Below are 95,595 nucleotides of genomic sequence, written 5' to 3'. Positions count from 1 at the left end.
ATGTCCAAGGAAAAATTTGCACGTACGAAGCCGCACGTTAACGTGGGGACGATTGGTCACGTGGACCATGGCAAGACGACGACGACGGCGGCGCTGACGAAGGTATCGTCGGACAAGTTTGGCGGTCTGTACGTTCCGTACGACCAGGTTGCGAAGGCATCGGAATCGCAGGGACGTCGTGACTCGACGAAGATTCTGACGATTGCGACCTCGCACGTGGAGTACGAGACGGAGAACCGTCACTACGCGCACGTTGACTGCCCGGGACACGCGGACTTCGTGAAGAACATGATCACGGGTGCGGCGCAGATGGATGGCGCGATTCTGGTGGTGTCGGCGGTTGACGGCCCGATGCCGCAGACGCGCGAGCACGTTCTGCTGGCGAAGCAGGTGAACGTACCGAAGATCGTCGTGTGGCTGAACAAGTGCGACATGGTCGAAGACGAAGAGCTGCTTGAGCTGGTCGAGATGGAAGTTCGCGATCTGCTGAGCAAGTACGGCTACGACGGCGACAACACGCCTGTGGTCCGTGGTTCGGCGACCAAGGCGATTGCTGGCGAGCCGGAGTGGGTTGCGAAGCTGGAAGAGCTGTACAACGCGATCGATACCTGGATTCCGGAGCCGGAGCGCGAAACCGACAAGCCGTTCCTGCTGCCGATCGAAGACGTGTTCTCGATCTCGGGCCGCGGCACGGTGGTGACGGGGCGTATTGAGCGCGGCGTGGTCAAGGTTGGCGAGGAAGTCGAGATTGTCGGCATCCGTCCGACCGTGAAGACGACGGTGACCGGCGTTGAAATGTTCCGCAAGCTGCTGGACCAGGGCCAGGCGGGCGACAACGTGGGCGTCCTGCTGCGCGGCACGAAGAAAGAAGACGTGGAGCGCGGCCAGGTGCTGTGCAAGCCCGGCTCGATCAACCCGCACTCGAAGTTTGAGGGTGAGGTGTACGTGCTGACGAAGGAAGAGGGCGGTCGTCACACGCCGTTCTTCAAGGGCTATCGTCCGCAGTTCTACTTCCGCACGACGGACGTGACCGGCTCGATCGAATTTGAGCAGGAAATGGTCATGCCGGGCGACAACGTGCAGATGAAGGTTGAGCTGATCAACCCGATCGCGATGGAAGAAGGCGTGCGTTTCGCCATCCGTGAGGGCGGTCGTACCGTCGGCGCCGGCGTCGTTACCAAGATCGTCGAATAAGCCACTCTTTGACTTGTGGGCGCGGATTCCATAAAATCCGCGCCCCTTTTTGGCTTCCTGTAGTACCTCGCGCTAGGGCGGTAGCTCAACTGGTAGAGCGGCGGTCTCCAAAACCGCAGGTTGGGGGTTCGAAACCCTCCCGCCCTGCCACTCTAGATCAGCGTTGGACTGCAGGGCCGGACCAATGGTTGATGGACGTCCATACCTCTGAACAAAAAGCCGTTTCTGCGCACAAAGACACGGCATTGCTGGGTCTTTCCGCAGCTGCCCTGGTGGGCGGCATGTTCGCGTTCTATTACTTTGATCCGCAGTTCAATGCGCTGATCCGAACGCTGATCCTGCTCGCATCGCTGGGCCTTTCGCTGACGCTGGCCTATCAGGCCGAGCTGGGCAAGTCGCTGTGGGGCTATGTCGTTGGTTCGCGCATCGAGCTGCGCAAGATCGTCTGGCCCAGCCGCCAGGAGAGTGTTCAGGCCACCCTGATGATTGCGGTCGTCGTGCTGGTGATGGCGCTGCTGCTGTGGGGGCTTGACTCGCTGTTGCTGTGGGGCGTCGAAGCGCTGACTGGAAGGGGAGCGTGACGATGACGATGCGCTGGTATGTGGTGCACGCGTACTCACAGTACGAAAACAGTGTCATGAAGGCGCTCAAGGAGCGCATCACGCGCGCCGGCCTGCAGGAGCAGTTCGGTGACATCTTGGTCCCGACTGAAGAAGTCGTCGAGATCAAGGACGGCGTCAAGCGGACGACCGAGCGCAAATTCTTTCCGGGATACGTTCTGGTCCAGATGGACATGAACGAAGACACTTGGCATCTGGTCAAGTCGACGCCGAAGGTCATGGGTTTCATCGGCGGGACGCCGGACAAGCCGGCGCCGATTTCCGACAAGGAAGCCGAGAAGATTCTCAACCGTGTGACCGAGTCGGTCGAAAAGCCGCGTCCAAAGACGCTGTTCGAGCCCGGCGAATCGGTGCGCGTCAAGGAAGGTCCGTTTGCGGACTTCAATGGCGTGGTCGAAGAGGTCAACTACGAAAAGAACCGCCTGCGCGTGGCGGTGCTGATTTTCGGGCGTGCAACGCCCGTTGAGCTGGAATTCTCGCAAGTCGAGAAAGGGTGAGCGACGTGCGGCGGGGTCGGCGGATCATCCGCGGCCGCGCTGCAAAGTTGCTCATGACATGTTGATCGGGGAGCCTTCACCGGCGTTCGTACCCACTTAGGAGCTGTCATGGCAAAGAAAGTCACGGCCTACATCAAGCTGCAGATCCCTGCAGGCAAGGCCAACCCGGCGCCGCCGGTCGGACCCGCCTTGGGTCAGAACGGCGTCAACATCATGGAATTCTGCAAGGCCTTCAATGCGGCCACGCAGAAGATGGAGCCGGGCATTCCGACTCCGGTCGTGATCACGGTCTATTCGGACCGTTCGTTCACCTTCATCACCAAGACGCCGCCGGCGTCGGTGCTGATCAAGAAGGCCATCGGACTGACGTCCGGTTCGCCGACGCCGAACACCAAGAAGGTCGGCAAGATCACCCGCGCCCAGGTCGAAGAGATCGCCAAGCTGAAGATGGAAGATCTCAACGCCGGCAGTCTCGACGCCGCCTGTCTGATGGTGGCCGGTTCCGCCCGTTCGATGGGCGTTGACGTGGTGGAGAAGTAAGCCATGGCAAAGATCACGAAGCGTCAGAAGGCCGCTGCGGCCAAGCTCGAAGCCGCCAAGGTCTATGACCTGGACCAGGCGATCAAGCTCATCAAGGAATGCGCGACCGCCAAGTTCAAGGAATCGGTCGACATGTCGGTGAATCTCGGCATTGATGCCAAGAAGTCCGACCAGAACGTTCGCGGCTCGACCGTGCTGCCGCATGGCAGCGGCAAGTCGGTCCGCGTCGCGGTGTTTGCGCAGGGCGCCAAGGCTGAGGAAGCCAAGGCCGCGGGCGCTGATGCCGTCGGTATGGATGACCTCGCTGCGGCAATGAAGGGCGGTGATCTGAGCTATCAGGTTGTGATTGCCGAGCCGTCCGCGATGCGCGTCGTCGGTGCGCTGGGTCAGGTGCTGGGTCCGCGCGGCTTGATGCCGAACCCGAAGACCGGCACGGTGACGCCGGACGTCGCTACTGCGGTCAAGAACGCGAAGGCCGGTATGGCCAAGTTCCGCACGGACAAGGCGGGCATCATTCATTGCTCGGTTGGCGCAGTCGATTTTGACGACGACAAGTTGAAGGACAACCTGATTGCAGTCGTGCGCGATCTGCGCAAGGCGAAGCCGGCGACGTCGAAGGGTGTTTACATCAAGAAGATGACGCTCTCGACGACGATGGGCCCGGGCCTGCGCGTCGACGTCAACTCGCTGCCGGAATAAGCAGGATTCGGGCGCCGGCGCAGCTTGCAGCGCCGGCGCCCACGATGACTTTGAAGTGTGGCGAAAGCCATACGTCGGAGACCGTATGTACGAAGGAAGCCCCGGCTTCTGGAGGTTAAAGGCTGAAAGGCCGCATACGCAGACGGTGTCTTGAGCACCAAACCGCGGGTTGAAGCCTGCAGCGGAAGCTGCACGGCGACAGCCCTTTGATGGAAAGCAACTAGGAGTTCTGATGGCTCTCAGGCTGGATGACAAAAAAGCCCTGGTTGCGGAAGTGAACGAAGTCGCCAAGCGCGCGTTCTCGGCTGTTGCAACCGAGTATCGCGGCCTGTCGGCCGGCAAGTTCGATCAGCTGCGCGCAAAGGCCCGTGAAAGCGGCGTCTACCTGCACGTGGTGAAGAACTCGCTGGCCAGGCGGGCGGTGGAAGGTACTGAATTCGAGTGCCTGACGCCGGCGTTGGTTGGTCCGCTGGTCCTGGGGTTCTCTCTTGAGGATCCGGGTTCGGTCGGCCGCCTGATCAAGGACTTCGCCAAGGACAACGATGTGATGGTCGTCAAGGCTGTCGCTGTCGGAGGCAAGCTGTACGGTGCCGCCGATCTCGACCGTCTGGCCTCACTGCCGACGAAGGAGCAGGCCATCGGCATGCTCATGGGCACGCTGCAGGCGCCTATCGGCAAGTTCGTTCGGACTCTGGCCGAGCCCACTGTGAAATTCGTCCGTACGGTCAAGGCCGTCGCGGATCAGAAGGGCGCAGCGTAAGCGATCCGGTTCACGTTCCAAAATCTGGCTTTTCCACACTTTATTGGAGTTTTTGAAACATGGCAACGAAAGAAGAAATTCTGGACGCGATCGCCAGCATGTCCGTGATGGACGTGGTCGATCTGGTCAAGATGATGGAAGACAAGTTCGGCGTCACCGCCGCCGCTCCGGTTGCGGTCGCCGCCGGTCCGGCTGCTGCCGCCGCCCCGGTTGAAGAGCAGACCGAGTTCACGGTCATCCTCTCCGGCATCGACGCAGCCAAGAAGGTTGGCGTCATCAAGGTCGTGCGCGAGCTGACCGGCCTGGGTCTGAAGGAAGCCAAGGACCTGGTCGAAGGCGCTCCGCAGACCGTGAAGGAAGGCGCGTCGAAGGAAGAAGCCGAAACGATGAAGAAGAAGATCGAAGAGGCCGGCGGCAAGGCCGACCTGAAGTAAGACTCAGGTCCGATCTTGTATTTGTTGCAAGCGGTACGCGGCAAAGGCTGGGAGCGAATGCTCCCGGCCTTTCGCCGTCGCTGAAGCGGTACAGATTTGCAGTGGCGAATCCAAACCACTGAGCACGTGCCTTAGCGGCGCAGCGCACAGCGGTTTGGATTTGTAGACGCGCATTACGCGCAACCGACGATAGAGGTATCCGATGGCCTACTCGTTTACCGAGAAAAAGCGCATCCGCAAGGACTTCAGCAAGCTTACCGAGACGCTGGAGATTCCTTACCTGCTGGGGACTCAGATCGATTCCTACCGGCACTTCCTTCAGGCAGAGGCTCAGCCTGCCAAGCGCCGCGACGTCGGCTTGCAAGCGTCGTTCAAGTCGGTGTTTCCGATGGCGTCATACAACGGCGCCGCAGCGTTGGAGTTCGTCAAGTATCGCTTTGACGAGCCGGCGTTCGACGAGAAGGAGTGCCGTGTCCGCGGCATGACTTACGCTGCGCCGCTGAAAGTCACAGTGCGTCTGGTGATTTTCGACCGCGAGTCGAAGGAAAAGCGCGTCAAGGATGTGCGTGAACAGGAAGTCTATCTCGGCGAAGTGCCGCTGATGACCGATCACGGCACCTTCATCATCAACGGCACCGAGCGCGTCGTGGTGTCGCAGCTGCATCGCTCGCCGGGCGTGTTCTTCGATCACGACAAGGGCAAGACCCATAGCTCGGGCAAGCTGCTGTACTCCGCGCGCATCATTCCGTACCGCGGCTCGTGGCTGGATTTCGAGTTCGACCCGAAGGACAACCTGTTTGCGCGAATCGATCGCCGCCGCAAGCTGCCGGTGACGGTGGTGTTGCGCGCGCTGGGGTACAGCAACGAGCAGATGCTGGGCCTGTTCCACGAGCAGAACGTGTTCCGTCTCGATGATGAAGGCGCCAGTCTCGAATTGGTGCCGGAACGTCTCAAGGGTGAGAAGGCGCAGTTCGATATCACCGACGGCAGCAAGGTGCTGGTTGAGCAGGGCAAGCTGATCACCGCGCGCCACATCAAGCTGATCGCCGAGGCAGGGCTGAAGCGCCTGCACGTGCCGGACTCGTATCTCGAAGGCAAGATCATCGCGCGCGATCTGGTCGTCAAGGACACCGGCGAAGTCATCGCAGCTGCCAACACTGAGATGACCGCCAACCTGCTGGCGAAGATCCGCGAGTGCGGCATCGCCGAGGTGCCGACCCTGTACGTCAACGACGTCGACAAGGGGCCGTATATTTCGACGACGCTGAACATTGATTCGACCAAGACCAAGCTCGAAGCGCTGGTCGAGATCTACCGCATGATGCGCCCCGGCGAACCGCCGACCAAGGACGCTGCGGAAACGCTGTTCCACGGCATGTTCTTCTCTCCCGAGAAGTACGACCTGTCCGCGGTCGGCCGCATGAAGTTCAACCGCCGCCTGCGCCGTGACGACGTCGAAGGTCCCGGCGTGGTGTACGACGGCCAGCTGCTGTCGACCTTCACCGACGACTTTTCCAAGGGCTTGGTTGCCAAGTACGGCAAGGATCACTCGGACATCATCGAGGTGATCCGCGAGATCATCGCGATTCGCAACGGTGAGCAGCAGACCGATGACATCGATCACCTCGGCAACCGCCGCATCCGTGCGGTTGGTGAAATGGCCGAGAATGTGTTCCGCACCGGTCTGGTCCGCGTCGAGCGCGCCGTGCGCGAGCGTCTGGCGCTGGCCGAGGCCGAGAACCTGACGCCGCAGGATCTGATCAATGCCAAGCCGGTTTCGGCGGCGATCAAGGAGTTCTTCGGCTCGTCGCAGCTGTCGCAGTTCATGGACCAGAACAACCCGCTGTCGGAAGTCACGCACAAGCGTCGCGTGTCTGCCCTCGGACCGGGCGGTCTGACCCGCGAGCGCGCAGGCTTCGAAGTCCGCGACGTGCATCCGACCCACTACGGCCGCGTCTGCCCGATTGAGACTCCGGAAGGTCCGAACATCGGTCTGATCAACTCGCTGGCGTGCTATGCGCGTACCAACGAGTACGGCTTCCTCGAGACCGCCTACCGCCGCGTTGACGACGGCAAGGTGACCAACGAGGTCGAATATCTGTCGGCGATCGAGGAAGGGCGCTACGTCATTGCGCAGGCGAACTCGGATCTCGACGCCAACGGTTCATTCAAGTCCGATCTGGTGTCGGTGCGCTTCCAGAACGAATTCACGATGATGACGCCTGACAAGGTCCAGTACATGGACGTGTCGCCGCGCCAGATCGTCTCGGTGGCTGCTGCGCTGATTCCGTTCCTCGAACACGATGACGCCAACCGCGCGTTGATGGGTTCGAACATGCAACGCCAGGCAGTCCCGACGCTGCGTGCCGAAAAGCCGCTGGTCGGCACCGGCGTCGAGCGCCGCGTTGCGGTCGACTCGGGCAATGCGATCCAGGCCCGCCGCGGTGGTGTTGTCGAAAAGGTCGACGCCGCGCGTATCGTCGTGCGAGTCAACGATGACGAGACCACGCCGGGTGAAGCGGGTGTCGACATCTACAACCTGGTCAAGTACGTCCGCTCGAACCAGAACACCTGCATCAACCAGAAGCCGATCGTGAAGCCGGGCGACAAGGTTGCCCGCGGTGACGTTGTCGCTGACGGTCCGTCGACCGATCTGGGTGAGCTGGCCCTTGGCCAGAACATGCTGATCGCGTTCATGCCGTGGAACGGCTACAACTTCGAAGACTCGATCCTGATTTCGGAGCGCGTGGTCGAGGAAGATCGCTTCACCACGATCCACATCGAAGAGATGACCTGCGTCGCGCGTGAGACCAAGCTCGGCCCCGAGGAAATCTCCGCGGACATTCCGAACGTCAACGAAGCGGCACTGCGCAAGCTCGACGAGTCGGGCATCGTTTACATCGGTGCCGAGGTCAAGGCGGGCGATCTGCTGTGCGGCAAGGTGACGCCGAAGGGCGAAACCCAGCTGACGCCGGAAGAGAAGCTGCTGCGTGCGATCTTCGGTGAGAAGGCGTCCGACGTGAAGGACACCTCGCTGCGCGTTCCGGCCGGCATGGACGGCACCGTCATCGACGTCCGCGTGTTCACCCGCGAAGGCGTCAAGAAGGACAAGCGTGCGCTCGCGATCGAGGAAAGCGAACTGGCCCAGGTGCGCAAGGATCTTGCGGACCAGCAGCGCATCTTCGAGGACGACATCTATGATCGTCTGCGCAAAATCCTGATCGGTAAGCTGGCTGATGGCGGTCCGAACAAGCTGAAGAAGGGCGCCAAGATCGATGCCGAATATCTGGATTCGATCGAGCGCGACAAGTGGTTCGAGATCCGTCTGGCGGACAACGATGCGCAAAACCAGCTGGAAGCTGCCAACAAGCAGTTGAAGGACATGCGCTCGGAGTTCGACAAGCGCTTCGAGGACAAGAAGCGCAAGATTCAGTCCGGCGACGAGCTGTCTCCTGGCGTGCTGAAGATGGTCAAGGTCTACCTGGCCGTGAAGCGTCGTATCCAGCCGGGCGACAAGATGGCCGGTCGTCACGGCAACAAGGGCGTCATCTCGATGATCGTCCCTGTCGAAGACATGCCGCACATGGAAGACGGTACGCCGGTCGACGTCGTGCTCAACCCGCTGGGCGTGCCCTCGCGTATGAACATCGGCCAGCTGCTTGAGGTTCACCTCGGCTGGGCGGCCAAGGGCATCGGCCGCAAGATCGATGAAATGCTGCAACAGCAGAATGCGGTCGCGTCACTGCGCAAGTTCCTGGATCAGGTCTACAACAAGGCCGGCAAGGGCGTGGCGAGCGTCGCCATCGATGAGTTCAGCGACGAAGAAGTCCTGAGCCTGGCACGCAATCTGGTTGGCGGCCTGCCCGTGGCGTCACCGGTGTTCGACGGTGCTGCGGAAAGCGAAATCAAGCAGCTGCTTGAAATCGCAGGCCTGCCTGTCACCGGCCAGGCACAGCTGACCGATGGCCGCACCGGCGAGGAGTTCTCGCGCAAGATCACCGTCGGCTACATGTACATGCTGAAGCTGAACCACTTGGTCGACGACAAGATGCATGCTCGTTCGACCGGTCCGTACTCGCTGGTCACTCAGCAGCCGCTGGGTGGTAAGGCGCAGTTCGGCGGTCAGCGCTTCGGTGAGATGGAAGTCTGGGCGCTCGAAGCGTATGGCGCGGCCTACACGCTGCAGGAAATGCTGACCGTGAAGTCGGACGACACCAATGGGCGCACGCGCATGTACAAGTCGATCGTCGATGGAGATCACCGCATGGTTGCGGGGATGCCGGAATCGTTCAACGTGCTGGTCAAGGAAATCCGCTCAATCGGTTTGAATATCGAACTGGAGCAGAACCAATAGGTGCAAACGCTGGGTGGGTAGGCCGCACACCGGCCTGCCCACTGGTTTCAACAAACCCTTCGCAAGCACCTAGGCAGTTTCAGGAGTCACCATGAAAGATTTGTTCAACCTGATTCGCAGTCCCGACGAAACCGAAGATTTCGATGCCATCCGCATCGGTCTTTCCTCGCCGGAAACGATTCGTTCCTGGTCGTACGGCGAGGTCAAAAAGCCGGAAACGATCAACTACCGCACGTTCAAGCCTGAACGCGACGGTCTGTTCTGCGCCAAGATTTTCGGGCCGATCAAGGACTACGAGTGCCTGTGCGGCAAGTACAAGCGCCTGAAGCACCGTGGCGTCGTCTGCGAGAAGTGCGGCGTTGAAGTCACCGTGGCCAAGGTGCGCCGCGAGCGCATGGGTCATATCGATCTGGCCTCGCCGGTCGCCCATATCTGGTTCCTGAAGTCGCTGCCGAGCCGTATTGGTCTGCTGCTGGACATGCCGCTGCGCGCGATCGAACGCGTGTTGTACTTTGAAGCACACATCGTGGTCGAGCCGGGCATGACCCCGCTGGAACGCGGTCAGCTGCTGACTGAGGAGGATTACCTCAATTCAGTCGAGCAGTACGGTGACGATTTCGATGCGCGTATGGGCGCCGAGGCGGTGCACGATCTTCTGAAGAATATCGACCTGCCGACGGAGGCCGTGCGCCTGCGTGAAGAGCTCAACGGCACCACGTCCGAAACCAAGATCAAGAAACTCGCCAAGCGCCTCAAGCTGATCGAGTACTTCATCAATTCCAACAACCGTCCGGAATGGATGATCCTGACGGTGCTGCCGGTGCTGCCTCCGGATCTGCGCCCGCTGGTGCCGCTGGATGGTGGCCGCTTCGCGACTTCCGATCTGAATGATCTGTACCGTCGCGTGATCAACCGCAACAACCGCCTGAAGCGGCTGCTGGAGCTGACTGCGCCGGACATCATCGTGCGCAACGAAAAGCGCATGCTGCAGGAATCGGTGGATGCGCTGATCGATAACGGCCGCCGAGGCCGCGCGATCACCGGCACCAACAAGCGCCCGCTGAAGTCGCTCGCCGACATGATCAAGGGCAAGCAGGGCCGCTTCCGTCAGAACCTGCTCGGCAAGCGCGTCGACTACTCCGGCCGTTCGGTCATCGTGGTCGGCCCGACCCTGAAGCTGCACCAGTGCGGCCTGCCGAAGAAGATGGCGCTGGAGCTGTTCAAGCCTTTCGTGTTCTCGCGTCTGCAGCGTCTGGGCATCGCCACCACGATCAAGGCGGCCAAGAAGATGGTCGAGCGCGAAGAGGCCCAGGTCTGGGATTCGCTCGAAGAGTGCATCAAGGAACATCCGGTGCTGCTGAACCGCGCACCGACCCTGCATCGTCTCGGCATTCAGGCATTCGAGCCGCTGCTGATCGAAGGCAAGGCCATCCAGCTGCATCCGCTGGTCTGCACCGCGTTCAACGCCGACTTCGACGGCGACCAGATGGCCGTTCACGTGCCGCTGTCGCTGGAAGCACAGCTCGAAGCGCGTGTGCTGATGATGTCGACCAACAACATCCTGTCGCCGGCATCGGGTGATCCGATCATCGTGCCGTCGCAGGACGTCGTGCTCGGTCTGTACTGGATGTCGCGTGAGCGTGTCGCCGCCAAGGGCGAGGGCATGGTGTTCTCCGACGTCGCCGAAGTGCATCGCGCCTATGAGAACCGCGAGGTCGATCTGCAGGCCAAGATCAAGGTGCGTCTGACTGACTACGATGAAGACACCTCCGAGCCGCATTACGGCCTGGTCGAGACCACTGTGGGTCGTGCGCTACTGTCGGAAGTGCTGCCGAAGGGCGTGCCGTTCAAGGTCATCAACAAGACGCTGACCAAGAAGGAAGTATCGCGCGTCATCAACTACGTGTACCGCCGCTGCGGCACCAAGGACACGGTGATCTTCGCCGACCAGATGATGTACACGGGCTTCCGCATGTCGACCAAGGCGGGCATCTCGTTCTGTCTCGACGACATCATGGTGCCGGATGAAAAGGTCAAGATCCTTGAAGTCGCCGAGAGCAAAGTCAAGGACATCGAGACCGAGTACAACCAGGGTCTGACCACCGGCGGCGAGCGCTACAATCGCGTCGTCGACATCTGGTCACGCGCCAACGACGACATCGCCAAGGCGATGATGGCCCGTATCGGCAAGGAGCACGTGGTCACCGCCGACGGCAAGGATGCCGAACAGCCGTCGTTCAACTCGGTGTTCATGATGGCCGACTCTGGCGCCCGTGGTTCGGCGGCGCAGATTCGTCAGCTCGCCGGTATGCGCGGCCTGATGGCCAAGCCGGACGGTTCGATCATCGAGACGCCGATCACCGCGAACTTCCGCGAAGGCCTGAACGTTCTGCAGTACTTCATTTCGACCCACGGTGCCCGTAAGGGTCTGGCCGATACCGCACTGAAGACTGCGAACTCGGGTTACCTGACCCGGCGTCTGGTTGACGTTGCGCAGGACATGGTCGTCACGGGTGAGGACTGCGGAACCGAGCAGGGCCTGCTGATGATGCCGATCGTCGAAGGCGGCGACGTGCTCGAGGCACTGCGTGATCGCGTGCTGGGCCGTGTGACGCAGCGTGATGTGCACAAGCCGGGTACCGATGAAGTGGTGATCCCGCAGGGCACCATCATCGACGAGAAATGGGCAGATATCCTGGAGAAGAACTCGATCGACGAGATCTGGGTGCGTTCTCCGATCACCTGCGAGCTGCCGTTCGGCGTCTGCGCCAACTGCTACGGCCGTGATCTCGCGCGGGGTCATCGCGTCAACATCGGTGAAGCTGTCGGTGTTATCGCGGCACAGTCGATCGGCGAGCCGGGCACGCAGCTGACGATGCGTACCTTCCACGTCGGTGGTGCGGCGTCACGCGCCGCGTCGGCTGACGGGGTGGATTCACGTGCGGCCGGTACGGTGCGCGTGCACAACATCAAGATGGTGACCAACAGCGAAGGCAACCTGGTCGCAGTCAGTCGCTCCGGCGAAATCGGCATCATTGACGCCAACGGTCGTGAGCGTGAGCGCTACAAGATCCCCTACGGCGCCACGATTCTGGTCCGCGAAGGCCAGGAGATTGCGGCGGGCCAGCGTCTGGCCAAGTGGGATCCGCATACTCATCCGATCGTGTCCGAGCTCAGCGGTTTCGTGAAGCTGCAGGACTTCGTCGAAGGTTCGACGGTGAACCGTGAAACCGATCCGCTGACCGGCGTGTCGACCATGGTCATCACCGATCCCAAGTCGCGCGGTTCGGCGGCGAAGGACCTGAAGCCGACGATCATGCTGGTCGACGCCAAGGGCAAGCAGCTGACCTTCTCGGGCACCGACATTCCGGCGGCCTACACGCTGCCGCCCAAGGCGATTGTCACGGTCGAGGACGGCGACGAAGTCAGCGTCGGTGGATTCGTTGCTCGTATTCCGCAGGAAGCGTCGAAGTCTCGCGACATCACCGGTGGTCTGCCGCGCGTCGCCGACCTGTTCGAAGCGCGCAAGCCGAAGGAACCGGCGGTGTTGGCCGAGACCAGCGGTACGATCAAGTTCGGTCCGGGTACCAAGGGCAAGCAGCGCATCAAGATCGTCGAGCCGGATGGCGGCGAGGCCGAGATCCTGGTGCCGAAGTGGATCGAGATTCGCGTGTTCGAGGGTGAAACCGTCGAAAAGGGCGAAATCATCTCGGACGGCGAGCCAAGTCCGCATGACATCCTGCGACTGCAGGGCGTCGTTGCGCTGGCGAACTACCTGGTCAAGGAAATTCAGGACGTTTATCGCCTGCAGGGCGTGAAGATCAACGACAAGCACATCGAGACCATCGTGCGGCAGATGCTGCGCAAGGTCGAGATCACCGAGTCGGGCGATACGCGCTTCCTGCAGGGCGAGCAGGTGGAAATCTTCCAGGTGCTGGCCGAGAACAAGAAGCACGAAGCCAAGGGCGAGCGCGGTGCGCGGTTTGACCGCCTGCTGCTGGGCATTACCAAGGCTTCGCTGTCGACCGAATCGTTCTTCTCGGCGGCCTCGTTCCAGGAAACGACTCGCGTTCTGACCGAGGCGTCCGTCCGTGGATCGCGCGACGAGCTGCGCGGCCTGAAGGAAAACGTCATCGTCGGCCGCTTGATCCCGGCCGGTACCGGCTTGGCGTACCACGAGCTGCGGCGCAAGTCGCGGGGCGGTAGCCTGCTGGCCGAGCTGCAGGCGTCAGCGCTGACCAGCACCGGCAGCTTCGAGGCCAATGCTGGAGAGCGTTTGGCTGCGCGAGCTGCCGGTCTGACCGAAACCGCTGTCGAGGACGATGGTGGGTCGGATGCAGGTGAAGAGTCCGCAGCCGAGGGCAGTGAAGACTAGCTTCGCCGTTCCGCCGCGCGGTGGCCGCGCATCCGGTTTCAATCCGGTTCTCGGCCTCGCGCGGTGACTGCGGCGGTAGCGCCGCGCCGAAGGTGCGCAAAAGCGCGCCAAGCCCCGTTGACGGAGCTTGCAGCGCCCTTTATGATGCGCGCCCTTTCCTGACGGCCCTTCAATGGGGGGTGCGTCTTTTCTTTGTCATCCCGGGAAGTTCAAACGTGCCAACAGTCAATCAGTTAGTGCGCAAAGGTCGCAGCACTCTTGTTACCAAGAGCAAGGTGCCTGCGCTCACCGGATCGCCGCAGAAGCGCGGCGTCTGCACGCGCGTCTACACCACCACGCCGAAGAAGCCGAACTCGGCACTTCGCAAGGTCTGCAAGGTACGTCTGACCAACGGGTTCGAAGTGATTTCCTACATTGGCGGCGAAGGCCACAATCTGCAGGAACACTCCGTCGTCATCATTCGTGGCGGCCGTGTCAAGGATCTTCCCGGTGTTCGCTACCACACTGTTCGTGGTGCGCTGGACTGCGCGGGTATCGACAAGCGTCGTCAGGGTCGTTCCAAGTACGGCGCCAAGCGTCCGAAGCCCGGTGCCGCGGGTGCGGCTGCCCCCAAGAAGAAGTAAGACGGGCTTCTGCCCGAGTAAGGCGCAACGACCGTTGCGCCTGAAGACCACCTGAGGAATCAACATGTCGCGTCGTCGTAAGCCGGAAGCCCGCAAGGTACTCCCTGATCCGAAGTTCAAGAGCGAGCTGGTGTCGAAGTTCGTCAATATGGTCATGGAGGACGGCAAGAAGTCCGTCGCCGAAACGATCGTCTACGGTGCTCTGGATCAGGTCACCGAGAAGAAGAGGATCGAGGCGCCGGCTGAGTATCTTCAGAGCGCATTCGACAACGTCGCGCCGACTGTCGAGGTCAAGTCGCGTCGTGTCGGTGGTGCGACCTATCAGGTGCCCGTGGAAGTGCGCGCATCGCGCCGTACCACGCTGGCCATGCGCTGGATCATCGACGCTGCCTCCAAGCGCGGCGAGCAGGGCATGCAGAACCGCCTCGCCGGCGAGCTGATGGATGCCGCCGAGAACCGCGGTGCCGCAGTGAAGAAGCGCGAAGACACGCACAAGATGGCGGAAGCCAACAAGGCGTTCTCGCACTTCCGCTGGTAAGCACGTCGCAGTTTTTCAATCATTCGCGGCTGCCCCCTCCGGGGGTGGCTGCAGCCAACCGAGTTAGACCATGCCACGCACGACGCCTATCGAGCGCTACCGCAATATCGGTATTTCCGCGCACATCGACGCCGGCAAGACCACCACGACCGAACGCGTTCTGTTCTACACCGGTGTCAACCACAAGATCGGCGAAGTCCATGACGGCGCCGCGACGATGGACTGGATGGAGCAGGAGCAGGAGCGTGGCATCACCATTACGTCGGCGGCAACGACGACGTTCTGGACCGGTATGGCCAAGCAGTTTGAGCAGCACCGCATCAACATCATTGACACCCCGGGACACGTCGACTTCACGATCGAAGTCGAGCGCTCGATGCGTGTGCTGGATGGCGCCTGCATGATCTATTGCGCGGTCGGCGGTGTGCAGCCGCAGTCCGAGACGGTCTGGCGCCAGGCGACCAAGTACAGCGTTCCGCGGTTGGCCTTCGTCAACAAGATGGACCGTACCGGCGCTGACTTCTTCAAGGTTTACAAGCAGATGCGCGAGAAGCTTCGCGCGAATCCGATTCCCATCGTGATTCCGATCGGCGCCGAGGACAAGTTCCAGGGTGTGGTTGATCTGGTCAAGATGAAAGCGATCATCTGGGACGAAGAGAGTCAGGGCATCAAGTTCGAGTACGGCGATATTCCGGCTGAGCTGCAGGAGCAGGCCGCGAAGTGGCGTGAGCAGATGGTTGAGGCTGCCGCCGAATCGTCAGAAGAACTGATGAACAAGTACCTCGAAGGGGGCGATCTCTCCGAGGAAGAAATCAAGGCGGGTCTGCGTCAGCGCACGATTGCACTGGAAATCGTGCCAATGCTGTGCGGCTCGGCGTTCAAGAACAAGGGCGTGCAGGCCATGCTCGACGCCGTGATTGAGTATCTGCCGTCGCCGACCGAAGTGCCGGCGATCAAGGGCGTCGATGCGGGTGATGAGAGCATCTCGATCGAGCGTCATGCTGACGACAACGAGCCGTTTGCGGCACTTGGCTTCAAGATCATGACCGACCCGTTCGTCGGGCAGCTGACCTTCATCCGCGTCTACTCGGGCGTGCTGAAGAAGGGCGACAGCGTCTACAACTCGCGCAGCGGCAAGACGGAGCGTATCGGCCGTCTGGTGCAGATGCACGCCAATGAGCGTCAGGAAATCGACGAAGTTCGCGCCGGCGACATCGCGGCCTGTGTCGGCCTCAAGGAGGTCTACACCGGAACCACTTTGGCTGCGCAGGACAAGCCGGTCATCCTGGAGCGCATGGAGTTCCCGGAGCCGGTCATCAGCCAGGCGGTGGAGCCGAAGACCAAGTCCGATCAGGAAAAGATGGGTATCGCGCTGAGCAAGCTCGCGCAGGAAGATCCGTCGTTCCGCGTGCGTACGGACGAGGAAACCGGCCAGACCATCATCGCCGGCATGGGCGAGTTGCACCTGGAAATTCTGGTCGACCGCATGAAGCGCGAATTCAAGGTCGAGGCCAATATCGGTGCGCCGCAGGTGGCCTACCGCGAGACGCTGCGCAAGCAGGTCGAGGCGGAAGGCAAGTTCGTGCGTCAGTCCGGCGGTCGTGGTCAGTACGGCCATTGCTGGCTGCGCATCGAGCCGCAGGAGCCGGGCAAGGGTTACGAGTTCGTCAATGGCATCGTGGGTGGCGTGATTCCGCGCGAATACGTGCCGGCGGTCGACAAGGGAATTCAGGAAGCCATGAAGAATGGTGTCGTCGCCGGTTATCCGGTGGTCGACGTCAAGGTCACGGTGTTCGACGGTTCGTACCATGACGTTGACTCGAACGAAATGGCGTTCAAGGTCGCCGGCAGCATGGGCTTCAAGGAAGGCGCAGCCAAGGCCAATCCGGTCGTGCTGGAGCCGATCATGGGCGTGGAAGTCGAAACGCCGGAAGACTACATGGGCGATGTCATGGGCGACCTTAACCGTCGTCGTGGCGTGATCCTGGGCATGGAAGACAACTACGGCGCCAAGCTGGTCAAGGCCGAGGTTCCGCTGTCCGAGATGTTCGGCTACTCGACCACACTGCGCTCGATGTCGCAGGGCCGTGCAACCTATTCGATGGAATTCAAGAAGTACCAGGAAGCGCCGGCGAATGTCATTGCCGCGCTGTCCAAGAAGTCTTAATCCAACCGCTGACGATCCAGCAGACTCCAGAATTTTGTAGAGGAATCGACGATGTCCAAGGAAAAATTTGCACGTACGAAGCCGCACGTTAACGTGGGGACGATTGGTCACGTGGACCATGGCAAGACGACGACGACGGCGGCGCTGACGAAGGTATCGTCGGACAAGTTTGGCGGTCTGTACGTTCCGTACGACCAGGTTGCGAAGGCATCGGAATCGCAGGGACGTCGTGACTCGACGAAGATTCTGACGATTGCGACCTCGCACGTGGAGTACGAGACGGAGAACCGTCACTACGCGCACGTTGACTGCCCGGGACACGCGGACTTCGTGAAGAACATGATCACGGGTGCGGCGCAGATGGATGGCGCGATTCTGGTGGTGTCGGCGGTTGACGGCCCGATGCCGCAGACGCGCGAGCACGTTCTGCTGGCGAAGCAGGTGAACGTACCGAAGATCGTCGTGTGGCTGAACAAGTGCGACATGGTCGAAGACGAAGAGCTGCTTGAGCTGGTCGAGATGGAAGTTCGCGATCTGCTGAGCAAGTACGGCTACGACGGCGACAACACGCCTGTGGTCCGTGGTTCGGCGACCAAGGCGATTGCTGGCGAGCCGGAGTGGGTTGCGAAGCTGGAAGAGCTGTACAACGCGATCGATACCTGGATTCCGGAGCCGGAGCGCGAAACCGACAAGCCGTTCCTGCTGCCGATCGAAGACGTGTTCTCGATCTCGGGCCGCGGCACGGTGGTGACGGGGCGTATTGAGCGCGGCGTGGTCAAGGTTGGCGAGGAAGTCGAGATTGTCGGCATCCGTCCGACCGTGAAGACGACGGTGACCGGCGTTGAAATGTTCCGCAAGCTGCTGGACCAGGGCCAGGCGGGCGACAACGTGGGCGTCCTGCTGCGCGGCACGAAGAAAGAAGACGTGGAGCGCGGCCAGGTGCTGTGCAAGCCCGGCTCGATCAACCCGCACTCGAAGTTTGAGGGTGAGGTGTACGTGCTGACGAAGGAAGAGGGCGGTCGTCACACGCCGTTCTTCAAGGGCTATCGTCCGCAGTTCTACTTCCGCACGACGGACGTGACCGGCTCGATCGAATTTGAGCAGGAAATGGTCATGCCGGGCGACAACGTGCAGATGAAGGTCGAGCTGATCAACCCGATCGCGATGGAAGAAGGCGTGCGTTTCGCCATCCGTGAGGGTGGTCGTACCGTCGGCGCCGGCGTCGTGACGAAGATCGTCGAGTAATCCAAACAAATCCCTTTACATTTTGTGGGGGCGCGAATAAAATTCGCGCCCCTTTTGTTCCACGCTCTTTAAACCGGAAGACACGCATGGCCGCGACAAGCCAATCAATTCGCATCCGGCTCAAGGCTTTCGATCACCGACTGATTGACAAGTCGGCTCGTGAGATCGTTGAGACCGCGAAGCGCACCGGTGCCGTCGTGCGCGGGCCCATCCCGCTGCCGACTCGCAAAGAACGCTACACCATTCTGGTGTCGCCGCACGTCGACAAGGACGCGCGAGATCAATACGAAATCCGCACGCACAAGCGGCTCATGCAGATCGTCGATCCCACGGAGAAGACCGTGGACGCGCTGTCGAAGCTCGACCTGCCTGCGGGCGTCGAAGTTCAGATTTCTCTGAACTAACGGAGACCGCACGATGACGATCGCAATCATTGGCCGCAAGGCCGGCATGACCCGCATCTTTACCGATGCCGGTGCTGCCATTCCGGTGACCGTAATCGAGTGCACGCCTAACCGCGTGACTCAGGTCAAGACCGTGGAAACCGATGGCTACCGTGCTGTGCAGGTGGCCGTGGGTGAGAAGAAGACCAGCCGCGTGAACAAGGCGGCGGCGGGTCACTACAAGAAGGCCGGCGTTGCTCCCGGTCGCGGGCTCTGGGAAATCCGCCTCGACGGTGACGAGGGTGCGGACCTGGAAGCCGGCGCTGAGATCAAGGTGGAACGCTTCGACGGCATCAAGGCCGTTGACGTCACCGGCGTCTCGAAGGGCAAGGGCTTTGCGGGCACGATCAAGCGTTGGAACTTCGGTGGTGGTCGTGCTTCGCACGGTAACTCGCTGTCGCACCGCGCTCCGGGCTCGATCGGTCAGAACCAGAGTCCTGGCCGCGTGTTCAAGGGTAAAAAAATGGCCGGTCAGATGGGGAACAAGCAGATCACTGCTTTGAACCTTGATCTTGTCCGGATTGATACGGACCGCAACCTTCTGCTGGTGAAGGGCGCGGTGCCGGGCGCAACGAATGGCGATGTCATCGTGCGCCCCACGGTGAAGGCATAAGGCTCACTGGGGAAAAACGGCAATGGATATTCAACTGCACAACACTAACCAAACACTCAACGTGTCTGACGCCGTCTTCGGTGTCGACTACAACGAACCGCTGATTCATCAGGTCGTCACGGCGTACCTGTCGGGCGGTCGTGCGGGCACGAAGGCTCAGAAGAGCAAGGCCATGGTCTCCGGCGGCGGCAAGAAGCCGTGGCGCCAGAAGGGCACCGGCCGTGCGCGCGCCGGTTCGATCCGCTCGCCGCTGTGGCGTGGGGGTGGCAAGACCTTCGCTGCGGTTCCGCGTGATTTTTCGCAGAAGGTCAACCGCAAGATGTACCGCGGTGCGATCCGCTCGATCATCGCCGAGCTGAACCGTCAGGGTCATCTGATCATCGCTGAATCGTTCACGGTTGAAGCCCCGAAGACCCAGAGTCTGGTGGCCCAGCTGCAGGCTATGTCGACCAACGACATCCTGATCGTGACCGGCGAAATGGATCAGAACCTTTTCCTGTCGTCGCGCAATATTCCTCATGTCGAAGTCTGCGACGTCGAGGCGATCAATCCGGTCACGCTGCTCAGCCACAAGAAAGTGCTGATGACGGCTGACGCGGTCAAGAAGCTGGAGGCCTGGCTGCAATGAACGTCGATCGTCTGCATCAGATCATTCTCGCGCCGGTGATCTCGGAGAAGAGCTCCCGCGTCGCCGAGAAGCGTAACCAGGCGGTGTTCAAGGTTGCGCGCAACGCCGAGAAGCCCGAGATCAAGGAAGCCGTGGAGCAGCTCTTCAACGTCAAAGTTGAAGACGTGCGCACGCTCAACGTCAAGGGCAAGACCAAGCGTTTCGGCCGTAGTGAAGGCCGCCGCTCGGATTGGAAGAAGGCTTACGTCACGCTCGCCCAGGGTCAGGAAATTGACTTCCTGGTCGGCGGCGCCAGTTAAGGGGACGCGGTCATGCCATTGGTAACCATGAAACCGACCTCAGCAGGTCGTCGCCACCAGGTCAAGGTGGTCACGCCGGGCTTGTGGAAGGGTGAGCCGCACGCGCCGCTGCTCGAGAAGAAGAAGAGCTCGGGTGGTCGCAACAACAACGGTCACATCACCACGCGCCATAAAGGCGGTGGACATAAGCAGCACTATCGCATCATCGATTTCAAGCGCAACAAGGATGGCGTGATCGCCACGGTTGAGCGGATCGAGTACGACCCGAATCGTTCGGCGCATATTGCGCTGCTGTGCTACCGCGACGGCGAGCGTCGTTACATCATTGCGCCCAAGGGCGTGAATGCTGGTGACGAGCTGATGTCGGGCGAGAGCGCCGCAATCAAGCCGGGCAACACGTTGCCGCTGCGCAACATTCCGCTGGGTTCGACGATCCATTGCATCGAAATGCGTCCGGGTAAGGGTGCGCAGATCGCGCGTTCGGCCGGTGCTGCGGTGCAGCTGGTGGCCCGCGAGGGGAGCTACGCAACGCTGCGTCTTCGGTCCGGTGAGATGCGCAAGGTGCACGTTGAGTGCCGCGCCACAATCGGCGAAGCTGGCAACAGCGAGTTCAACCTGCGCAAATTCGGCAAAGCCGGCGCCAAGCGCTGGCTGGGTATCCGCCCGACGGTGCGTGGTGTGGTCATGAACCCGGTCGATCACCCGCATGGTGGTGGTGAAGGCCGCTCGGGACAGGGTAACCCGCATCCTGTCACGCCGTGGGGTCAGCAGACCAAGGGCAAGAAGACTCGCTCCAACAAGCGCACGCAGCAGTTCATCCTGCGCAGCCGCAAGTCCAAGAAGTAATCAGGTGATCTCATGCCGCGTTCAGTAAAGAAAGGCCCGTTCGTTGACCACCACCTGATGAAGAAGGTGGACGACATGCAGTCCCAGCGCGTCAAGAAGCCGATCAAGACTTGGTCGCGCCGATCGATGGTGACGCCGGAGTTTGTGGGACTGACCCTTCAGGTCCACAACGGCAAGCAGCACATGCCGGTGTTCATCACCGACAACATGGTCGGCCACAAGCTGGGTGAATTCGCTCCGACGCGGACCTTCAAGGGTCACGCGGACAAGAGCACGAAGAAGTGAGGCTGTGATGCAAACGCAAGCCGTTCTTAAATTTGTTCGTATGTCGCCCAAGAAGGCGCGCGCCGTGGCTGATCTGGTGCGTGGCAAGAAGGTCGACGAAGCGATGAATATCCTGAAGTTCTCGACCCGCAAACCTGCCCGCATCATCGGCAAGGTTCTGGAGTCGGCGATCGCCAATGCCGAGAACAATCACGGCGCTGACATCGACGAGCTGAAGGTGAAGGAGATCTTCATCGACCAGGGTCCGGTGCTCAAGCGCATCATGCCGCGGGCCAAGGGCCGCGCTGATCGCATCTTGAAGCCGACCAGCCATGTCACGATCAGGGTGTCGGACGGCAACTAGCCGTCAGCGCGTCGGACCAGAAGAGAGTAGCTATGGGTCATAAAGTCAATCCGAACGGTTTCCGCCTTGGCATCAGCACGCACTGGGTGTCGAACTGGTATGCCGAGCGTTCCGCTTACGGCGAAACCTTGCTGAAGGACATGGCGGTTCGCACGTTCCTGCGCAAGAAGCTGGCACAGGCGTCGGTTTCGCGCATCCAGATCGACCGCCCGGCAAAGTCGGCGCGGGTCACGATTCATACGGCGCGTCCGGGTATCGTGATCGGCAAGAAGGGCGAGGATATCGAGAAGCTGAAGCAGGAAGTTTCGAAGATCATCGGCCTGAAGGCAGATTCAGTCCATCTTTCGGTCGAGGAAATCCGCAAGCCGGAACTCGATGCGAAGTTGATCGCGGACAGCGTCGCTCAGCAGCTGGAGCGCCGCATCATGTTCCGCCGCGCGATGAAGCGTGCGGTGCAGAACGCGATGCGTCTGGGCGCGGGCGGCATCAAGATTCAGGTCAGCGGCCGCTTGAACGGCGCTGAAATTGCCCGCACCGAGTGGTATCGCGAAGGTCGCGTGCCGTTGCACACGCTGCGTGCCCATGTCGACTACTCGACCGGCGAAGCGCATACCACCTATGGCGTCATTGGCGTGAAGGTGTGGGTGTTTACGGGTGAAGTGTTCGATACCGGTCGTCATGACGGCAAGCACGACGCCGACGCTCACGCTGCGGCCTAATCATCGGAGAAGACTGCAATGCTGCAGCCCAAGCGCACAAAGTTTCGCAAACAGCGTAAAGGTAGCAATACCGGCCTCGCGCTGACCGGCAACAAGGTCAGTTTCGGTGAGTGGGGTCTGAAGACCTCCGAGCCGGGTCGTATTACCGCGCGCCAGATTGAAGCAGCGCGCCGAGTCATCACGCGCTACATCAAGCGTGGCGGCAAGGTGTGGATTCGTATCTTCCCGGACGTTCCGGTGACCAAGAAGCCTTTGGAAGTCCGCATGGGCTCCGGTAAGGGCAACGTTGAGTACTGGGTCGCCAAGGTTCAGCCGGGCAAGGTGTTGTATGAAATGGAAGGCGTGGACGAGACCACCGCGCGTGAAGCCTTCCGCCTGGCCGCTGCGAAGCTGCCGGTGAAGACGGTGTTCGTCAACCGGACGATCATGTGATGAAAGCCCAAGAATACGTAAAGGCCCTTCGCGAGAAGGATGCGAAGGCTCTTAAAGAAGAACTGACGGCGCTGCGCAGGGAGCAGTTCAATCTGCGCATGCAGCAGGCGACGGGACAGGGCGGTAAGCCCAACCTGATCCGCGATGCACGCAAGAAGATTGCGCGCGTCAAAACCGTCATGGCACAGCAGGTGAAGGCGTCATGAGCGAGCAGCAAGTAACCAAGACCGAGCGTCGCGTCGTCGGACGCGTCATCAGCAGCAAGCCGAACAAGACCATTACGGTCCTGGTCGAGCGTCGCGAAAGGCATCCGCTTTACGGCAAGATGCTGCGTCGCTCCACGAAGCTGCATGCGCATGACGAGAACAACGAATGCCATGAAGGCGATCGCGTTGCCATCGTTGAGACGCGTCCGCTGTCAGCGACCAAGCGATTCCGCCTGGTTGAAATCCTGGAGCGCGCCAGCGCGCTGCAGCAGGCAGAGTCGGGAGCCTAAGCCATGATTCAGCAAGAATCTTTTTTGCAGGCCGCTGACAACAGTGGTGCGCGTCTGGTGCAGGTGATTCAGGTCAAGGGTTCGACCCATCGCCGCTATGCCGGTGTCGGCGACCTGATCAAGGTCACGGTCAAGGATGCGATCCCGCGTGGCAAGGTCAAGAAGGGCGAAGTGCATGACGCCGTTGTTGTGCGTACGCGCTTCCCGATCAAACGCGCCGATGGTTCGGTCATCCGTTTCGACAGCAATGCCGCCGTGCTGCTGTCGAGCAAGATGGAACCGCTGGGCACACGTATCTTCGGACCCGTGACGCGCGAACTGCGCGATCGGTTCATGAAGATCGTGTCGCTGGCGCCGGAAGTTCTGTAAGGGGCTCGCAGCAATGAACAAGATCCGCAAAGGCGACGAAATCGTTGTCATCACCGGCAAAGACCGTGGTCGTCGCGGCACCGTGACTCAGGTGCTCGCCAACGGCAAGGCTTTGGTCGAAGGCATCAATCTGGTCAAGAAGCATCAGCGTCCGAACCCGAACGCCGGCATCGCCGGGGGCATCGTGGAAAAGGAAATGCCGATCGAATTGTCCAACGTGATGCTGTGGAACTCCAAGACGGGTAAGGGAGACCGTGTCGGCTTCCGCGTCGAGGGTGATGGCGAGCAGCAGCGCAAGGTCCGTTTCTTCAAGTCCAACCAGGAACTGGTGGACGGCTAAGGTATCGATGATGGCACCGAATCTGCAAAACCTGTATCGCGACAAGCTCGCCCCTGAGCTCCAGAAGAAACTGGAGGTCGGCGCGATGGATGTGCCGCGCATTTCCAAGATCACGCTCAACATGGGTGTCGGTGAAGCGACCGCTGACCGCAAGGTCATGGAGCATGCCGTTGCCGATATGACCGCGATTGCCGGCCAGAAGCCGATCGTGACCAAGTCGCGAATCGCTGTGGCGGGCTTCAAGATCCGCGAGAACTATCCGGTGGGTGTCAAGGTGACGCTGCGCCGCGAGCACATGTACGAATTTCTCGAGCGTCTGATTGCCGTCGCGCTGCCGCGTATCCGCGACTTCCGCGGCATCTCGGCGAAGGGCTTCGACGGCCGCGGGAACTTCAATTTCGGAATCACCGAGCAGATCATCTTTCCTGAGATCGACTATGACAAGGTCGATGCGCTGCGCGGCATGAACATCACGATCACCACGACGGCGAAGAACGATGAGCAGGGCCGCGCCTTGCTCGACGCGTTCAACTTCCCGTTCCGCAAGTGAGGCTGTAGGCATGGCCAAGACCAGTATGATCGAGCGCGAAACCAAGCGCGCCGCCCTCGTCGCCAAGTACGCTGCGAAGCGCAGCAAGCTGAAGGCGCTCATCTCGAGCGAAACAGCCTCGAACGAGGAAAAGGACGCCGCTGTGATCGCGCTGCAGAAGCTGCCGCGTGACTCCAGCAAGACGCGCCAGCGCACGCGCTGCCAACTGAGCGGACGTCCGCGCGGTGTCTATCGCAAATTCAAGCTCGGCCGCAACAAGCTGCGTGAGGCAGCGATGCGTGGTGAGATTCCAGGCCTCAAGAAGGCGAGCTGGTAAGGGGATTGCAGAAATGAGCATGACTGATCCGATTGCCGACTTCCTGACGCGCATCCGTAACGGCCAACAGGCCCGCAAGAAGCAGGTCGTTTCGCCGTCTTCCAAGGTGAAGGAAGCGATTGCTGCGGTGCTGAAGGACGAAGGCTACATTGCCGACTTCTCGGTGACCGCCGAAGGCGCCAAGAAAACCATTACCGTGACCTTGAAGTATTTCGAGGGCAAGCCGGTGATCGACCGAATTGAGCGTATCTCGCGTCCGGCGCTGCGTGTCTACAAGGGCAAGGACGAACTGCCACGCATTCTGGGCGGGCTCGGTATTGCCATCGTGTCGACGCCCAGCGGCGTGGTCAGCGACAGCAAGGCGCGCGCGGCCGGTCAAGGCGGCGAGATCCTGTGCGTCGTCGCTTAAGGAGAATTTGAAATGTCTCGCGTAGGAAAAATGCCGGTAACAATTCCGGCAGGTGTCCAGATCGAAGCTGGCGACGGCACGCTCACGGTTAAGAGCGCTAAAACCAGTCTGACGGTCGTCATTCCGCGTGCGGTCAAGATCGACGTGAACGGAAACGAGGCGGTGATCAATGCCGACTCGATCAAGGCCAATGGTATGGCTGCCGGAACCGCCCGTGCGATCCTGTACAACGCCGTTATCGGTGTGTCGCAGGGATACGAGCGCAAGCTGAATCTGGTGGGCGTCGGTTATCGCGCCGCCGCTCAGGGCCGCAAGGTGAATCTGAGCCTGGGCTTCTCGCATCCGGTTGAGTACCCGATTCCGGAAGGTGTGACGGTGGAAACGCCGACGCAGACCGAAATTCTCGTCAAGGGTGCGGACAAGAAGATGGTTGGCCAGGTGGCCGCCGACATTCGCGCCTACCGTCCGCCTGAGCCTTATAAGGGTAAGGGTGTTCGGTACTCGACCGAGAAGGTCGTGCTGAAGGAAGCGAAGAAGAAGTAACGGTTCGATGCGCGTGAAGCGCGCCTCGAGTCGGCCGAAGCCAACACTGATTGATGTGACCAACTGAGAGTTGGACGAATGAAAGACAAGAATCAAGCCCGTCTGCGCCGCGCCCGCCGTACGCGCGCCCATATCCGCGAATTGGGCGGCCATCGTCTGGCCGTGCATCGGACTCCGCGACATATCTATGCGCAGATCATCGGTCCCGGTGCCGATGAGACGCTCGCCAGCGCATCGACGCTGGAAAAGGATCTCGCTGCCAGCCTCGAAGGCACGGGCAATGTCGAAGCCGCGAAGAAGGTGGGTGCAGCGATCGCTGAACGCGCGAAGGCTGCTGGGATCACCAAGGTCGCGTTTGACCGTTCCGGCTTTAAGTTTCACGGCCGTATCAAGGCGCTGGCCGACGCTGCACGCGAAGCCGGCCTGGAGTTTTAAGCGATGGCACAGCACATGAATTACGACGACTCGCAGTCCGGCAACGAGCTGAAAGAAAAGCTCATTACCGTCAACCGCGTATCCAAGACGGTCAAGGGCGGTAAGCAGTTCGCGTTCACGGCGCTGACCGTGGTCGGTGACGGCTCTGGCCGCGTCGGCTTTGGGTACGGAAAGGCGCGCGAAGTGCCGGCTGCCATTGCGAAGGCGATGGAACAGGCGCGCAAGAACATGGTCTCGGTGTCCCTGAAGGGCCTGACCGTTCAGCACGAGATTTGGGGCCGTCACGGCGCCTCGAAGGTTTTCCTTCGTCCGGCATCCGACGGTACCGGCGTGATTGCGGGTGGCGCGATGCGTGCGGTGTTTGAAGTGGCCGGTGTGCAGAACGTGCTCGCAAAGTCGTTTGGCTCACGCAATCCGATCAACCTGGTTCGCGCAACGATGGACGCGCTGGCCAACATGAACGTGCCGTCTGAGATCGCTGCAAAGCGTGGCAAGACGCTCGAAGAACTCCTGGGATAAGTCATGGCAGACACCAAGCAGATCAAAGTGACCCTGGTGCGCAGCCTCGCCAAGCGACTGCCGAACCATAAGGCCTGCGCCAATGGCCTCGGCCTGCGCAAGATGCATCAGAGTGTCGTGATCGCTGCGACCCCTGAGAACATGGGCATGGTCAACAAGGTTTCCTACCTGCTGAAGGTTGAGGAAGTCTGAGTCGTCATCGACTGCAACGCAGATATCGGAAATCAATACGATGAAACTGAACACGATCAAGCCTGCCAAGGGCGCCAAGACCGCAAGAACGCGCGTCGGGCGTGGTATTGGCTCGGGGCTGGGCAAGACCGCCGGCCGCGGCCACAAGGGTCAGCATGCCCGCAAGGGCGGTTACAACAAGTTGGGCTTTGAAGGCGGCCAGATGCCGATTCAGCGCCGCCTGCCGAAGCGCGGCTTCAAGTCGCCGCTGAAGGGGTTGACCGCGGAAGTTCGTCTGTCGGAGCTCGACAAGATGAAGGCCGAAGAAATCGATCTGGCGACCTTGAAGGCTGAAGGTGTGATCTCCGCGAATGCGCTGACTGCCAAGGTCATCAAGTCCGGAACGCTGTCGCGCAAGGTTGTGCTGAAGGGCGTGCTTCTGACCAAGGGCGCACTAGAGGCTGTGACCGCGGCTGGCGGCAGCGTCTCCGAATAAGTCGACGGATCAGGGCGGAGCTAAAGCGCGATGGCGAAGACACCGGGCATGCCGGCGGGATCGATGATGCCGGATCTCAGCAAGATGGGTGAGGTCAAGGACCGCATCTTCTTCCTGCTGGGCGCCATCATTGTGTATCGCATCGGCAGCTTCATTCCGGTGCCGGGTATCGACCCGAATCAGCTGGCGGCGCTGTTCAATCAGAGTCGCGGCACGATTCTGGACATGTTCAACATGTTCTCAGGCGGCGCTCTGGAGCGTCTGTCGATCCTTGCCTTGGGCGTGATGCCGTACATCTCGGCGAGCATCATCGTGCAGCTGATGACGGCGGTGGTTCCGCAGCTCAAGGAGCTGAAGAAGGAAGGCGAATCGGGTCGTCGCATCATCACGAAGTACACCCGGTACGGCACGCTGGCACTGGCCATCTTCCAGTCTGCGGGCGCGGCGCTCGCATTGCAGAAGTCAGGCGTAGCGATCAATCCGGGATTTGCGTTCGTGTTCACCGCGACCGTAAGTCTGGTCACCGGCACGATGTTCCTGATGTGGCTGGGCGAACAGATCACCGAACGCGGTATTGGCAACGGTATCTCGATGATCATCTTCGCCGGCATCGTTGCGGGCTTCCCGCGCGCGTTGGCTTCGACTGCGCAGCTGGTTAGCGAAGGGTCGATCAGCGGTTTTTCGGTGTTAGTTGTGCTGCTGCTGGTAGTTGTCGTGACTTGGGGCGTCGTGTTCATGGAGCGTGCACAGCGCCGGATTCCGGTGCATCATGCGCGCCGCCAGCAGGGCCGCAAGGTTTTTGCCGCTCAGACTCAGCATCTGCCGTTGAAGATCAACATGTCGGGTGTGATTCCGCCGATCTTCGCGTCGTCGATCATTCTGTTCCCGGCATCAATGGTGCAGTTTTTTGGTGATGCGGCAAATGGTGGCGTGGTTCAGCGCATTGCCAACGCCCTGTCTCCGGGGCAGCCGCTGTATACGTTGCTGTACGGGGTGCTGATTGTATTTTTCTGCTTTTTCTACACCGCGCTGGTCTTCGATTCGCGTGAAACCGCGGACAATCTGAAGAAGTCCGGAGCGTTTGTTCCGGGCGTGCGTCCGGGCATGATGACTGCGCGGTACATCGATCAGGTGCTGACGCGTCTGACCGTTATCGGATCAATCTACATCCTGGCCGTATGCCTGGTGCCAGAAGTGTTGCGGTCGTTTGTGACCAGCATCCCGTTCTATTTCGGTGGGACATCGTTGCTGATCACCGTCGTGGTGGTGATGGATTTCATGGCGCAGTTGCAAGCGCACTTGATGTCCCATCAGTACGAAGGCCTGCTGAAAAAGGCCAATTTGAAAACGCTGGGCGGTACGTCCGGACGCTGAGTCCGGCGCCGTTTCGATAACCTCGAGAGGTTTTAAGTCATGAAAGTCCGTGCTTCCGTGAAGAAGATGTGCCGGAACTGCAAGGTGATCCGTCGCGCTGGTGTGGTGCGAATCATTTGCTCGGATCCGCGTCACAAGCAGCGCCAGGGCTAATTGCGGTCGCCTGGCAAAGGCGTTCCGTTTAGTCGGGATTGAAGGATTCAAGTATTTCCCATACAATGCGCGGCTTTTCTGCGCGGATTTAAGTCGAGGTTGTTCCTATGGCACGTATCGCGGGCGTCAACATCCCGGATCGCAAGCACGCTGTAATCGCTCTTCGCGCGATTTACGGCATCGGCGCCACGCGCGCCAAGAAAATCTGCGCCGGTGCAGGCATTGATCCGACCGCGCAGATTCGCAATCTGACCGAAGGCGAGCTGGAATTGCTTCGCACCGAGGTCGGCAAGTACATCGTCGAAGGCGATCTTCGCCGCGAAGTGTCGATGAGCATCAAGCGTCTGATCGATTTGGGTTGCTACCGCGGTCAGCGTCATCGTCGCGGTCTGCCGGTGCGGGGTCAGCGTACGCGGACCAACGCCCGCACCCGCAAGGGCCCGCGTCGCGCGACGATCGCTGGCAAAAAGAAAGCGTAATCAGCACTCTCGGAACTTAAGATATGGCAACCGCTTCCCAGGCCTCTACGGCCAAGCGCAAAAAGGTCAAGAAGAACGTCACCGATGCGGTGGCGCATATTCATGCCTCTTTCAACAACACGATCATTCTGATCACCGACCGTCAGGGCAACGCTCTGTCGTGGAGCACCGCCGGCGCCGCCGGATTCAAGGGCTCACGCAAGTCGACGCCGTTCGCCGCGCAGGTCGCTGCGGACAAGGCGGGCCAGGCGGCTGCTGAGCACGGGGTCAAGAATATCGAAGTGCGGGTCAAGGGTCCGGGGCCAGGTCGCGAGTCCGCTGTGCGCGCGCTCAATGCGGTCGGCTTCAAGATCACCAACATCACCGACGTGACGCCGATTCCGCACAACGGCTGCCGCGCGCCCAAGCGCCGCCGCGTGTAAGGATCAGGAGTAAGACATGGCTCGTTATATCGGTCCGAAGTGCAAGCTGTCCCGTCGCGCAGGCACTGACCTGTTGCTGAAGTCGCGTGCGCGTCCGCTGGACGGCAAGTGCAACATGGAGACCCGCCCGGGTCAGCATGGTGCTGCCAAAACCCGTCTGTCGGATTACGCACTGCAGCTGCGTGAAAAGCAGAAGCTCAAGCAGATGTATGGTGTGCTGGAGCGGCAGTTCCTCAACTATTACAAGAAGGCGGCGCAGAAGAAGGGCTCAACGGGTGTGATCCTGTTGCAGCTGCTGGAAATGCGTCTGGACAATACGGTTTATCGCATGGGTTTTTCGCGCACCCGCGCTGAAGCCCGTCAGCTGGTGTCGCACAAGGCGATTCTGGTCAACGGCAAGCCGGTGAATATTCCGTCCTACCAGGTTCGCGTCGGTGACGTTGTCGAAGTGCGCGAGGCTTCGCGTGCCCAGACGCGCATCGCGGAATCACTGTCGATCGCCAGCCAGGTTGGTCTGCCGGAATGGGTTGAAGTCGACGAGAAGGGCCTGAAGGGCACTTTCAAGGCCGTTCCGACCCGTGATCAGATCGTGCCGGATATCAACGAGCAGCTCGTCGTCGAGTTGTACTCGAAGTAAAGAAGTTTGTTCGGGGCGTTGCCTTGGGGCTAATCCCGGGGCGCGGCCCTGATTCAATACGAGGTAGTCATACATGCAGAACGTTGTCGTCGACCTGCTGAAGCCGCGCCAGATTGATGTCGAAGCGCTGTCGCCGAACCGCGCTCGCGTCACGCTGGAACCCATGGAACGCGGGTTCGGGCACACGCTGGGTAATGCGCTGCGTCGCATCCTGCTCGCGTCGATCCCCGGGGCAGCGGTCACCGAGGTTCAGATCGAAGGTGTCGTTCACGAGTACAGCGCGGTTGAAGGCGTGCAGGAAGACGTCCTCGACATCCTGCTGAACATCAAGAACATCGCAGTGCGGATGCATGCGCGTGATGAAGCGACCCTGCGCCTGGAGAAGTCCGGCAATGGCGTCGTCACCGCCGGCGATATCAAGCTGGATCACGACGTTGAGATCGTCAACCCGGATCTGGTGCTTGCGCATCTGACCGGCGGCAAGCTCAACATGACCCTCAAGGTCACGCGTGGCCGTGGGTACGTGCCGGCGGTCAGCGCCGTGCGGGAAGAGGATGGTCGTGGCATTGGCGTGCTGCGCCTCGATGCCTCGTACAGCCCGGTTCGTCGTGTGAGTTACAGTGTTGAGCGCGCTCGCGTTGCCCAGCGCACGGACCTCGACAAGCTGATCCTTGACGTGGACACCAACGGCAGCGTCGACGCCGCGGAAGCGGTGCGGCTGTCGGCTCGCATCCTGCGCGACCAGCTCAGCGTGTTTGTTGACCTCGAAGCTGAGGCCCAGCAGGCTACTGCAGTGCCGGGCAAGAAAGAACTGTCGCCGATCCTGTTCCGTCCGATCGACGATTTGGAACTGACGGTCCGTTCGGCCAACTGTCTCAAGGCCGAGAACATTTATTACATCGGCGATCTCGTGCAGCGCACCGAGATGGAGCTGATGAAGACGCCGAATCTGGGCAAGAAGTCGCTCAACGAGATCAAGGAATCGTTGAAGTCGCACGAGCTGGAACTCGGCATGAAGCTCGACAACTGGTCGTCGCCGAAGGTTTCGGCCTGACGCTCTTGCTGCTTTAAGGAAATATAGCCATGCGTCACAAGATGTCAGGCCGCACGTTCGGCCGTACCAGCTCCCACCGGAAGGCCACGATGCAGGCCATCACTGTGGCCCTGCTCAAGCACGAGCTGATCAAGACCACGCTGCCCAAGGCCAAGGAATTGCGCCGGGTTGCGGAGCCGCTGATCACCCGCGCCAAGGATGACTCGGTGCATAACCGCCGCATCGCGTTTTCGCGTCTGCGCGATCGCGACGCCGTGCAGAAGCTGTTCAATGAATTGGGGCCTCGCTACAAGGCGCGTCCGGGCGGCTACCTGCGCATCCTGCGCTGCGGTTTCCGAGCGGGTGACGATGCGCCGATGGCCTACGTTGAGTTGGTGGATCGCGCGCCGGCAGCTGCGGCGGTGGAAGCCGAGTAGGCTTTCGCACATTGCGGTTGAAAACGGGCGCCTTTGGCGCCCGTTTTCGTTGGGCCATACAGTCTTACGCAGCGCTTCAGTACCCTATCGAGGCGATTTTCGGGCGTCTTATCAAGCCGCGCCACTGGTGATCAACGCGCGAGCATCAGTCCGATGCCGATCCGTGTCACGCTCTGGTTGTAGTCAGCCAGGCTTTCACCGTAGCCGTTCCAGATATAAAGATTCAGGAAGGCGTAGTCCGAGAATGGCGCGCTGTAGTCGAACTGAATCGCCCCTCGGCCCGTTGTGGGGTTGCCGCGCAGCATCAGCGAAGCCATATGCTTGGCTTCTCCGAACAATTTGCGTTGCAGGCGCAATTCGCCGTAGCCCATGTAGTGCAGAATGTCCGGATTGTCGTCGCGCTTGGGGTCGTCAGCGGCGCGGCCTTCGTCCTCCGGCAGCCGGTACCAGGCCCGCAAGTGAATCAGCTCGCGATCGGTTTCGTAAAACACCGCGCCGATAACGCGGTTCCAGCTGCGCGATTCCGGTAGATCCTTGCCGTTGGATTCATGGTCGATGCCGAGGTCGAAGCCCAGGCCTGGCGCATCATTCCATTCCGGCTTCCAGCGATAGAACAATTCGGGGTTGTAGTTGGTTTCTCGAAAAGGTCGAGAGTTGGCCCCGTCGTAGAGTTGCCAGAACGAGCGCTGTGAATAGGCGAAAAACAGATTGCGATTGAACAGACGCTGTTTGAGGCTGATCGAGAACAGTACCTCGGTATTGCTAGAGCGGTATTGCGGGCTCCAGGTTGCCGGAATCAGGTACATTGGTTTGTGCAGCGAGAGACCGTGCTTTTCATTGACGAGCGTGAAAGCGTCGCTGTCGCGACGCAGATTGCCAAAGACGTCGCGTCCTTCAGCCTCCTGTGTGCGCGATTCTTGCGGTTCTGCGCTGGCAGACTCGTTGAGTGCGGAAGCAGTGGCTTTGGGCAGTTCGGGGCCACTGATTTCGATTGCGGGCTCGGCCGCTGCAGCCGTAATCCCCAGAAATGCTCCGCTGAATGCACCGATGTACCGACGACAAACAAGTCTGGACACGTCCTCGTCCTCTCTCCCTGAGTGCGGCAGTGCCTAAGAGGGCAGCAGCGCGTCGACGTACGGCTTCATCACACGCTCAACCCGACACAGGCGAGCGTAGTGCCACAGCTTGCGCATGTTGACGTTGCGCTCCGCCAATGCCGTACGCAGAGCGTCGACTGCGACATGCGGGCCGATCTTGTTACGAAACTTGAACAGGTCCGTCAGTGTTTTTTCAAGGCTGTAGATACGCACTTTGACGTTTTCGATCTGGTGTGTCTCAACGCCTTCGACGAACGCAGGTCCGCCGAGCCGCGCAACGCGAATGTGGGGGAATTCGACCCTCGGTTTGGCCGCGCGTCGCTCAATAGCAACGCTGATTTCATTGGGGTTGTCGTCGCCGATCTCGTGAAAAGCGAGCGCCGACTGCAGGCAAATCACGCCGTTGGGAATTGCACGAGCAACGATTGCCAGTGCCAGTCCGGAAGACTGTCGTGCGTCTGCGGGAACGTAGCTGCCGCGACCGAGTTTTTTCAACAGGCCACGATCGCACAAACGACGCAGGTACTCGGCCTGAATGCCATAAGGAACGAGGTCCTTCGGCCGCAGTACGCCGAGCTTATGCGCCATCTGTAAGATGCGTTCGGACTTGCTGTGCTCGTCCATCTGTGCATAACGCCCGCAAGATTAAATAAGTGTGTATGTTTTGAAACGCCGTCATTATCCGAGCTCGAGAAACGGTCTTCAATCCTTGCATGAATTATTTAACGTAACATAATGTAATAATTAGACATTTATAGGAAAAATGTAGCCAATAATTTAAGCCATGTTGCTCGATATCGCCCTATTTTTGGCCGTTGCGGTCCTATTTGTGCCGCTGTTCAGGCGTCTCGGCTTGGGGGCGGTGCTGGGTTACCTTGCCGCGGGGGCAGTGATTGGTCCGTCCGGCCTGGGCCTAGTCGGGCAGGTTGAGGAAGTCCTGCATTTCTCCGAGTTCGGCGTCGTCCTGCTGATGTTCCTGATCGGACTGGAGTTGCAGCCGAGCCGACTGTGGACGTTGCGACGCATGGTCTTTGGCCTGGGCGGCGCACAGGTATTGCTGAGCGGAATGCTGCTTGCGGTGGCGGCGCTCTGGATCGGTGCGCCGTCGCTGCAGGTTGCGGTGGCCATCGGCTTCGGACTGGCGATGTCGTCGACGGCGCTGGTACTGCAGCTACTGGCGGAGCGCAAGGAACTTTCGACGCGGCACGGACGTGCCGCGTTTTCGATCCTGCTGTTCCAGGACATTGCGGTGATCCCAATGCTTGCGGTGATTCCGCTGCTCGCGCCTGAGGCCGACGATGGCAGTCATGGGCAAGGTTGGATGGAGACGCTGAAGACCTTGGGGGTGTTCGCCATCGTCATCTGGGGCGGACGTTATGCGGTACGGCCGGCGTTGCGGATGGTCGCTGCGGCCGAGACGCCGGAGTTGCTGACCGCGGCGGCACTGCTGATCGTTATCGCAACGGCGTTGGCGATGGACGCCGTAGGCCTGTCAATGTCGCTCGGCGCGTTTCTCGCGGGAGTTCTGTTGTCGGAATCGGAGTATCGACATCAGTTGCAGGCCGATATCGAGCCGTTCAAAGGCATGCTGCTGGGGCTGTTCTTCATTGCGGTCGGAATGTCCGCCGATGTCGGTCAGCTAGCGTCACAGCCGCTGAACGTGCTCGGTCTGGTCGTGCTGCTGTTGGCGATCAAGGCGATCGTGTTGTTCGGCCTCGGGCGCTATATAGGGTTGCCGGCATCATCGGCGCGTGCCCTGGCTAGCGCGCTGCCGCAGGGCGGCGAATTCGCCTTCGTTCTGTTCAGTGCCGCCACAGTGGCCGGTCTGATTGACAGCCAGCTGACTGCGCAGCTTGTGCTCGTTGTGACCTTGTCGATGATTGCCACGCCAGCGCTTTATGCGCTGCAGACGCGATGGCGTGACAGGCCGGATCCATCGCGGCCCTATGACCAGATCGACGCAGCGGATAACAGCGTGATCATTGCCGGCTTCGGCCCGTTCGGACAGATCGTCGCTCGCATCCTGGGAATTAAACAGGTGCCGTTCACCGTGCTCGACAAGGATTCCGAGCAGGTGGATTTCGTACGGCGTTTCGGGAACAAAATCTTCTACGGGGATGCCGGTCGTCTGGAGCTGCTGCGTGCCGCACATGCGGACCAGGCGCGTCTCTTCGTATTGACGATTCCGGATATTGAAGCCTCGCTGCGTGTTGCTTCAGTGGTTCGCGAGCACTTTCCAAAATTGCCGATTTATGCCGTGGCACTGAACCGGCAGCATGCGATGCTGCTGATGGACATGGGTGCCAAGTTGATCATTCGCCGCAGTTTTTATTCGTCGCTGGAGATGAGCCGCGAAATTCTGACGACCTTGGGAGAGACCGCAGATGAGGCCGCCAGAGTGGTCGAGATGTTCAGCAAGCACGATGAAGCGACCTTGCGGCGCCAGCATGCGGTGAAGCACGACGAGCAATTGGTGATTCAGACCGCGCAAGAGGCAGCGCGCGAACTTGAACAATTGTTCGAGCAGGATCGGCCGCGATGATCGGATCGATGGCACATGTCATCGTCGCTGTGGTTGCGCTTGGACTTGGCATTGCGTTCGTTTCAGCAGATCGTCATTCACGGACGTCGCAGGCGCTGGCGACGGCCTTTGTCGCGATCGGACTGTCGGTTTATCTGAACGTCGTGGTGCTGCAGCGTATGGGCACGGTTCCGGCGTGGGTTGGCTGGTTTGCCTTGCCAGAGAGTGTGGCAATGATCAGCGTGCTGGAGTGGGTGCTGCGCGTCCGGCGGACGCTGCCGGTCGCGATTGATGTCGATACGCGTGCAGGGGACTATGCGCTGCGGGCGGGACAGGTGGCGGGTGTGGTGTACGGGGTGTTGTCGATTGCGCTGCCGGCGCAACGCATTGAAGCTTTTGGTCGCGGTGCCGACGGATTTGCCCCTGTGACGAGTCCGGTGTTCTGGATCTTCATGTCGCCCATCCTGCTGTCGATGCTGACCGGACTCTTCGGCATTCTGCTGCTGCTGAACCGGAAGCCTGACCGTGCCGAAGCGGTTCGAGTGCTGGCGATGGCGCTGGCGACCCCGTTTTTCGTCAGCGGTTTTGTGCTGCCGCTGGATTGGTCAGCGCTGACGTCTGCTGTGGGCGAGATGATCTTTTTCATCGGTGCGGTGCATTACCACGAGCTACAGGGTCAGCGCGGACAGTTCATGTCTCGATTCCTGTCGCCGCAGGTGGCGCGCCTGGTCGCTGAACGCGGACTCGAACAGGCCATGCGTGAGTCGCAGCGTGAGATCACGGTGGTCGCTTGCGATCTGCGCGGATTCACCGCTTATGCCGCTGCCCAATCGACCACGCAGGTGCTGGCAGTCCTTCGCGAGTACTACGACGCAGTCGGAGAGATCGTGTCCGAGTACAACGGCACGATCAAGGATTTCGCCGGTGACGGCATTCTGATTCTGGTCGGTGCGCCGCTGCCGGTGGCATATCACGCGCGTCGCGGCGTACAGCTCGCGCGACGCATCCGCGAGCGGGGCGGTGCATTGACCCGGCGTTGGAGCCGGCCGGGCCAGCCCCTCGGGATAGGTGTCGGCGTCGCGACCGGGGTGGTTACGGTGGGGGTGATCGGTTCTTCGTCGCGTCTGGAATACACCGCGGTCGGATCGACTGTGAATCTGGCTTCGCGATTGTGCGAACAGGCTGCAGATGGTGAGATTCTGATCGATGCGCGCACCGCGGAACTGGGGGGTAGCGCAGGGCTGGCATCACGTGCGCCGATTCTGCTGAAAGGCTACGCGCTTCCGGTTGTGCACTACGCCGCCGATCCCTCCGCTGAAGCTGATTCCGCAGCTGTTGCTTCGGTGGCTTGAAAGCACTCAGTCGACATCATTCTCGCCAACGGCCACCCGCACGATGCCGTCGGCGGCAACCCAGGCGCGAAACATGGCGGCCGAGTTGAACGAAAGATCAAGATAGCCTTCATGATCGATCGCTATGCTGCCGCCGCGGCCGCCAAGACGGCGAACCTCCTCCAATCCTTCGCAACAGGCCCGTTCGAGTGTCCATCCACAGTAGCTCATGCGGGCGTGGATCTCGAAGCCGAAGCCACTGCGGATGAAACTCTCTCCGGTCCCGGTGCATGACACTGCGGCGCTGCGATCATCGGCGAAGGTGCCGGCGCCGATGATCGGGGTATCCCCGATTCTTCCTGGATGCTTGTTGGTCAGGCCGCCCGTGCTGGTGGCAGCGGCCAGGTGGCCATGGGCATCGCGAGCAACCGCGCCGACGGTGCCGAATGCAGCACTGTCGGTCTCCGCTCCGGACTTCAGGGCATCATCGTGGTCCAGGCCGATCAGACCCAGTTCATGGGCGCGCTTGAGTTGATGAAAGCGCGCTTCGGTGACGAAGTAATCCGGGGTGACTTCTTCCAGCCCCAGTTCGCGGTTCAGCGCCTCGGCACCCGTTCCCATGAACATCACGTGTGGCGAGCGTTCCATTACCGCTCGCGCCAGACGCACCGGGCTTTTCGCTCGCATGATGCCGGTGACGGCGCCGCAGGCGCGATCCATCCCGGACATGATGGCAGCATCCAGCTCGGGCTGACCGTCGCGATTGAGTACCGCGCCGACTCCGGCATTGAAAAGAGGGCATTCTTCCAGCAACGCCACCACCTGCTCGACGGCATCGACTGCACTGGCGCCAGCTTGCAGCATGGCGCGTCCGGCTTCGGCAATGCGCCGCAGCGCAGCACGCTGTTCAGTGGTATCGGTCTGGTCGACGGCGAGATCGCCGGCGCCACCATGCAGGGCCAATCGGATCATAGAGGTAGTGCGAGTCAGGGTTAGCGATGGGTTGTCGTTGACGGTTGTTCAGCCGCGGTTCGGGATTTCGCGTTAACTTAAACGATCCTCGATCGTTCCGGAGAATCCGATGCTGCGCGTGATGCTAATGCTGGCGGTGGTATTTGTGGGCGCGTGTGCAGGTTCGTCGGCCACGGTGGTATCAAGTGCCGGACCTGGTATCCGTCAGGCCCAGGCTGAGCCTGCGCAGGGCCCGAAATTGCGGATTGCGGTCAGCGACTTCGATTTTCGAGGCAAGCCCGGAATCGGCAGTGGCCTGGCGGACATGCTCAATGCCGCCTTGTTCAATTCGAATCGCTTCATCGTGCTGGAGCGCGCGCGCCTTGACGACGTTACCGCTGAACAGGATCTGGCCGCGACCGGACGTTTCGATACCTCGACGGTGGCACCGGTCGGTCAGCTGGAGGGTGCGGAGCTGATCGTGCGCGGTTCGGTGACGGAGTTCGAGCCGGATTGCAGTGGCGGTTCGGTGCTGCTGGCTTCTACGCGCAAGGCATGCATGGCGATCAACCTGCGCATCGTTGACGTCAGGACCGGACGCATCGTCAACGCGACCACGGTCGAGGGTACCTCGCGCAACGCCGGTGTCGGCTTCACGTACGCCCTGAGCGATCTGCCGATCGGCCTGGGTGCGTACAGCAAGACGCCGATGGAGCAGGCGATCCGCAATTGCATCGACACCGCAGTTCAGTACATCGCCGATACCAAGCTCTGACTCCGCACGCCTGCAGATCCTGGTCATGCGTGCAACGCTCGCGCTGGCGCTTTGCCTGCTGACGGGAGCCTGCGCGCCGACGGCGGAAATCTCCCGCGGCGGCGGCGCGCGCGTAGACACGCTCAGGGCGCTGGATGCCGATGCACGACCGCGCATCGCAATTGCTGCCGTGCTGGACCATACCGGCAGCGACGATTCGCTCGGCTCGGCGGTTGCGGCGACCAATCGACGCCTGCCTGACGATGCCCGCACCACGTCGGCGCAGCTGCTCGAAGTGATCCGGCAGATGATCACGACCGATCTGTTCGCATCGGACCGCTTCATCGTGCTCGAACGCGACGGCCTGGATGACGTGCTGTCGGAGCAGGTGTTTGCACTGGCGCCGGACGATGGAACGGCGACGGTCAAGCCGCCTGCAAGTCTCGAAGGTGCCGATCTGCTGGTGGTGGGGGCCGTGACCGCGATTGATCCGGGGCTGGGCGGAGGTGCCCTGCCAATTCCGATTCCGATCGGCAAGGACGACGGTTTCGGCATCCTGCAGCTGCGCGCAGCGCGCGGCTATATCGCGATGGATCTGCGCGTGGTCGACGTGCGCACCGGGCGTGTGCTCAATGCCACCTCGGTTGAAGGCCGCCATTGGCGCTTGGGTCTGGATTTCACCGGCTACTTCGACGTCGGGCATGACGTGCTGAAACTGCCCGGCCTCGTGCGTCTGTTCCGCAATACGCCGCTGGAGCAGGCGCTGCAGCAGATGTCCACTGCGGCGGTCGACAAGATCGCCGCCGCAGCGAACTGAGGGTTCATTCGAGCGCCTTGGCGACGATCTCCGGCGTCAGCAGCTGCGGCAGCATCTTGGGTTCGCCCCCGCGCACATAGACCAGATACAGGGGCACGCCGTTACGGCCGAAGCGTGCCAGCTCTGCGGTGATCGCCGGGTCTGAGCGCGTCCAGTCGCCGACCAGCACCGCGACGTCGCGATCGGTGAACAGCTGCTCAACCCGACTGGACTTCAGCGCGACACGTTCGTTGACCTTGCAGGTCAGGCACCAATCCGCCGTGAAGTCGACGAAGATCGTGCGGCCGTCGGCGCGCAGCTCGGCAACCCGCTGCGGTGACCAGGCCTCGGCGGTGTCGCCATGATTCGGTCCGCCGATCGAGGCCACCGGTGCAACAAATAGCAGGCCGATTGCTGCGGCCAGTGCGCCCAGCTTCAGTGAGGCCGACAACGGCCCGCTGCGGTTCCACAGCCACATGGCGAACGCGATCAGCACCAGTCCCATCATCACACGCGCCATCATCTGCGCGTCGGTCTGGCGCACCAGCACCCACAGCAGCCAGACCACGGTCAGGTACAGCGGGAAGGCCATGAACTGTTTGAACAGCTCCATCCAGGCGCCGGGTTTCGGCAGCAGTGCGGCCAACTGCGGAAACCAGCCGATCAGCAGGAACGGCAGCGCCAGTCCGAGGCCCAGCGTTGCAAACACCGTCAGCGCGACGTAGGTCGGCTGGGTCATCGCGTAGCCCATTGCCGTGCCCATGAATGGCGCCGTACAGGGGCTGGCGACGACGACGGCGAGCACGCCGGTGAAGAAAGAGCCGGACAGGCCGGGCCGCGCGGCAAGGCCGCTGCCCAACCCCATCAGTCCCATGCCGAACTGCGCGGCCCCGGACAGGGACAAGCCGAGCGCGAACATCACATAGGCGAGGATGCCGATGAACACCGGCGACTGCAGCTGGAAGCCCCAGCCGACGGCTTCGCCGGCACTACGCAAGCCGATCATCGCGGCTGCAACCAACACACATGAAGCGACCACGCCGACGGTATAGGCATAGACCTGACGCCGACGTTCAGATGCATCGTGATTGCCGCCCTTCACCAGGGACAATGCCTTCAGTGACAGCACCGGGAACACGCAGGGCATCAGGTTGAGCACCAGACCGCCGAGCAGCGCGAACAGCAACACCAGCAGGAAACCCGGAGCAACGGCAGGGGTTGCGGTGCTGGCCGAGATCCCGGCCGCCGGCGGTGCGCGCAGCTCGGGTTCACTGACCATCGCCACCGTGCCGGGCCGGGCCTGTATCTCCCAGGCGCGGGACTGGCCATCGCGTTCAACCACCAGGACGCCGTCGACGGTCTCTGGCGGGTCGACGAAGTATTCGCTGAGGGACTGGCTCAGACGTACCGCGGTATCGCTGTCGTGTGCGATGCGTGCTGGCGCCGCATGGTTGACCAGATCATTGGCATACGGGAAGAACGCCAGATGTTCGGCGCCGAGCAGCTGGTCCGCTTCGATGCGCAGCGAAACACTGCCGCCGTCGACAGAAAACGCCGCCGGCCAGTCGTGCGCGGGCTGTGGCAACTGCGCGCGCGCAGCGGCGAAGTTCGGCGTCCAGTCCGGGTTTGCGTGGGTCTGGGCGGCGAAGGGCAGGCTCAGACTCAGGTCGACCTTGCCCGGTACGCAGACGTCGCGGCAGGCCAGCCAGCTGGCAGTTGCCTTGAGGGTGAGTGTTTTCGCACTCAAATCCGGGGACACGGTCAGCGGAACAAGGTGCAGGGTTTCCGTGCTGTAACCGTAGTTGGTCAGATCGCCCAGAGATTCCGCATGCGGATACGGCCACTGAATCTCGCCGGCCGTCACGCCGTCGGGCAGGGTCCATTGCAGTTTGGTGGGGATGCCGGAGTCACCGGGATTGCGCCAGTACACATGCCATTCCGGGGTCGGACGCAGCCGCAGTGCCACCCAGTTTTCGCCTGGAACCAGCGCGGTGTTCTCGGCGATCAGTTCGGCTTCGACTTCCGGGGTGCTGACGGGCGCGGCGTGCAGAGGCGATGTGGCCAGCGATCCCAGCAACAGTGCCGACAGCCACGGCAACAGCAAGCGTTTCATTTTCATTTTCAAGTTGTTGTCACGAATGGGATAGACCGCGTGCAAGCGCTGCGGTTCAGCGTGGTGTTCACCACCAGACGGCTGCGTCGGCGAGTTGTTCGCGCAGAAAAGATTCGGCGTTGGCACCGTGCAGCAGTGCCAGAGTCGATAGCACCCCGGCTTCTGTGCAGCTCGCCGCGCGGACAGTCACAGTCCGCGGACCGCCCACAACCGCCCAGCCGCTGCGGGGGTCGAGTACGTGTGGATAGCGTATCCCGCCTTTGAGCAGGAATCGATGGGCGTCGCCGCTGGAGGCGATGGCCCCGGAGGACAGGCCGACTGTCGGTGCAGGACTGCCGGGCTGCTGCAGGTCGATGCCGACCTGCCACTGGCTGCCGTCGCTGCGCGGTCCGCTGACCGCCAGATCGCCGCCGCAGTTGACCAGCACCGGTTTCGATGTCTGCTCGCGCAGGCATTTCAACGCGCGATCCACTGCGTATTCCTTGCCGATCCCGCCAAAATCGATTTCCATCCCCGGTGGCATCTGCAGTTCCGGCGAACGCCAGCGGACGCGGTGCCAGCCAACCAAGGGCAAGACGGCATCGATGGCCGCCTGCGTCGGCACCCGATCCGAGCCGTCGAAGGGCCAGACTCGACGTAGCACGCCGCTGGTGACGTCGAACAGGCCGTCACTGAACTGGTACAGGTGCTGCGCATAGTCGAGAAAGCGTGCCGTTTCCTCATCGACTTGGACCGCCGCGCCGCCCGCGGTGTTGATCCGATACACCACGTTGTCATTGCGGTAGCGGCTCCAGTGCTGCTCGATGCGCAGCACCTCCGTGGCTGCGACTCGTGTCAGCGCCTCGGTTTCTTCGGCGCCAGCGTCGCAGCACAGCACTTCGCACGGTGACGCCATCGCCAGAAAGCGACCGACGTAGCCACCGCCGCAGGCGGTGGCTACGTGAACGTTTGCGGCGTCTAGCATGGGAGCAAGACGCCGCGCGTCGCTACCACTTGAAGTGATAGCCCAGCGTCAGCATCACCGCGGACAGGTTCGGTTGCAGGTCGAATTTCGACAGGCCTTGCGCTGCCTGATCGGGGACGCCGCTGACCGTTGGGGTCTGTTGATACCATTCCAGTCGTGCGCTCCAGTCGCCGCCGCGGCGGTTGGCACTGCCGACTTTGAAGCCCGCCGTATACGCATCGAACTGGGCGAGGCGGGTGTCGGCGCTGGCATAGTCGACTGTGTTCTCCTCGCCATCGTACAGCGCGACGCGATAGAAATCCGCCGCGGTCTGGCTGTACCAGCGCAGGTGCGGTTCGACGTAGTGGTGCTCACTGAAGCCCCAGCGATAGGCCAGGTCGACCGTATGCGAATCGATGCCCCAGTCGTCGGTCATGTAGCGATAGGAGACATCGACGATGTCGCGATCGAACAGCAGACGCTTGTAGCGTGCATACACCGCGTTCTTGGTGCGGCTGTCCGGACGCGACTCGTAGACGTAGCGCAGCGGTTCGCCATTGCTGCCGACCACCGACAGGACCTTGTACGGATCGTTCTGATAGCCGCTGGAACTGCTCAGCGAGAAATTCAGCTGAAACAGGCTGTACGGATCCAGCACCTGGGTCCAGCCGAGCATCAGATCGGTGACAGTCTTGGTATCGCTGGCGCCATCGTCACGGCCGTCGTGATCGTCGTCGTCCTCGTTCTCATTGTCACCGCCACCGCCACCGCCGCCGCTGTTACTGGCTGCCATCTCGGCCAGCGGGAACGGCACCCCGCCCACCGGATCGATCGTATCGGACTCGAAACTCAGGCCCGTACTCAAGGTGGTGTTGTGCTGAAAGAAGTCATGCGCATAGCGCACATTGGCGCCGAGCGACAGGAAGTCGTATTCGCTGGAGCCGTTGACACCGACGCCGAGTGTGCCGTTGTCCGACACCGGGAAGCTGTAGTCGAGCACCGCGGCAACGCGCGTGTCCTTGAAACGGTCGTCAAGCGGTGTGGCGTAGGCTGGGGTGGTGTAGCCGCCAGTGGTGCCGGATGCGCCTGAGAATGTCTGCGGTGTCGATGCCGGCGTCGCGCCATTGGGTGACGAGCCGGTCAAGGTGTCGAGTACCAGCTTGCCGGTGAAATAGCGTCGGCCGCCCAAGCTGTAGGTGCCCTTGACGACCGGTTCGACGGCCTGCACGCGGCTGTCGCTTTCGCTGTACACCAGCACCGCGGTGTCGATGTCCCAGGTCCCAGCCGGATCTTCGGCATGTGCGGTGGTTGCCGCACCGCCGCCAAGCAGCGTCAGCGTTGCTGCGGTCAGTGCGCGGCGTTTGTCCTGCGCGTTGTTCAGTTGCATCCGCAGCCTCCGCCACCGAAGCCACGTCCACCACTGGAGGCTTCCTTGCTGAAGTAGATATGGTCGTCCAGGCCGGCTTGCACGGCATCGGCGTCGACCTGCATGTCCGGACGCGACAGTGCAGCGCGTTGCCACGGTTTGGCACCCATGCTGCTGCAGCCGGACAGGGCGCACAGCCCCAGTCCCAGCAGCGGCGCCAGAATCAATACGGAACTGCGCTTCACTTCGAGTCTCCTTGATGATTCAGCGCCGCGCGGATTGCGGCTTCGTATTCGTTGATGCGTTCCGGCAGGAAGCCGGAGTGCACGTGCAGCACGCGGCCTTGCTCGTCGAGAATCAGCGAAGTCGGCATGCCGGGAATGTTGTAGTGCTCGGCGATCTTGCCCTGGGCATCACGGATCACGTCGAAACCTGCCGGATGGTGTTTCAGAAAGCGGGCCGAGGCGGTATCGCTTTCGTCGACATTGACGCCGACCACAACCAGCTTGGGGCCGAACTTGGTCTGCAGCGTGTTGAGCCAGGGGAAGGATTCGGCGCAGGGGGTGCACCACGACGCCCAGAAGTCGACGTAGACGATTTTGCCGGCATAAGGCTTCAAGGCTTCGTCAACAGGGACCGGCTTTGGCGTTGCGGCAGCCGCCAGCGCGGGAACTATCAGGACGCCGAGCAGCAGCGCAGTGAGACGTTTGAGCATGAGAACTCCGGAAGACTGGCGGCGAAGGTGCCAAGGGCCGTGTAAACATCCGGTCAACAGCAGGTGCATGGCCCGCACTGCATGGTATCGGCAATGCCCAGTTGCGCAGATTGCCGCAGGGTGCCGCGGCACGGTCTAATGCGGGAATGAAAGCCCGGTTGGACACTCCATGCTGATCCGCAGCCTCGCAGGACTGGTCCTGGTTCTGCTGCTTGCGCCGTTGGAGACGCAAGCAGCAGGATCGATGCGTTGCGGTTCGCGGTTGGTCAGCGAAGGCATGCTGGCTGCCGAAGTGATTGCGGCCTGCGGTGAGCCGGATCTGCGCGATGTCTGGTCGCCGCCCGGCACGTACAGCCCCGGTTATCTGCCTCCGCAGGAGCAATGGACCTACAACTTCGGATCCAGCAAATTGCTGCGGCTGCTGCGCTTCAGCAACGGTCGTCTGGACCGCATCGACTCCGAGGGTTACGGCTTCGCCAAGCCGGGCGGCAGTGGTTCCTGTGCTTACAGTGACATTCGACCGGGCATGAGCAAGTATCGCTTGCTGTCGCGCTGCGGCGAGCCATTGACCAAGTCTGCGGATACGCTGTGGCAGCCCTTGTCGGCACATGGTGCGCATCATCCGGATCTGCGCGCTCTCCACAATTCGGTCGTACGCGTTTATCGGGAAGAGTGGATCTTCAACTTTGGTGCCAGCCAGTTGCTGCGCATCGTCACCTTGGAAAACGGGAGTGTCGTCGATGTCCAGACCGGTCGCCGCGGTTTTGACCCTTAAGCTTGCATCGATCTCGCTTGCGGCACTGACGCTGAGCGCCTGTGGCATGGGCAGCGCCAGTCTGCGCGGTGCCGACGGTCAGCTGCAGCCGTGCGGGGCGCGGCATTGCGTCTCTTCGCTGTCCGATGATCCGACATACGCGATCGAGCCTCTGCGCTATGCGGGTGACCGCGGGGTTGCGCATGCCACCCTGATCGGTGCGCTGAAGGGCATGCCGGGCGTGGCAGTGGCAACGGATACGCCGGACTACGTTCATGCCACCGCGACTACGGCGCTGATGCGCTATGTCGACGACATGGAATTCGTTTTTCCGGCCGACGCGTCGGTGATCCAGTTGCGCTCGTCGAGCCGTCTGGGCTACTCGGATCTCGGCGCCAATCGCAAGCGCATCGAAACCCTTCGCGAGCGCTTCATGGCCGCGCAGCCGCGGTAGACGAGGCTTCGCCCCGGAGGAAGTTCAGCTCCGGTGAAACACGATCGGTGCGCCGCCATAGGCGCGCTTGGCCATCCACTGCGCCAGTGCGGAGTCCAGATACGCAGCGTGGCCGGGAAACCATTTGAGCAATTCCATGGCCAGTGAGCGCGCCGTGTCGATGGCGCCGTTTTCACCGCTGGCGAGTTGCTGCTGAACCTCGTAAACAGACTTCAGCACCGCTTCGTGTTCGTCGAGATGGCACTGCGACGGCGGAAACGCCGTGCTGGTCATCCACTCGGCTTCCTGATCGAAATGTGCCTGCGTGTGCGTGGCCAGCGCGTCCATGCGCTCGGCGATGGTGTCGTCGGCGGCCAGCAGTACTGCGCGCGCAAGGACAACGAATTCCTGGTGCGTGCTGTCCATCGGCGGATAGCCAAGCGCGTAGCTGTCGGACCATTCGAGCGCGGGTTTGCTGTGCATGCGATTCGATTTCAGTAAGTGAACGGCGCCGGCGCGTGCGCCAGCCATAAAAGTATAGGCCTGCCCGGTTCCGGTGACCGTGCTGCCGGGCGCCGGCTAGAACTCCAGATCCAGCGCGCCACACAGCCAGTCGATCATCGGCGTGATGACTTGATAGCGCTTGATCAGCTGTTTGACCAAGTCCGGACGCATGAGGTCATCGTCGCTGAACTGTGACGACGCGACAAAGTCCTTGCGCTTGAGGTCCTCGATCATCGGGTGTTCGGGGTCGTAGCCGCGCGGCGGCCGGGACAGCGAGTCGCCACCGAGCGCGAATTGCTTGCGAAACGCGGCACTCTCTGTGGCCTGCTTCCAGCTGACCGGACTGTTGAGCAGGAAGTTGCGCACACGCTTGAGCGTCTCTGGCTGCGGATGCCAGATGCCACCGCCGGCAAAGCTGGCGCCGGGTTCCACGTGCAGATAGAACACCGGTGCATCGAGTCGGCCGGGGGCAGCATTGCCGTCGCTGCCGCGTGCCGTGGCGACAGTGGCGGCGTGATAGAAGCGCATGCCGATGTGCGTTTTGTAAGGCGTCTTGTCGGCCGCGAAGCGGGTGTCGCGGTGAATCCGGAACAGCGAGCCGCCGACCGGCTTGGGGCTGGCGATGTATTCAGGACTGATGGCTTGCAGTGGCTCAGCCAGATCCGCGATCAATCGCAGGCTGGGCTGGCGCACATGCTGTTCGTACTCGGCCTTGTGCGCGGTAAACCACTCACGCGAATTGTTGCGCGCCAGCGAGCGCAGGAAGCGCAGGCTTTCTGGCGTGTAGTAAGCGGTTGCTGCGGCCATCGGTCGCTTCCCCCTCGATGTCAGGAGCCGAACTTTACGACAAGCGCGGTGAGGCGGTCGCCGGATATCATTCACCAGCGAACCCCGAATACAGGGGCGGAGAGGAAGTTGAATGAACAAGTCGCGCGACTACGACATCGTGCTGTTTGGGGCGACCGGTTTTACCGGCCGATTGACCGCTGAATATCTCGCGGGGCACGGCGGCGAGCGCCTGCGCTGGGCTCTGGCTGGGCGCAACTCAGAGAAACTGGAGCAGCTGCGACAGGATCTGACTTCCGTCGCCGGCGCCAACCCGCCTGCCGTACTGCATGCCGATGTTGACGACGAGGCGTCGATCCGCGCACTGGCCGGATCCACGCGTGTCGTCATCAGCACGGTGGGGCCCTATATCGAATACGGCGAGCCGCTGGTTCATGCCTGCGCCGATCTGGGGACTGATTACGTCGATCTGACCGGAGAGCCGGAATTTGTCGATCGCATGTGGCTGCGCTATCACGACAGCGCCCGCGCCAGCGGCGCGCGCATCGTGCACTGCTGCGGCTTCGACAGCATTCCACACGATCTGGGCTGTTGGTTCACCGTGCAGCAGCTGCCGCAGGACGTGCCGTTGAAGGTGCAGGGTTTCGTGCGCGCCGGCGGCGCGATCTCCGGAGGCACCCTGCATTCCGCGGTGACCGCGTTTTCGCGGCTGCCGAAGTACATCTCGGTGCAGCGTCAGCGCCGGGCTGAGGAGGGCTGGCCGGTCGACCGCCGGATCGGCTCGGTACGGCATGGACTGCGCTTCATCGATGCGCTGGGCACCTGGGCGCTGCCCATGCCGACGATCGATCCGCAGATCGTGCGGCGCAGTGCCGCCGCCATCGACCGCTACGGACCGGATTTCCGCTACGGTCATTTTCTGCAGATCAAGCGGATTGGCACTGTGGCCGGACTGGTGGCCGCCACTGGAGCGGTCGTGGCCGGCAGCCAGCTGGAAATGACACGCAAGCGGCTGCTCGCGCTGCGTGCCAGCGGAGATGGCCCCAGTGAAGCGCAGCGTGCCAAGGGCTGGTTCAAGATCACCTTCCTCGGTGAGGGCGGTGGACACCATGTGCGCTGTGAGGTCAGCGGCGGTGATCCCGGCTATGGCGAAACGTCGAAGATGCTGTCCGAATCCGCGTTGTGTCTGGCCTTCGACCGCTTGCCTCGAAGCGCCGGTGTGATCACGCCGGTACAGGCCATGGGCAACAACTTGATCGAACGCCTGCGCCACCGGGGCATCGGCTTTCGTGTGGTCGACGCGACCTGAAGTACAGTAGCTGCGGACATTCCGGAAAAAGCTACACCATGAGCCAATTGTTTCTGTCGCTGGGCGCCGTCTACGGACTGTTGGGTGTGGCGCTGGGGGCGTTCGGCGCGCATGCACTGCGCGCGCGCGTGGCGCCGGACATGCTGGCGATCTGGAAAACCGCCGTCGAATACCAGATGTATCACGCGTTCGCGTTGCTGGCTGTTGGCGTTCTCTTTCGGGTCTTGCCGACGCCGGGGCCGCTCGCGGCGGCCGGGGGGTGCTTTGCCGGCGGCGTGCTGGTGTTTTCCGGCAGCCTGTATGCGCTGACGCTCAGCGGTGTACGCGTGCTCGGGGCGATCACGCCCATTGGCGGTGTTCTGTTTCTGGCCGGATGGCTGCTGCTACTGCTTGCAGTCTGGCGCAGCGCCTGAGGTTTTCCTACTCGGCAGGAGGAAACGCGTTGCGGAGTGCTGAGGCGACGCGCGCATAGGCCTGGTCCCGGGCCATCGTCATCGCTGCATCGATCTGCTCGGTCAGTTGTGCTTGCAGGGCTGCCAGATCACGTTCTGCCTGACGTCGCACCTGTTCCAGCGCGTCAGTCTGATGTCGGCGCAGGCTCTCCATCGCTTCCGCATGCTCCAGTTGCAGTTGCTCGATGGCCTGGCGATGGGCAGTGGCCTGCGTCGCCAACGCTGAGCTGACACGGCGATCCAGTTCGTCAACTCGCGCGTTCAGGCGAGCGAAATCGCGATCATCTGCGCTGTGGCTGCTCGCGGGGCTGCTGTGGATCGCGTCAATATGCAGGCGCAGGTCCGTCATTGCGCGCTCCAGTCGCTGGTTGGAAACCGCGTCGTCGTCAGAGGATGAATCGCCTTCTGCCTCGGGAGATTCGGGCTCAGCCGGAGCCGATGTCGCGCTGTGCCCCGGATCTTGAGTGTCGAGCTCAATGCCGGCGTCCGTCACCGTGGCCTGCACGGGAGGTTCCGGTGCCGCCGTCGCGAGTTCCGGTAGCTCATCCAGCACGCCTTGCAGCGCTTCGGGCGTCGGCGGTTTGGGCAGCACGGCTACAGCGCCCCGTTCGCGCGCCTGTTCGACGAAACGGGCATCGTCGTAAGACGAACAGATCACCACAGGAATGGCGGCGGTCTGCGGTTGCTCCCGCAGGCGCCGCAGCGCAGCGAAGCCATCTTCCTCAGGCATCGCATGATCCAGAAAAATCACGTCGGGAAGATGCTGCTGAAGATGCAGGTAGGCGTCACGAGCGCTTTCGGCGGTCGCCACTTGAAAGCCGTGACGTTCCAGTGATTTGCGCAGCGCGAAGCGAGCTGATTTCGAATCGTCGACGACCAGTGCAGTTCGCGGGTCCATCCAGCAGCTCCAGAGTTGCGTATCTGCAATCTAGCACTGCACACCGGCGCATGTGTCGTTAACAAACAATTAACACATTTCGGGGGTTCCACTCAGGCCTGCATGATCGGCGCCGATGGCAGAATGACTTCGCCGATGTGTGGGGTGCATGGCGCGATCAAGACTTCAGCCAGACGACGACGTCTGGCATTTTTTCGGGGATGGGTGAAATGAAGCTGAGCAAGCGAAGCTGGCGTACGAACGCATGGATGGCTGCGATCGTTGTCTCGGTTGCCGGAGTGGTTGCACTGGCCTTGCAGCCGCGCTGGCGCGAGCAGAGTCTGGCGCTGGTCGGTATCGATGTCTGTCCACCCGGGTACGAATGGGTCGACCCGGTTGACGTATCGGAGAAGATGAATCCCGGTTTTGCACGCGCCAATGCCGCCAAGATCCGCGCGCAGTTCGGCGAACGCTTCTGCGCCTGGCGCAAGCTGCCGGAGGGCTTTGCCGAGAAAATCGAGGAAAAGAGCAAGTTTCTCGGCATGCGCGGCAGCGTGCCGCCGGCACTGATGCGCAAGGCGGTCGAGCAGAAGGCGGCACTCAAAACGGCGCAGGCCAAGATCGCCAACGCTTCCGGGCAATGGGAAGAGTACGGCGTGGGGCCCCAGGTTTCCGACGAGGCATATCCGGATGGTGCCAATGATGGCATTCCCGAGGTGGCCGGCCGTGCCGACAGTTTTGCCTACGATCCAGAAGCACAGCGTCTGTTCGTGGCCATTGGCACCGGTGGCATCTGGATGTCGCAGGCAACCGGCGGCGATGTCGGCACCTTGGGCGATCTGTGGCAGCCGATCGGTGACACGCTGCCGACGTTGGTGACCAGTGCGGTCGCGTGGACCTCGGCCGGCGGCGGCCGCGTGATCGCGCTGACCGGTGAGCATGTGCAGGGTGGTAACACGTATGTCGGTCTCGGCGGCTACTGGTCGGATGATCTCGGCAAGAGCTGGCATCACGCTGAAGGTCTGCCCGACGGGACCAATGCGTCGCGGCTTGCGGTCGATCCGAGCAACCCCAGCATCGTCTACGCGGCCACCGGCATGGGGCTGTTCCGCTCCGACGACGCCGGCACCACGTTCACCAATGTCGCATTGCCGGTGTCCGAGCAGTGCGCCGGCGTCGTCGGGCTCGGCCCCTGCCAGCTCGCCAACATGGTCACTGATGTCGTGATCAAGCAGCCCGGCGGCGTCACCGACGTCGCCTGCGGCGAAGACGGCTGTCCGGTGCTGGCGGCGGTGGGCTTCCGGTCCGGCGCGCTGCCGTACGCCGACGGCACGCCCCAGTCGCCCGGCAACGGCCTGTATCGCTCTGACAGCGGCAAGGCCGGCACCTTCGCGCGTGTCGGTACCGGCGTCGGCGAGCTGCAGAACGTGACGGGTGGCTTGGTGCCGTTCGGGTTCGCGCCGCAGGCCCGCATCGGACGGATCGAGATGGGTCATGCGATCGGCCCGGCGCAGGACCACAACTACGTCTACGCGATCGTGCAGGACGCGGTATTGCTCAATGACGGCATTCCGGTGCTGGACTTGCCGACGGATGAGGGTTTGCCGTCGTTGCCGCTGGACTGTTCTGCGCTGCCGGAAGGCGATCCGCAATTCATCTGCGAGCTGGCAACGCAAGGGTTCAATCCCACCGCGCTCAATGGTGTCTACGTTTCGCCGGACTTCGGCGACACCTGGATTCGCATGGCCGACGATGTCGAGCTGACCTACGCCGGCGTCGCAACCGGTTCATCCTTGGCGGCCGTTGTCGCGCTGGGTATCGGCCCTGGCGTGCAGTCCTGGTACGACCTCTGGATCAAACCCGATCCGACCGCGGCCGATCCGTTGCTGGGTATTCCGACCCGCGTCGCCTTCGGCATGGAGGAGGTCTGGAAGAACCGCCTGAACGTCCCCGTAACGGGACTGGAGCAGACGCCAAATGACTTCAAGGTCATCGGCACCTATTTCGCCGGCAACACCTGCCTGTTCCTGCTCGGCAATCTCGGTCTCGGTCCGGCGCCGCCGGTGTGTCCGTTCCGCGACGGTCTGTATACCTACATCACGACGACGCATCCGGATCAGCACGACGCGATCTACATCCCGGACGAACAGCGCGGCGGCGTGTGGCTGATCGTCGGCAACGACGGAGGCGTGTTCAAGCAGTACTCGTCCGACACCGTGGTCGACGACTTTGACAACACCAAGTGGGGCAGCGGGGCCAACCATGGCTTCTACACGCTGTTCAACTACGGCATCAGCGTCGCCAAGGACGGCACGGTCTACTACGGTCTGCAGGACAACGCTTCCGGCAAGATCGAGCCGGAAACGCGGCGTCAGCTGCGCATCTATGTCGGCGACGGCATGTGGACCGCGGTCGATCCGGACAACTCCGATGTTGCCTATTACCAGACGCCGGGGCTGTCGCTGGTGCGGACCACAGACGGCGGCAAGACCAACGAGTACGTGGACGACTTCGACGTCGGTACGGCGCACTTCCTCAGTCCGTTCCGGATGGATCCGGACGATGCAGAGCACCTGGTCGCGGCCGGCACCAAGGTGGCCGAGACGCTGAACGCCTCGACGGATGCCGAATGGACCACCGTCTACGATCTGGGCACCAACGCGGTGACCGGCTCGGCGTTCCAGTCGCGCGGACCGCTGGCGGTGCGCGGGGATGCGGTTTACGTCGGTTTCTGCGGGCCGTGCAATCTGACGGGCGCGGGTGCGCAGTTCCAGGGCGGCCTGGCGACCAACGTCGGCGGCGACGCACCGGCGCAGAAGGGCTCGGCGAACGGCTGGCACAAGGCCTCGGCGATCGGACTGCCGAACCGCTACATCTACGACATCGCGATCGACCAGGACGATCCGAACACGGTGTACGTCGTGCTCGGCGGCTACTCCACCGCGCGCTGGTTGCCGGACGGGCAGTACCTCGACACCAATCCCGAACTGGGCGAGGGTTACGTCTACAAGTCGACCGATGCCGGTGAGCATTTCACCGACATCACCGGCGATCTGCCTCCGGTGATCAGCACCGCGATCATTCGTCGCGGTTCGCAGCTGATCGTCGGCACCGATCTGGGCGTGTTCATCTCGTCGGATCTGGACGGCAGCAGCTGGGCGCCGCTGGGCGATCTGCCGTCGGTGCCGATCAATACGCTGGTGACCAAGCCGGGTGATGACAGCCAGCTGTTCGCTGGCACGTTCGGCCGCGGCGTGCAGCTGTATCGCTTCGACAAGGCGACGGACGGTGGCGGCGACACGGGCGGTGGCAAGCCCGACGCCGGTCGCTTCGGCTCCGGTGCGACGCCGTGGTCAGTCGTGTTCCTGATGCTCTTTGGCGCCGGATTGCGTACGCTACGCGGGCGCCATCGCCGTGAGCTGCATCACTGACGCGGGGATATTGCGCACCAGACCGGGAGAATGCCGGCCGTCGGGGGGCGGTCCGGCATTTGCGGGGAAGGGGGCACGCATTGCGTGCCCCTTTTTTTGTCCGGTGCGGGTCGCGGCGCTAGCCGGCGAACGTGCGCAGCACCAGAGTGCCGTTGGTGCCGCCGAAGCCGAAGCTGTTCGACATCACCGTGCGCGGGCGCGTGTTGAGACGGGCCTGACGCAGGATCGGCGCCCATTCGCACTCCGGGTCGAGCCGGTCGATATGGGCCGACGCCGCGAGGAATCCGTCGCGCTGCATCAGTAGGCAATAGATCGCTTCATGCACGCCGGCGGCGCCGAGCGAATGCCCGGTCAGCGATTTGGTCGAACTGATCGGCGGCATGTTCTCGCCGAACACCTCCCGGATCGCACGCAGCTCGGTGGCGTCGCCCAGTGGCGTGCCGGTGCCGTGGGTGTTGAGATAGTCGATCGGGGTGTCGACGCCGTCGAGCGCCTGACGCATGCAGCGCACCGCGCCTTCGCCGGACGGCGCGACCATGTCGGCGCCGTCGGACGTCGCGCCGTAGCCGACGATCTCTGCGTAGATGCGGGCGCCGCGTTGGAGCGCGTGCTCCAGTTCCTCAACGACGACGATGCCGGCGCCGCCGGCGATGACGAAGCCGTCACGTTCGGCGTCGTAGGGGCGCGACGCGCACTCCGGCGTGTCGTTCCACGCGCTGGACAGCGCGCCCATGGCATCGAATAGCATCGCCGACGACCAGTGCTCTTCCTCGCCGCCGCCGGCAAACATGATGTCCTCGGTGCCGGCGCGGATGCGTTCGGCGGCATGGCCGATGCAGTGCGCGCTGGTGGCGCAGGCCGAGGTGATCGAGTACGCGGTGCCGCGCACCTTGTATGCGGTGCCCAGCGTCGCGGCGACGTTGCTGCACATTGTCCGCGTGACGCCGTAGGGGCCGATGCGCTTCACGCCCTTTTCGCGCAGCGCGTCGGCAGCGGCGATCAGATTCGCCGGAGACGCGCCGCCGGTGCCGACCACCAGGCCGGTGCGCAGATCGCTGACCGCGTCGGCGTCGAGGCCCGCGTCGGCGATGGCGTCGCCCATCGCAACATAGGCATACATCGAACCGTCATTCATGAAGCGACGGATGCGCCGGTCGATCAATGCCTCGCAATCCAGATGGATGCGGCCGGCGACCTGGGAGCGCAGGCCCATTTCGCGATACGCCGGCGCCGGCTGGATGCCGGAACGTCCGTCGCGCAGCGCGTGCGAGACGGTGTCGAGATCGTTGCCGATGCAGGAGACGATGCCGGCGCCGGTGATGACCGCGCGGCGTGACGAGGGCGGGCGCACGGGCCTCAGAACCCTTCGGTCGAATGGAACAGGCCGACGCGCAGGTCGGTGGCGAAGTAGATCGGCCGGCTGTCGACCGACACCACGCCATCGGCGATGCCCATCGTCAGCTTGGACGCGAACACGCGCTTGAGGTCGAGCCGATATTGCACGCGCTTGGCGTTGGGCAGGATCTGACCCTTGAATTTGACTTCACCGACGCCGAGCGCGCGACCGCGTCCGCCGTGGCCGCTCCAGGCCAGAAAGAAGCCGACCAGTTGCCATAGCGCATCCAGTCCCAGGCAGCCCGGCATCACCGGATCGTCTGGAAAGTGGCAATCGAAGAACCACAGGTCGGGGCGCACATCGAGCTCGGCGTCGATATAGCCCTTGTCGAACTTGCCGCCTTCATGGGCGATTGCGGCGATGCGATCCACCATCAGCATCGGGGGGGCCGGCAATCGCGCATGGTCGGGGCCGAACAGGCCGCCGTGCGAGCACGAAAGCAGTTGCTCCTTGCTGAAGGAGGTGGACGGATCGTGTGACTGGGCGATGGCAGCGTTCATAGGCTTGGGCGGTTTGCGGGTGGTTCGGCTCGGACAGCACGGACCCGGCGAGGTGATCTCGGATGCCGGAACCGCCAAGCGTATCGGGCCAAACTACCGGGTCGACATGACAGTCTTGCTGACCCAGATCAATGCCGGAGCCAATGGGTCGCGTCCCCGCGCTGCGGCCAAAAAAAAGCGGCAGCGCCCAAGCCGCCACCGCCTTAAAAAACTAAGTGAATCAGGTCAACCAGATAGACTTCGCTTCTTTCTGCTTGTCCTTGCCGGATGTCGCCGTTGCTGCAGTGTCTGCAGTCACTTCAACACCCCGAAACTCACGCTTCCGATCGGCTCAATAAAACCATGCTCACAGCTCGCCAACCACGATGGATAGTGTCACCGGTGCCGTCTGCTAACAATACCTTGTGGTTGTCAGCCGACGAACGGTCGTTGGCCGGGTATCGCCGGAGCCTGCGATGAGCGCACCTGAACCGATGCGCGGCAGCGGCCTGTATCCGGCGCAGTGGCAACTAGCCTGCGCAGTCCTTGACGAAGTACTGCAGGGTCGCGCGGCGGACCGCTGTCTGCAGGCGGCATTTCGCGAGCGTCGCAATATGGGCGGCCGCGACCGTGCCTGGGTCACGGAAATGGTCTATGGCGTGCTGCGCGATCTGCGCCGCCTGCGCGCAATGGTGGGTGAAGGGTCATCGGCCGCGTTGTGCGCAGCGCTTTTGTTACGCAGCGAACGGGTTTCCCCGGAGCGCTTGCAGTCCCTGGGTGTCGATGTCGATGCGCTGCGTGCGCGGCTGGCAGCGCATGACGACAGCGCCTTGACCGCGGCCGAACGCGCCAATGTGCCCGACACCATTTATCAGGCCTGGCAACTGCAGTACGGAGACGCGGCAGAGTCTTTGGCAGCGGCGCTGTGCGAGCAGGCGCCAGTCGATCTGCGCGTCAACACGCTCAAATGCGATCGAGCGGAGGCGCAGGCGGCGTTGTCTGAAGCCGGCATCGAGGTGCAGGTCACGCCGTATGCGCCACAGGGATTGCGCGTGGCGCGGCGGGCCGCGCTGCAGAATCTTGCGATCTATCGCGATGGCTGGATCGAACCGCAGGACGAGGGCAGCCAGCTGCTCGCAATGCTGATGGACGCGCAGCCCGGAGAGACCGTGATCGACTACTGTGCCGGTGCCGGCGGCAAGACCCTGGCACTGGCGGCGCAGATGCAGGATCGCGGCACGCTGTACGCGTGGGACAGCGATTCCACCCGACTGGCGCGGCTGGCGCCGCGACTGCAGCGGGCCGGCGTCCACTGCGTGCAGATCAGGACTTTGGGCAATGATGAGGAACCCGAAGTGCAAGCCGACGCGGTCCTGGTCGACGCTCCCTGTTCAGCCACCGGCACCTGGCGACGCCAGCCCGAAGCGCGGTTGAAGGCGCTCGACCTGCCGTCATTGACGACGCTGCAGGCGCAGATCCTTGCGCGGGCCGCGCGGCATGTGCGCCCCGGCGGACGTCTGGTCTATGCGACCTGCAGTCTGCTCGATGCCGAGAATGCCGACATCGTCGAAGCCTTCCTCGCCGCACATCCGCAGTTCGAGCTGGACGACGCCGGTGCCGAGCTGGCGAGTGCAGGTATCACGCTGCCGGGACGCATGCTGCAGCTGCTGCCGCACCAGCACGGCACCGACGGATTCTTCGCCGCCCGCCTACGACGACGCATGGGCTGAGGCGGGGCTGGGTGGCGCCGGTGCCACGGCCGGCGGATCGATGCGGATCCATCGGATTTGCGGGGAGGAGTGTGCGGTGATGGCGGATGCGCTGGCGGCGGCATGCAGCGCGCCGATCAGCAGGATCCAGATGAGCGCGTGAATCCGCCGTCGCTGCCGATGTCTCCGTGCACGTTGGGGATCAGCCATGGCCGCCGCCGAACAGCGCGCCCGTGACGACCTGTGGCCAGCCCGGGCCGAATACGGCGGCGGCCGCGATCACAATGGCCGCCGCCAACAGGTTGATCCCGCCCGCGCAAGACAGCGTCACCGCGAAGACGCGGTCCTTTCCTGCGTGTGGCATTGCTGCTTTCTCAGTGATGGCTCATGCCAGCGGCGTCGCGGACCGGCAGCGTGAACTGTGCCGGGCTGCCGCCGTCCAGCTCCAGCGTCAGCTCGACCTGATCACCCGCCTGCGGGGTACTGTTCAGCCCCATGAACATCAGGTGGAAGCCTCCGGGCTGCAGCGTCAGCGTCTCGCCCGGCGCCAGAGTCGGATCCGCCACAGCGCGCATCTGCATCTGGCCGCCGGCCATCTTCATCTCGTGAATTTCGAGCTTCTTCGACAACGGTGAGCTCAACGCGGTGATGCGGACAGTCCGGTCTGATGTGTTGCGCAGCGTGCCGTAGCCTGCAGCGGCCCCTGCGCCGGGAGGCGTCGCGCGGACCCAGGCGTCGGTCAGTTCGACCGGGGACGATGCGGACGGCGATTCGGCGTTGGAGATCGCCGGCAGACCGAGCGTCAATGTCAGCAGCAGGGACAGCATGCGCAGGCTGTGCCGTGCGGTGAAGGTGTTCGGATTCATGAGAGTACTCCTGGCGCCGGGTGGCGCATGACGATGGAAACGGCCTGAGGACCGGGCAATCGAATCAGGAGAGCCGGGGCGGTCCGCGCTGCGACGGCTGCGCGACGTCGCGCGTGTCGGGCGCGGCGACGCGATGACCCATCGGCGCGATGCCAGGCATCGCCGCGAGGGCGTGCTGTACCGGCGAGCTGCCCGGACTTGCGCCAATGGCGTGCACCAGCGCGCACAGTGCGCACCCCTGGAAGGTGGCGTGCTCGTGTGCATCGACAGGCACGCTACGCAGCTCCGCCGGCAGACTGGCCAGCCACGCTTCGGTCTGAGTAGTGGACAGCGTGCCGCAGAACGCGACCAGAACCGGGGCGTCATTCTGTGTCGCCCAGGCCTGCGCATGCCACGACGGCAGCAACAGCTGTCCGACGATCGCCAGCAGGCTCGCCAGCACGCCGATGCGGCGATGCGGGCGAGTCCGGTGCTGGCGTAACGCGAATATCAAGGTTGCAGCCTCAGGATTGTTTGAAAGCCAGAGAGAAACCAGCAGGGATGCCATTGCCGATCGTTCGCCGGGCGTGGGGCGATCCGAAGGTGGTCTGTGGCATGGGCATCGGCTTGCTCGGTCAAGGAATCTGCACGCAGGCTGCGTGCATCGGGATGCGACCAAACGGGTCGCTGAGGCGCTCGTCGCAGATGAACGCCCAGTCGGTCAACGCATCTAGGAACGCCAGAACGTCATCGAGTTCCTGCGGATTGAGTGTGAATCCGACCATCAATGCATCCTTGTAAGGGCTTTGCGAGCCGTCGCCGGCATGCTCTCCGGTGCTGACCAATCGTCCCCCACGGGCGTAGTGCGTGGTGATGACCTCGCGCAATGTCGCGATCGAGCCGTCGTGCATGTACGGCGCAGTCAGCGCGATATTGCGCAGCGTCGGCGCACGGAAGCGGCCCATGTCGGACGGGTTCTGCGTGAACTCGTACAGACCTTGGTTGTCCCTAGGGTAATTGCCCGCGGCCAGCGGCAGGCCGGGTGCCGGCCCGGCGATGTTGTACAGGCCGTTGTTGCGGAACTCGATCTGGTCCAGTGTGCTGCCGTCGTGATTGACCGATTGCGCGAAGTTGAAGCCGCCGTGGCAGTGGAAGCATTCAAGCCGCTCGGAAAAGAACAGGGTTTCTCCGCGCCGTGCCGAGGCGCTCATCGCGTCCGGATCGGGAGCCTCGGCGTCGTAGTAGCGGTCGTAGCCGGAGTGGCCGGAGATCAAAGTCGCACCGAACGCAGCCAGTGCCTTGGCGACGTTGTCGAGCGTGAACGGATCGGTATCGTCCGGGTAGGCATCGGCAAAGCGCCCGACGTAGTCGGGATCGGCACGCAGGCGGTCGAGCATCTGCTGCTCGCGTCCGGCCCAGCCGAGTTCGATCGTGTTTTCGTTGAGCAATACGCCCAGCGCCTGTTCGCGCAGATCGCGTGTATTCGGGTTCGCCCAGTTTTGCCTTGCGTTGTAGACAACATTGGTCAGGCTTAACGCCGAACGCGGATGCACGTCGCCGGTTGGACCGACCGCATGCGCGCGGCCGTCGGTGAATGCCAGACGCTGTTCGTGGCAGCTGGCACAGGATCCCTGTTCGTTGAGCGACATACGCGTGTCGTAGAACAGCTGCCGGCCCAATGCGGCCTTGGCTGTGCTCATCGGATTGTTGGCCGGAATCGCTGGTTGTGGAAAGCCGGAAGGCAGGTCGAAAACGTAGGCTGCTGGTGTCGGTGTCGGTGTCGGTGTCGGTGTCGGTGTCGGTGTAGGCGTGCCGCCGCTGTGTTGCGACGCGCTGCCGCCGCTGCAGCCGACCAGTCCGAGTATGGCGCCCATCGCGAGGATGGACGCCATGCCGCCGCGCCGCACGTTCAATGCAGTGTGTAGGCGAGGATTCATGGATGGACCCGGTGCCTACTCGGCCACGTAGAACAGCTGCTGGCCTTCGCTCGGCAGTGTGGTGCCGGCGTAGTTGAAGTCCAGACCGAGCTTGGGAATGATCGCGGCGCACTCCGGATCGCTGTTGCCGGACATGCAGCCGGCCGCGGTGCCGTCAGTGTTGTAGGTCAGGTCCGACTCCGAGAACACCTCCGCAGGATCGGCCACGATACGCTGGCCCGCCTTCAGTGCCGTGTAGTCGAGGCAGACTTCGGCGACGTTGGGGTAGTAGCAGGCGGCATCCGGCGGTGCGCCGTTGGCGCCGCTGCCGTTGGTGCAGCCAGTGCTACCCAGATGCAGGAAGTAGTTGTTGCGCGCGCCGTCAGCGTCGCCGACGCCATCGATGCGGAGGAACTTGTGGCCGGACAGCCACGACCATGCCATCGCGGTCACGTTCATCGGTGCGGCGGCGGTGGCGACGTCGATGTGGTTGAGCTCGAACGGAATGCCGACGTTGAAGCAGAGTTCGTCATATTCGCCGGCGGCTGCGGTGCCGGCGATGCTCAGGTTGCTGATCACCTCCGTCGTGCTGCAGCCCTGGACCAGGCCCAGCAGCGCGACGTTGTGCATCTCATCCTGGTAGCTCATGCCGTTGGCCTTGGCGGCCAAGGTGATCGGGGCGGTGCCGCTGGTGCCATGCAGGTGCAGGTCGGAAATGTAGAAGCGGAAATCGGTCAGCTCGTAGTCCTGCTGTGCGCCGTTGCCGATGCCCTGGTAGACGCTATTGCACAGCGCCTGCTCACCGCCCACGGCAAGGCCGAAGGCCACCGCAATGTTCTGCTGCGTGGCTTCGACCACGTGCGCGGCGGCGACGATGTTGTCCATCAGTCGAGCCTGCTGGATCGCATCGCCCTCGATCAGGCTCATGTCGATGCCGTCGAACCACTCCTCGTAGCGGCTGACCACCGTCAGTTCGACGCTGCGCTGCTGCTCGTTCAGCGTCAGCGGTTGGGCGAACGGCAAGGTGAAGTGACGATAGGTCGTGCCTGCTCGGGTCTGGATGCACTGATGTTCGGTGACGGCCGCGGCGTCGGCGTCCGACAGGCCGACGGTAGCCGGGTAGTAGCAGGCGGCGACGTTCAGCGCGTAGCCGTTCAGGTCGGCATCGAGGTCGCCGTGCTTGGCGACAGTGGCGGCTTCCGGTGCGAGCTCGACCGTCAGGCCGCAATAGGTGCCGGGCTCGGCCACGATGGCGCCGAGGTCGAAGCGCTCGCCGTCCGCTGCGGCGGTGTCGACCGGTCCGGCCGGCGGCGTGCCGATGTGATCGGAATGTGCGTAGGCCGTGCCGAGCGGGCTGAGCTGCGTGAGCAGCGTGTCCAGCTTCGCGCTGGCACCGTTGCAGGCGACCAGTTCCACCGGCGCCAGATTGATCAGACCCAGCTCCAGCTCGATGCGCAGGCCGTCGGCGCGGCGAAAGGCTTTCGGTTCGTGGACCAGTTCGGTGCTGGCTGTCATGTGGCCGGTCTTGGCTCCGGCGGCGATGGCTTCGACGCGGGCTTCATAGCCGGCTTCGCGCGAGCCGGTGCCGCCGCAGGCGGCGAGCAGGCCGATGGCGGTGCACGCCAGTGCGCCGTTCAGGAGTTGATGCGTTTTCATGATGAGATTCCCTTGAATGAGGTGAAGGCTGCGAATGCGGATCGAATGCGGCATTCGCGCGATCAGAAGTCGTAGGCGAGGCCGGCGCGCAGTGCCGCATCCTCGTCCTGGTGACCGTTGAGGTTTTCGAACAGCGGCAGTTGCACGCCGGCGCTGAGGACCAGTTCGTCCATGACGCGCAGTGCAACGCCGCTGAAGGCCATCGCCAGCGTCCCGCCGGAGTCCTCGTCGTCGACGCCGGCAAACTGGTTTTTCTGCGAATGGCGCGCGTCGAGACCCAGCTGCACGGCCAGCTTCGTCGTCACGCCGTACTGGCCCAGCACCGACGCCACCACGGCATCGCCCGGTGAGAAGTCCTGATGCCCGTCGCCGAAGCTGAAGTAGGTCGCGGTGACACCGATATGCCACGGGAAGCGGAAGTAGGCGTACCAGCCGCCCAGGTTCGGCACGGTGGCGCCGGCGTCCGGCTGCACGTCAATGTCCAGCAGCCGGCCGTCGCCATCCTCGACCTCGTCGGCCGTCGGCAGGCGTACGCCTAAGCGCAGGCCGGCCAGATGGCGCCCCGACATGGCGCCGGAACGCAGCAAGGTCCAGCGCCCGATCAGGTCGATGTCGCCGAGACCGTCGGCGTCCTGGCGTGCGCGATTGCTGTCCTCGATCTGCTTATGCACGTACGGCACCTGCACGGCCAGACTCAGGTTCGGCAGCGGGCTATAGGCCAGCCCCAGCAGCAGGCGCTGCTCATCGGTCTGGCGTTCGTTGACGCTCGGATCGCCCTGGGTTTCGGACCGGACCAGATAGTCGAAGCCGATGCGCAAACGACTGCTGAAGGACTTTTCGGTACCGAATAGATTGACGGTCGGATCGCCGCATTTGCAGGTCGAGCAGGCCAGCGTCGGCGCAGTCCAGGCTGACGCGATGACGACGCCGGCCGCTCCTGCGGCCCGCGCAATGAAACGGATATTCATGAAATCTCCCCAGCCACCGTGAAGGCGGCAACGCCCCGGTGGTCCTGAACACGGAACTGCCGGGACGTGCCCGGGCAATGCGGCATCACGCCGCGCGGTTCAGACGGAGATTGGCGGGGGAGCGCGTGCGGGCGGAGTGAAGCGGTATCCGCTGGCAGCGCGCAGCGGCGTTGCTTCGGCGCGGATCGCGGGCGTCGCCTCTGCCGCTGGCAGCCGCGGTGTGGCTGGCGCACCGGCCAGATGCGCTCCGTGCATTGCGGCGCAGAGCGTGCAGGCCGGCGGCATTTGCCGTTCGGACTTCTGCTCAAGCGCGCTGCGAACTTCCGGCGGCAGCTGCGCGAACAGTGCAGCGGAGTGCCCGGTGCCGTTGCCGCAGAACACCAAGCTCAGAGGATTACCGCTGCGCTGGGCCATGCTGGCTGCGTGCGCAATCGGCAGCAGCAACTGCGCCAGCATCGCGAAGATGCCCAGCAGCGCAATGTGTCGGCGATGAGTGCGGCGGTTTAGCATGGACCCGCAGTGTGCCAGCTGGGCTGGACCCGAGGAAAGTGCCGCCCCGCGGCGCGCGTGCAAGACGACGGACCGATTGATGACTTCAGAATTCAATAAGCTTCCCGCTGATGGTGCCGCGCTGCTGCAGCGGGCTGAAGCGGTCGCGACTGCGGCGCGCGATCGCGGCGCGTTGCAGTCCATCGCGACCGCCTTCGAGACCCTCGAGCAGGATGGGATTCGCTACGCGCTGCGGGTGGTCGACAACCTTCGCCGCAAGCAGGCGGCTTCCGCCGCGCAGAGTGCGGACAAGCCGGCGAATCCGTTCCTGCCGTACGAACCCGCGCTGTACGTCGCGCATGTATCGCCCGGGCATGTGCTGCTGCTGAACAAGTTCAACGTGATCGAGCCGCATCTGCTGTTGGTCACCGCCGGCTTCGAGTCTCAGCGGGCGCCGCTGTCGCTGGCGGACTTCGAGGCGGCGGCGCAGCTGAACGCGCGGCTCGACGGCCTGCTGTTCTACAACGGCGGCGGCCGCGCCGGGGCGAGCCAGCCGCACAAGCATCTGCAGTGGGTGCCGCGCGCGCTGCGGCCGGATGTGCCCGGGCTGCCAGTTGATACGGTGATCACGCCGGTGCTGTCGCAATCGCGGATTCAGCACGTCGACGCTCTGCCGTTCGCTCACGCGCTGCAGGCGCGCGCGCCGACGGACACGCCCGCAATGGACCACGCGCGGTACTGCGCGCTGCTACGGGCAGTGTCGATCGATCCGGATGCCGCCGACGGCGTGTGCGAGAACTACAACTGGCTGATGACGCGGCGCTGGATGATGGTGGTGCCGCGCACGCAGGAACGCTGGGACGGCATGAGCGTGAATGCGCTGGCGTTTGCCGGCGCCCTGCTGGCGCGGGACGCCGCCGAAGCGACACGCATCCGCGAGGCCGGTCCGGCAGCGATCCTGTCCGCGGTAACGCGTCAGGCCGGCGTCTCAGGAGCGCCTTAAGCGTCTTTTGCCAATCGCTGCGCGATGACGCGGATCACCTCGGCGTTGAACGGCAGGCCCATGTGGCTGCCATGTACTTCAACGTTTTCGGTGTTGTCGGCTTCGTCTTCCATGCAGCACGGCCAGGCGACGATGCCATCGGTGCGGGTATAGATCGCGGTGCAGGGTACCGGTGGCGCGACGATGCGGCGGCGGAAGCCTTCCATGTCCGGTGCCGCGGCCTGTTTCGGGTTCATCAGTTTGAACAGCGCATCCATATTGTTGGCGCTCGGGTGCCCGTTGATCGGGCTGCCGAGCGTGATCACCCGGCGTACTGCCTGTGGCTGATGCCGGGCGATTTCCCGCGCGAACACGCCGCCCAGGCTCCAGCCGATCAGGCTGACCGGGCCGTGATGACGTTCGCCCAGCAGATGCAGGCGTGAGGTCAGGGCCTGTCGCATCGGTCCGCGCATGCCGAGATTGACGCCCTGTGCCCAGCCGTAGCTGGCGTAGCCGAGCTTGTTCAGCACGTGTCGCAGCGGCAGCGTGGTGGCGTCGCCGGCGCCGAAGCCCGGAAGCACCATCACGGCATGCCCGTCGCCGCGTGGCAGTTCACGCAGCAGCGTCCGGTAATGCAGCGGCAGGCGGCCCAGTTCTGTCCACGCCCGCAGTTCCAGTGCCAGCAGGCGTGGCGGTGGTGCGCGCAATGTGTCGAGCGGTGCATTCGTCATCGGGGGTCCCGTGAAATCGCAAGTTGCACAATTATCCTCACTGCACGCGCTGCGTGCAGGCTTGCGCCGCGCCATGGCACAAGGCTAGTGTCCCCGACTTGCACTAAAACCAACCGACAGGACTGGGGAGTCTTCATGCCGGAATTGATCAACCGCCGCGATCTGGACTTCTTGCTGCACGAAGTGCTGGACGTGGCCGCACTGTGCGCGTACCCGCGGTTCGCGCATCACGATCGCGAAACCTTCGATGCGGTGATCGAGGCGGCGCATACCCTGGCGGTCGAACAGTTTCTGCCGCATGCGGCCAAGCTGGACGCGAACGAGCCGACGTTCGACGGCGAGCGCGTGCATCTGATTCCCGAGGTCAAGCAGGCGCTGGACGCCTACATCGACGCCGGCTTCCTGTCTGCGGCCTTTGACACCGAGGTTGGCGGCATGCAGTTGCCGTATACGGTGTCGTCTGCGGCGCTCGGCATTTTCAACGCCGCCAACGTGGGTACCGCGGGCTATCCGTTCCTGACCGCCGCGGCAGCCAATCTGCTGCGGGCGCACGGCAGCGACGCCCAGCAGGCACGCTACATGCGGCCGATGTTGCAGGGCCGTTTTTTCGGCACCATGTGCCTGTCCGAACCGCAGGCCGGTTCTTCGCTCGGCGATATCCGCACGCGTGCGATTCCGCAGCCCGACGGCAGCTATCAGCTGGTCGGCAACAAGATGTGGATCTCCGGTGGTGAGCACGATCTGTCGGAGAACATCGTGCATCTGGTACTCGCGCGCATCGACGGTGCGCCCGCCGGCACCAAGGGCATCTCGCTGTTCATCGTCTCCAAGTTCGAGGTCGGCGCCGACGGTGCGATCGGCCGCCGCAACGGCGTGCGTCTGGTGGGGCTGAATCACAAGATGGGCTATCGCGGCACCGTCAATACGGTGCTGAGTTTCGGCGAGTCCGAGGTTTGCCGCGGCGAGCTGGTCGGGCAGCCCAATCACGGCCTGGCGTGCATGTTCCACATGATGAACGAGGCGCGCATCGGCGTCGGTTTCGGCGCGACGATGCTCGGCTACGCCGGCTACCAGTTCGCGCTCGACTATGCGCGTAACCGCCCGCAGGGCCGACCGGCGTCTGCGAAGGATCCGAACTCGCCGCAGGTGATGATCATCGAACACACCGATGTGCGGCGCATGCTGCTGCAGCAGAAGGCCTATGTCGAAGGCGGTCTGGCGCTGTGCCTGTACTGTGCGCGACTGGTCGACGAGATGGCGGTGGTCGCCGATGCCGCGCAGCGCGAGTCACTGCATCTGCTGCTGGAAATCCTCACGCCGATCGCCAAGGCCTGGCCCAGCGAGTTCTGTCTGGAAGCCAACAAGCTGGCAATTCAGGTGCTCGGCGGTTACGGCTACACCCGTGACTATCCGGTCGAGCGCCTGTATCGCGACAACCGTCTGAACCCGATCCACGAAGGCACCAACGGCATCCAGGGGCTGGACCTGCTCGGGCGCAAGGCGATGATGAAAAACGGCGCCGCGCTGCAGCTGCTGCTGGCCCGCATTCACGACGAGATCGAGGCCACACGCGGCGACGAGACGCTCGACGAGTACGCGCAGGTGCTGCAGCAGGCCTGTGATGCCGCTGTGCGCGTGACCCAGACGCTGGGCATGACGGCGGCCAAGGGCGAGGTCGATCTGTTCCTGGCCAATGCCTCGGCCTATCTGGAGATGCTCGGGCATATCGTCGTGGCTTGGCTGTGGCTGCGGCAGGCGCGTCAGGCCCAACGCGGACTGCAGACGGCGGCGGAGGTCGATCACGATTTCTATGACGGCAAGCTGCGCGCCTGCCGTTATTTTTTCCGCTACGAACTGCCGCGTGCCGCGCGTGCCGCCGAGTTGCTGATGCGGCTCGACGACACCTGTCTGAGCATGCCGGCGGCGGCGTTCTGAGGCCTCCGAATACCAATCTTGCGAGACCGTCTGATGAAGAAGCTGGGCTATGGAATGGTGGTGGTGCTGGCGGCCTGTATCGGCGCCCTGGCTTGGAGCTTTGCGCCGGCGACGCTGCCGGTCACCGCACCGGACATGCCGCTGCAGCTGATCCATCCACAGCCGCCGGCGGACATGAGGGTCGGCGTGTTCATGGCCGGGCGCATGGAGTCGCAGGGCGCGTTCGCCTATCGCGGAGGGCCGTTCGAGACCATCGAGTTCGGCATGGATGTGGTTGTGGTCGAACATCCCAAAGGCATCCTGATGTTCGACTCCGGTTTCGGCCGCAACGTGATCAAGCACACCGAAACGATCCCGTGGCTGATGCGGCAGATGTCGAAGATCACGCCGGAGATTCCGGTGGTCGATCAGCTGTCCAGTGCGAGCCTGGCGCCGGAGCGCATTGCCGGCGTGATCCTGACGCACGCGCATTGGGATCACGTGTCCGGACTCGACGATCTGCGCGGTGTGCCGGTGTGGATCACGCAGACCGAGCGTGACTTCATCCGCGACGGCGGTGACAAGACCACGCTGGCGCGCTCGTTGGGCGAGCTCAACTACCGCATCTACGATTTCGAGGGCGGCCCGTACTGGGGCTTCCCGGCAAGCCACGATGTTTTCGGTGACGGCTCGGTGGTCCTGGTCCCGGCCGGAGGCCACACGCCGGGTTCGATCATCGCCTTCATCCACAGCGCGGACGGAGCCAGCTATGCGCTGATCGGTGATCTGGCGTGGCAGCACGAGGGCGTTGATCTGCCGGCCGAGCGGCCGTGGCTGTCGCGCGTACTGGTCGACGAGGACGCCCAGGGCGTACGCGACGCGCTGATCAAGCTGCATCTGCTGAAGATGGCCAAGCCCGATCTGGTGATCGTGCCGGCACACGACCGTCGTGTGATGTCGACGCTGCCGCCGGCAACGCGCAGCAACCCGCTGGCCGCGCCAGGCTGAGGCCCATGCGTTTTCTGGGGGGGAATAAAACACGGCGGGCTTGCGCCCGCCGTCGGGGGTATGCCGCCCTGAGGGAGGGGGGGATAGGGCGGCATCGGGGTCTCGACGCCCGGCTCGCGACCGGAATGTGCGTCTTGACGGGGTAGAGACTACGGCAGTCATGCGGCTTTGAATATCGGAAAATTCTGATATTCACATTCAATCGCCCTGAAGCTGTAGGAATTGCCCCTAAATAGGCGACAATAAACCTATGCGTATTGGTTCCTATCAGATTGATCCGAAAGTGATTCTTGCCCCGATGGCGGGGGTGACCGATCGCCCGTTCCGGCAATTGTGCCGGCGGCTCGGCGCCGGGCTCGCCGTTTCGGAGATGACCACCTCTGATGCCAGCCTGTGGCATACCGAGAAGTCCAGACTGCGCCGCGACCACCGCGGTGAGCCCGGTCCGATCGCGGTGCAGATTGCCGGGTACGACCCGCAGGCGCTGGCCGAAGCCGCGCGCTACAACGTCGAACACGGGGCGCAGATCGTCGATATCAACATGGGCTGCCCGGCCAAGAAAGTGTGCCGGGTCGACTCGGGATCGGCGCTGCTGCGGGATGAGGCGCTGGTGTCCCGGATCTGTGACGCTGTGGTGCGCGCTGTCGAGGTGCCGGTGACCCTTAAAATCCGTACCGGTTATTCCCGCGCCAGCCGCAACGGCGTGACGATTGCGCGCATCGCGGAGGCGGCCGGCATCCAGGCACTCGCGGTGCACGGGCGTACGCGCGAGGAGCACTACAGCGGTCAGGCGGAGTACGACACCATCGCCGCGATCAAGCAGAGCGTACGGATTCCGGTGATCGCCAATGGGGACGTCGACACCCCTCAGAAGGCGGCCGAGGTGCTGCGTGCCACCGGCGCCGACGCCGTGATGATCGGTCGGGCAGCACAGGGACGGCCGTGGATATTCCGCCAGATCGTGCGTTATCTGGACGACGGCACGCTGTTGCCGGAGCCGGATGCCGGCGAGGTACGTGACATCCTGCTCGGACATCTCGACGACCTGTACGCGTTCTACGGCGAGGGACGGGGCCTGCGTGTGGCGCGCAAGCACATCCAGTGGTACTGCAAGGATCATCCGGGGACAGAGGCGTTCTGGACCCACGTCAGCCGCATCGATGACGCAGCCCGGCAACGTGCCGCTGTCGCGCAGTTCACTGCGGCCGGATCGCAAGGTGACGGTGTCCAGACATTGACCAAGCGCATCGACGCCCTGGCGGCCTGACTGCGAATATTCGCCTTCCTCAGAAATCCGGAGTTCGTCGCATGAGTGCCGAGCATCAATATCGAGCGTCCGTCGTCTGGCAGGGCGCCGACGCCGCGTCGTTTACCGACAACAGCTATTCGCGCAAGCACCATTGGCACTTCGACGGGGGTGTGACGGTGCCGGCTTCGAGTGCGCCGGCGGTGGTGCCGCTGCCGATGTCGGCTGCTGATGCAGTCGATCCCGAGGAGGCGTTCGTCGCCTCGCTGTCGTCGTGTCACATGCTGTTCTTCCTCGCCTACGCGGCCAAGAAGGGTTACATCGTCGCAACGTACCGCGATGACGCGGTGGGGACGATGGGACGTAATGACGAGGGACGCATCGCGATGCTCGAGGTCATTCTGCGGCCAACGATCGAGTGGAGTGGAGACAATCGCCCGGATGCCGAAGCCATTGCAGGGCTGCACGACCGCGCACACCACGCCTGCTATATCGCCAACTCGGTCAAGACGATCGTGCGCATCGAGGCGGCGTGAACGATCCGCAACCTGTTGCACGTCTGCGTCTGTCGTCGCTGAATCTGCTGCGTGCTTTCGAGGCGGCCGCTCGGCATCAGAGTTTCAAGCTGGCCGGTGAGGAGCTGTGTGTCACCGCTTCAGCCATCAGTCAGCAGGTGCGTCAGCTCGAGAGCCAGCTCGGCGTCATCTTGTTCGAGCGACAACCGCGCGGCTTGGCGTTGACCGAAACCGGACGAGGCTATCTGGCAGATATTCAGCCGCATTTGACTGCGTTGCTCGAAGCGACCGAGCGCGTGCGTCGCGCCACGCAGCAATCGGTTCTGCGGGTCAGCCTGATGCCGCCGCTGGCCAGTCGCGTGGTGTTGCCTCGCCTGGCCGATTTTCGCGCGCAGCACCCGCAGGTTGCGCTGCGGATCAATACCAGCGTGCGTAACGTTGACCTGTCACAGCGTCAGGTCGACCTGGCGATTCGCTACGGTGTGCCACCCTGGCCAGGCTGCGTGCATGAAAAGCTGGTGGATCTTCAAATCCAGGCGATTGCGCCGCCGGCATTGGCAGCGCGTTTCGACCTGCGGCGTCATCCCGAGCGCCTGTCACAGGCGCCGCGGGTGGTGATGACCGAACGTCCGGACGCCTGGCGGCAGTACTTCATGCAAGCAGGCGTCGCGGATGCAGCGGCTGCGGACAATGCGGCTTCGGAGGTCTTCCACGTCGATGACTATCCCGCTGCAATCGAAGCGGCTGAGACGGTCGGGGTTGCACTGGCCATTCTGCCGCTGGAACGACCACTGATTGCCAGTGGTCGCGTCGTCGCTGTCGGTCCCGCTTACGGGCCGATGCCGCAGGCAATGTACGCGGTGATGCTGGATGACCGGCGCGGCAATGAGGCTATCGCGGCATTCATCGACTGGGTGCGCCGGCGTCTGGCCGAGATTGCATAAGTTTTTCTTGTGCAGGTGACCTGAAAAAAGCGTTTGTTGTGCCGTTGCGGTATCGCCAGACTGGTGCTTCACCGAGTCCTGGATGAATACAGCATGCACATGGATCTGGGCGCGGCACCCGGCGTGCCGACAGTTTTGTATACGCAACGCCAGCACGAGCTGGACACTCTGTTTTCAAGTTTGCCGACTCCGGCGCGGTCGCTTGAGGGTTGTTGGCGTGGCAGGCTGATGGCGATCCGCGGCTTCGGCTGGTTGCCTCGCGTATTCGCCCGAATGTTGTACGCGCTGCTGGGTACACCGCTGAATCCCTGGAGTGGAAAGAGCTTTGCCAATGGCACCGGAGCCAACCGCTGGTTTGGCGTTCGCGGTGCGGCGTTCGGACGCTTTCGTGTGGTCGAGCAGGCCATGAGCCCGGTAGATCAGCAGCCGGTGGTCTGGCTTGACTATGACGTGCCGGAAAATCCCCGGTTGCTACGGCACATCCGTGGCGAGGCGCGCCAGCTGGGCAATGGCCTGATCCTCGCCAGGATGAACTGGAAAACGCAGCGCGGACTTTATCGCGTGCTGTATTTCACGCTGGTGCCTGGATAGTGATTGCGTCGGATGTCATCGTCATAGGCAGCGGCTTCGGGGGCGCATTTGCAGCAGAGCGCCTGACCGCAGCAGGTGCGCGGGTGACACTGCTTGAACGGGGACCCTGGCGCGATACGCCATCGGTGCGTGCGGCGGGTGTCGGTCCGCGCAGCCCATTGCCGCGCGGCTTCGGATTCTTTGGTCGTGCTTTGCGCAGCCTCAACCTGCCGCTGTTACCCGGGGGGCGGTTGCGCCTCAATGCGCACGGTCTGTTTGACCTGCACCTGGGTCGCGAAATCAGCGTGGTCTGCAGCAGTGGTGTCGGTGGCGGAAGCCACGTCTATTCGGCCATGAACGTTCGTCCTGCGGTGCCGGACTACTGGCGGGAGCGCGCCGACGGCATCGACACCGCGATGATGGATGCTCACTACGACGCTGCAATCACGCGCATGGGCGCACGTATTCCGGATGCATCGGTGCCCAATTTCATCGGCACGCGACTGCAGCAGAATCCTCTGCTGCGTCCGCCGTCAGTCGAGTCGCAGCCCGCGATGGGTTTCCGTTTCGAGAGCAGCACTTTTACTGACAACAGTTTTTTCGGGTGTCACGACGGCAGCAAGGTGACGCTGGATTCGCTGCTGTTGCTGCCGGCACTGGCGCGGGGTCTGCAGGTGCACGATCTGCACGAAGTGGCGCTGGTCGGGCCGGTGCGGGACGGCTGGTGTGTGACGGCCTACGATCACCGCGCCAAGGTCTATCGACACCTGACGGCGTCGCGGGTGGTCCTGGCTGCCGGCACGCTGAACACCTTGCGACTGCTGTTCGCCAGTCGCGACGCCGGTGCGCTCGGCGCCGTGCCGGCCCTCGGGCTTGGCGTAGGCGGAAACGGTGATGTGCCAGCCTACTGGCGTTGCAACACGGCCGATGCAGACTACAGCCGCGGTACGCCGTGTCACGGTCGCTTTGGCTTGCGTGATATCGCGCCGGGAAGCGAGGACGACGTTGATCTGACCGCCTACGGTCTGAACGGTATTGATGGCGTTCCAATGCCTGAAGCGCTGCGCCGGGCGTTGAAGCGGGACTTGATCCTGGTTGGCATGGGAGCCGATCAGGCCAATGGACTGGCGACCTGGACGGGTGGGCGCCTGCGCCTGCATTACAGCCGCACGGCCAATTTTGTCCTGGCGCGAATCTATCGCGCATTCGACCGAATCGCGGCGCGCAGCGCGCGGCCTGTCTATTTCCTGCGACATTGGCCGCTGACGGTGCACCCGCTGGGCGGGGCTCGCGTTGGCGACGACCCTCAGCAAGCGGTGCTCGACGGATACGGGCAGGTCCATGGGGTGTCGGGTCTGTATGTCGCCGACGCTGCTGCGTTGCCGGCGGCACCCGGCGCACCGCCGTCGATGACAGTCGCGGCCTGGGCCAGCCACGTTGCGGCGGGCATTGCCGCACAAGGGTGAATGCGGCGGGTATTTCCACTGGAGTGAGCAACAAATGAAACCATTCACCAAGCGAACCTTTGATGGGCCCTTGTTGCTGCGCAGTGGTGCGGCAACGGTGGCGACATTGCCGGTGCTGCTCGCTGCGCTGATCAAGCCCTCGACTTCGCGTGTACTCCGAGAGCAGGTGATGCTGGCGGTAACGATGGTCAATGACTGCCGATACTGCTCTTGGGTGCACACGGGCCTGGCGTTGAACAATGGCGTCGATCTGGACGCACTGCAGAACCTGTGGGCGTCGGAGCTGCCGGGCGAGATCGATTCACCGGCAGCGGTGGCGATTCTATTTGCCAAGCACTTTGCCGATACACGACGGTGTCCGGAGAGGCCGGCACGCACCGCGTTGAAGCAGCACTACACCGGATGGCAGCGGCTGGAGATCATGGCGTATATCCATGCGATCTACTTCGCCAACCTGAGCGGAAATAGTGGTGATGCCTGGATCGCGCGCCTGCAGGGGCGCAGTGTCCGTGACGGGCATCCCGTGGCGGAGGCGGCGGCAGCGTTGCTTGCCGCGCCGGTACTTGCCGCGATCTGGCTGGCGAACCGTCGGCAGCCGCTGCAGGCTGCGCTGTGAATCGGGAAGCCGTTCACGCGCTTGCGCCGTGCCGTATGATCCGACGCTGATCGCAGCCTACCGAGTCTTTGTCATGTCGCGTCCGATTCTTCCCGAAAGCCGCATCCATCCTGATATCCGCAAGACACTTGCCGAACATCACCGCGACGTCATTGACGAGGTGGAGGCCGCGATCGCCGGACACAAGGTGGTCGTTGTCGGCATGGCGCAGAACCCGTATCCGCGCAAGGCGCGCAAGTTGCTCGATGCCAAGGGCGTGCCGTATCACTATCTGGAATACGGCAGCTACCTGAGCACCTGGCGTCGACGCAACGCGTTGAAGATGTGGGCCGGCTGGCCGACGTTTCCGATGATCTTTGTCGGTGGCCAGCTGATCGGCGGCGCCGAGGATCTGGCCCGGCTGATGAAGTCCGGTGCGTTCGACGCCTTGCTCGCAGGCGCCCAGAACGCCTAGCCAGGAGCGGCGGCGGCAGGGCTGCCGCCGCACAAGGCTATTGGGCGTCGTAGCGCCCGCAGACGGTCGGTGATCCCGGGTTGCTGGCGCTGTCGAACTGCACGAAAGCCTGACTCAGCACGCGGCCGTCATACGTCCTGCCGTCCGGAAAGTCGGATGCCTTCAGGCCCAGTCCCAGCAGCCACGCGACGGTCGGCGCGACATCGATCGTCTCGCTCTGTTCGGGCAGGCGGTCCAGCAGGTCGGGCGAGGGCACGGAGGGCGTCACGGTGACACCCTTCTTGACCCAGGGCGAGCCGCCGGTGACGAGCATGAAATTGTGGATCGTCGCGATCTGGCCGTGATTGCCCGGAATCGGATTGCTCAAGGGCGTCGGGTCGGAGAACTTCAGACCGTCCGATGCCACCAGCACCAGATCACCGAAGTTGGGGTGCTGTGAGCGGATCGAGTCCGGCATGTTGCCGGTCGGGTCGGTCGGATCGTCCTTTGTGTACCACGCGTAAACGATGTCTGCGGCATTGGTCGGGCGCGAGGCACCGGCGCACAGCGTGTCGCAGTCGGCCAGTCCCATCAGGCAGCTGCGTGCAGCATGCAGCGCTTCACGCTTCTGGTCCTCCGGCAGGCTGCGGTCGGTGACATAGATACTGTCGGTGCCGCCGCCCTGGACGGCCTGCATCGGTGCGTAACAGGCGCCGAGCGCATCCAGTGTCGGTTGAACCGTGACGGACTGCAGCGGGCCCGGCAGGGTGAAGTCCATGCCGTGATCGCTGACCACCAGCATGACGGTGCGGTCCCAGCGTCCGGAGGCCTTCAGGGCGTCGACCATCTGCTGCACCAGACTGTCGGTTTCCAGCAGCTGCAATCCACGTCCGGCTGCGCCGAAGGCGTGGGCATTGCGATCGACGCTGCCGAGGTTGACGAAGAAGAAATCCGCGTCGGGCAGCTGCGTCAGCGCCTGTTCCATTGTCGGCCGGTCCGGGGTGTACTCGAACAGCGGGCCGATGTAGGCCGGGCTGGTGGTCGGGTCCCAATGGCTGTCGGGGGCGACGTTGAACACCGCGGGGTCGTCGTTCTGGCGCTCCGGATCGGCGTCGTCGCCGGCGAACACTTCGTGCAGGTACTTCTTCGACAGCGTGGCGCCGTGGCGGATGTCAGGATTGATGCCGCTGCCGCGGCACTGCTCGTTGATGAAGGTGAACAGCGTCTTCGCGGTCAGCTTCTCCGGCAGCGACAGATCCTTGTCCGTGGGGCCGGCGGGATCATCAAAGTCGATGAAGCTGTTGCCGGTGATGCCGCTGCGTTCGGGATAGACACCGGTCATCATCGCCACATGATTCGGGATCGTCTCGGCGGCGAATACCGAGCGGCTTTCCGGAAAGAACGTGCCTTCCGCGATCAGGCCACTCAGCGTCGGTGTCTGCAGGCCAATGTCTGACGGCATCAGGCTGTCGATGACCAGCACGACCACGCTCAGCTTTTCCGCGCCCAGTGGCGGTGAGTTTGAGTCGCCCGCCGGATCGCTGGAACCGCAGGCGCCGAGGCCGGCGGTCAGGGCGCCGAGCAGCGCGGAGTTCAGCAATCGATTCTTCAGCGGCATGGCGAAACGCATCGGAGCACCTGTAGACGGAGTCGTGAACGGATCAGGACAGCATCTCGACGCCGCACGGCAGGGGCGGTCGCTGTCGATCGAAGTGCCCCCGAGTATACGGGAGCGATGTGACATCAAGCCTGCCGCACGGCCCCAATGTGTGAAGGACTCAATACGTGCCGCGCTGGCTGAATTGGAGGGGCTCAGCGAATACCGGCAAACAGGACATCCTTCGCAGATCTGGAGCCCGCAAGCAGCCCCAGACTGTCGGCCGCTGGAGGGGGGCAGGGCGCAGCCCCGAAGGTCCTCGCAATCGCTGTTGCGGCCGGTGGGAAATAGACTTTGACGCTGCAGTGCAGGCCACCGTCGGTTTCGTGGCGGAAGTAAACGGCGAGACTGTCGGGCGCAGCGTGCTGCTTCCACGCCTCGGTGCACGCCGATGCAATTCGTTCCAGTTCGGGGCCGGCGAGCATGGCGTCGCCGAGATTCAGTGCGAACCAGCCGCTCATTGAATGATCACTACAGCACGCCCGCGGCCAGCTCGACCAGCTCATCGGTGATCGCATCCTGTCGCTGGATCTGTTGATCCAGACGCAGATGTTCGAGCCGGTGCGCGATGTTGTCCTGCGCGGCGGCCATCGCCTGCATCCGGGCCTGATTCTCCGCGACATGACTTTCCACCGTCGCGGCGACCAGTTGTGCAAACAGATATTCGCTGGCGAGCTGGCGGAACAGCTCCGGCGCCGGCAGATAGGTCAGCGGCTGTGCGGCGCTGCGGTGACGCCTGAACACCGTGGGATCCAGCGGCAGCAGTGACTGCTGCACGATCTCCAGATGTGGCCCGCGGCTGATCGTGTGAACCAGATCGGCGCCGCCGATGCGGCCGGCTTCCAGCGCATCGACCAATGCGGTGCCGATGCAGTCAGCCAGCGCGCGGGCGTTGCCGGCCTGCGCGATCATCGGTGCGGACCATTGCGCTTCGTGTCCGAGCGTGCCGAGCAGGCGCACGCCACGCTGGCCGATGACGAAGGCCTGTCCGCCGGCATCGAGGAAGGGCCGTGCGGCTGCGCAAACGTGGTCATTGAAGCCGCCGACGAAACCCTGTTCAGAGCAGAACATCACGCAGGCGCGCACTTGACTGGATGACGGCGGCGCGGTGGCGGACGTTGCCGGTTCCAGTGTCAGCGCCTGCGAAATCGCATCGGCAATGATGTCCGCGTAGGCGCGGATGCCCTCCAGTTGGTGTCGCGCATGCTGTGCGCGTGCTGCGGCAATACCGCGCATGGCGCCGACCACGCCTGACAGCTGCTGCACGCTGTTGATGCGTTCCGCCAGCCGTGGGTCCTGCGTGGTCACGACGGGGCATCCGTTGTCAGGCGCTGTGCCAGCGCGATCAGGGACGTGACGCTCTGCTTCAGCAGCTCGTCAGGGATCGGCGCGTCGCGGGTTGCCGCATGGGCAAAGCGCTGACCATCGCCGGCGAGCCAGTCCGGCAAGCGCTTGCGCAGCTGTTCAATCGTGCTGGCCGGCAGCTGATCGAGTGCGCCGCTGTGCAGCAGATGCAGCTGCGCGAGCTGCTCGGCGGCGGACAGCGGTGCGTACTGCGGTTGCGCCAGCAGTGCGCGGATGCGCTGGCCGCGGTTCAGGCGTGCCTGTACGCGCGCTTCCACCGTGGTGCCAAAGCGCGAGAACAGTTCCAGCTCCAGGAACTGCGCGTAGTCCAGCCGCATCGATCCCACGGCCTGACGCATCGCCGCGGTCTGGGTCTTGCCGCCGATGCGGCTGACCGACAGGCCGGTGTCGATCGGCGGCTTGTGATTGGCATCGAACAGCTTGCGGTCGAGCACGATCTGTCCGTCGGTGATCGAGATCAGATTGGTCGGAATGTAGGCGGACAGATTGCCAGCCTGGGTCTCGGCGATCGGCAGCGCCGTCAGTGATCCGCCACCGTCTGCCTTGGACAGTTTTGCGGCGCGTTCGAGCAGGCGCGCGTGCACGTAGAACACATCGCCCGGATAGGCCTCACGCCCCGGCGGCTGACGCGTCAGCAGCGCCAGCTCGCGATGCGTCGCCGCATGTTTGCTGAGATCGTCGATCACCACCAATGCATGACCGCCGCGATCACGAAAGTATTCAGCCATCGTGAAGCCGGCAAACGGTGCGATCCACTGCAGGCCGGGTGCGCTGGAAGATGCGGCGGCAACGATGATGCAGCGTTCGGGTGCGCCGAAGCGCTGGATCGCATCGATCACTCGCGCAGTGGAGCCCGAGGTCTGCCCGACTGCGACGTAAACGCAGATCACGTCACTGTGTTTCTGGTTGATGATCGTATCGACGGCGATCGCGGTCTTGCCGGTGGCGCCGTCACCGATGATCAACTCGCGCTGACCCCGGCCCAGGGCAAACAACGCATCGATGGTCAGGATGCCGGTATCGACCGCCTGCGTGACCAGATCGCGCTGGTGGATCGCCGGGGCTGGCCGCTCGACCGGCAGCCAGTCACTGGGCTCGATCGCGGCGCCACCATCCAGCGGCCGGCCCAACGGATCGATCACGCGGCCGAGCAGGGAATCGCCCACCGGTGCGCGCACGATCTCGCCGGTGCAGCGCACCGGATCACCGGCGCCCAGCGACTCGGCATCATCCAGCAGCACGCACGCCAGATGGTCGTGCTCCAGGTTCAACACATAGCCGTTCAGTCCGCCGGGGAACGACAGGCGTTCGTCGAGCCTGGCCTGTGGCAGGCCGGAGATGCGCGCGACGCCGTCGGCGATCGATTCGATACGGCCGAAGGCCTCCGCAGTCGCCGACAGCGGTGTGTTCGCACTGCGCTCGCGCGCCTGCGGCAGCCAGGCGCTGAGTGAATCAGACAGCGTGGTCATGCGGCGGCTCATCGGTCGCTGCGGCAGCCTGCAGGCGTGCCAGATCCTGCGCGAGCGTGTGTCCGATCACCGTGTCGGCGAGGTGAATCTCCACGCCGGCGAGCAGCGACGGATCGACGTCGAATCGCCACTGGCCAACGTGTCCCAGCGCCGGGCCCAGACGCTCAACCAGTGCGGCGCTTTCAGGGTCGCTGAGCGCTTCGGCGGTGACCACACGTGCTTCGTCCGATGGCGTCAGTGTCATTTGCGCGGCATGGTCGGCAATTTCGTCGACGTACGCGCGCAGCAGCGCGCCCTTCGGTGTGCGTGCCAACACGCGCTGTGCAAAGTCGGCCGCGAGCTGAGCTGCGTCACGGCGCAACTGCGCACTGGCATCGCGGCGTTCCTGCTCCAGCTGATGCCGCCCGGCTTCGATCAGACGTTCCGACTGGGCTTCGACATCATGCAGCCGCGCCGCGCGCGTCGTTTCGGCTTCGGCCTGGGCCTTGGCCAGCAGCTGTTCGCGCTGTGTCGCCAGGGCGATGCGCTCGTCTTCGACGGCCTGTCGCGCCGCATCGGCTTTCTGCTGAACAGCGGCAGCCTCGGCCATCTGCTGATCGATGGCGGCTCGGCGGCGTTCGAGCACGGCGAGCACCGGGCGATACAAGAAGCGCTGCAGCAGCCACAGCAGCACCAGGACATTGATTGCCTGCAGGCCCAGTGTGGACCATTCAATCGACACGTCTGACTCAGCCGGTGAACGGGTTGGCGAACAGCAGCAGCAAGGCTACGACCAGGCAGTAAATCGCCATCGTTTCAATCATCGCCAGGCCCACGAACAAGGTGCGCGAGATGGTGGCGGACGCTTCTGGCTGACGCGCCAGCGCGTCCATCGCTGCAGCCACCGCACGTCCTTCGCCAAGGCCGGGGCCGAGTGCGCCGAACGAAACAGCAATCGCTGCCGAAACCACACTGGCGACTTCGATCCAATTGACGTCCATGAAAGCTCCTTGATCAGAAAGGCGGATCAGCCGCCCTCGTGTAGTGCGGCCCCGATGAACACCATCGCGAGCACTGTGAAGATATAGGCCTGGATCAGTCCGGTCAGGATATCCAGTGCCATGAAGGGAATCGGTACGAACAGTCCGGTCAGCGACAGCACGATGCCGATGACAAACGCTCCGCTCATGATGTTGCCGAACAGACGCACCATCAGTGAGAACGTTCGCGTGATCTGCTCCAGCAGATTCAGCGGCAGCATGAACCAGCCGGGCGACGCAAAGCTGCGCAGGTAACCGAGCAGACCGTGCGAGCGCACACCCTGCACCAGCACCGTGACGAACACGATCAGGGCGAGTGCCGCATCGGTTTCCAGCGTCGCGGTTGGCGGTTCGACGCCGGGCACCAGGGCGGACAGATTGGCCATCGCAATGAACAGGAACAGCGTCGCGATCAATGGCAGGAACGGACGCGGAGGACATTGCATGGTGTCGCGGATCTGTTGCTGGATCAGCTCTACATACCACTCCAGCAACACCTGCACGCGCCCGGGGGCTTCCACCCGCAGCCGTCTGCACGCTAGCCAGAAGCCGAACGTCATCAGGGCCATCAATGCCCAGGTGGTGACCACCGCCTGCGCCACGGCGATCGGTCCGATATGAAACAGGATGGTGGATTCCAGCGGCGAATTCATGCGGGCGTTCCGTTGGCGGCATCGCTCTCGCGTCGGGCCGCCCGCAAGCGGATCGTCCGTGCCAGCAACCAGCCGCCGAGGGCGGTCAGCAGCGCCGGTGCGCCGAACTGCACAGCCGCGAACAACACCGCACCGCTGAGCGCGAAACGCAGTGCCGCGAGGCCCAGCGCCTGCAGCATCGGAACTTCAGCGCTGCCAGTCAGCAGTGCCACATTGCGGGCGAGGTTGGCAAAGTGCAGCCAGCCGGCACCGTAGCCGAGCACGGCAAACACTGCGGCGGCGATCCAGGGCGTCATTCGTCGTGCATCCAGCGCCATCCCGACCAGCAGCCGAGACAGATGCCCGCCAACAGCATCGCGCCGCTGAACATCAGCCCGCTGTCGAACACGCGATCCAGCCAGCGCCCGATTAAAATGCCGAGCAGGGTCGGAATGACGATCAGCCAGCCGAGCACACCGATGCGCGCGAACTGGCGCGCCAGCGAAGGCTCTCCCTCGCGCTGAGCGCGTTCGCGGCGGTCAATGCGGCGGCGCACGCCGGAGACGACCTCGTCGTCGGAAGGGTGGTGGCTCACGGCAAGCCTCCGCGACCCGGATTCAGATAGCGCAGGATTTCGCGTGCCACGCGCAGGCCGAGCTGATGGCCGCCCAGTCGCGCCTTCTGTTCCTCTTCGTCGCGCGAGCGGAAGCTGGCCAGCACCGTCGATTCCAGATGGTTCAGATCGTCGTCCACCACGCCTTCACGCGTCGCCACCGCAACGTCGCCGTCATTCACCGTCAACACGCCACCGCGTACCGCGCAGTGATGGGCGGTGTTGTCCGTATCGTGCCAGGTCAGCACGCCGACACTGAGCGCAGTCAGAAAATCGACATGACGCGGCAGGATGCCGAACGCACCGCTGCCGTCTTCGGCACGGACCGACTTCACCTCGGCGTCGATCAGTACTTCACCCAGGCTGGTCAGGCGCAGCCTCATGCGGCGGCTCCGGCTTTCATCGACGCATCGGCACGCTCACGCACTTCATCAATGGTGCCGGCCATGAAAAAGGCTTCTTCCGGCCAGCTGTCGGTGGTGCCGGAGAGAATCGCGCTGCAGCCGGCAATCGTCTCGGCCAGCGGCACGGAGCGGCCGGGCTTGCCGGTAAACGCTTCGGTGACCGCGAACGGCTGGGTCAGAAAACGTTGCAGCCGTCGCGCACGGCCGACCACCCGCCGATCCTGTGCGCCCAGCTCTTCGATCCCGAGCAGCGCGATGATGTCCTGCAGCTCGCGGTAATGCGCAATCACTTCGCGCACCTGCTGCGCGACGGTGTAGTGCTGCTGACCCACCACAGTGGGATCGAGCAGCGACGAACTCGATGCCAGCGGATCGACCGCCGGATACATGCCTTCGGCCGCCATCGCACGCGAGAGCATCACCTGGCTTTCCAGATGCGTGGCGATCGTGGTCACGGCGGGATCGGTGAAATCGTCGGCCGGCACGTACACGGCTTCAATCGCCGTGACCGAATGCCCGCCCAGCGAGGTGATGCGCTCCTGCAGTGCCGCGACTTCGGTCGCCAGCGTCGGCTGGTAGCCGACGCGCGAGGGCAGCCGCCCGAGCAGGCCGGAGACTTCCGCGCCGGCCTGGACAAAGCGGAACACGTTGTCCATCAGCAGCAGCACGTTCTGATGCTGATGGTCGCGGAAGTACTCGGCCACCGTCAGTGCGGCCAGCGCGATGCGCCAGCGTGCGCCCGGCGGTTCATTCATCTGGCCAAACAGCAGCGCGGTGCGTTCGATCATGCCGGACTGACGCATGTCCAGCAGCAGCTCATGGCCTTCGCGCGAACGTTCGCCGATGCCGGCAAACACCGAGGTGCCCTGATAGCCGGACGCCATCGCGTGAATCAGTTCCAGCACCAGCACCGTCTTGCCGACGCCGGCACCGCCGAACATCGCGGCCTTGCCGCCCTGGGCGATCGGCGACAGCAGGTCGATCACCTTGATGCCGGTTTCAAACAGCTCGATGCGTGCGCCGCGCCCGGCCAGCGGCGGCGGCAGGCGCAGGATCGGCCAGCGTGGGGTGTCTTCGGCCAGCGGTGGGCCACCATCGTCGACCGTGCCGGACACATCCATCAGCCGGCCCAGTACGTTCGGGCCCACCGGAATCGTCATCGCCGCGCCGGTTGCCCGCACCGGTGTGCCGCGCGCAAGCCCGGCGGTGCTGCCCATCGCCACGCAGCGCACCGTCGTCGGGTTCAGATGGCTATGGACCTCGACCAGGAGAGGGCTCGGGCGGTCCGGATCGTCGACCAGCAGTGCGGTTTCAACCGGCGGCAGATCGCCCTCGTCGAAAACGACGTCAACAACGGCGCCACGTACGGCGCGCAGAGTTCCGGTCGGAGCAAGGTTCATGTGACCCCAGTGTAGCGCCGCCTCAAGCGAAGGCCATGACATGCATCAAATGGACTGAACGTGCACGGTAGGACCGTGAGGTCGAGCAGGCGTTCGCTGGCTTCGACTAAGCTGGAACACAACACACACCAGGGAGTCCTGCATGATCAAGCTGATCGTCGCCATCCACCGCCGGCCCGACATGAGCCCGGAAGCGTTTCACACGCACTGGCGTACGCAGCATGCCGCGCTGGTGAAGAACAATCCGGCGACGCAGAAGTACGTGCGCAAGTACGTGCAGTGCCACACCACCGCCGAGAGCTACGCGCAGGGGGAGGCCGCGTTCGACGGCACTGCCGAACTGTGGTTCGACAGCGCCGCGGATCGCGATGCCTTCTTCAGCGATCCGGACTATCTGACCCACATCCAGCCGGACGAAAGCCGCTTCGCCGACATGACGCGGACGGTGTTCTTCGTCACGGAGGAGGAGGCGGTTTTCGAGTGTGCGGTGGTCTAGCCGACGCTTAGTACCTGTCCGATCGGGCAGGTAGTTTTCTTGTCACCGCTGAGGCACGCTTCGGGCAAGCGTAACGGCATCGCAACTAGGGGTAAATATATGGAAGATCAGTCGTCACGAGTGATCGTTACCGACATACAGATGCCGTTCTGGTCAATGGTCACTTTCATGGTGAAGTGGGTAATCGCCGCTATTCCTGCGATGCTCATATTGATGTTCATTGGGCTGTTCGCCTATTCAGCCCTTTCGGCGCTGGGCGCTCTTTCAACCATCATTCCGAGGCTCCTTTCTACAAAAGCGGGTGCTCTCTTCGTTATTGGAGTTCTCGTGATCGTAGTGGTTGCTGCTACGCGGCACTCGGATCAAACACCACTTGGTCCGAAGCAAAGGATTGCCATGGCGATCGGGCTCATTGTCTGGATTGCGATAATTGGACTCGCTGCGGGATACGACGCTGGATATCGACTGGTCAACCCCTTCAAATGAAGACGGCTCACGCGAATCGCAGGCTAAGGTAGATCTGAGTAGTCTGGGGATGGGTAACAAGAGTCCGGAGACACACGGGTGACAGTCAGCGGAGAACGTAACAGGTGCTCATACCTTCCGGACACATTCCAGAGTTGATTGATTGGTCGACTCATTTCATGGATCGTGATTCATGATGATTTGGCCTACAGCTATACCGGCCAATCAATGCAGTTGAACGCGACTTCCTCGTATGACGCACTCTCAAATTTCGACGACTCCCGACTCTGACGTGGAAACCGCTGCGCCACACGGCACGATCATCCCGAGCATGTTTCGTCCGCACCCGCTGATGCGCGGTCCGCATGCGCAGACGGTGTTTCCGACCTTGCTGCGCCCTTCGCCCAAAGTGGCGTTCCGGCATGAGCGCCTGGAACTGCCCGACGGCGATTTTGTCGATCTCGGCTGGGCCGGGCCGGAGAAGAGCGATCGCATCGCGGTGCTGGTGCATGGGCTCACCGGCGGCTTTCAATCCAAATACCTGCGCGGCACGACGCGGCTGCTGACGGCGCGGAACTGGCGGGTGGTCGCGATTCAGCTGCGTGGTGGCAGCGATGAGCCGAACCGGCATCCGCGGGCGTATCACCATGGCGATACCGGCGACTTCCGTTTCCTGTTGCACGAGCTGCAGAGGCGCGAGCCGGGCGTGCGGGTGGCGGCAGCGGGCTGGTCGATGGGCGCGAACATCGTGCTCAAAGCGCTGGGCGAGGAGGGTGATGCGATTCCGCTGGTGGCTGCCGCCGCCGGATGCGCGCCGTTCCGGCTGGAGGTCTGTGCGAACAAGCTGCGCAGCGGTTCGGCGCGGCTGTATCAGAAGCGGCTGATGCGTGATCTGGTGGCGATGGTCACGCGCAAGAACGCGGCGGTGCCGGTGCCGGATTTTGTGGATATCAAACGCACGGCGCGCTCGGTGGATTTCTTCGAGTTCGACGATGCCTATACGGCGCCGATGAACGGCTTCAAGGATGCGCTGGATTACTACGCGCGCTGCGAATGCGCGCCGTTCCTGAAGGACATCCGGCGACCGACGCTGATCGTCAATGCCAAGGACGATCCGTTCATGACGCCGGCGGTGCTGCCGACGGCGGAGATGCTGGCGCCGTCAGTGACGCTGGAGATCTCCAAACGCGGTGGGCATGTGGGGTTCGTCTCAGCAGGCCCGCGCGGCGAGCCGGTGTTCTGGATGGAACATCGATTTGCGGATTATCTGGAACAGTGCGTCCCGGCCTGAACGAATGCCCGCGCCGGTGTGGAGCGGGCATCGATTCATCAGTCTCAGCTGACCGCCACGCGCCACTCGGCGTGTGAGGCCTCACGTAGCGTAACGCGGCCTTCCTGCACCTGCTTCAGCCAGCTGCCCACGTCTTCGGCGAGACCGCGGTTGGCGAAACGGATTTCGCGCGTGCCGTCACCAATGGTGCTGATACGCGCGATGCGTGAGGCGGTGCCGGTGCCGAAGGCGCCCCCGAGCATGCCAGCGCTTTGGGCGGCGAGCAAGGTGTCCAGATCGACCGTCTGTTCGAGCACGCGCACGCCTCGTTCGCGCAGCAGCGCGATGACGCTGTCGCGCGTGATGCCGGCGAGGATGGTGCCGTCCAGCGGCGGTGTGATCAGCTCGGTTCCGATTTGCACGAACAGGTTCATCGTGCCGGCTTCGCCGAGCTGGGTGTGCGTGTGCGCGTCGAGCCAGACCACATCGTCATAACCGCGTTCGCGTGCGCGCTGCAGACCGGCAATACCGGCGGCGTAGTTGGCGCCGGTCTTGGCCGCGCCGAGTCCGCCCGGTGCGGCTCGGATCAGTTCCGGTTCCGCCCATAGCCGCAGGGTCTTGGGCTGGGGATCGCTGCAGGCGGAGACGGCGATGCTGAGGCGGTGACGCGCAGCGGCGCGCAGGCCCAGGCATTCCTCCTCAGCGAACAGGGTCGGGCGCAGATACAGCGAGCCGCGACCGTACGGCGGCACCAGCGCCGCATGCACCTGCACGGCGAGCCGGCTCAGGGTCATCAGCAGATTCTCAGGCGGCGCCGGCATGCACAGCCGGCGTGCGCTGGCCTGCAGGCGCTGCGCATGCGCATGCGGACGGAACAGATGAATGTTGCCGCTCGGATCGCGATAGGCCTTGAGGCCTTCAAACACGGACAGACCGTATTGCACGGCGCCGCTGGCGACCGGCACTTGGGACGCGGCGCGGGGCGTGATGCTGGGCGCCGACCAGCCGGATTCGGCACGGTGGCTGGCTTCGGTCAGATACGGTCCAAGGTACTGGCCGAATCCGAGCGCTTCGGGTTCCGGCCAGTCTGATGGCAGCGGTGCGAGTTGGGTTTCATCAGTGCGTTCGTACATGGGTGACTCCAGAGAATTCAGAATTTGTGAGCGGCGCTGCGTTCAGCACATCGCCTCGGTATTGGCGCGGCCGGGAATGACCATCGGCAGCACCTGGGCGTCGGTGGCGATGGGCGCACGGATCAGCATCGGGCCGGGTTGCTTCAGGGCCTCGCGCAGGCGCGGCAGCGGATCGTCGGTCGCGGCCAGATCCAGCGCGGGGACGCCGAAGCCTTCGGCGATCGTGCACAGCGCCGGTGTCTGCGGGAACAGCGAGCCGACGAAGCGGCGCTGGTAGAACAGATGCTGCTGCTGGCGCACCAGGCCCAGTGCGGCGTTGTCCATGACGACCAGCTTCACGTCGAGCTGCAGGTCGGCCAAGGTCGCCAGCTCCTGCAGGTTCATCAGCACGCTGCCGTCGCCGGAGAAGCAGACCACGCTGCGCTCCGGCGCGGCCAGCGCGGCGCCGATCGCGGCGGGCAGGCCGAAACCCATCGTGCCCAGCCCGCCCGAGGTCAGCCAGTGCTCCGGCCGCGCGAACGGATAGGCTTGCGCGACCCACATCTGGTGCTGGCCGACATCGGTGGTGACGATGGCGTCCGGCCCCATGGCCTGCGCGACAGCGTGAATCAGGCCGAAGGGCTCGCGGGGGTCGTCGCGGCCCGGCATGTCCAGCGGCAGTTCGGTGCGCAGCGTTTCGATGCGGCGGCGCCAGGCGGGGCGCGTGGTCGCCGGCACGGCGGCGAGCAGTGCGCGCAAGGCGTCGGCGGCGTCGGCCTCGATCGCCAGATCGGGCTTGCGCAGCTTGCCCAGCTCGTAGCGGTCAGCGTCGATGTGGATCACGCGGGCGCGCGGGGCAAAGCGGTCGGCGCGACCGGTGGCGCGGTCGTCAAAGCGCGCGCCGACGGCAATCAGCAGATCGCACTCCTCCAGCGCCTGATTGCAGTAGCGCGCGCCGTGCATGCCGAGCATCCCCAGGTTCAGCGGGTGCTCCGGCGCCAGCGTGCCGAGCGCCATCAGGGTCGTGGTGGTTGGCAGGTCGGCGTGTTCGGCCAGCTGCTGCGCCAGCGCCTGGGCGCGGGCCTGGGTGATGCCGCCGCCCAGGTACAGCACCGGGCGCTGCGCGGCGTCGATCATGGTGGCCGCGTGGGCAAAGGCGTCGATATCCAGCGCGCCTGCAGGGTCGGCGGCGGCCGGCCGGAACGGCGCGGGCAGGGCGTCGATGCGCAGGCGTTCGGTCTGCACGTCCTTGGGCACGTCGATCACCACCGGACCGCGACGGCCGGACTCGGCGATACGGAAGGCTTCCGGCAGGATGTCGAGCAGATCCTCGACGGCGCGCACCTCGAAGTGCGCCTTGGTCACCGAGTCGACCAGATGGCCGGTGCGGATTTCCTGGAAGGCGTCGGTGCCGATCAGTGCGCGCGGCACCTGGCCGGTGATGCACACCAGCGGCACCGAGTCGGCTTTGGCGTCGGCCAGTGCGGTAACGACGTTGGTCACGCCGGGGCCGGAGGTTGCCAGGCACACGCCAGCACGTCCGCTGACGCGGGCGATGCCCTGGGCAATGAAGCCCGCGCCCTGCTCGTGCCGCGCGAGCACATGGATCAGCCGCGAATCACCGAGCGCGCGGTACAGCGGCAGCAGCGCGCCGCCGGGGATGCCGGCCACGTGGGTGACGCCCTGGGCTTCCAGGTAGCGGGTGATCAGTTCTGCGCCGTTGATGTCCATGCTGTGGGTTCCTGTGGTGTGGAACCCCGCGGGCGGGTCGGACTGGGGCGTAAAACGAGAAAACCCCCGCCGACTTGCGCCGGCGGGGGTTGATTCAATCGTGCAGCATCCCCTACGGCGCGTCGCTAACGGCGACGACCTTTACGAGGGCAATGACGAGCTGCTGCGTGAAGTGGTTCATGTTCAGAGGTGCTGATTTCGGCGCGGAGACTAGCGGTGCGTGCCGGGTCGCGTCAAGCGGCCGACCTGCAGAGAGGGCAAGCGGGCTGCGATAATCGACGCATGCAGCAGCCATTGCCTGAGCGAAGTGATTTGAACTCCAGCCGGTTTCTCCGCGGATCGAATATTCGCGTGCCCGGCCGGGCCTGCCCGCTGCGGCGTCGCTGAAGCGCTCGGCATGGGCATCGGGGAGCTGTTTGCGCTCGGCTGCGCGTTCACCTGGGCGGTGGCGATCATCCTGTTCAAGAAGTCCGGTGAGCATCTGCCGCCGTTCGCGCTGAACCTGGTCAAGAACGCGATGGTGCTGCCGCTGTTCGTGGCGACGGTGCTGATGGTCGAAGGTCCACAGTTCCCCGCGTTGCCGGCGCGTGATCTGGCGGTGATTCTGGCGTCTGGCGTGCTCGGCATCGCCGTGGGGGACACGCTGTATTTCCGCGCACTGAATGCCATCGGTGCCAGCCGCATGGCGGTGGCGCAGGCGCTGTACTCGCCGAGCGTGATCGGGTTATCGATGCTGCTTCTCGGCGAGCGTCTGAGCCTGTGGCAGTTATGTGGGGTTGCGCTGGTCCTGTGCGGCATCGTGCTGGTGTCGTACAGCCGCGCCGAGGGCACGGCACAGCGTCGCGCGCTGCGCATCGGTGTGCTGTGGGCGGTGTTCTCGGTGTTCCTGATGGCGCTGGGCGTCGTCATGGCCAAGCCGATGCTGGAGCAATACAGCTTCCTGTGGGTGGTGAGCCTGCGGGTGGCGGCGGGATTCGCCGGCATGCTGGCGATTGCCGTATTCGGACATCAGCTGCCGGCCCTGCTGCGGTCGTACCGCGGCGTGCAACACTGGGGTGCGATCATCGTCGGCGGCATCATCGGCACCTATCTGTCGATGATGCTGTGGCTGGCCGGCTACAAGTACACGCAGGCATCGATTGCGGCGGTACTCAACGAGCTGGCGGCGGTGTTCATTCTGCCGCTGGCGGTGCTGTTTCTGCGCGAGCGCGTGGAGTCGCGGCAGGTGATCGGCGTGAGTCTGGCGCTGCTTGGTGTCGTGCTGGTGGTGAGCCTGTAGGTCGAAATTCCCAAGGGGCAAATTTCCCATCGGTTTGTCGGACAGGCCTGACTATCATCGACAGATAACAAATGAGGATTCCTCCCATGGAAGGAAGCGCACCCCGATGGGATCTGTTGCTGCGTAACGCGCTGCTGTTTGATGGCAGCGGCAACGCGCCGCGTCATGCCGATGTGGCCATTGCCGGCGGACGCATTGCTGAAGTTGCGGCGCAGTTGCCGGTGGCGGACGCGGCCCAGTGCATCGATGTGCAGGGGCGCTGGCTGATGCCGGGTCTGCTGGATGTGCACACGCATTTTGATCTGGAAGTCGAGATCGAGCCGCAGCTGCCGGAGGCCGTGCGCCACGGCACGACGACGGTGGTGGTGGCCAACTGCAGTCTCGGTCTGGCTTATGGCGCGCAACGCCGGAACGGCGAGGACCCGATCGTCGATTGTTTCGCGCGCGTCGAAAACGTACCCAAGTCGGTGTTGCGCAAAGTGGCCGACCGCGTCGACTGGAACGATTCGGCCGACTATCTGGCGCACTTCGATCGCTTGCCGCTGGGGCCGAATGTCGCGCCGATGATTCCGCATTCGATGCTGCGGATCGAGGTGATGGGACTGCAGGCCTCGGTCGAGCGGGATCCCACTGAAGCGGAGCTGGCGCGCATGGAAGCGCTGGTCGACAAGGGCATGCGCGAAGGCTACGTCGGGTTCTCCACCGATGGCTTGCCGTTTCATTTTCTGGCCAATGCGCCGAACACGCAGAAGCAGATTCCGACGCAGTTCGCGCCGTTCTCGGAACTCAAGCGCCTGACCGGCGTCGTGCGGCGCTGGGGCCGGGTGTGGCAGGCGACGCCGCCGAAGGACGACAAGCTGGCCGTGTTCCGCAACTTTCTGCTGACTTCGGGCCGCCTGTATGGCAAGCCGCTGAAAGTCACTGCGGTGGCGGCGATCGACGTCACCACCAACCGCCTGCTGCTGAAGCTGGGTCTGCTGTTGTCGCGCATGCTGAATTCGAAGCTGCTGCGTGGTGTGTTCCGGATGCAGGCGCTGGCGGCGCCGTTCAAGATCTGGAGCGATGGTGTGGTGACGCCTATCGCTGAAGAAGTGCCCGTACTGCGGCGACTGAACGAGTGCGATCTGGACGATCGTGCACGACGTGAGCGGATCATGGCGGACCCGGTCTGGGTTGCCGAGTTTCGCCGCATGTGGCGCCATGGCAAACACGGATTCGGCTTCGCACGGTTGAAGCGCTCGCTGCGCCTGGACGACAACGTGCTGACGCGCGAGCTGCGCGACATGACTATCGAACAGTGTCCGGTCGCTGAGTGGAGCGGAGAAACGATGCAGGCGGTGTACGAACGCCTGCTGCGTTGGCAGGCCAGCGGCGAGGGTGCGTGCGGTGTCGCCGAGACCGAGGCGTTTGCCAGTTTTCCGCGGCCGGCCGGAGATGACGCGGATTTCTTCCTGCATCTGTTGCGCCGCTTCGATACCACGCTGCGCTGGTGGACCGTGACCGCCAATCGCGATCCGGGCAAGACCAAGGCGTTGCTGTTCAATCCGCTGTTGCTGCCGGGTTTCAACGACAGCGGCGCGCACCTGACCAACATGGCGTTCTACGACGGCAATCTGCGCATGCTCAAGCTCGCGCAGGACGATGGTCTGGAGTGGGTGGCGCAGGCGGTGCGGCGGCTGACGCGGGAACCGGCGGAGTTTTTCGGTCTAGATGTCGGCACCGTCGAGCCGGGCGCGGTCGCGGATCTGGTGATGATCGATCCGGAGGCACTGCGCCATTTCGATCCGGATCAGTGCATTGAATATGTCTACCGGGACGCTTTCGAGCATCACCAGCTGGTCAACCGCCCGCAGGGCGTGGTTGCGATGGTGCTGATTGGCGGGCGCGTGGCTTGGCGCGACAACGCCTACACCGCGTGCTTCGGGCATGACCGCATGGGGCGTGTGCTGCGTCATCGTGACCATGCCTTGTCGGGCGAAACGCTGGCCGCGGCCGTCTGAGGTCTCGGGCGTCCCCACTGCCGTTCGGGGGGGTGAATTCGACGTTTGTCCGCCAGACGATCGCTTGAGCTGCTGACCACGGCAGGATGTGGCCGTATTCCCGAGGAATCGGCATGGCGATTGAAGACCGTTTCTATCGGATCGTGGTTGAAGCGCTGGCGCAGGACCGGCTGACGCTCCCGACGCTGCCTGAGGTCGCACTACGACTCCGCGAGCTGTTGCAGGACGACGACGTGACGGTCGCGCGCCTGGCAGCCGAAATCCATCGCGATCCGGCGATCGCGGTGCGCCTGATCCGTGTGGCCAACAGCGCGGCGATGCGCAGTGGCCGCAGCGTCGAGAACGTGCAGCAGGCGGTGACCCGCCTGGGTTTGCAGTACACGCGTCTGTTGGTGGACGGACTCGCCCTCGAACAGATGTTCGTCGCCCGTAATCCCGTGCTGAAACAGCGCCTGCTGCGCAGCTGGCAGCAAAGCGTCGATGTGGCGGCATTGGCGCAGGTGCTGGCCGCGCAATGCACCCTGTTGCAGCCGGAAATGGCGATGCTGGGCGGGCTGGTTCACCGGGTCGGCGCGCTGCCGATCGTGAAGCTCGCGGAAACCCATGCCGCGGCGCTGGAGTCCGAGGCGCAGCTGGACACGGTGATCGAGCATCTGGCGCCTCGCGTGGGTCGCATGGTGCTGCAGGCCTGGCATTTTCCGGCGGATCTGGTCGAAGTGCCGATGCTGTGGCCGGACTTCACCCGCGAACACGAAGGCGGCGCCGACTATGCCGATGTGGTGACCGTGGCGGTGCTGCGCACGCTTGGGGCCAGTGATCCGTCGCTGAAGGGCGTCGATCTGCTGCACGTGCCGGCCTTCATCAAGCTCGATCTCGATCCGACGTTCTCGCTGGCGGACACCGGACCGTTGGCGACCAACTATCAGCGTTCGCTGGAACTACTGCGCGCTGCCTGATGCCGGTGCGGCCAGCTGCGCATCCCGCGCAGCCTTGAATTCAGAGCCCGGCTTCCACTGCGGCCATGCTGTCGCATTGGCAACTCGCCAGCCGACCTCGACCAGCAGCTGCATATCCTGCGCCGCACCCCTCAGATCCCAATCCGCCTTTATTTCGTCGGAAACGTTGTGATAGTCGTGCGCGGTGTACTGTCGGCGCTTGTCGGCATAGAAGCCATCCGACTGGCCGATGACCTGACTGCCGCTGTCTGAATACAGGCCCGGCACGCCACGTTTGGCGAATTCGAACTGGTCCGATCGGAAATAGAAGCCTTTTTCCGGCTCCTTGTCAGGGGAAATGCTGCGGCCATGCGCGGCGGCGACATCGCGCAGTACGTCTTCCAGCGAATTCTGTCCGAGACCGATGACCTGCATGTCCGACGTTGGTCCCCAGGGATTCAGTCCATCCAGGTTGATCATCGCGACCGTCCGATCCAGCGGGTGTAGCGGATGACTTGCGTAGTGGCGTGAGCCGAGCAGGCCCTGTTCCTCCGCGGTGACCAGCATGAACAGGGTCGAACGCTTCGGCGGTGTCGGCATCTTGCTGTACGCCTGCGCGATTTCGAGGATGCCTGCCACGCCGCTGGCGTTGTCGAGCGCGCCGTTGAAGATCTGGTCGCCGTCCATGTCGGGGTTGCGCCCGAGGTGGTCCCAGTGCGCGGAGTAAATCACGTGCTGGTCGGCCAGCGTCGGATCGCTGCCGGCAAGGCGCGCGACGACATTGTGCGACTGCACCGTGCGCACGCTGTTGGTGATCGAGTAGCTGCTGCGCGCGCGCAGGCGTACCGGATGAAATTCGCGTCCGACCGCCGCCTTTTTCAGTGCGGCGAAATCCTGGCCGCAGGCTTTGAACAACTCTTTGGCCTTGTCCAGCGTGATCCAGCTTTGCGCCGGCACGCGGCCCATGTTCTGGTCGGCCGCGTCCAGCTCGAACTGTTCGCCGGTCCAGCTGTGTTCGACGACCTCCCACGGGTAACCGGCGGGGCCGGTTTCGTGCACGATGATGACGGCAGCGGCGCCAAGCTTGGAAGCGATTTCGTACTTGTAGGTCCAGCGGCCGTAGTAGGTCATCGCCTTGCCGCGGAACATGTTGTCGTCCAGCCGAGAGGCGTCCTTAGGATCGGGAATGGCCGGGTCGTTGATCAGCATGACCAGCGTCTTGCCGCGAACGTCCACGCCCTTGTAGTCGTCCCAACCGTATTCCGGGGCCTGCACGCCGTAGCCGACGAACAAGAGTTCGCTGTCGCGCACCTCGACCTTGGGTACGAAGCGGGACGTGGTGGCAACGAAGTCGGTGCCGCGTCGCAGCGCGATTTTCTGTGTGCCAGCGCGCAGCTTCATGGTTGGCGTTCCGGTGATGCCCACCAGCGGCACCGACTGGATGTAGCTGCCATCGGGGTTGCCCGGCGCCAGACCCATGGCCTTGAACTGCGACACCAGGTACTCGATAGTTTTCTCTTCACCGACCGTGCCGGGCAGACGCCCCTCGAACGCGTCCGAGCCGAGCACGCGAATGTGCTGCAGCAATCCGTCCGCCGTAATGCTGGACAACGCCGTGGCGTCCACCGCCGTCGCGTTGGGATCGACGGTGGGTGCGAGGGACTGGCTGGCGCAGGCGGCGAGGGTGACCGTCGCAAGCGCAGCGAACAGGGGGGCGAGCTTCATCGTTGTTCCTCCGGGGCGAATGCGGGTGCGACTTGGGTCGGGTGTCTCAGTCGTTCAGCCAGCGCTTGAGCCAATCCTGCACGGTATCGTGCCATTGCACGCTGTTCTGCGGTTTCAGCACCCAATGATTTTCGTCCGGGAACACCAGCAGCTGACTGGGAATGCCGCGCCGCTGCAGCGCGGTGAACGTGGCAATGCCCTGCTCGGTCGGGATGCGGAAATCCTTTTCGCCCTGGATCACCAGCATCGGCGTCTTCCAGTTCTTCACGAAGCGCGCCGGATTGAAGCGTTCGTAGTTCTCGGGATGGTCGAAGTAGGTGCCGCCGTTCTCCCACTCGTCGAACCACATTTCCTCGGTGCTGTAGTACATGCTGCGGTTGTCGAAGACGCCGTCGTGATTGACCAGGCATTTGAACGCGTCCGGCCAGTTGCCGGCGATCCAGTTGATCATGTAGCCGCCGTAGCTCGCGCCCAGCGCGGCTGCGCGATCGCCGTCGAGAAAGTCATACGTCTTCAGTGCGTGGGCCCAACCTTTCTGCAGATCCTCCAGCGGCTTGCCGCCCCAGTCCCCGGAGATCGAGTCGGTGAAGGCCTGGCCATAGCCGGTCGAGCCATGGAAGTCGATGAACACGACGGCGTAGCCGAGCCCCGAGTAGAACGCCGGGTTCCAGCGGTAGTGCCAGTCGTTGCCCATGCTGCCCTGCGGACCGCCGTGGATGATGAACGCGACCGGATACTTCCGGCCCTTCTTGTAGTTCCACGGCTTCATCACATAGCCGTAGACCGTCTCGTCGTTCCAGCCGGCGAAGCTGAACTGCTCGTATTCACCGAAGCGCACGGTGGCCAGGCGCTCGCTGTTGAAGTGGCTCAGACGCTGTGCCGAGCCGTTGGTGTCGAGCCGATACAGGTCGGACGGCTGCGTCAGCGTGTCGAAGGCATAGACGATGGTGCCGTCCCGCTGATCGAATCCGGAAACATGTCCCGCGCCGGTCAGCGTGTTGACCTTGCCGCTGGCCACGTCGACCGCAAACAGGCGGTGCTGGCCGAGGTCATCCGCGGTGGTGTAGAGCGTTTTGCCGTCGGCAGAGAAGCTGAGTGGGCCCGCCGAGTGGTCCCAGTCCGGTGCAACTTCACGCGTAGTGCCGGTCTTCAGGTCGCGCAGCATGATTGCGAGGCGGTCAGCCTCGAAGCCGGCGCGCCGCATCGCCAGGTAGGCCAGGTGCGTGCCGTCGGGCGAGAACACCGGCGCGGTGTCCATTGCTTCGTTGGCGTCGGTCAGGTTCTGCGGCGGCTTGCTGCCGTCGACCGGCGCCAGCCAGACGTCCAGATTGGTGCTCCAGGCCTCGGTGGTGCCGGCGATGCGCGCGGTAAAGGCCAGCGTCTTGCCGTCCGGCGAGAACGCGTACTCGGAGGCGTCGCCGAACGGTTTGCTCGGCGCGTCGCCGTCGATGCCGCGAGTCACGTGGATCGGGTCCGTCGCCTTGCCGTCCGCCCCGATCGCCAGGGTGAACAGCTGTGAGCGTGCGCCGTTTCTCCAGGTGTCCCAATGCCGGATGAACAACTTGTCGAACACCCTGCCGCTGCGTTTGCTTGCGGCCAACTCGTCCAGGCGGCGTTTGCTGCAGGCGATGTCGACGCAGTCGGCGAAGACTTCCAGCGAGAGCGCGAGCCGGCTGCCGTCCGGCGACAGCGTGAAGCTGCCGACGTCCAGAGGCAGGTCGGTGACCGCCTGCGCTTCGCCACTGGCCATCGGCAGTCGCCACACTTGCGCACTGCCGGAGCGGGTCGACAGGAAGTACAGAAACTGACCGTCCGGCGACCAGCGCGGATCGCTGTGGTGGCCGCCGGCACTGGTCAGCGCACGGTTGCTGCGGTCGTCCAGGTCCATCAGCCAGAGATTGTTGACGCCCCGGTTGGCATCGTAATCGGTGCTGCGCACGACATAGGCCAGACGTTTGCCGTCCGGCGAAAGACGCGGATCGGAGACCCGTTCGAGGCGGACCAGGTCGCCGGCGGTAAATGGACGCAGTTCAGGTTTGGGCGTTGCGGACATGGCAGTCAGACTGGCGGAAATGAGGGCAGCGCCCGCGATCAGACGAATCATTCGGTTCGTGCCTCGAAGCTCGGGTTCGTGTGTTGTGTCGCGGTGAAGGGCGGATGATAAACGCATCGCTGAAGGCCGAACTCCGGGTAATGTCTCAGCGCCACGGGGTGATCCATTACCTATACTCGGGCGCAATCACCTGCAGAAATTCGCCATGAGCACACCGAATCCCGCCGTGCCTTCAGACAACGCGTTCGTCCGCGACGACGATTTTCTCGGGCATCCGAAGGGCCTGTACGTGTGCTTCTTCACGGAGATGTGGGAGCGTTTCTCGTTCTACGGCATGAAGGCGCTGTTGCTGCTGTACATTCTCAAATATCACCTGTTCACAGATGACGCCGGCTACGATCTGATCGGCGCCTACGGCGGTCTGGTCTATGCGGTGCCGGTCATCGGCGGCCTGCTGGCCGACCGCTACCTGGGCATGCGCAAAGCGGTGGTGTTCGGCGGGGTGTTGCTGGTGCTTGGCCATCTGGGCATGGCGTTCGAGGGCGAGCAGGCGCGGGTGGTCGACGGTGTGGTCGTGCGCGACGAGGCGGCACTGCAGGTGTTCTACCTGTCACTGGCGTTGATCATCATGGGCGTCGGCTTTCTAAAGCCGAACATCTCGACCATCGTGGGCAAGCTGTATCACGAGCATGATCCGCGCCGCGATTCCGGCTTCACGGTGTTCTATGCGGGGATCAATGTCGGCGCGCTGTTCTCGAGCCTGATCTGCGCCTTCCTCGGCGAGACCTACGGCTGGAAGTACGGCTTCGGCGCCGCCGGCATCGGCATGGTGGCCGGCCTTGGCGTGTTCCTGTGGGGGCAGAAGTATCTGCACGGACATGCCGAGCCCAACGATCCCGCGCTGCTGCGCGAGCGTGTCCTCGGGCTGCCACGGGAATGGCTGATCTACCTCGGCGGTCTCGGTGGGGTGGTACTGGTGTGGCAGCTGATCCAGCGCACCTGGACCGTGCACGGCGCGATGCATCTGATCGCGCTGGCGTTTGCGCTCTGGTTCGTCTGGTTCCTGGTCCGCAAGTGCACGCCGGCCGAGCGCGGCCAGATGGTGTCGCTGGTGGTGCTGA

The 95,595-nt window shown here is 63.2% G+C and carries 104 protein-coding genes and 1 tRNA gene (1 of these 105 cut by a window edge); 69 read left to right on the top strand and 36 right to left on the bottom strand.

Annotated features, from left to right (window positions below; genetic code table 11):
* The 42 genes from tuf (E4T66_RS05605) to rplQ all read left to right on the top strand — a co-directional run bounded on the left by tuf (E4T66_RS05605) (position 1) and on the right by rplQ (position 31,833).
* Positions 1-1,194, top strand: a complete 1,194-nt coding sequence (tuf, locus tag E4T66_RS05605; protein ID WP_136847905.1) for an elongation factor Tu — start codon at positions 1-3, stop codon at positions 1,192-1,194.
* A gap of 74 nt (positions 1,195-1,268) precedes the next feature.
* Positions 1,269-1,344: transfer RNA gene (locus E4T66_RS05600), tRNA-Trp, on the top strand.
* Between the two features lie 41 nt (positions 1,345-1,385).
* The gene (gene secE / locus E4T66_RS05595; RefSeq protein ID WP_136847916.1) at positions 1,386-1,775 is read left to right on the top strand and encodes a preprotein translocase subunit SecE; all 390 of its coding nucleotides are present in this window, start codon (positions 1,386-1,388) and stop codon (positions 1,773-1,775) included.
* 2 nt (positions 1,776-1,777) lie between these two features.
* Complete coding sequence (gene nusG, locus E4T66_RS05590) at positions 1,778-2,311, top strand: transcription termination/antitermination protein NusG (protein WP_136847915.1); 534 nt, start codon at positions 1,778-1,780, stop codon at positions 2,309-2,311.
* A 108-nt stretch (positions 2,312-2,419) separates the two neighbouring features.
* Complete coding sequence (gene rplK, locus E4T66_RS05585) at positions 2,420-2,851, top strand: 50S ribosomal protein L11 (RefSeq protein WP_136847914.1); 432 nt, start codon at positions 2,420-2,422, stop codon at positions 2,849-2,851.
* A 3-nt stretch (positions 2,852-2,854) separates the two neighbouring features.
* Positions 2,855-3,550 (top strand): 50S ribosomal protein L1, encoded by a 696-nt coding sequence (gene rplA, locus E4T66_RS05580; protein ID WP_136847913.1) that lies wholly within the window; start codon positions 2,855-2,857, stop codon positions 3,548-3,550.
* Between the two features lie 232 nt (positions 3,551-3,782).
* Positions 3,783-4,310, top strand: coding sequence for a 50S ribosomal protein L10 (rplJ, locus tag E4T66_RS05575; protein ID WP_136847912.1), 528 nt, complete (start codon positions 3,783-3,785; stop codon positions 4,308-4,310).
* A 59-nt stretch (positions 4,311-4,369) separates the two neighbouring features.
* Entirely contained in the window at positions 4,370-4,744 is a 375-nt protein-coding gene (gene rplL / locus E4T66_RS05570) for a 50S ribosomal protein L7/L12 (RefSeq protein WP_136847911.1), read from the top strand.
* A gap of 202 nt (positions 4,745-4,946) precedes the next feature.
* Entirely contained in the window at positions 4,947-9,098 is a 4,152-nt protein-coding gene (gene rpoB, locus E4T66_RS05565) for a DNA-directed RNA polymerase subunit beta (RefSeq protein ID WP_136847910.1), read from the top strand.
* Between the two features lie 91 nt (positions 9,099-9,189).
* Positions 9,190-13,473, top strand: a complete 4,284-nt coding sequence (gene rpoC / locus E4T66_RS05560; RefSeq protein WP_136847909.1) for a DNA-directed RNA polymerase subunit beta' — start codon at positions 9,190-9,192, stop codon at positions 13,471-13,473.
* A 215-nt stretch (positions 13,474-13,688) separates the two neighbouring features.
* Complete coding sequence (gene rpsL, locus E4T66_RS05555) at positions 13,689-14,096, top strand: 30S ribosomal protein S12 (RefSeq protein WP_136847908.1); 408 nt, start codon at positions 13,689-13,691, stop codon at positions 14,094-14,096.
* Between the two features lie 64 nt (positions 14,097-14,160).
* A complete protein-coding gene (gene rpsG / locus E4T66_RS05550) occupies positions 14,161-14,634 on the top strand; it encodes a 30S ribosomal protein S7 (protein ID WP_136847907.1) in 474 nt (157 codons plus the stop codon).
* Positions 14,635-14,704: 70 nt separating this feature from the next.
* Positions 14,705-16,801, top strand: a complete 2,097-nt coding sequence (gene fusA / locus E4T66_RS05545; RefSeq protein WP_136847906.1) for an elongation factor G — start codon at positions 14,705-14,707, stop codon at positions 16,799-16,801.
* 51 nt (positions 16,802-16,852) lie between these two features.
* Positions 16,853-18,046: an elongation factor Tu gene (gene tuf / locus E4T66_RS05540; protein WP_136847905.1), complete on the top strand. Its 1,194-nt coding sequence runs from the start codon at positions 16,853-16,855 to the stop codon at positions 18,044-18,046.
* 86 nt (positions 18,047-18,132) lie between these two features.
* Positions 18,133-18,450 (top strand): 30S ribosomal protein S10, encoded by a 318-nt coding sequence (gene rpsJ, locus E4T66_RS05535; RefSeq protein ID WP_136847904.1) that lies wholly within the window; start codon positions 18,133-18,135, stop codon positions 18,448-18,450.
* Between the two features lie 13 nt (positions 18,451-18,463).
* Positions 18,464-19,102: a 50S ribosomal protein L3 gene (gene rplC / locus E4T66_RS05530; protein ID WP_136847903.1), complete on the top strand. Its 639-nt coding sequence runs from the start codon at positions 18,464-18,466 to the stop codon at positions 19,100-19,102.
* Between the two features lie 22 nt (positions 19,103-19,124).
* Entirely contained in the window at positions 19,125-19,730 is a 606-nt protein-coding gene (rplD, locus tag E4T66_RS05525) for a 50S ribosomal protein L4 (RefSeq protein ID WP_136847902.1), read from the top strand.
* Positions 19,727-20,029 (top strand): 50S ribosomal protein L23, encoded by a 303-nt coding sequence (gene rplW, locus E4T66_RS05520; RefSeq protein ID WP_136847901.1) that lies wholly within the window; start codon positions 19,727-19,729, stop codon positions 20,027-20,029. The genes rplD and rplW overlap by 4 nt, the downstream gene beginning before the upstream one ends.
* Positions 20,030-20,041: 12 nt before the next feature.
* Complete coding sequence (gene rplB / locus E4T66_RS05515) at positions 20,042-20,875, top strand: 50S ribosomal protein L2 (protein ID WP_136847900.1); 834 nt, start codon at positions 20,042-20,044, stop codon at positions 20,873-20,875.
* 12 nt (positions 20,876-20,887) lie between these two features.
* Complete coding sequence (gene rpsS / locus E4T66_RS05510; RefSeq protein WP_136847899.1) at positions 20,888-21,160, top strand: 30S ribosomal protein S19; 273 nt, start codon at positions 20,888-20,890, stop codon at positions 21,158-21,160.
* A gap of 7 nt (positions 21,161-21,167) precedes the next feature.
* The gene (gene rplV / locus E4T66_RS05505) at positions 21,168-21,503 is read left to right on the top strand and encodes a 50S ribosomal protein L22 (RefSeq protein WP_136847898.1); all 336 of its coding nucleotides are present in this window, start codon (positions 21,168-21,170) and stop codon (positions 21,501-21,503) included.
* Positions 21,504-21,535: 32 nt separating this feature from the next.
* On the top strand, positions 21,536-22,222 hold the full coding sequence (rpsC, locus tag E4T66_RS05500) for a 30S ribosomal protein S3 (RefSeq protein WP_136847897.1): 687 nt from the start codon (positions 21,536-21,538) through the stop codon (positions 22,220-22,222).
* A gap of 18 nt (positions 22,223-22,240) precedes the next feature.
* On the top strand, positions 22,241-22,654 hold the full coding sequence (rplP, locus tag E4T66_RS05495; RefSeq protein WP_136847896.1) for a 50S ribosomal protein L16: 414 nt from the start codon (positions 22,241-22,243) through the stop codon (positions 22,652-22,654).
* Complete coding sequence (gene rpmC / locus E4T66_RS05490; protein WP_136847895.1) at positions 22,654-22,860, top strand: 50S ribosomal protein L29; 207 nt, start codon at positions 22,654-22,656, stop codon at positions 22,858-22,860. The genes rplP and rpmC overlap by 1 nt, the downstream gene beginning before the upstream one ends.
* On the top strand, positions 22,857-23,150 hold the full coding sequence (gene rpsQ / locus E4T66_RS05485) for a 30S ribosomal protein S17 (protein WP_136847894.1): 294 nt from the start codon (positions 22,857-22,859) through the stop codon (positions 23,148-23,150). Before rpmC ends, rpsQ begins: the two co-directional genes overlap by 4 nt.
* A gap of 3 nt (positions 23,151-23,153) precedes the next feature.
* The gene (gene rplN, locus E4T66_RS05480; protein ID WP_136847893.1) at positions 23,154-23,519 is read left to right on the top strand and encodes a 50S ribosomal protein L14; all 366 of its coding nucleotides are present in this window, start codon (positions 23,154-23,156) and stop codon (positions 23,517-23,519) included.
* 13 nt (positions 23,520-23,532) lie between these two features.
* Positions 23,533-23,859, top strand: a complete 327-nt coding sequence (gene rplX / locus E4T66_RS05475) for a 50S ribosomal protein L24 (protein ID WP_136847892.1) — start codon at positions 23,533-23,535, stop codon at positions 23,857-23,859.
* Positions 23,860-23,869: 10 nt separating this feature from the next.
* Positions 23,870-24,409, top strand: a complete 540-nt coding sequence (gene rplE, locus E4T66_RS05470) for a 50S ribosomal protein L5 (protein WP_136847891.1) — start codon at positions 23,870-23,872, stop codon at positions 24,407-24,409.
* Positions 24,410-24,419: 10 nt separating this feature from the next.
* On the top strand, positions 24,420-24,725 hold the full coding sequence (gene rpsN, locus E4T66_RS05465; RefSeq protein WP_136847890.1) for a 30S ribosomal protein S14: 306 nt from the start codon (positions 24,420-24,422) through the stop codon (positions 24,723-24,725).
* Positions 24,726-24,738: 13 nt separating this feature from the next.
* A complete protein-coding gene (gene rpsH / locus E4T66_RS05460) occupies positions 24,739-25,134 on the top strand; it encodes a 30S ribosomal protein S8 (protein ID WP_136847889.1) in 396 nt (131 codons plus the stop codon).
* Between the two features lie 12 nt (positions 25,135-25,146).
* Positions 25,147-25,677: a 50S ribosomal protein L6 gene (gene rplF / locus E4T66_RS05455; RefSeq protein WP_136847888.1), complete on the top strand. Its 531-nt coding sequence runs from the start codon at positions 25,147-25,149 to the stop codon at positions 25,675-25,677.
* Positions 25,678-25,755: 78 nt separating this feature from the next.
* Positions 25,756-26,112: a 50S ribosomal protein L18 gene (gene rplR / locus E4T66_RS05450; protein ID WP_136847887.1), complete on the top strand. Its 357-nt coding sequence runs from the start codon at positions 25,756-25,758 to the stop codon at positions 26,110-26,112.
* Positions 26,113-26,115: 3 nt separating this feature from the next.
* The gene (gene rpsE / locus E4T66_RS05445) at positions 26,116-26,631 is read left to right on the top strand and encodes a 30S ribosomal protein S5 (RefSeq protein WP_367396745.1); all 516 of its coding nucleotides are present in this window, start codon (positions 26,116-26,118) and stop codon (positions 26,629-26,631) included.
* A 3-nt stretch (positions 26,632-26,634) separates the two neighbouring features.
* Complete coding sequence (gene rpmD, locus E4T66_RS05440; protein ID WP_136847886.1) at positions 26,635-26,823, top strand: 50S ribosomal protein L30; 189 nt, start codon at positions 26,635-26,637, stop codon at positions 26,821-26,823.
* Positions 26,824-26,863: 40 nt separating this feature from the next.
* Complete coding sequence (gene rplO / locus E4T66_RS05435; protein WP_136847885.1) at positions 26,864-27,298, top strand: 50S ribosomal protein L15; 435 nt, start codon at positions 26,864-26,866, stop codon at positions 27,296-27,298.
* Positions 27,299-27,328: 30 nt separating this feature from the next.
* Positions 27,329-28,672 (top strand): preprotein translocase subunit SecY, encoded by a 1,344-nt coding sequence (secY, locus tag E4T66_RS05430; RefSeq protein ID WP_211242768.1) that lies wholly within the window; start codon positions 27,329-27,331, stop codon positions 28,670-28,672.
* Between the two features lie 39 nt (positions 28,673-28,711).
* Positions 28,712-28,825, top strand: a complete 114-nt coding sequence (gene rpmJ / locus E4T66_RS05425) for a 50S ribosomal protein L36 (protein ID WP_136847884.1) — start codon at positions 28,712-28,714, stop codon at positions 28,823-28,825.
* A gap of 107 nt (positions 28,826-28,932) precedes the next feature.
* Entirely contained in the window at positions 28,933-29,304 is a 372-nt protein-coding gene (gene rpsM, locus E4T66_RS05420; RefSeq protein ID WP_136847883.1) for a 30S ribosomal protein S13, read from the top strand.
* A 23-nt stretch (positions 29,305-29,327) separates the two neighbouring features.
* Positions 29,328-29,726 carry a 30S ribosomal protein S11 gene (gene rpsK, locus E4T66_RS05415; RefSeq protein WP_136847882.1) on the top strand — a complete coding sequence of 133 codons (399 nt, stop codon included), beginning with the start codon at positions 29,328-29,330 and terminating at the stop codon, positions 29,724-29,726.
* Positions 29,727-29,742: 16 nt separating this feature from the next.
* On the top strand, positions 29,743-30,363 hold the full coding sequence (gene rpsD / locus E4T66_RS05410; protein ID WP_136847881.1) for a 30S ribosomal protein S4: 621 nt from the start codon (positions 29,743-29,745) through the stop codon (positions 30,361-30,363).
* 73 nt (positions 30,364-30,436) lie between these two features.
* Positions 30,437-31,417, top strand: coding sequence for a DNA-directed RNA polymerase subunit alpha (locus tag E4T66_RS05405; protein ID WP_136847880.1), 981 nt, complete (start codon positions 30,437-30,439; stop codon positions 31,415-31,417).
* Between the two features lie 29 nt (positions 31,418-31,446).
* On the top strand, positions 31,447-31,833 hold the full coding sequence (rplQ, locus tag E4T66_RS05400; RefSeq protein ID WP_136847879.1) for a 50S ribosomal protein L17: 387 nt from the start codon (positions 31,447-31,449) through the stop codon (positions 31,831-31,833).
* A 131-nt stretch (positions 31,834-31,964) separates the two neighbouring features.
* Here rplQ and E4T66_RS05395 read toward each other — a convergent pair whose 3' ends face one another.
* Complete coding sequence (locus E4T66_RS05395) at positions 31,965-32,909, bottom strand: phospholipase A (RefSeq protein ID WP_136847878.1); 945 nt, start codon at positions 32,907-32,909, stop codon at positions 31,965-31,967.
* Positions 32,910-32,942: 33 nt separating this feature from the next.
* Positions 32,943-33,518, bottom strand: coding sequence for a type IV toxin-antitoxin system AbiEi family antitoxin domain-containing protein (locus E4T66_RS05390; RefSeq protein WP_136848072.1), 576 nt, complete (start codon positions 33,516-33,518; stop codon positions 32,943-32,945).
* Between the two features lie 196 nt (positions 33,519-33,714).
* On the opposite strand from E4T66_RS05390, the gene E4T66_RS05385 reads away from it, so the two are divergent.
* Both E4T66_RS05385 and E4T66_RS05380 read left to right on the top strand, forming a co-directional pair.
* Positions 33,715-35,472 carry a monovalent cation:proton antiporter-2 (CPA2) family protein gene (locus tag E4T66_RS05385; RefSeq protein ID WP_136847877.1) on the top strand — a complete coding sequence of 586 codons (1,758 nt, stop codon included), beginning with the start codon at positions 33,715-33,717 and terminating at the stop codon, positions 35,470-35,472.
* Positions 35,469-36,803 carry an adenylate/guanylate cyclase domain-containing protein gene (locus E4T66_RS05380; RefSeq protein WP_136847876.1) on the top strand — a complete coding sequence of 445 codons (1,335 nt, stop codon included), beginning with the start codon at positions 35,469-35,471 and terminating at the stop codon, positions 36,801-36,803. The genes E4T66_RS05385 and E4T66_RS05380 overlap by 4 nt, the downstream gene beginning before the upstream one ends.
* Positions 36,804-36,809: 6 nt before the next feature.
* Here E4T66_RS05380 and E4T66_RS05375 read toward each other — a convergent pair whose 3' ends face one another.
* Positions 36,810-37,754: an isoaspartyl peptidase/L-asparaginase family protein gene (locus E4T66_RS05375; protein ID WP_136847875.1), complete on the bottom strand. Its 945-nt coding sequence runs from the start codon at positions 37,752-37,754 to the stop codon at positions 36,810-36,812.
* A 109-nt stretch (positions 37,755-37,863) separates the two neighbouring features.
* Between E4T66_RS05375 and E4T66_RS05370 the strand changes: the two genes are divergently transcribed.
* Positions 37,864-38,508, top strand: a complete 645-nt coding sequence (locus tag E4T66_RS05370) for a CsgG/HfaB family protein (protein WP_136847874.1) — start codon at positions 37,864-37,866, stop codon at positions 38,506-38,508.
* 25 nt (positions 38,509-38,533) lie between these two features.
* Positions 38,534-39,304 (top strand): CsgG/HfaB family protein, encoded by a 771-nt coding sequence (locus E4T66_RS05365; protein ID WP_136847873.1) that lies wholly within the window; start codon positions 38,534-38,536, stop codon positions 39,302-39,304.
* 4 nt (positions 39,305-39,308) lie between these two features.
* On the opposite strand, the gene E4T66_RS05360 is transcribed toward E4T66_RS05365, so the two are convergent.
* The 5 genes from E4T66_RS05360 to E4T66_RS05340 all read right to left on the bottom strand — a co-directional run bounded on the left by E4T66_RS05360 (position 39,309) and on the right by E4T66_RS05340 (position 44,420).
* Positions 39,309-41,396 (bottom strand): protein-disulfide reductase DsbD family protein, encoded by a 2,088-nt coding sequence (locus tag E4T66_RS05360; protein ID WP_248679451.1) that lies wholly within the window; start codon positions 41,394-41,396, stop codon positions 39,309-39,311.
* 67 nt (positions 41,397-41,463) lie between these two features.
* Positions 41,464-42,360 carry an FAD:protein FMN transferase gene (locus E4T66_RS05355; RefSeq protein ID WP_136847871.1) on the bottom strand — a complete coding sequence of 299 codons (897 nt, stop codon included), beginning with the start codon at positions 42,358-42,360 and terminating at the stop codon, positions 41,464-41,466.
* 22 nt (positions 42,361-42,382) lie between these two features.
* Positions 42,383-43,726 carry a DUF3570 domain-containing protein gene (locus E4T66_RS05350; RefSeq protein WP_136847870.1) on the bottom strand — a complete coding sequence of 448 codons (1,344 nt, stop codon included), beginning with the start codon at positions 43,724-43,726 and terminating at the stop codon, positions 42,383-42,385.
* The gene (locus tag E4T66_RS05345) at positions 43,717-43,950 is read right to left on the bottom strand and encodes a DUF4266 domain-containing protein (RefSeq protein ID WP_169577492.1); all 234 of its coding nucleotides are present in this window, start codon (positions 43,948-43,950) and stop codon (positions 43,717-43,719) included. The genes E4T66_RS05350 and E4T66_RS05345 overlap by 10 nt, the downstream gene beginning before the upstream one ends.
* On the bottom strand, positions 43,947-44,420 hold the full coding sequence (locus E4T66_RS05340) for a TlpA family protein disulfide reductase (RefSeq protein WP_169577491.1): 474 nt from the start codon (positions 44,418-44,420) through the stop codon (positions 43,947-43,949). Before E4T66_RS05340 ends, E4T66_RS05345 begins: the two co-directional genes overlap by 4 nt.
* A gap of 169 nt (positions 44,421-44,589) precedes the next feature.
* Between E4T66_RS05340 and E4T66_RS05335 the strand changes: the two genes are divergently transcribed.
* Both E4T66_RS05335 and E4T66_RS05330 read left to right on the top strand, forming a co-directional pair.
* A complete protein-coding gene (locus E4T66_RS05335) occupies positions 44,590-45,195 on the top strand; it encodes a DUF2845 domain-containing protein (protein ID WP_136847868.1) in 606 nt (201 codons plus the stop codon).
* On the top strand, positions 45,161-45,628 hold the full coding sequence (locus E4T66_RS05330; RefSeq protein WP_136847867.1) for a DUF1499 domain-containing protein: 468 nt from the start codon (positions 45,161-45,163) through the stop codon (positions 45,626-45,628). The genes E4T66_RS05335 and E4T66_RS05330 overlap by 35 nt, the downstream gene beginning before the upstream one ends.
* A 24-nt stretch (positions 45,629-45,652) precedes the next feature.
* Here E4T66_RS05330 and E4T66_RS05325 read toward each other — a convergent pair whose 3' ends face one another.
* Positions 45,653-46,090 (bottom strand): bacteriohemerythrin, encoded by a 438-nt coding sequence (locus E4T66_RS05325; protein WP_136847866.1) that lies wholly within the window; start codon positions 46,088-46,090, stop codon positions 45,653-45,655.
* A 96-nt stretch (positions 46,091-46,186) separates the two neighbouring features.
* Positions 46,187-46,918, bottom strand: coding sequence for a DUF2461 domain-containing protein (locus E4T66_RS05320; RefSeq protein WP_136847865.1), 732 nt, complete (start codon positions 46,916-46,918; stop codon positions 46,187-46,189).
* Positions 46,919-47,030: 112 nt separating this feature from the next.
* On the opposite strand from E4T66_RS05320, the gene E4T66_RS05315 reads away from it, so the two are divergent.
* Positions 47,031-48,206 (top strand): saccharopine dehydrogenase family protein, encoded by a 1,176-nt coding sequence (locus tag E4T66_RS05315; protein ID WP_136847864.1) that lies wholly within the window; start codon positions 47,031-47,033, stop codon positions 48,204-48,206.
* Between the two features lie 38 nt (positions 48,207-48,244).
* Positions 48,245-48,619, top strand: coding sequence for a DUF423 domain-containing protein (locus E4T66_RS05310; RefSeq protein ID WP_136847863.1), 375 nt, complete (start codon positions 48,245-48,247; stop codon positions 48,617-48,619).
* Between the two features lie 7 nt (positions 48,620-48,626).
* On the opposite strand, the gene E4T66_RS05305 is transcribed toward E4T66_RS05310, so the two are convergent.
* Entirely contained in the window at positions 48,627-49,556 is a 930-nt protein-coding gene (locus tag E4T66_RS05305) for a response regulator (protein ID WP_136847862.1), read from the bottom strand.
* A 248-nt stretch (positions 49,557-49,804) separates the two neighbouring features.
* Here E4T66_RS05305 and E4T66_RS05300 point away from each other — a divergent pair, with 248 nt between their 5' ends.
* Complete coding sequence (locus tag E4T66_RS05300) at positions 49,805-52,966, top strand: beta propeller repeat protein (protein WP_136847861.1); 3,162 nt, start codon at positions 49,805-49,807, stop codon at positions 52,964-52,966.
* 118 nt (positions 52,967-53,084) lie between these two features.
* On the opposite strand, the gene fabB is transcribed toward E4T66_RS05300, so the two are convergent.
* Complete coding sequence (gene fabB, locus E4T66_RS05295) at positions 53,085-54,317, bottom strand: beta-ketoacyl-ACP synthase I (RefSeq protein ID WP_136847860.1); 1,233 nt, start codon at positions 54,315-54,317, stop codon at positions 53,085-53,087.
* A 5-nt stretch (positions 54,318-54,322) separates the two neighbouring features.
* Positions 54,323-54,862 (bottom strand): bifunctional 3-hydroxydecanoyl-ACP dehydratase/trans-2-decenoyl-ACP isomerase, encoded by a 540-nt coding sequence (fabA, locus tag E4T66_RS05290; protein WP_136847859.1) that lies wholly within the window; start codon positions 54,860-54,862, stop codon positions 54,323-54,325.
* A gap of 455 nt (positions 54,863-55,317) precedes the next feature.
* Here fabA and E4T66_RS05285 point away from each other — a divergent pair, with 455 nt between their 5' ends.
* Positions 55,318-56,571 (top strand): RsmB/NOP family class I SAM-dependent RNA methyltransferase, encoded by a 1,254-nt coding sequence (locus tag E4T66_RS05285; protein WP_136847858.1) that lies wholly within the window; start codon positions 55,318-55,320, stop codon positions 56,569-56,571.
* A 181-nt stretch (positions 56,572-56,752) separates the two neighbouring features.
* Here the strand turns inward: E4T66_RS05285 and E4T66_RS21300 are convergent, their stop codons facing one another.
* From E4T66_RS21300 to E4T66_RS05260, 7 genes are all read right to left on the bottom strand, one after another.
* Positions 56,753-56,914, bottom strand: coding sequence for a hypothetical protein (locus E4T66_RS21300; protein ID WP_169577490.1), 162 nt, complete (start codon positions 56,912-56,914; stop codon positions 56,753-56,755).
* 10 nt (positions 56,915-56,924) lie between these two features.
* Positions 56,925-57,416 carry a copper chaperone PCu(A)C gene (locus tag E4T66_RS21295; RefSeq protein ID WP_169577489.1) on the bottom strand — a complete coding sequence of 164 codons (492 nt, stop codon included), beginning with the start codon at positions 57,414-57,416 and terminating at the stop codon, positions 56,925-56,927.
* 64 nt (positions 57,417-57,480) lie between these two features.
* The gene (locus E4T66_RS21290) at positions 57,481-57,963 is read right to left on the bottom strand and encodes a hypothetical protein (protein WP_169577488.1); all 483 of its coding nucleotides are present in this window, start codon (positions 57,961-57,963) and stop codon (positions 57,481-57,483) included.
* Positions 57,964-58,030: 67 nt separating this feature from the next.
* Positions 58,031-59,332 carry a methanobactin export MATE transporter MbnM gene (locus tag E4T66_RS05275; RefSeq protein ID WP_248679449.1) on the bottom strand — a complete coding sequence of 434 codons (1,302 nt, stop codon included), beginning with the start codon at positions 59,330-59,332 and terminating at the stop codon, positions 58,031-58,033.
* 15 nt (positions 59,333-59,347) lie between these two features.
* On the bottom strand, positions 59,348-60,967 hold the full coding sequence (locus E4T66_RS05270; RefSeq protein ID WP_169577487.1) for an MbnP family copper-binding protein: 1,620 nt from the start codon (positions 60,965-60,967) through the stop codon (positions 59,348-59,350).
* 62 nt (positions 60,968-61,029) lie between these two features.
* Complete coding sequence (locus tag E4T66_RS05265; RefSeq protein ID WP_136847855.1) at positions 61,030-61,935, bottom strand: hypothetical protein; 906 nt, start codon at positions 61,933-61,935, stop codon at positions 61,030-61,032.
* Positions 61,936-62,034: 99 nt separating this feature from the next.
* Positions 62,035-62,445, bottom strand: coding sequence for a DUF2946 family protein (locus E4T66_RS05260; RefSeq protein WP_136847854.1), 411 nt, complete (start codon positions 62,443-62,445; stop codon positions 62,035-62,037).
* A gap of 79 nt (positions 62,446-62,524) precedes the next feature.
* Between E4T66_RS05260 and E4T66_RS05255 the strand changes: the two genes are divergently transcribed.
* Complete coding sequence (locus tag E4T66_RS05255) at positions 62,525-63,427, top strand: ATP adenylyltransferase family protein (RefSeq protein ID WP_169577486.1); 903 nt, start codon at positions 62,525-62,527, stop codon at positions 63,425-63,427.
* Here the strand turns inward: E4T66_RS05255 and E4T66_RS05250 are convergent.
* A complete protein-coding gene (locus tag E4T66_RS05250) occupies positions 63,424-64,137 on the bottom strand; it encodes an alpha/beta fold hydrolase (protein WP_136847852.1) in 714 nt (237 codons plus the stop codon). The genes E4T66_RS05255 and E4T66_RS05250 overlap by 4 nt on opposite strands.
* A gap of 135 nt (positions 64,138-64,272) precedes the next feature.
* Here E4T66_RS05250 and E4T66_RS05245 point away from each other — a divergent pair, with 135 nt between their 5' ends.
* The 9 genes from E4T66_RS05245 (at position 64,273) to E4T66_RS05205 (ending at position 72,870) form a co-directional block, all read left to right on the top strand.
* A complete protein-coding gene (locus E4T66_RS05245) occupies positions 64,273-66,072 on the top strand; it encodes an acyl-CoA dehydrogenase (RefSeq protein ID WP_136847851.1) in 1,800 nt (599 codons plus the stop codon).
* Between the two features lie 33 nt (positions 66,073-66,105).
* Positions 66,106-67,059, top strand: coding sequence for an MBL fold metallo-hydrolase (locus E4T66_RS05240; RefSeq protein ID WP_169577485.1), 954 nt, complete (start codon positions 66,106-66,108; stop codon positions 67,057-67,059).
* A 250-nt stretch (positions 67,060-67,309) separates the two neighbouring features.
* Positions 67,310-68,326: a tRNA dihydrouridine synthase DusB gene (dusB, locus tag E4T66_RS05235; RefSeq protein WP_136847849.1), complete on the top strand. Its 1,017-nt coding sequence runs from the start codon at positions 67,310-67,312 to the stop codon at positions 68,324-68,326.
* Positions 68,327-68,367: 41 nt separating this feature from the next.
* Positions 68,368-68,841 (top strand): OsmC family protein, encoded by a 474-nt coding sequence (locus E4T66_RS05230; RefSeq protein WP_136847848.1) that lies wholly within the window; start codon positions 68,368-68,370, stop codon positions 68,839-68,841.
* A complete protein-coding gene (locus E4T66_RS05225) occupies positions 68,838-69,764 on the top strand; it encodes a LysR substrate-binding domain-containing protein (protein ID WP_169577484.1) in 927 nt (308 codons plus the stop codon). Before E4T66_RS05230 ends, E4T66_RS05225 begins: the two co-directional genes overlap by 4 nt.
* Before the next feature lie 93 nt (positions 69,765-69,857).
* Positions 69,858-70,355, top strand: a complete 498-nt coding sequence (locus tag E4T66_RS05220; RefSeq protein ID WP_136847846.1) for a hypothetical protein — start codon at positions 69,858-69,860, stop codon at positions 70,353-70,355.
* Entirely contained in the window at positions 70,355-71,800 is a 1,446-nt protein-coding gene (locus E4T66_RS05215; RefSeq protein ID WP_136847845.1) for a GMC oxidoreductase, read from the top strand. The genes E4T66_RS05220 and E4T66_RS05215 overlap by 1 nt, the downstream gene beginning before the upstream one ends.
* Before the next feature lie 34 nt (positions 71,801-71,834).
* Positions 71,835-72,416 (top strand): carboxymuconolactone decarboxylase family protein, encoded by a 582-nt coding sequence (locus tag E4T66_RS05210; protein ID WP_136847844.1) that lies wholly within the window; start codon positions 71,835-71,837, stop codon positions 72,414-72,416.
* A gap of 73 nt (positions 72,417-72,489) precedes the next feature.
* Complete coding sequence (locus E4T66_RS05205; protein WP_136847843.1) at positions 72,490-72,870, top strand: glutaredoxin domain-containing protein; 381 nt, start codon at positions 72,490-72,492, stop codon at positions 72,868-72,870.
* Positions 72,871-72,907: 37 nt separating this feature from the next.
* Here E4T66_RS05205 and E4T66_RS05200 read toward each other — a convergent pair whose 3' ends face one another.
* The 11 genes from E4T66_RS05200 to atpD form a co-directional block, all read right to left on the bottom strand.
* A complete protein-coding gene (locus E4T66_RS05200) occupies positions 72,908-74,479 on the bottom strand; it encodes an alkaline phosphatase family protein (RefSeq protein ID WP_169577483.1) in 1,572 nt (523 codons plus the stop codon).
* 182 nt (positions 74,480-74,661) lie between these two features.
* The gene (locus tag E4T66_RS05195; RefSeq protein ID WP_136847841.1) at positions 74,662-74,967 is read right to left on the bottom strand and encodes a hypothetical protein; all 306 of its coding nucleotides are present in this window, start codon (positions 74,965-74,967) and stop codon (positions 74,662-74,664) included.
* Positions 74,968-74,977: 10 nt separating this feature from the next.
* Positions 74,978-75,814, bottom strand: a complete 837-nt coding sequence (locus tag E4T66_RS05190) for a F0F1 ATP synthase subunit gamma (RefSeq protein WP_136847840.1) — start codon at positions 75,812-75,814, stop codon at positions 74,978-74,980.
* The gene (locus tag E4T66_RS05185) at positions 75,811-77,340 is read right to left on the bottom strand and encodes a F0F1 ATP synthase subunit alpha (RefSeq protein ID WP_136847839.1); all 1,530 of its coding nucleotides are present in this window, start codon (positions 77,338-77,340) and stop codon (positions 75,811-75,813) included. Before E4T66_RS05185 ends, E4T66_RS05190 begins: the two co-directional genes overlap by 4 nt.
* Entirely contained in the window at positions 77,324-78,061 is a 738-nt protein-coding gene (locus tag E4T66_RS05180) for a F0F1 ATP synthase subunit delta (RefSeq protein WP_136847838.1), read from the bottom strand. The genes E4T66_RS05185 and E4T66_RS05180 overlap by 17 nt, the downstream gene beginning before the upstream one ends.
* Positions 78,062-78,068: 7 nt before the next feature.
* Entirely contained in the window at positions 78,069-78,320 is a 252-nt protein-coding gene (locus tag E4T66_RS05175) for a F0F1 ATP synthase subunit C (protein ID WP_136847837.1), read from the bottom strand.
* A gap of 26 nt (positions 78,321-78,346) precedes the next feature.
* Positions 78,347-79,012, bottom strand: coding sequence for a F0F1 ATP synthase subunit A (locus E4T66_RS05170; protein ID WP_136847836.1), 666 nt, complete (start codon positions 79,010-79,012; stop codon positions 78,347-78,349).
* A complete protein-coding gene (locus E4T66_RS05165) occupies positions 79,009-79,308 on the bottom strand; it encodes an N-ATPase subunit AtpR (RefSeq protein ID WP_169577482.1) in 300 nt (99 codons plus the stop codon). Before E4T66_RS05165 ends, E4T66_RS05170 begins: the two co-directional genes overlap by 4 nt.
* Positions 79,305-79,586 (bottom strand): AtpZ/AtpI family protein, encoded by a 282-nt coding sequence (locus E4T66_RS05160; protein WP_136847834.1) that lies wholly within the window; start codon positions 79,584-79,586, stop codon positions 79,305-79,307. The genes E4T66_RS05165 and E4T66_RS05160 overlap by 4 nt, the downstream gene beginning before the upstream one ends.
* Positions 79,583-79,987 carry a F0F1 ATP synthase subunit epsilon gene (locus E4T66_RS05155; protein WP_136847833.1) on the bottom strand — a complete coding sequence of 135 codons (405 nt, stop codon included), beginning with the start codon at positions 79,985-79,987 and terminating at the stop codon, positions 79,583-79,585. The genes E4T66_RS05160 and E4T66_RS05155 overlap by 4 nt, the downstream gene beginning before the upstream one ends.
* Positions 79,984-81,408: a F0F1 ATP synthase subunit beta gene (atpD, locus tag E4T66_RS05150; RefSeq protein WP_136847832.1), complete on the bottom strand. Its 1,425-nt coding sequence runs from the start codon at positions 81,406-81,408 to the stop codon at positions 79,984-79,986. The genes E4T66_RS05155 and atpD overlap by 4 nt, the downstream gene beginning before the upstream one ends.
* A gap of 142 nt (positions 81,409-81,550) precedes the next feature.
* Between atpD and E4T66_RS05145 the strand changes: the two genes are divergently transcribed.
* From E4T66_RS05145 to E4T66_RS05135, 3 genes are all read left to right on the top strand, one after another.
* Complete coding sequence (locus E4T66_RS05145; protein WP_136847831.1) at positions 81,551-81,904, top strand: EthD domain-containing protein; 354 nt, start codon at positions 81,551-81,553, stop codon at positions 81,902-81,904.
* A 99-nt stretch (positions 81,905-82,003) separates the two neighbouring features.
* Positions 82,004-82,390, top strand: a complete 387-nt coding sequence (locus tag E4T66_RS05140) for a hypothetical protein (RefSeq protein ID WP_136847830.1) — start codon at positions 82,004-82,006, stop codon at positions 82,388-82,390.
* Between the two features lie 232 nt (positions 82,391-82,622).
* A complete protein-coding gene (locus tag E4T66_RS05135) occupies positions 82,623-83,660 on the top strand; it encodes a hydrolase (protein WP_136847829.1) in 1,038 nt (345 codons plus the stop codon).
* A gap of 44 nt (positions 83,661-83,704) precedes the next feature.
* Here E4T66_RS05135 and E4T66_RS05130 read toward each other — a convergent pair whose 3' ends face one another.
* Together E4T66_RS05130 and ilvB are read right to left on the bottom strand one after the other, a co-directional pair.
* Entirely contained in the window at positions 83,705-84,772 is a 1,068-nt protein-coding gene (locus tag E4T66_RS05130; RefSeq protein WP_136847828.1) for an aminotransferase class IV, read from the bottom strand.
* A 42-nt stretch (positions 84,773-84,814) separates the two neighbouring features.
* Positions 84,815-86,482, bottom strand: a complete 1,668-nt coding sequence (ilvB, locus tag E4T66_RS05125) for a biosynthetic-type acetolactate synthase large subunit (RefSeq protein WP_136847827.1) — start codon at positions 86,480-86,482, stop codon at positions 84,815-84,817.
* Positions 86,483-86,879: 397 nt separating this feature from the next.
* On the opposite strand from ilvB, the gene E4T66_RS05120 reads away from it, so the two are divergent.
* The 3 genes from E4T66_RS05120 (at position 86,880) to E4T66_RS05110 (ending at position 90,717) form a co-directional block, all read left to right on the top strand.
* A complete protein-coding gene (locus tag E4T66_RS05120; RefSeq protein WP_136847826.1) occupies positions 86,880-87,761 on the top strand; it encodes a DMT family transporter in 882 nt (293 codons plus the stop codon).
* Between the two features lie 86 nt (positions 87,762-87,847).
* Complete coding sequence (locus tag E4T66_RS05115) at positions 87,848-89,761, top strand: N-acyl-D-amino-acid deacylase family protein (RefSeq protein ID WP_136847825.1); 1,914 nt, start codon at positions 87,848-87,850, stop codon at positions 89,759-89,761.
* A gap of 113 nt (positions 89,762-89,874) precedes the next feature.
* Positions 89,875-90,717 carry an HDOD domain-containing protein gene (locus E4T66_RS05110; protein ID WP_169577481.1) on the top strand — a complete coding sequence of 281 codons (843 nt, stop codon included), beginning with the start codon at positions 89,875-89,877 and terminating at the stop codon, positions 90,715-90,717.
* On the opposite strand, the gene E4T66_RS05105 is transcribed toward E4T66_RS05110, so the two are convergent.
* Positions 90,700-92,421, bottom strand: a complete 1,722-nt coding sequence (locus E4T66_RS05105) for a M28 family metallopeptidase (RefSeq protein WP_136847823.1) — start codon at positions 92,419-92,421, stop codon at positions 90,700-90,702. The two genes, E4T66_RS05110 and E4T66_RS05105, sit on opposite strands and share 18 nt — an antisense overlap.
* Positions 92,422-92,467: 46 nt before the next feature.
* On the bottom strand, positions 92,468-94,474 hold the full coding sequence (locus tag E4T66_RS05100; protein ID WP_248679447.1) for a S9 family peptidase: 2,007 nt from the start codon (positions 94,472-94,474) through the stop codon (positions 92,468-92,470).
* Between the two features lie 205 nt (positions 94,475-94,679).
* Between E4T66_RS05100 and E4T66_RS05095 the strand changes: the two genes are divergently transcribed.
* Positions 94,680-95,595, top strand: partial view of a peptide MFS transporter gene (locus tag E4T66_RS05095; protein ID WP_136847821.1) — the 5' portion only. It continues 827 nt past the right edge of the window; 916 of the gene's 1,743 nt are visible here — the first part of the coding sequence; the start codon lies at positions 94,680-94,682; its stop codon lies off the right edge, out of view.

Origin of the sequence: Sinimarinibacterium arenosum (genome assembly GCF_005047655.1) — a bacterium.
Taxonomy (GTDB): Bacteria; Pseudomonadota; Gammaproteobacteria; order Nevskiales; family Nevskiaceae; genus Solimonas.
Note: the sequence above shows the minus strand (reverse complement) of the source record. Positions and strands in the feature narration are given on the sequence as shown.

Coding starts and splice junctions, on each gene's coding strand:
- E4T66_RS05230 (WP_136847848.1), top strand. CDS start 68,368: ATGAGTGCCGAGCATCAATATCGAGCGTCCGTCGTCTGGCAGGGCGCC.
- E4T66_RS05310 (WP_136847863.1), top strand. CDS start 48,245: ATGAGCCAATTGTTTCTGTCGCTGGGCGCCGTCTACGGACTGTTGGGT.
- rpoB (WP_136847910.1), top strand. CDS start 4,947: ATGGCCTACTCGTTTACCGAGAAAAAGCGCATCCGCAAGGACTTCAGC.
- E4T66_RS05100 (WP_248679447.1), bottom strand. CDS start 94,474: ATGTCCGCAACGCCCAAACCTGAACTGCGTCCATTTACCGCCGGCGAC.
- rplX (WP_136847892.1), top strand. CDS start 23,533: ATGAACAAGATCCGCAAAGGCGACGAAATCGTTGTCATCACCGGCAAA.
- rpsM (WP_136847883.1), top strand. CDS start 28,933: ATGGCACGTATCGCGGGCGTCAACATCCCGGATCGCAAGCACGCTGTA.
- E4T66_RS05130 (WP_136847828.1), bottom strand. CDS start 84,772: ATGTACGAACGCACTGATGAAACCCAACTCGCACCGCTGCCATCAGAC.
- E4T66_RS05115 (WP_136847825.1), top strand. CDS start 87,848: ATGGAAGGAAGCGCACCCCGATGGGATCTGTTGCTGCGTAACGCGCTG.
- E4T66_RS05270 (WP_169577487.1), bottom strand. CDS start 60,967: ATGAAAACGCATCAACTCCTGAACGGCGCACTGGCGTGCACCGCCATC.
- E4T66_RS05240 (WP_169577485.1), top strand. CDS start 66,106: ATGAAGAAGCTGGGCTATGGAATGGTGGTGGTGCTGGCGGCCTGTATC.
- rpsH (WP_136847889.1), top strand. CDS start 24,739: ATGAGCATGACTGATCCGATTGCCGACTTCCTGACGCGCATCCGTAAC.
- E4T66_RS05185 (WP_136847839.1), bottom strand. CDS start 77,340: ATGACCACGCTGTCTGATTCACTCAGCGCCTGGCTGCCGCAGGCGCGC.
- rpmC (WP_136847895.1), top strand. CDS start 22,654: ATGAAAGCCCAAGAATACGTAAAGGCCCTTCGCGAGAAGGATGCGAAG.
- rplQ (WP_136847879.1), top strand. CDS start 31,447: ATGCGTCACAAGATGTCAGGCCGCACGTTCGGCCGTACCAGCTCCCAC.
- E4T66_RS05205 (WP_136847843.1), top strand. CDS start 72,490: ATGTCGCGTCCGATTCTTCCCGAAAGCCGCATCCATCCTGATATCCGC.
- rplW (WP_136847901.1), top strand. CDS start 19,727: ATGAACGTCGATCGTCTGCATCAGATCATTCTCGCGCCGGTGATCTCG.
- E4T66_RS05275 (WP_248679449.1), bottom strand. CDS start 59,332: ATGAATCCTCGCCTACACACTGCATTGAACGTGCGGCGCGGCGGCATG.
- E4T66_RS05325 (WP_136847866.1), bottom strand. CDS start 46,090: ATGCACAGCAAACCCGCGCTCGAATGGTCCGACAGCTACGCGCTTGGC.
- E4T66_RS05385 (WP_136847877.1), top strand. CDS start 33,715: ATGTTGCTCGATATCGCCCTATTTTTGGCCGTTGCGGTCCTATTTGTG.
- rplE (WP_136847891.1), top strand. CDS start 23,870: ATGGCACCGAATCTGCAAAACCTGTATCGCGACAAGCTCGCCCCTGAG.
- E4T66_RS05360 (WP_248679451.1), bottom strand. CDS start 41,396: ATGAAACGCTTGCTGTTGCCGTGGCTGTCGGCACTGTTGCTGGGATCG.
- E4T66_RS05110 (WP_169577481.1), top strand. CDS start 89,875: ATGGCGATTGAAGACCGTTTCTATCGGATCGTGGTTGAAGCGCTGGCG.
- rplR (WP_136847887.1), top strand. CDS start 25,756: ATGAAAGACAAGAATCAAGCCCGTCTGCGCCGCGCCCGCCGTACGCGC.
- E4T66_RS05105 (WP_136847823.1), bottom strand. CDS start 92,421: ATGAAGCTCGCCCCCCTGTTCGCTGCGCTTGCGACGGTCACCCTCGCC.
- dusB (WP_136847849.1), top strand. CDS start 67,310: ATGCGTATTGGTTCCTATCAGATTGATCCGAAAGTGATTCTTGCCCCG.
- E4T66_RS05260 (WP_136847854.1), bottom strand. CDS start 62,445: ATGCTAAACCGCCGCACTCATCGCCGACACATTGCGCTGCTGGGCATC.
- atpD (WP_136847832.1), bottom strand. CDS start 81,408: ATGAACCTTGCTCCGACCGGAACTCTGCGCGCCGTACGTGGCGCCGTT.
- E4T66_RS05340 (WP_169577491.1), bottom strand. CDS start 44,420: ATGCTCAAACGTCTCACTGCGCTGCTGCTCGGCGTCCTGATAGTTCCC.
- E4T66_RS05265 (WP_136847855.1), bottom strand. CDS start 61,935: ATGAATATCCGTTTCATTGCGCGGGCCGCAGGAGCGGCCGGCGTCGTC.
- E4T66_RS05245 (WP_136847851.1), top strand. CDS start 64,273: ATGCCGGAATTGATCAACCGCCGCGATCTGGACTTCTTGCTGCACGAA.
- fabA (WP_136847859.1), bottom strand. CDS start 54,862: ATGAACGCTGCCATCGCCCAGTCACACGATCCGTCCACCTCCTTCAGC.
- E4T66_RS05250 (WP_136847852.1), bottom strand. CDS start 64,137: ATGACGAATGCACCGCTCGACACATTGCGCGCACCACCGCCACGCCTG.
- E4T66_RS05335 (WP_136847868.1), top strand. CDS start 44,590: ATGCTGATCCGCAGCCTCGCAGGACTGGTCCTGGTTCTGCTGCTTGCG.
- rplJ (WP_136847912.1), top strand. CDS start 3,783: ATGGCTCTCAGGCTGGATGACAAAAAAGCCCTGGTTGCGGAAGTGAAC.
- secY (WP_211242768.1), top strand. CDS start 27,329: ATGGCGAAGACACCGGGCATGCCGGCGGGATCGATGATGCCGGATCTC.
- E4T66_RS05355 (WP_136847871.1), bottom strand. CDS start 42,360: ATGCTAGACGCCGCAAACGTTCACGTAGCCACCGCCTGCGGCGGTGGC.
- rpsD (WP_136847881.1), top strand. CDS start 29,743: ATGGCTCGTTATATCGGTCCGAAGTGCAAGCTGTCCCGTCGCGCAGGC.
- E4T66_RS05255 (WP_169577486.1), top strand. CDS start 62,525: ATGACTTCAGAATTCAATAAGCTTCCCGCTGATGGTGCCGCGCTGCTG.
- fusA (WP_136847906.1), top strand. CDS start 14,705: ATGCCACGCACGACGCCTATCGAGCGCTACCGCAATATCGGTATTTCC.
- rplB (WP_136847900.1), top strand. CDS start 20,042: ATGCCATTGGTAACCATGAAACCGACCTCAGCAGGTCGTCGCCACCAG.
- E4T66_RS05365 (WP_136847873.1), top strand. CDS start 38,534: ATGCGTGCAACGCTCGCGCTGGCGCTTTGCCTGCTGACGGGAGCCTGC.
- rpsC (WP_136847897.1), top strand. CDS start 21,536: ATGGGTCATAAAGTCAATCCGAACGGTTTCCGCCTTGGCATCAGCACG.
- E4T66_RS05140 (WP_136847830.1), top strand. CDS start 82,004: ATGGAAGATCAGTCGTCACGAGTGATCGTTACCGACATACAGATGCCG.
- rplC (WP_136847903.1), top strand. CDS start 18,464: ATGACGATCGCAATCATTGGCCGCAAGGCCGGCATGACCCGCATCTTT.
- E4T66_RS05330 (WP_136847867.1), top strand. CDS start 45,161: ATGTCCAGACCGGTCGCCGCGGTTTTGACCCTTAAGCTTGCATCGATC.
- E4T66_RS21290 (WP_169577488.1), bottom strand. CDS start 57,963: ATGGCATCCCTGCTGGTTTCTCTCTGGCTTTCAAACAATCCTGAGGCT.
- E4T66_RS05285 (WP_136847858.1), top strand. CDS start 55,318: ATGAGCGCACCTGAACCGATGCGCGGCAGCGGCCTGTATCCGGCGCAG.
- E4T66_RS21300 (WP_169577490.1), bottom strand. CDS start 56,914: ATGCCACACGCAGGAAAGGACCGCGTCTTCGCGGTGACGCTGTCTTGC.
- rpsJ (WP_136847904.1), top strand. CDS start 18,133: ATGGCCGCGACAAGCCAATCAATTCGCATCCGGCTCAAGGCTTTCGAT.
- E4T66_RS05210 (WP_136847844.1), top strand. CDS start 71,835: ATGAAACCATTCACCAAGCGAACCTTTGATGGGCCCTTGTTGCTGCGC.
- E4T66_RS05320 (WP_136847865.1), bottom strand. CDS start 46,918: ATGGCCGCAGCAACCGCTTACTACACGCCAGAAAGCCTGCGCTTCCTG.
- E4T66_RS05170 (WP_136847836.1), bottom strand. CDS start 79,012: ATGAATTCGCCGCTGGAATCCACCATCCTGTTTCATATCGGACCGATC.
- ilvB (WP_136847827.1), bottom strand. CDS start 86,482: ATGGACATCAACGGCGCAGAACTGATCACCCGCTACCTGGAAGCCCAG.
- rpmD (WP_136847886.1), top strand. CDS start 26,635: ATGGCAGACACCAAGCAGATCAAAGTGACCCTGGTGCGCAGCCTCGCC.
- E4T66_RS05370 (WP_136847874.1), top strand. CDS start 37,864: ATGCTGCGCGTGATGCTAATGCTGGCGGTGGTATTTGTGGGCGCGTGT.
- E4T66_RS05305 (WP_136847862.1), bottom strand. CDS start 49,556: ATGGACCCGCGAACTGCACTGGTCGTCGACGATTCGAAATCAGCTCGC.
- rplA (WP_136847913.1), top strand. CDS start 2,855: ATGGCAAAGATCACGAAGCGTCAGAAGGCCGCTGCGGCCAAGCTCGAA.
- secE (WP_136847916.1), top strand. CDS start 1,386: ATGGACGTCCATACCTCTGAACAAAAAGCCGTTTCTGCGCACAAAGAC.
- rpsE (WP_367396745.1), top strand. CDS start 26,116: ATGGCACAGCACATGAATTACGACGACTCGCAGTCCGGCAACGAGCTG.
- rpsS (WP_136847899.1), top strand. CDS start 20,888: ATGCCGCGTTCAGTAAAGAAAGGCCCGTTCGTTGACCACCACCTGATG.
- rplD (WP_136847902.1), top strand. CDS start 19,125: ATGGATATTCAACTGCACAACACTAACCAAACACTCAACGTGTCTGAC.
- E4T66_RS05315 (WP_136847864.1), top strand. CDS start 47,031: ATGAACAAGTCGCGCGACTACGACATCGTGCTGTTTGGGGCGACCGGT.
- rpsQ (WP_136847894.1), top strand. CDS start 22,857: ATGAGCGAGCAGCAAGTAACCAAGACCGAGCGTCGCGTCGTCGGACGC.
- E4T66_RS05175 (WP_136847837.1), bottom strand. CDS start 78,320: ATGGACGTCAATTGGATCGAAGTCGCCAGTGTGGTTTCGGCAGCGATT.
- E4T66_RS05195 (WP_136847841.1), bottom strand. CDS start 74,967: ATGAGCGGCTGGTTCGCACTGAATCTCGGCGACGCCATGCTCGCCGGC.
- nusG (WP_136847915.1), top strand. CDS start 1,778: ATGACGATGCGCTGGTATGTGGTGCACGCGTACTCACAGTACGAAAAC.
- E4T66_RS05135 (WP_136847829.1), top strand. CDS start 82,623: ATGACGCACTCTCAAATTTCGACGACTCCCGACTCTGACGTGGAAACC.
- rpoC (WP_136847909.1), top strand. CDS start 9,190: ATGAAAGATTTGTTCAACCTGATTCGCAGTCCCGACGAAACCGAAGAT.
- E4T66_RS05200 (WP_169577483.1), bottom strand. CDS start 74,479: ATGCGTTTCGCCATGCCGCTGAAGAATCGATTGCTGAACTCCGCGCTG.
- rplV (WP_136847898.1), top strand. CDS start 21,168: ATGCAAACGCAAGCCGTTCTTAAATTTGTTCGTATGTCGCCCAAGAAG.
- rpsK (WP_136847882.1), top strand. CDS start 29,328: ATGGCAACCGCTTCCCAGGCCTCTACGGCCAAGCGCAAAAAGGTCAAG.
- E4T66_RS05380 (WP_136847876.1), top strand. CDS start 35,469: ATGATCGGATCGATGGCACATGTCATCGTCGCTGTGGTTGCGCTTGGA.
- rplN (WP_136847893.1), top strand. CDS start 23,154: ATGATTCAGCAAGAATCTTTTTTGCAGGCCGCTGACAACAGTGGTGCG.
- rplO (WP_136847885.1), top strand. CDS start 26,864: ATGAAACTGAACACGATCAAGCCTGCCAAGGGCGCCAAGACCGCAAGA.
- E4T66_RS05155 (WP_136847833.1), bottom strand. CDS start 79,987: ATGAGGCTGCGCCTGACCAGCCTGGGTGAAGTACTGATCGACGCCGAG.
- E4T66_RS05220 (WP_136847846.1), top strand. CDS start 69,858: ATGCACATGGATCTGGGCGCGGCACCCGGCGTGCCGACAGTTTTGTAT.
- rpmJ (WP_136847884.1), top strand. CDS start 28,712: ATGAAAGTCCGTGCTTCCGTGAAGAAGATGTGCCGGAACTGCAAGGTG.
- E4T66_RS05145 (WP_136847831.1), top strand. CDS start 81,551: ATGATCAAGCTGATCGTCGCCATCCACCGCCGGCCCGACATGAGCCCG.
- rplK (WP_136847914.1), top strand. CDS start 2,420: ATGGCAAAGAAAGTCACGGCCTACATCAAGCTGCAGATCCCTGCAGGC.
- tuf (WP_136847905.1), top strand. CDS start 16,853: ATGTCCAAGGAAAAATTTGCACGTACGAAGCCGCACGTTAACGTGGGG.
- E4T66_RS05120 (WP_136847826.1), top strand. CDS start 86,880: ATGGGCATCGGGGAGCTGTTTGCGCTCGGCTGCGCGTTCACCTGGGCG.
- rplF (WP_136847888.1), top strand. CDS start 25,147: ATGTCTCGCGTAGGAAAAATGCCGGTAACAATTCCGGCAGGTGTCCAG.
- E4T66_RS21295 (WP_169577489.1), bottom strand. CDS start 57,416: ATGAATCCGAACACCTTCACCGCACGGCACAGCCTGCGCATGCTGTCC.
- E4T66_RS05300 (WP_136847861.1), top strand. CDS start 49,805: ATGGCTGCGATCGTTGTCTCGGTTGCCGGAGTGGTTGCACTGGCCTTG.
- E4T66_RS05390 (WP_136848072.1), bottom strand. CDS start 33,518: ATGGCGCATAAGCTCGGCGTACTGCGGCCGAAGGACCTCGTTCCTTAT.
- tuf (WP_136847905.1), top strand. CDS start 1: ATGTCCAAGGAAAAATTTGCACGTACGAAGCCGCACGTTAACGTGGGG.
- rpsN (WP_136847890.1), top strand. CDS start 24,420: ATGGCCAAGACCAGTATGATCGAGCGCGAAACCAAGCGCGCCGCCCTC.
- E4T66_RS05350 (WP_136847870.1), bottom strand. CDS start 43,726: ATGCAACTGAACAACGCGCAGGACAAACGCCGCGCACTGACCGCAGCA.
- E4T66_RS05375 (WP_136847875.1), bottom strand. CDS start 37,754: ATGATCCGATTGGCCCTGCATGGTGGCGCCGGCGATCTCGCCGTCGAC.
- rpsG (WP_136847907.1), top strand. CDS start 14,161: ATGTCGCGTCGTCGTAAGCCGGAAGCCCGCAAGGTACTCCCTGATCCG.
- E4T66_RS05405 (WP_136847880.1), top strand. CDS start 30,437: ATGCAGAACGTTGTCGTCGACCTGCTGAAGCCGCGCCAGATTGATGTC.
- rplP (WP_136847896.1), top strand. CDS start 22,241: ATGCTGCAGCCCAAGCGCACAAAGTTTCGCAAACAGCGTAAAGGTAGC.
- rplL (WP_136847911.1), top strand. CDS start 4,370: ATGGCAACGAAAGAAGAAATTCTGGACGCGATCGCCAGCATGTCCGTG.
- E4T66_RS05165 (WP_169577482.1), bottom strand. CDS start 79,308: ATGACGCCCTGGATCGCCGCCGCAGTGTTTGCCGTGCTCGGCTACGGT.